Raw genomic sequence first — 115,343 nt, 5'->3', positions numbered from 1 at the left:
GCAGGAAGCGCAAGACAAAGGACTGCTGAATCTTCCCGGACACCGTTCAGTGGGAGGGATGCGGGCAAGTATCTATAATGCGGTACCGGAAGAGGGCGTGGATGCACTGATCGCCTTCATGCAGGACTTTTCCCAGCGTCACGGCTAAGCCCGATAGCAGAGGACGGTAAGATGAGTGATCAGGAAACAGAACTGAAGCTATTGCGGGATCAGATCGATTCAATTGATCAGCAGATTCATACGCTGCTGAATGATCGTGCGCGATGTGCACAGAGCGTTGCTGAAGTGAAAGAGCGATATCAGCAGGGTGACCGTGAGGCGGTTTTTTACCGCCCTGAACGGGAAGCTCAGGTATTACGCCGGGTTATGCAACGCAATCAAGGACCGCTTGCTGATCATGAGGTGGCCCGCTTATTTCGTGAAATTATGTCGGTGTGTCTGGCGCTTGAAAAACCGATGCATGTGGCGTTTCTGGGGCCTGAGGGGACTTTTACTCAGCAAGCTGCCAGTAAACATTTCGGCCATTCTGCTCACTGTATCCCCTTCAACAGCAACGATGAAGTGTTTCGTGAGGTTGAATCCGGGGGGGCTCACTACGGTGTTGTGCCGATTGAGAACTCTTCTGAAGGGGTGGTCACTCATACACTGGACCTGTTTAAGCGTTTCAATCTTAAAATCTGTGGCGAGGTAGAGTTACGGATTCATCACCATGTATTACGTGTGGGTGATGAGGGACTGGACAATATCGCCCGGATATACCTGCCGCAACAGACACTTTCACAGTGCCGCAGCTGGCTGGACACCCATTTTCTGTCCGCAGAGCGGATTCTCGTTAGCAGTAACGCAGAAGCGGCACGGATGGCAGTTAAGCAGGGACCTGCAGCGGTCGCGATTGCCAGCGATCTGGTGGCCGACCTCTATCAGCTGAATATTGTTGCCCGGAATATTGATGATCAGTCGGATAACAGTACCCGTTACCTGATTATTGGCGATCAGGATGTGGGTGAAAGTGGTCATGATAAAACCTCAATTCTGGTAACTGTCCCGGATAAGGCAGGCGCGCTCTATGAGCTGCTGCAGCATTTTCATCAACATAAGATCAGCCTGACGGGCATTGAAACCCGGCCAGCGAGTCCCGAAAGTTCACACTCAGTGTTTTATATCGATTTTGAAGGGCATGCGGCAAATCAGCATATACAGAACGTATTGCAGGAACTACAGTCTGATACTGTAGAGCTTAAATTACTGGGGTCATACCCGGTTGCTGTACTCTGATCCGGAGCAAATTAAATGGCATGTGATTTCTATCATCTGGCAACCCCTGGGGTTCAGGGGCTTCATCCATATCAACCAGGTAAACCCGTTGAGGAACTGGAGCGCGAGCTGGGTATCAGCAACAGTATTAAACTGGCCAGTAATGAAAACCCCCAGGGCCCGAGTCAGATTGCAATGGCAGCGGTTCAGGCGGCGCTGGGTGAGAGTTGCCGTTACCCCGATGCCAGTGGTTTTAAACTGAAACAGGCGTTGTCCGCGCACTATAACATCGCAGCGGATACTATTACCCTGGGGAATGGGTCGAATGATGTTCTGGAGTTGATTGGACGAGCATTCGTTGTTCCGGGTGATGAAGTTATCTATGCCCAGCACGCCTTTGTTGTCTATATGCTGGTGGCCCAGTCAACCGGTGCCACTGCTGTGGTCGTTCCGGCCAGAGAGTGGGGACATGATCTGGATGCAATGGCTGCTGCGGTGACGGATAAAACCCGGCTAATCTTCCTGGCAAACCCGAATAACCCCACCGGAACGTGGTTTACCGGTCAGGCGTTGCGGGAATTTATGGCGAAAGTACCCGACAATGTGGTGGTAGTGCTGGACGAGGCCTATCTGGAGTACGTGGCAGAGCCTGAATATCTTTCAGGACTTCAGTTGCAGGCCGACTTTCCTAATCTGGTGGTGACCCGGACCTTTTCTAAAGCCTTTGGTCTGGCGGCCCTGCGTATAGGTTATGCGGTGGCCAACCCGACCATTACCGATCTGCTGAATCGCGTCCGTCAGCCGTTCAATGTCAATATTCCTGCGCTGGAAGCGGCTACTGCGGTGCTCGGTGATACCGACTATCTGACGCGTAGTGTTGCGCTTAACCATAGCGGTATGGCACAGCTGGAGCAGGGGTTTACTCAACTGGGTGTTAACTGGATCCCCTCTGTGGGCAATTTTATCAGCGTTGATTGTGGTCGTGATGCCGCACCGGTATACGCAGAATTGCTGCAAAAGGGTGTGATCGTCAGGCCGGTAGCCAATTATCTGATGCCAAATCACCTGCGGGTGACGATTGGTCTGCCAGAGGAAAACAGCCGTTTTCTGACGGCATTTACTGAAGTAATGAAGCAGCAGTCAGGAAGGACCAGCACACCGTGAGATGTTTGGCTGAAAGGGTTTTGGTTATTGGATTGGGACTGATTGGCGGGTCGCTGGCCAGTGCTCTGCGTACCCGTGGTATCTGTCGTACCGTGATTGGTTATGACCGGGATAGCGATGAGCTGGAAGCCGGGCTGCGACTGGGAATCATCGAGGAAGCGGCAACTGATCTTCTGGCGGCGGCTGCCGGGGCGGACGTCATTGTACTGGCAGTACCGGTTAAGGCGATTGAAACTGTACTCGCAGAAATATTGCCAGTTTTGCGCCCGGACACTATTCTCACAGATGTCGGCAGTGTGAAAGGCAATGTGGTGAGGTCTGCCACGGGACTGTTTGGTTATGTACCCAGGCGGTTTATTCCCGGGCATCCTATTGCCGGCTCGGAAAAAAGTGGCGTGGCAGCCGCCGATGCAACATTGTTTGAACATCATAAAGTTATCATTACACCACTTCCGCAAAGCGATCCTGACGCCGTCACGCTGATCGCCCGGATGTGGCAGTCTGTCGGTGCGCAGGTGCTGCAGATGGATGTTGATCGCCATGATGAGGTGTTGGCTGCGACCAGTCATCTGCCGCATCTGCTGGCTTTTTCGCTGGTTGATACGCTGGCGCAGGAGCAGGATTGTAATGATATTTTTCGCTATGCGGCGGGTGGTTTCAGGGATTTTACCCGTGTGGCGGCCAGCGATCCGACGATGTGGCATGACATCGGTTTGGCAAATAAGCAGGCAATCCTGCAGAAGATTGATGAATTTACCTCAGGCGTAGATCGGCTGCGTAAGGCGATCGAGACTGACGACAGTGTAGCGATGCTGGGTATTTTTACCCGGGCAAAGGCTGCACGGGAACACTTTTCTAAAATTTTATCGGGCTCAGCGTACACGCAAAATAATATGATGATAAAAGATACTACATTTTATGCACAGCCGGGTGGCCAGGTGCAGGGCACAATACGGGCTCCAGGTGACAAATCGATCTCTCACCGTTCCATTATGCTGGGGTCTCTGGCCGACGGCGTAACCGAGATTACGGGCTTCCTGGAAGGGGAAGATAGTCTGGCGACATTGCAGGCATTTCGTGACATGGGGGTTGTTATTGAGGGGCCGCATCAGGGCGCAGTAAAAATCTATGGTGTTGGTATTAACGGGCTGCGTCAGCCGCCCGGGCCTATTTATGTGGGTAATTCCGGCACGACCATCCGTCTGATGTCGGGTCTGCTGGCCGGTCAGTCATTTGATTCAGAACTCAGTGGCGATGCCTCTTTGAGCAAACGACCTATGGAACGAGTGGCTAAGCCGCTTCGTTTGATGGGCGCCCAGGTGGAGACCGGAGAAAACGGTTGCCCGCCAGTGAAGATCAAAGGCGGACAGGCCTTGAAAGCGATCCATTATGAGATGCCGATGGCCAGTGCTCAGGTTAAGTCCTGTGTCATGCTGGCAGGTCTCTATGCCGAAGGAGAAACGACCGTTATTGAGCCTGCGCCAACGCGGGACCATACCGAGCGCATGCTGCGTGGTTTTGGTTATCAGGTGGATGTTGACGGTAATAAAGTCTCTCTCTCCGGTGGCGGGAGTCTGAAAGCCACTCAGATTGATGTGCCAGCGGATATCTCTTCATCGACTTTCTTTATGGTGGCGGCTGCCATCTGTCCTGGCTCAGATATCACACTTGAGCATGTGGGTATTAATCCGACCCGCATTGGCGTGATCAATATTCTGCGGGCGATGGGGAGTCGCCTTGAGCTTCTGAACGAGCGCGAGGTCGGCGGTGAGCCGGTTGCAGATATACGTATCCGTTATGCACCTCTTAAAGGTATTAAGATACCTGAAGATCAGGTGCCGCTGGCGATTGATGAGTTTCCGGCACTGTTTATTGCAGCCGTTTGTGCTGAAGGTGAAACGGTGCTCACCGGTGCTGAAGAGTTGCGGGTAAAAGAGAGTGATCGTATTCAGGCAATGGTCGATGGATTAAAAATCCTGGGCGCTGATATTGAAGGTACGCCGGATGGCGCGATTATCCGGGGTAGTGAGCTGGGTGGCGGGGTGATTGAAAGCCATGATGACCACCGCATTGCGATGGCATTTACCATCGCGTCGCTACGGGCTAACGATAATATTGAGATCCGTGAATGCGCTAATGTCGCCACATCATTTCCAAATTTTGTTGAGCTCGCTCAGCAGGTAGGTATACGGGTTCGCAAAGAGGAGAAGTAACATGGGAAATTTCCCGGTTATTGCGGTTGATGGTCCAAGCGGATCTGGTAAAGGAACAATCTGTAGTCTGCTGGCCCGTGAACTGGGCTGGAACCTGCTTGATAGCGGTGCTCTGTACAGGCTGGTGGGCCTGGCTGCCCGTCATCATGGTGTTGCACTGGATGATGAAGATGCACTGGTGGTATTGGCTGCGCATCTGGATGTTCAGTTTGGAGCATCGGCAAATCAGCAAGAGGTTTCTATTGTTCTGGAGGGTGAAGAGGTCACCAATACGATTCGTACCGAGGAGTGTGGCGCGGATGCCTCTGTGATCGCCGCAATCGGTTCAGTCAGGGCTGCACTGTTGGAGCGTCAGCGGGCTTTTGTCTCAGCCCCCGGGCTGATTGCCGATGGCCGGGATATGGGGACTGTCGTGTTTCCTGATGCAACCCTGAAAATTTATTTAACGGCTAGTGCTGAAGAACGCGCAAACCGTCGTTATAACCAGTTGATAAATAAGGGTCTGGGTGCTAGTCTTCAGGCAATATTAGAGGATATTCAGGCGAGAGACGCGCGCGATATGAACCGTGCAGTAGCACCTCTCAAGCCTGCTGAAGATGCTATCTGCCTTGATACTACTCACCAGAGTATTGAGGAAGTGTTGGCTTCTGTGCTGGATCATGCGAGACATAAGGGTCTTCGTTAACGGCAAAAAATGAGGTTTAGCCGGTATGAATGAGAGTTTTGCTGAGCTGTTTGAAGAGAGCCTGAAAGAGCTGGATATGCAGCCGGGCTCTATTGTGACCGGTACCGTTGTCGCGGTTGATGGCGACTTTGTTGTCATTAACGCAGGACTGAAGTCGGAAGGGATTATCCCCCGGGGACAGTTTCTTGATGATGAGGGTAATCTGAGCATCGAGGTCGGTGATCAGGTTAAAGTTGCGCTGGTCGCGCTTGAAGATGGTTCGGGTGAAACTCAGCTTTCCCGTGAAAAAGCTAAACGGGCGGAAGCCTGGGAAGTACTCGAAAAGGCGATTGAGAATGATGAAGTTATTACCGGACGGATTACCGGTAAGGTTCGCGGTGGCTTTACCGTTGATGTCAACTCCATCAGTGCTTTCCTGCCGGGCTCTCTGGTCGATATCCGCCCGCTGCGAGACACCTCTCATATAGAAAACAAAGAGCTTGAGTTTAAGCTGGTTAAGCTGGATGCCAAGCGCAATAACATTGTCGTATCCCGCCGCGCAGTACTTGAGACCGCCTACAATGAGGAGCGGGATAAGCTACTGGCAACCCTGCAAGAGGGGATGACGGTTAAGGGGATAGTCAAGAATCTCACTGACTATGGTGCCTTTATCGATCTGGGGGGCGTGGATGGACTGCTGCATATCACCGATATTGCCTGGAAACGTGTTAAGCACCCCAGTGAGCTTCTCTCGATTGGCGATGAGATTGATGTAAAGGTGTTGCGCTACGACCGTGAAAAGGGTCGCGTTTCACTGGGTATGAAACAGCTTACCCCCGATCCCTGGGACGAGTTCAAGGCGGCCCACCCGGTTGGCAGTAAAGTTATGGCTAAAGTCACTAATATTGCTGACTATGGCTGTTTTGCTGAGATTCAGGAGGGTATTGAGGGCTTGGTTCATGTGTCTGAGATGGACTGGACTAATAAAAATGTTCACCCTTCCAAGGTTGTGCAGCTCGGTGACCCGATTGAGGTAATGATTCTCGATATTGATGAGCAGCGTCGGCGAATCTCTCTGGGTATGAAACAGTGCCAGGCTAACCCCTGGGATGCCTTTGCTGAACGCTATACAAAAGGCACAAAGATAACCGGTGTGATCAAGTCGATTACTGACTTTGGCGTCTTTATTGGACTGGATGGCGGAATCGATGGTCTGGTGCACCTGTCTGATCTTTCCTGGGATCAGGAAGGAAATGATGCAGTAAAAGCCTATAAGAAAGGTGACACGGTGAGCGCAGTTGTGCTGGCTGTTGATTCAGAGCGTGAGCGTATCTCGCTGGGGATTAAGCAGTTAGGGAGTGATCCTTTTTCTGAGTATACCGCTGCCAATACTAAAGGCGCTGTTGTGCGGGGTAAAATTACACAGGTTGAGCCTAAGCAACTGGTGGTTGAACTGGCAGAGGGAGTGGAAGGTACCGTTAAGGTACAGGAAGCTTCTTTTGAGCGGATAGATGATCTGACCCACTCCTTCAGTGTCGGAACGGAGATTGAAGTGATGCTTGTTAATATTGACCGGCGTACCCGATCCATTGCGCTGTCAGTGAAACAGGTTGAAAAACAGCAGGAAAAACAGGCGCTGGATGCAATTAAGCAGCAGCAGGTTGAATCTGAAGGCCCGACAACAATCGGTGATCTCATCAGAGCTCAGCTGGAAAAGAAATAGTAACGGATACACATAATTTCTGATGAGCGGTTTGGTAATTACCAGATCAACGAATGTCAGGGGGTAAGCATGACCAAGTCTGAACTGATCGAGCGTTTGATTGACCAGAATGAACAGCTTTCAATTAAAGATGTAGAGCTGGCAGTTAAAACTATGCTGGACCATATGACTGAGTCTCTTGCTCAGGGGGATCGTATAGAGATCAGGGGGTTTGGAAGTTTCAGCCTTCATTTCCGTGCTCCGCGTGTGGGACGTAATCCGAAAACCGGTGATTCAGTATCGCTGGAAGCTAAATATGTACCGCATTTTAAACCAGGAAAGGAACTGCGCGAGCAGGTGAATGACAGTCTTAAAAACGGACGGTCTTAAGGGATTACATAACTTTAGGGGTAGATGATGCGTTGGTTGAAAACGCTGCTTGTGCTGGCACTCTGTATCATATTTCTGTTCTGCGGCTGGACTTTTGCCACGCTGAATACCGAGCTGGTTAGCATCAATATGTTTTTCTTTACTCTGCCCGAAGCCAGTCTGTCGATTTGGTTGATGGCCAGTTTTGTTGTGGGTGGAGTTGTCGGAGTTCTGGTCAGCAGTCTGTTTGTGATGGTGCTGAAACTTAAACTTAAAGCGGCAAAGCGCAAGATAAGTTCTGCCGACAAGGAGCTTGATCAGTTACGCACGGCGTCATTGAAACGCTCTTCCTGAAATGAATGAATATCTGTTTATTATCCCGCTGTTTATAGCGGTAGCTATCGGCTGGTTGTTAGGGTGTCGTCAGCGGGATAATCAGTTACCTGTACAAAATTCCCTGCACCAGGAATATTTCCGCGGTCTTGATTTTCTTCTGAGTGAAAAAAACGATGAAGCGATCGAGAGCTTTATCCGCGCGCTGGAAACTAATTCTGATACCATCCCTGCTCATCTGGCACTGGCTAAGCTGTTTCGAAAGAAAGGTGATGTCGAGCGCGCTATTCAGATCCATCAAAACCTGTTAGCCCGGTCAGACCTTTCCCGTGATGATTTTCTGAGGATTCAGATGGCTCTGGCGCAGGATTATTATGCTGCCGGGCTTTATGACCGTGCTGAAAATCTGTTATTAGAGATTCAGGCACAGCGGCCGGGTCCGAAAATTCACCAGACAGCAATAGCGTTGCTGATCAAGCTCTATGAGAAAGAGAAGGAGTGGGAGCGGGCGATCGAGGTTGCCCGGCAGCTGAGCGCCGATGAGCTTCAGGGGCTCGAGGTCGAGTTGAGTCACTACTGCTGTGAGCTGGCTGAAGGGTATATTGGTCAGCAACGCTACCGTCATGCAACGGCTAAGCTGAATGCGGCGTTAAACTTTGATAAGGGATGTGTCCGGGCCTGCTTGCTGCTTGCCGATATTGCTATCAGCCAGGGAGACTGGAAAGGGGCGATTCGTGATTTGAAGCGGATAGCCAGTCAGGACCCATTGTTTCTCTCTGAGACTATAAAACGGCTGAAGCATTGTTATGCTAAGTTGAACCAGATGGCTGAGTTTGAGCGGCTGATGAAACAATGGTTGAACAAATATCCGTCAACCAGCATTATGCTGGCGCAGGCGGAGATGATACTTGAGCAGCAGGGGGCCTACCCTGCCGGTGCTTTTATTACCGATCAGCTGAAGCACAGGCCCTCAGTGAAAGGATTTAATCAGCTAATAGATCTGTATATTGCGCATGCTTCAAAAGGGACGAATGAGAGCCTGATGGTGTTACGGGGGCTGACGGGACAGCTTGAGCTGAGTAAGCCTGTGTATAACTGTCAGCGATGTGGTTTTTCAGGGAAGTCACTGCACTGGCAATGCCCCTCCTGTCAGAACTGGGGAACGACTAAACCGATCCAGGGCCTTGAAGGTGAGTAGCCCGGATCAGAATCTGTATGAGATGTAAGCGAATGAATGATACTAAACGGGTTATTGTGGCGCTGGATTACCCGGACCAGATTTCAGCTCTGAAAATGGCTGATCAGCTGGATCCTGAAAAATGTCGTGTTAAAGTGGGTAAAGAGCTCTTTACCCGTGCCGGTCCTGCTGTGGTTGAAGCGCTTCACGGAAAAGGTTTTGAGGTCTTTCTCGACCTTAAATTTCATGACATACCCAATACTACCGCCAAAGCGGTCAGAGCGGCAGCTGAGATGGGGGTGTGGATGGTCAATGTTCATGCTTCCGGTGGTCGCCGGATGATGGAAGCCGCGCGTAATGAGTTAGAGCAGGTTAATGGTGCACAAACACTGCTGATCGCTGTCACTGTCCTGACCAGTATGGAACGGCAGGACCTGGCCGATCTCGGCCTGGATATTGAACCGCTGGAGCAGGTTAAGCGTCTAGCACGACTGACCGAAAGCAGTGGTCTGGATGGTGTGGTTTGTTCTGCTCAGGAGGTCAAACCGCTACGACAGATTGTGTCTCCCGGTTTCCAGCTGGTGACTCCGGGTATTCGTCCGGCGGATGCCGAGGTGGGTGATCAGAAACGTATTATGACCCCGGGTGAAGCGATTATCGCAGGCAGTACTCATCTGGTCATCGGGCGTCCCATTACCCGGGCGGAGGTTCCGGTTGAAGCGTTGCACAGAATTGAGCAAGAGATTCTTGCAGCACGTTAGTTGTCACATTTCTGTTATGTGCTATTAATAATAAAGCCGGTTTTTACCGGCTTTATTATTTATCTAAAGGAAATAGCTATGAAATGGAATTCGTGTCTCAAATCGATATTACTGCTGCTGTGTCTGAGTTTTCCACTGGGAGCCTTCGCTGAGCCCATGGTTAATATCAACACGGCTACCGCTGATCAGCTTGTCGAAGTACTGCAGGGCGTCGGGCCGGCAAAGGCGAAAGCGATAATTGACTATCGTGAAGCAAGCGGACCCTTTAAGACAGTCGATGAGCTGGCTAATGTGAAGGGTATCGGGAGTGCTACGGTGGCTAAGAACCTGCAAAGTATCATGGTTGATGAACCGCAGTGAGGTTTAAGCACCTATTGTTGTTAAGCTAAGTTGTAGAGGCTGCCATTCGGCAGCCTTTTTTATAATACAAACACCAGCGTGAGCGGGATAAAGATCAGGGCGCCCATATTGCCAAGCAGAACGATCGATGCGACCTGTTTGGGCTCCTGGTTATATTGCTCTGCGACAATGTAGTTAAGTACCGCCGGAGGCAGTGCACCGAAGATGATCAGATAGGCAAACTGTTCCGCTTCAAGGTGTAGCAGTTGCTGAATTGCAAAGGCGATCAGAACGCCGATAAGAGGGCTGACAATCGCCCCGGTGATGCCAATCTTCCAGGCACTGAAGTCTACTGTGATCAGTCTTACCCCAAGGGTAAAGAGTAATAGTGGGATGGATATCTGGCCCAGCATATCCAGCGCCGTAGCGGCTGATGCGGGGACAGTCAGGTCGAGGCTGCTCCAGCCAAGACCGGCAATAGTGGCGATAATAATGGGCACCCGCAGCAATCGCCAGGGGTTAGTGCGGTGGTCCATCATGTAGATACCAACCGTAAAGTGGAGGGTCATCTCAACAATAAACAGCATAATCGCTGCCGGCAGTGCCTGCTCGCCAAAGGCGAGAATAATCAGCGGGAGTCCCAGGTTACCACTGTTACTGAACATCATCGGAGGCAGAAAGGTTTTCGGCTGAACGTTAAGCAGTTTGCACAGGGGCCAGATCAATAGCCCGGAACCCAGTATGACAATCGCAGCACCTGCTGCCAGGCCCTGGTACTTGACCAGATCGAAGGATTTATCTGATAGTACAAAGAAGATCAGTGCCGGTACAAAGATATGCATATTTAGCTGGTTGGCCAGGGTCATATCCGGTTTTTTATAGCGGCCATAGAGATAGCCGCACAGAACAATAACAAAGAGTGGGAAAACGGTCAGAAATATCCGTTCGGCCAGGACCTGGGCGGTAGTGTCCATCTGTTCAGGCTTCCAGTAAAAAGGTCACAGGACCATCGTTGATAAGGCTGACCTGCATATCTGCACCGAAATGGCCAGTCGCAACGTCGGGGTGTCGGGAGCGGGCCTGGCTGACAAAATATTCGTATAGCGCTTCGCCCTGCTCAGGTGTGGCGCCTTTGGAAAAGCCAGGACGAAGCCCTTTGGCGGTATCGGCCACCAGAGTAAACTGAGACACGATCAGCAGGCCGCCTCCCTGCTGCTGCAGATTGAGGTTCATTTTGCCCTCTGAATCTGAAAAAATACGGTAGTTCAGAATTTTCTGTAACAGTTTATCTGCGCTGGCCTGGCTGTCGGTTTTTTCAACGCCGAGCAGCAAGAGTATTCCGGGACCTATCTCACTGTGGCGCTCACCGGCAATGTTAACAGAGGCGGTTTGTACCCGCTGAATAAGTGCTTTCAACTCAATTCCTCAGAGCGGTGAATCAGGCTTTGGACAGTGCAAACTGATTGGTGGCTTTAATCAGATTATCAGTGATACCCGCTTCCAGCGCACTGTGACCTGCGTCTCTGACAATGTGAAGTTCAGCCTGAGGCAGGGCGTCATACAGAGCGAAAGCCTGTTCGATCGGGCAGACCATATCATACCTGCCATGCACAATAACGGTGGGTATCTGCTGAAGTCTGTGGGCATCGCGGATAATCTGATCGGGTTCGATGAAGGCTTTGTTGATAAAGTAATGCGCCTCTATCCGCGCCATCGCCAGTGCAATATGGGGATCAGCAAAGTGATCAACGATATCGTTATTCGGATCTAGGGTGGAACAGTGTCCCTCCCAGACAGACCATGCTTTGGCAGCGGACATCCGGGCGATTTCGTTGTCTGATGTCAGGCGTTTGTAATACGCCTGCAGCATAGCGCCACGCTCCGGAAGCGGAATGACTTTCTGATACTCTTTCCAGTAGTCTGGAAAAATTGCACTGGCGCCTTCCTGATAGAACCAGTGGATATCGCGCTCCCGGCAGAGAAAGATGCCCCGCAGAATCATCCCGGAAACCCGCTCAGGAAAGCTTTCAGCATAGAGCAGGCTGAGGGTGGAGCCCCATGAGCCGCCAAACAGTAGCCATTCATCAATACTGAGGTGTTCGCGGATCTTTTCAATATCACTGATCAGATGTGCCGTGGTGTTACCCAGTAATTCTGCATGAGGGGTTGACTGACCACAGCCACGCTGGTCAAACAGGATAATGCGGTATTTTTCCGGATCAAAGAAGCTGCGATTGAAGCTGCTGGTGCCACCACCGGGTCCACCATGTATAAACAGAACCGGAATGCCCTGAGCGTTACCACTCTCTTCGATATAGAGGGTATGCAGATCATCAACAGTCAGATGATGTTGTTTGTAAGGATGGATGTCGGGAAAGAGGGTGTTCATCTGGGTGTCCTTGTCAGTCTGGCAGACACCGGGAGTATAGCCCGGAACAGTGGTCGCTGTCCGGGCTTTTTACGTGCTAACTTAAGCGGCTATATCAAAAAAGGATAGCGCTTATTTGCCAGAACGTGAGAAGCGCTTCCGTTCGTTTTCAGTCAGTAGCTTCTTGCGGATACGGATGCTCAGTGGTGTGACTTCAACCAGCTCGTCGTCTTCGATGAAGTCCAGAGCCTGTTCCAGAGTAAAGCGAACCGGCGGTGTCAGCTGAATATTTTCGTCGGTCCCGGAGGCACGAACGTTAGTCAGCTGCTTACCCTTGATCGGGTTTACCGCAAGGTCATTACTGCGGCTGTGAATACCCAGAATCATGCCTTCGTATACTTCGATGTTAGGTTCGATGCACAGACGGCCACGTTCCTGCAGGTTCCACAGGGAGTATCCCAGTGCTTTACCGGTGACCATCGAGACCAGTACGCCGTTGTTACGGCTGATCACTTCACCCTCTTTTACTTCGCCGTAGTGGTCAAAGACTGAGGTCATGATGCCGGTACCGGATGTCATGGTCAGGAACTGTGAACGGAAACCGATCAGGCCGCGGGAAGGGATCAGGAAGGTCAGGCGTACGCGACCTTTGCCATCCACTTCCATGTTGGTCATATCCGCTTTACGCTTACCCAGCTCCTCAATGATGTTGCCCTGATGCTGATCTTCAACATCGATCATGACGATTTCGAATGGCTCGTGAATCTTACCGTCAACCTCTTTCTGAATTACTTCAGGACGGGAAACACCCAGCTCAAAGCCTTCACGACGCATTGACTCGATCAGTACTGACAGGTGAAGCTCACCACGACCGGAAACTTTAAATTTTTCCGGAGACTCACCCTGCTCAACGCGCAGTGCAACGTTGTGAATCAGTTCGCGATCCAGGCGGTCTTTGATGTTTCGGCTGGTAACGAATTTACCATCCTGTCCGGCAAACGGAGAGTCGTTAACCTGAAAGGTCATAGAAACGGTAGGCTCATCTACAGAAAGAGGAGGCAGCGCTTCAACCGCAGATGGGTCACACAGGGTGTCGGAGATATTCAGGGCATCAATACCGGTAACACAGATGATGTCACCCGCCTGTGCAGCCTCTACATCGATACGATCCAGGCCTAAATAACCCATAATCTTCTGAACTTTACCGTTACGAACCTTGCCTTCGCGATCAATGATTTTAATCACGTGGTTCAGTTTGACAGTACCACGGGATACCCGGCCAACACCGATAACGCCAACGTAGCTGTTGTAGTCCAGTGCGGAGATCTGCATCTGGAATGGACCAGCAGTATCTACCTGAGGCGGATTTACATGTTTAACAATCGCTTCGAACAGCGGCGTCATATCATCGGCCAGCTCATCCGGCTCATTACCGGCAACGCCGTTCAGGGCAGACGCGTAGATGATCGGGAAGTCGAGCTGCTCATCGGTCGCGCCGAGGCTGTCAAACAGATCAAAAACCTGGTCGATAACATAATCCGGACGTGAACCCGGACGGTCAACTTTGTTGACCACTACGATCGGACGCAGACCCTGCTCAAATGCTTTCTGAGTTACAAAGCGGGTTTGCGGCATCGGGCCATCAACGGCGTCAACCAGCAGGCAAACGCAGTCAACCATTGACAGTACCCGTTCAACTTCACCACCAAAGTCGGCGTGTCCCGGAGTATCAACAATGTTGATATGGTAGTCGTTCCATTCGATGGCGGTGTTCTTTGCCAGAATGGTAATACCCCGTTCTTTTTCCTGGTCGTTCGAATCCATGATTCGTTCGGTGCCTTCATCACGGCGGCCCAGAGTACCGGACTGCGAGAGAAGTTTATCAACCAGGGTGGTTTTACCATGGTCAACGTGGGCAATGATGGCGATGTTTCTTAAGTTTTCGATCACGTCTGGGGACCTGTGCAGACAAATTTAGAAGCGCACATTATACATAAGATATGCCGCAGCTGTGCCTTTCTTATGTGCTCAATAGCAAAAATAGTTTTTTTTCCGGTTTGTTGATCTGTTTTAGAGGATAAGTACTATATGTTGGAGTAATATGATGGCACCTTTTTGAGGCAGTGAGGATTAAGGTAAATCGGAAAAACGTGCCGCGCACTATTTTGGTTCATTATTTGTCTATTTGCTCTATTTTGGTTCATGTTGCAGAGTTTAAATTGTTTCAAATTCGATCAGAAGCGCTTTACGTCGCGTGCTTTCGGGGCCTGAGGAAACTGGCATACCCCTTGCTGCTTAAAGGCGAAACAAACCTGACGGGTTAGGCTGTGTAATACGGTCGTTTTTAATCGGTTGGGCGTCTGACAATATAATCTAGTGGAGAAAGTCAAATGTCAGAGACTCTGAATCTGATCAAAGAGCATGATGTTAAGTGGGTTGATATGCGTTTCACCGATACCCACGGTAAAGAGCAGCACGTTACTATCCCGGTAACCGAAGTGAGTGAAGACTTCTTCGAGGACGGCAAAATGTTCGATGGTTCATCCATCGCAGGCTGGAAGGGTATTAACGAGTCTGACATGATTCTGCAGCCAGACGATTCTGCTTCTGTAATAGACCCATTCGCAGAAGATTCAACGATCATCGTTCGCTGTAATATCGTTGAACCTACCACCGGTCAGGGTTATGAGCGTGATCCACGTTCTGTTGCCAAGCGTGCTGAGGCTTACCTGAAGTCTACCGGTATTGCAGACACCGCTATTTTTGGTCCTGAGCCAGAGTTCTTCGTATTTGATGAAGTTAAATGGCATGCTGATATCAGTGGCTGCGGTTATACAATCGGTTCTGAAGAAGCTTCATGGTCGACTAACAACAGCTATGAGGGTGGTAACACGGGTCACCGTCCACGTGTTAAAGGTGGTTACTTCCCGGTTCCTCCGGTTGATTCCCTGCATGATCTGCGTGCGGCTATGTGTGATGCAATGTCAGCGATGGGTCTGACCATCGAAGTGCATCACCACGAGGTAGCGACTGCTGGTCAGTGTGAGATCGGTGTGGGTCCAAATACTCTGACAGCTAAGGCTGACGAAGTTCAGATCCTGAAGTACTGTGTTCATAACGTTGCCCACGCATATGGTAAAACGGCGACCTTTATGCCTAAGCCTCTGGTTGGCGATAACGGTTCAGGTATGCACGTTCACCAGTCTCTGTCTAAAGATGGCGTTAACATTTTCCATGGCGATGCTTATGCGGGTCTGAGTGAGGCTGCACTGTTCTATATTGGCGGCATCATTAAGCACGCTAAAGCCCTGAACGCGCTGACAAATGCGTCTACTAACGCTTATAAGCGTCTGGTGCCTGGTTTCGAGGCGCCTGTTATGCTGGCATACTCTGCCCGTAACCGTTCTGCTTCTATCCGTATCCCTTATGTGACCAATCCTAAGGCATACCGCATTGAGACTCGCTTCCCTGATCCATCGGCTAACCCATACCTGTGCTTTGCTGCACTTATGATGGCGGGTCTTGATGGTATTCAGAACAAGATTCACCCTGGCGATCCTGCAGATAAGGATCTGTATGACCTGCCAGCTGAAGAAGCTCTGGCTATCCCGACCGTAGCGGCTTCTCTGGAAGAAGCTCTGGATGCTCTGGATAATGATCGTGAGTTCCTGACTGCCGGTGGTGTATTCACCGACGACATGATCGATGCTTATATCGAGCTGAAGAAGGAAGAGTGTCTGAAAGTGAGCCAGACAACTCACCCGGTTGAGTTTGATCTGTATTACTCTGTTTAATCCATAAGGATTAACTGGAAAAAACCTCCTAAACGGAGGTTTTTTTTTGCCTGGCAATTGGTTGCTTTATTTTGTCGCACTAATGTGGTGCGTCAGGTGCTATTCTATAGGTGAGTCAGATGAGGTAACTCAGGTCAGAACGCCCGTAGATTAACTAATCTGTACTCATTTCTTTCTGTGCACTGAGTTGGTTTGCTTTTTGCTACCATCTTTACAATAACCGTCTGTGTTGAGTCGAACGCAGTCATGGTCCGTTTCTGAGGCAAAGCATCAAAGATGAAAACACCCGATCTGCATAAACACATATTAGATAACCTGTCGACGGCAGCTCTGTTGGTCGATGGGCAGTTGCAGCTGGTGTATATGAACCCCTCGGCAGAAATGTTACTGGAGGCGAGCGCCCGGCGTCTGTGTCAACTGCCTTTTCATGACTGGTTTCTGGTGGACGATGACCGGGAAGCGCTGAAAGGCGCGCTGGATAAAGGTCATCCATTTACCAAGCGGGAAGCGAAACTGACAACCCTGATCGGACATGAGATCACGATCGATTACAGTGTTAATCCAATGCCGCAGAAATATGGCCCTTTGGTACTGATTGAGCTGACTCCGCGGGATCGCCTGATCCGGATCTCCCGTGAGGAGGAGTTGTTGAGTAATCATGAAACCGTAATCTCACTGGTCAGAGGGCTGGCCCATGAAATCAAAAATCCCCTGGGAGGATTGCGGGGGGCTGCGCAGTTACTCGAACGCGAACTTCCCGATGAATCTTTGCATGATTATACCCGGGTGATTATTGAAGAGGCTGATCGGCTGAGAAATCTGGTAGACCGAATGTTAGGGCCCCATAAAATGCCCCGGCTGGAGGAGGTTAATATCCATTCCATCCTTGAGCATGTGAGTAGTCTGGTGATTGCTGAGGTCGGTGGTCAGATTCATATTAAGCGAGACTATGATCCCAGTCTGCCAGAGTTTATGGGTGACCGGGAGCAGTTGATTCAGGCGGTACTGAATATTGTTCGCAACAGTATGCAGGCGTTGCAGGAGTCGGACACTGAAGCGCCACGTATCCTGTTGCGTACCCGGGTGATTCGTAACCTGACGCTTGGGGCAGAGATGCACCGGCTGGTTTGCTGTGTCGAAATAATCGATAACGGGCCAGGTATTCCGGAAGAGCTTCTGCAGAAAATTTTCTATCCGATGGTGAGTGGCAGAGCCAGCGGAACGGGTCTGGGATTGTCAATTGCTCAATCTGTACTGGCGCAACACCATGGGCTGATTGAGTGCCGCAGTGTCCCTGGTGAGACCTGTTTTCAACTATTAATACCTCTGGAGCAACAATGATGACTAAGGCTGCATCTGTATGGATTGTAGATGATGACCGTTCGATTCGCTGGGTGATGGATAAAGCCCTCTCCAGTGAAGGGGTCAGAGTCACACTGTTTGAAAGTGGCGATAACATGTTACAGCAACTTCAGCGGGAGGTGCCGGATGTTGTTGTCAGTGATATCCGGATGCCGGGTATTAATGGGCTGGAGCTGCTTGAGCGGGTCAATGCGGAACATCCTGAGCTTCCTATTATCATAATGACGGCGCATTCAGATCTAGACAGTGCTGTCGCCTCATATAAAGGAGGGGCATTTGAATATCTGCCCAAGCCGTTTGATATTGATGAGGCTGCTGCGCTGGTTATGCGAGCGGTGGAGCACTCCCGTGAACAACAGCAGCAGCGGGGCGAGGAGCCGGAAGCGCAGACTGAAATCATCGGTGAAGCACCTGCCATGCAGGAGGTTTTCCGGGCGATCGGACGTTTGTCTCAGTCCAATATAACCGTATTGATCAATGGTGAATCCGGAACCGGTAAAGAGCTGGTTGCCAATGCCCTGCATCAGCACAGTCCACGTTCATCAAAGCCATTTATTCCTCTGAATATGGCCGCTATTCCCAAGGATCTGATTGAGTCAGAGCTGTTTGGTCATGAGAAAGGAGCTTTTACCGGCGCGGCGTCTGCCCGCCCGGGACGTTTCGAACAGGCTGATGGCGGAACGCTGTTCCTCGATGAAATTGGTGATATGCCTGCAGATACCCAGACCCGTTTGTTGCGTGTGCTGGCTGAAGGCGAATTCTACCGGGTCGGCGGACACACCTCTGTTAAGGTGGATGTGCGGATTATCGCGGCCACCCATCAGGACCTTGAAAAGCTGGTTCAGGAAGGGCGCTTTCGTGAAGACCTTTTCCACCGTCTGAACGTTATCCGTATTCATATTCCGAAACTGGCAGAACGACGTGAAGATATTCCAAAATTGACCCGTCATTTTCTCCAAAGCTCAGCTGAAGAGTTGAGTGTTGAATCAAAACTGCTGCACCCTGATACCGAGAAGTTTCTCAGTACGCTGCCCTGGCCGGGTAATGTGCGTCAGTTAGAAAATACCTGTCGCTGGCTGACCGTTATGGCGTCCGGGCGTGAGGTATTGGTGGGTGATCTGCCTCCTGAGTTGCTGGATCAGACCGGTGATGAGCAGGTGGTGACCTCCAACTGGGAGAAAGCGTTACGAAACTGGGCCGAGAAGCAGTTGCAGCAGGGGTCGACATCTATTCTGGATTCGGCGGTCCCGGCATTCGAAAAAATCATGATAGAAGCCGCGCTGAAGCAAACCGCCGGTCGGCGCCGGGATGCTTCGCTGCTGCTGGGTTGGGGGCGAAATACACTGACCCGGAAGATTAAAGAGCTGGGAATGGATGATGTCCCTGAATCAGTAGAGGATTAATCATCCGATAGTTTCAGCTATAATCCCTGCCTCATTGAGAGCCAGGGATTTTTTTATGCTTCATGTCGTGCTTTATCAGCCGGAAATACCGCCTAATACCGGAAATATTATTCGCCTGTGTGCCAATACCGGGTTCCAATTACACCTGATTGAACCGCTGGGCTTTGACTTCGATGACAAAAAGTTGCGTCGCGCCGGTCTTGATTACCATGAGTTTGCACAGGTAAAACGTTATGCCGATCTGGATAGTTGTCTGTCTGAGCTGGGGTCGGGCAAAGTGTGGGCGTTGACAACAAAAGGGAGTCAGAACTATTCACAAGTGACTTTTTCCGCCGGAGATGTGCTGCTGTTCGGTCCGGAAACCCGCGGGTTGCCAGCGGAGGTGCTTGAGCGTCTGCCCGCTGAGCAGCGTCTTCGGTTGCCGATGAATGCTGATAGTCGCAGTCTGAATCTGTCCAATACGGTGGCAGTCATGGTTTATGAAGCCTGGCGTCAGTTGGATTTTGGTGGCAATAGCTGAAATTTTAGAGGCAGTTTTTGGCAATCACAGCGCCGCGTGTGATTATCTATGCGCGACAGTATCACCTCACAGGCATAAAAAAATCCGATAACAGCACTGCTACCGGATTTTCGAATAGATACAGGCGCTTAGTGCTGTGGCGTTTCTTCCGTAGCAGCCTGAGCCTGTTGCTGCATCTGCTGAGCATACAGCGCATCGAAGTTAACAGGTGACAGCATCAGGGCGGGGAAGCTGCCTTTGTTGACCATGTTATCAATCGCTTCCCGTGCGTATGGGAACAGAATGCTAGGACAGAATGCGCCCAGAGTGTGATGCAGTTCAGCTTCAGCAAGGCCGGTAACTGTAAAGATACCCGCTTGTTGTACCTCAACCAGAAAAGCGGTGTCGCTGTCGTTCTTAGCGGTCACTGTCAGGGTGAGAACCACTTCAAATACGCCGTTATCCAGCGTAGATGTTGCCGTATTCATATCCAGATTGATCTCTGGCTGCCACTGTTTAGTGAATACCTTAGGCGAATTTGGTGCTTCAAAAGAGGCATCTTTCAGATATACGCGCTGAATAGCAAACTGCGGAGCCTGCTGTTCCTGGGTGTTCTGGTCGTTCTCTGCCATGGTCTTATTTTCCTGTAAAAAATGAGTTAACCGGCCAGCAACGAATCAAGTTTACCCTGCTGTTCCAGGGCAAACAGGTCGTCACATCCGCCGACATGAAGTTCATTGATGAAAATCTGAGGCACCGATGTCCGGCCGCTACGCTGAGTCATCTCCTGGCGGGCGTCCGGTTGTGCTTCAATGTTTATCTCGTTGTAGCTGACGCTTTTATGATCCAGTAGCATCTTGGCGCGGCGGCAAAAAGGGCACCAGTTATTGCTGTAAATGGTGATCAGACTCATGGCTATTTAATGACCGGAAGGCTCTGGGCTTTCCACTCGGTCATGCCACCTGAGAGGCGTACAACATTTTCAAAGCCGGCACTTTTCAGCTTTTTACTTACCGTGCCGGCCGTCTGACCGATGTTGCAGACGACGATGATCGGCTTTTGTTTATGTTTGTCCAGCTCTGCAATGCGCTTATCCAGTTCGACCACAGGGATATGAATAGCATCGGTGATATGGCCGGTAATAAACTCTTTCTTAGGGCGGATATCCAGAATGACGGCGTTGTCTTTATTGATCAGTCGGGTGGCTTCATGGGTGCCTACGGACTTTCCTGCTTTACTCTGTTGGGTCCACAGTAGCATTGCCAGGGTCAGGCCCCAGGCTGTTACCAGCATAATATTATTAGTGATGAATTCGAGCAGTTGTTCCATTCTCTGTATCCGGCCAGTTGCGAAATCGCTGAATTAATTGCGGATCGCGGTGATAGTTTTTAAAGGTGGTAGTTTTTAAAGCCGCTAAGTATACCTTGCCAAATCGAAACAGGTAACAGGTGGAGGGGGGAAATGCGGAGGAAAAATGCTCAATGTCGGGGATAACTGATCTGACAGACATTCTTCTCAGGGTGCCTGCGTCAGTAATCTTGCGATAATTAGCCATTGCAGCGTTTTCTGAGTAAAATACCCGGCCATTGAGTTCATGCTGAAAAGCAGCTTAACCTGACAGCTCTGCACTAAAAATAACTCTGAGTGAAAAGACCTCTATGACTGAACAGCGATCCCCAAAAGCATTAATTATTCTTGATGGCTTCGGCGTGGAACCGACCGAATCCAGTGCAATAGCCGCCGCTAATACACCAACCTGGGATCGCTTGATGGCCAGTGCACCTCACAGCCGGATAGCAACGTCTGGTTTGGCGGTCGGATTGCCGGAAGGGCAGATGGGGAATTCAGAAGTCGGGCATATGAATATCGGCGCCGGCCGGGTGGTGTATCAGAATTTTACCCGAATCAGTAAAGCGATTGAGGACGGGGTGCTGTTTGAAAATGAGGTGTTGACGGCCGCAATCGATAAAGCGATCGCTGCCGGCGGCGCGGTGCATGTTACCGGGTTGTTATCGCCGGGTGGTGTTCATAGTCACGAAGAGCATCTTTTCGCCCTGTTGGAGATGGCCGTTAACCGCGGTGCGAAGCAGGTTTATCTGCACGGTATACTGGATGGCCGTGATATGCCTCCACGCAGTGCCGAGGCCTCTATCAAAGCGGCAGAAGCCAAGCTTTCACAGCTGGGCTGCGGTGCTATTGCTACCATCGTCGGTCGCTACTTCGCCATGGATCGGGATAATCGCTGGGATCGTGTGCAGTTGGCGTATGATGCGATGACAAGCGGTGTGGCTCCCTGCTATGAAACATCGGCGCTGGATGCCCTGCATAATGCCTACGAGCGTGATGAGAACGATGAGTTTGTTCAGGCCACCACTATTATTGGTGAAGATGGTTTGCCTAAAGGTTTGGTGCGCGATTCTGATACGGTGATCTGTGCCAACTTTCGTCCGGATCGTTCGCGGGAGATAACCCGCGCATTTGTTGATACCCGGTTTGACGGCTTTGTCCGCAGCGCTACGCCGAAGCTGTCAGACTATGTGATGATGACTGAGTACGCTTCTGATATTAACGCCAGCTGTGCTTATCCGCCGGTTAAGCTGTTTAATAGTCTGGGGGATTTTCTGGCGAAACAGGGGCGAACTCAGCTGCGTATTGCGGAAACCGAAAAGTATGCCCACGTAACCTTCTTCTTTAACGGCGGTGAAGAGCAGCCATATACCGGTGAAGAGCGGATTCTGGTGCCCTCTCCAGATGTCGCTACGTATGACCTGAAACCGGAGATGAGCGCGCCGGAAGTTACCGATAAGCTGGTCGAAGCGATCGGCAGTAATAAGTTTGATCTGATTGTGTGCAACTTTGCTAACCCGGATATGGTGGGCCATACCGGTAATTTTGCTGCGGCAGTGAAGGCGGTCGAGGTGATCGATCAGTGTATCGCCCGGGTCCTTGAAGCGATGGAAAAAGTGGCGGGGGAAACACTGATTACTGCTGATCATGGTAATGTTGAACTGATGGTCAATCCGAAAACCGGTCAGGCGCATACCGCGCATACGATATGGCCGGTGGCGCTGGTGTATGACGGTCCGCGCAGATCACAACTGCACTTAGAGGATGGTGCGCTGTGTGATCTGGCGCCGACGCTGCTGGCGCTGATGGGGCTTGAGCAACCGGCAGAGATGACCGGCCATTCACTGGCCGAGCTGGGATAGGGATACGGGCCGTTCATTGAACGGCCTTTCTGTATATGCTGATAAAATTACGCACCGCATTTGTAGCAACGCTTGTAGCGACTCTGCTGCTGTCACCGGGGCTGCCGCTTTATGCGGCCCAGGAAAAAGCCACCGAGAAAGAGATTGCCAGCCTCAGGAAATCGATTACGAAGCTGACCCGGACGCTGGATGTATTAGAGGGGGAACGCTCCTCTGTACAGCAGGATCTGCGTCGTACCGACAAGAGTATTGGGGAACTGGCACAGAACATTTTGCGTTTGAATGCACAGCTCAAAGGTGCTGAAAAACGGCTAAGTAAGCTGGAGCGGGAGAAAAAGCCACTGCTGACCGGGTTGCAGCAGCAGGCGGCAGGCCTTGAGCAGCAACTGCGGCAACAGTATAAAGCTGGCAGTCAGCCCCGTTTGCAGTTATTGCTGAATCAGCGTGATCCGGAGCAGGTCTCCCGTATGCTACGTTATTACGACCGGATCAATAAGACTCTTTCTGAGCGACTCGAGTCATTTCGTCAGGGACTGATACGGCTGGACAGGGCAGAGCAGGAGATTCGTTCTGCGCAACAGGATATTTTTGATCGTCGCGATCAGCTGAAGGCCCGTTCGGAAGATCTGGAGTCGGTTCGTCAGAAGCGCCGTACTGTTTTGAGTAAGCTCGAGGTGAAGCTTAGTGACGGCGGTCAGCAACTGAAATCGATGAAGGCCGATCAGCAGCGTCTGGAAAAGTTACTGACTCAGATTCGTGAGTCAATTGAAAAGATCTCGATTGGTGGTGATGAGCGCTCCTTCCGGGAGCTGAAAGGCAAGTTGCCCTGGCCGGCAAAAGGGCATATCAGTCGGCGCTTCGGCAACAATACCGATGGTATTCGCTATGAAGGGATACTGGTGGCGCAAAAAGCAGGACAGCCGGTCCGGGCGATCCACCATGGCCGGGTGGTGTTTGCTGACTGGTTAAGAGGCTATGGTCTGCTTACAATTGTGGATCATGGGGGCGGTTATATGAGCCTGTATGGGCATAATGAGTCCCTCTTGAGAGAGGTGGGCGAGTGGGTTTCTGCGGGGGATCAACTGGCGACTGTTGGCAATAGTGGCGGCAGTAACGACTCGGGTCTTTATTTTGCAGTACGCTATAAGGGAAATTCTACAGATCCGCTTAAATGGCTGGCGAGAAGGTAGCTGTAGCGGTTATGCTGTTTTCATATTTAACAGATGTATAAAAAGGATGAACCATGACGCTGAAGCAACAGCTATCCAGCCTGACTAAACCTCTGTTGCTGGGCTGCCTGCTGAGTGGGTTGGCAGCCCCTCTGTTTGCCGCAGAGGCAACACCGGAAAACGAGGCGGTTAAAACGATTCCGCTGGAAGAGATCCGTCTGTTTACTGAAGTCTTTGAGCGTATTAAAAACGCCTACGTTGAGCCGGTTGACGACGCCAAGTTGCTTGAAGATGCTGTGCGGGGGATGTTGACCGGGCTGGACCCTCATTCAGCTTATCTGGAACCGGACGCTTTTTCTGATCTGCAGAGTCACACCAGTGGTGAATTTGGCGGACTGGGTATTGAAGTCGGCCTTGAAGATGGCTTTATCCGCGTTATCGCACCGATAGACGATACGCCTGCGCAACGGGCCGGTATAAAAGCCGGAGATCTGATTGTCAAACTGGGAGATCAGCCTGTTCAGGGGATGGGGCTGGCAGATGCCGTGAAACTGATGCGTGGCAAGCCTGGCTCTGAGCTGCTGTTGACCGTTGTCCGTGATGGCGAAGATAAGCCGCTCGAGATTATTGTGGTGCGCGATATTATTCGTGTTGCCAGTGTGAAACAGCGGATGCTTGATGACAGTATCGGTTATTTGCGGATTACCCAGTTTCAGGTGAATACCGGCAAAGACCTGCAATCGGCAATTGAAAAGCTGAAAGCGGAGAATGAGTTGACGGGTGTGGTGCTGGATCTGCGTAATAACCCGGGAGGCGTGTTGCGGGCTGCAGTAGAGGTGTGCGATGCATTTCTGGATCAGGGGCTGATCGTCTATACCCAGGGGCGGGTCGCCAATTCCGAGTTACGCTACAACGCCACTCAGAATACGCTGATCGAGAATAGTGTACCCATTGTTGTGCTGATTAATCAGGGTTCGGCTTCCGCTTCAGAAATTGTTGCCGGAGCGCTTCAGGATCAGGCCCGGGCAGTCATTATGGGCGTCGACAGCTTTGGTAAAGGCTCAGTGCAGACTATTTTGCCTTTAACTAAACAGCGGGCGCTGAAGCTGACAACTGCGCGCTACTATACTCCGCTTGGCCGTTCTATCCAGGCGCAGGGGATTGTGCCTGATATCTATGTGGCTGAAGCCGATGTGAATCTTAAAGATTCTGGAAATTTCATTAAAGAGCGTGACCTCAGCGGTCACCTTGAAAACGGTAAAGTAAACGAGTCTGATCCGACTGAACCGCCGGTTTCGACGGTAGAAAGTGATTTTCAGCTGTATGAAGCGCTGAATCTGCTCAAAGGGCTCGCTGTTGTGAAATCAGCTGCGGCTTTGCGACAGTCACAAAGCGATACACAGGCTCAGTGATACCCCCGGCGTTTATGACTGGAAAGCTCGCAGGTTTTTACGCTGTGGGTCTGACCGTGCTGCTGACATTGTTTCAGCCAGTGATGGCTGAAACAGGTCCGGCGCGGCTGATTATCATCGTTGATGATCTGGGCAATAGTCTGGAGAAAGGTATTGCAGCGATTGACCTGCCAGGCCCGGTTGCTTATGCCGTTCTGCCTCATACCCCCCACAGTGTTGAGCTTGCTGAAAGGGCTTACAGCCGGGGTAAAGAGGTGATGCTGCATGCACCGATGGCGAATACTGCGCATTTAAGGTTAGGGCCGGGGGCATTAACTGAGCATCAGAACCGGTCGCAGCTGGAGAATATCCTGCGGGATAATATCGCCTCGGTTCCCCATGTTACCGGTGTGAATAACCACATGGGAAGCCTGTTAACTCACCAGCGAGAGAAAATGGACTGGGTTATGGGAGTGCTGGCAGAGCAGGGGCTGTTTTTCCTCGACAGTCGGACAACCAGCGAGACGGTGGCCTGGAAGTCTGCTTATTCAAGGGGTATTCCCTGGCTGGTGCGTGATGTTTTTCTGGATCATGAGCAGACCACTGCGTTTATTGATAAGCAGTTTCGTCATGGCCTGCAGCTGGCTCAGCAGCAGGGGTTTGCCGTGCTGATCTGTCACCCTTACCCTGTTACGATCCGTTATCTTAAGGACGCCTTACCCCGAATAGGTGAGCAGGGCATTCAGCTGGTGGCACCCAGTGGATTCCTGTTTCAGCAGGCTGAGGCCCGGCGTCTGCTTGAAGCTCAGCTTGCTGAGCGCAAGCTGGATCATGACTGTGACCGGCATGAAGGACACTGCCGTGATCGTCTGGCTCTGCAAGGCAGTCGTCACCCCTTAAAGCAGTAGCGTTGCGTCATAAATCAGCTTTATTCCGACGATGATTGTCAGCGCTTCAAATACCCGCTTTACTAAGCCGTTACCCCGAATCAGCGCAATATGGGTGCCCGTATAAGCGCCAATGATAGCGCCGATAATCAGTGCTGGCAGCCATTCCCAGTGGGGCGGCTGTTGCAGGGCAACGGTGATAGCGCCTGAACCATTCCAGAAAAGACCGACCAGAATTAATACATAGGCGACCGCTGTTTTATAGTCCAGTCCGAACCAGCGAACCAGCCACAGAGTCACAAACAGGCCCGTTCCTGATGTCAGGGATCCGTTGAGAATACCGATCAGGCAGAGCACCAGTCCCCCCAGACACATGCCGTAAAAGTCCCGGTTGCGGGGCTGGTGGATCATGCCCAACTGAGTTTTGAAGATTGAATAGATGCCGAGTCCTGTGGTGAGCAGTCCCAGGCTGAGGATAGTCAGGCCTTCCGGCAGTTGTAATACCAGTACGCCGCCGGTGATCACTCCGGGAAGGCCAGATGCAAGAATAAACAGGCAGAAGCGTCGGTCGAGGGATTTTTCTCGCAGGTGGCGCAGGGTTGCACCTATTCCCAGCGCCACACTGGCGATTTTATGGGTCGCCAGTGCGCTGCTGAAGCTCAGTCCGAGAAACAGCAATACTGGTAGTTGAAGCAGGCCAGCACCGCCGCCAGCCATGGCGGAAAGACCGTTGGCCAGCAGCGAAATCATCACCAGACTAAGTTGTTCGATGATCACGTTTTCAGAATGTCCCGGGCTGTAATGAAGCTCGGTGGTTAGCGGCTGGCTGCGGTAGCAAGTACGCCCCACTGATCAGCCCAGTTTATCGTTGGGCGGGCTTTAAACTCACTGCGAACAAACTGGCGGATTCGCCCCTCTGCGCAGGCCAGCATCAGGTTGGCTGTCGCGCCTGTGGGCAGCTCGGTACGCAGTCCTTCGGTTTGTTCGGCGGTACGCAAAATTTGCTTGAGCTGGGTTTCCATGCGCTCAAAAAACTGATTGATGCGCTGTCTCAGCCGGTCTGTTTCACCGGACAGGGCATCTCCGGTAAGAATTCGCGCCATCCCGGGGTTCTTCTCGACAAATGCCAGTAGCAGGGTGAGAATCTGCTCACACTGTTTCATCGCATTAGCATCGGAACCGGTGATTAAGTTGATCCGGCTGAAGATGGTGTCCTCTATAAATGAGATCAGCCCTTCAAACATCCGTGCTTTGCTGGGGAAGTGGCGGTACAGCGCTGCCTCCGATACACCAACATGTCTGGCAAGGGCTGCGGTAGTGATTCGTGCGCCGGGATCGCTTTCCAGCATCATCGCCAGTGACTGCAGAATCTGTTCACGCCGTGAGGGTTTCTCGGTTACATCTGCATCCATCAGTCTTGAGCCTTCCGGTGTTGATTAGTGATCAGTGTACCTACACCCTCATCGGTAAAGAGTTCCAGGATACAGGAGTGTTCTACCCGGCCATCGATAATATGTGCGCTGTTAACGCCACATTTAACGGCGCTGAGGGCGCAATCGATTTTGGGTAGCATGCCACCATAGATGGTGCCGTCTTCAATCAGAGCGTCGACCTGAGCGGTGGTTAGCCCAGTCAGTACGTTGCCCTCTTTGTCCAGCAAACCGTTGATGTTGGTTAACAGGATTAGTTTTTCCGCCTGCAGTACTTCGGCCACTTTTCCTGCAACCAGGTCAGCATTGATGTTGTATGACTCACCGTCGCTGCCAACGCCAATCGGTGCAATGACCGGAATAAAATCAGAGTTGCTGAGCATATCAAGAACTTTGGTATTAACGTGATCAACCTCGCCAACATGGCCGATATCGATAATCTCGGGTACCGACATTTCGGGGGACTTGTGTTTGACCTTGAGCTTTCGGGCACCTAACAGCATACCGTCTTTGCCGGTCAGACCGATCGCTTTACCACCGTTTCGGTTGATCAGGCCAACAATATCCTTGTTAACCATGCCGCCCAGTACCATCTCAACCACGTCCATAGTCTTCGAGTCGGTAACCCGCATGCCATTAACAAAGTGCGATTCAATGGCCAGTTTTTCCAGCAGCTCGCCAATCTGTGGACCACCACCGTGAACTACAATCGGGTTAATACCGATCAGTTTCATCATCACGATATCACGGGCGAAACTATCCTTCAGCTTGTCATCAATCATCGCGTTGCCGCCGTATTTGATGACAACGGTTTTGCCTGCAAATTGCTGGATATACGGGAGTGCTTCGCTTAGCACGTTAGCGGTATTCATCGCATCTTTACGTGACAGTGGCATGGTTATTGTCTCTATCTGTAGGGTTTTTGTAGTTTGTAACCGCTAACTCAGGTATTTGCAAGTCAGGAATTACCCGTTTCAGTTTCTGTTCCAGCAGATGGCTGATCCGCTGCAGTGCTGCAACCGTGAGTGCTTCAATTCTGAGGGTCAGCATCGGAGTGGTGTTTGAGGGTCTGATGCCGAACCAGCCGTCGCTGTATTCTACCCGTAAACCATCCACATTGCAGACCCGGGCCGGGGCAAAATCCTGCTGCCTGAACTGTTCGATGACACAAAATTTCTGGTCGTCGCTCACCGCTATGTTGATCATGGGGGTCGAGGGCAGTGGTGGAAACTGGCCGAATAGCTCTGCGGCGGGTCTGCCTGAGTCGCTCAGCAGTTGCAGCAGTCTTACCGCGGCATAGAGGCCATCGTCAAAGCCATACCATTGTTCTGCGAAAAACAGATGTCCACTGAATTCGCCGCCGAACAGTGCCTTGGTCTGGCGCATCCGGTTCTTGATCATGGAGTGGCCGCAGCGCCACATATCGCCTTTACCGCCCAGTTTATCGATCAGCAGAGGGAGCTTGAGTGAACATTTTACGTCGTAGACGATCTCTGCGCCCGGATGGCGTTGCAGCAGGTCCTGAGTAAACAGACAGATCAACTGATCGGGTGTTATGCACTCCCCGGTATTACTGACCACCGCCAGCCGATCGCCGTCACCATCCAGAGCAAGCCCGATATCCGCGTTTAACTCACCGACTTTAGCGATCAGGTCTGTGAGGTTTTCAACTTTTTCCGGATCCGGATGGTGGTTAGGGAAGTTGCCATCGACATCGCAATACAGCGCTGAAACCTCACAGCCAAAGCGCTGCAGAAGTTTGACTATCCAGGGGCCGGGGACGCCGTTACCACAGTCAACCACTACTCTCAAAGGGCGACGCAGGTGGCGGTCCTTTAACACCCGCTTAAAGTAGGCATCGCTGATATCTCGAGATTGCAATGCTCCGGCGCCATCCCTTAGCTGATTGGAGACGATACGCTGGTGTAGCCCGGTGATCTCCTCGCCGGAAAGCGTATGCCCCCCCAGCATGATCTTAAAACCGTTGTAGTCAGCCGGATTGTGGCTACCAGTGACCATAACGCCGGAGCCGGTGTTCAGCGCATGGGTGCCGTAATATAGCACCGGTGTGGGCACCATCCCCAGGTCAATTACGTCGACGCCACTCTGTAATAATCCACGGATCAGTGCACGGCTCAGGTCCGGGCTGGAAAGACGGCCATCATGGCCGACACAGAGCGTCTGCTGATGCCGGTCACGGGCTTCGCTGCCAATGGCCTGGCCGATCAGGAAGGCGCTGTCTGCGTTGAGGGTGTGCGGGTAGATGCCACGGATATCATAGGCGCGGAATATGGTTGGATTGAGGTCCTGTCGATTCAACGGTTCAGTTTCCCTGACGTTGTATTAATGGCGGGCAGAAGAATCAAAATCGTTTCTCCATGATCGTTATTAATAGCCTCATCTCCATTGCGCGGGTTTACTTCTTTACGCAGAAGATTTTTTATCTGCGCTGCTGTGCTGGTGTGCTGCGATGATCTCAATTAGCTTACCCGCCAGCCGGCGTTTGCTGCACAGTGGCAGTTGCTGAACATCAGCGTGGCTGACGACGGTAACCGCATTATCATCACTGTTGAAACCGATATCACTGCGGGATACATCATTGGCAATAATCAGGTCGAGGTTTTTGCGGACCAGTTTATCCTGTGCATAACTGATGACATCCCGGGTTTCAGCGGCAAAGCCGACAGTGAAGGGCTTCTGCGGTTGCGCCGCAACGCTGGCAACGATATCGGGATTCTTAACCAGCCGCAGTTCCATGATCTCTTCGTTGCCTTTTTTCAGCTTATGCTCAGCAACAGCAACGGGACGGTAATCGGCCACGGCGGCTGATGCGATAAAAATATCGCACTCATCGATATGTTTCAGCGATGCGGCCAGCATTTGTTCGGCGCTTTCCACCATGACGCGTTCACAGCGCTGCGGTGCCGGGAGGTTAACCGGACCGCTGATCAGAGTGACCTTGGCACCGGCGTCAACAGCCGCTTCAGCCAGTGCGTAACCCATCTTGCCTGAGCTGTGGTTGCTGATATAGCGTACCGGATCCAGCGCTTCGCGGGTGGGGCCGGCAGTGATAAATACCCGTTTACCACTCAGTGCTCCCCGGTCAAACAGTGCTGCGGTTTGTTGCGCGATCTCAACAGGTTCAAGCATCCGCCCGGGACCGGTGTCGCCACAGGCCTGTTCACCCACACCCGGGCCTAGCAGACGTACGCCTTTTTTCTCTAAGCTGGCGGCATTAGTTTGTGTCTGCTGATCGCGCCACATCGCCTGATTCATTGCCGGTGCCAGTACGATAGGGGCTTCGGTTGCCAGGCAGATAGTGCTCAGCAGGTCATTGCCCTGGCCGCCGTCTAAGCGTGCCATAAAATCAGCACTGGCAGGGGCGATCAGAACCATATCGGCCCACTTTGCCAGCTCAATATGGCCCATGCCTGCTTCCGCCTCAGGGTCGAGCAGGTGCAGATGTACCGGATGGCCCGAGAGTGCCTGCATGGTCAGGGGAGTAATAAATTCTGTTGCTGCCGGAGTCATCACCACCTGAACATCAGCTCCCGCGCTTTTCAGAAAACGGGTGAGTTCAGCGCTTTTATAGGCAGCGATGCCGCCAGTGATACCTAAAACAATCTGTCTGTTAGTCAGTCTCTGCATACCGGGTAACTATATTTTCTGCGGTAATTTGGGAGGCATACGATACCACTATCCTGGATTGAGTTACATTCCTGAAGCGAGTATCAGGAGGCTGGTCTACAATAACCCGGGTTAATTGAGGCTTTTCGAAAATCGATTTTTAATGAGATAACACAGGGATGTGAACATGGCGATTACGGACTGGCCGGAGGCAGAGCGCCCCCGGGAGAAGTTGTTACGTCAGGGGGCTGCGAGTCTGTCTGATGGTGAGCTTTTGGCCATTTTTCTGCGTACCGGCGTGAAAGGGAGTAGTGCCGTGGATCTGGCCCGGCAGCTGCTGATACGTTTTGGCGGTCTGAGACCCTTAATTAAAGCGGATCAGCAAGCGTTTTGTCAGCAGCTAGGGCTGGGACCGGCGAAGTATGTTCAGCTTCAGGCGGTGCTGGAGATTAGTCGGCGTTGTCAGGCCGAACAATTGCAGCGGGATTCTGCGCTGACCTCGCCAGATCTGGTGAGAGATTATCTGCAACTGCAGCTGAGTGACCGCAATCGCGAGGTGTTCGCCTGTTTGCTGTTGGATAGTCAGCATCGGGTGATCTGCTTTGAAGAGTTGTTTCAGGGGACAATCGATAGCGCGACAGTTCATCCCCGGGAGGTGGTTAAGCTGGCGCTGAGTCATAATGCCGCGGCAATTATTCTGGCTCACAACCACCCCTCCGGTATTGCTGAGCCGAGCCTGGCGGATCAGAATATTACTCAGCGGATCAAAGAGGCGCTGAGTCTGGTTGATATCCGCTTGCTGGACCACATGGTGGTCGGTAGCGGAGTCACGGTATCCCTTGCCGAGAGGGGGTTAATTTGACTGTTAATATAATTGTGTGGCTGTATAGCCATTAGCGTTTGTTTTCTGTACAATGCGCGCTCTTCTATCCACCGGTACGGGTTATTGTCTTTGGTTTGGACGCTCCGCCTGAGGATATTGCAGCCACCCTATTTAATTCTGGGATCAATGGCTTAAGATCCAATAAGTATCTGATAGAAGGTTACATAAACTATAGTTAAAAGGTAATTTTCATGTCTCGAGTTTGCATGGTTACAGGTAAGCGTCCTGTAACAGGAAACAATGTTTCCCACGCACTGAACCGTACACGTCGTCGCTTTTTGCCGAACCTGCACTGGCACCGTTTCTGGGTAGAAAGTGAGCAGAAGTTTGTACGTCTGCGCGTTTCTTCCAAGGGTATGCGTATCATCGATAAGAAAGGCATCGATGTTGTGCTGGCTGACGTTCGCAAGAACGGCATTAAAGTTTAAGGAGCACGATTATGCGCGATAAGATCAAGATGGTTTCTTCTGCTGGTACTGGTCACTTCTACACCACTACTAAGAACAAGCGTACTACTCCTGACAAGCTGGAAATGAAGAAATTCGATCCAGTTGTACGTCAGCATGTAATGTACAAAGAAGCTAAGATTAAGTAATAATCTGAGCTAAGTATAAAAAACCCGGCTGGTCCGGGTTTTTTTGTGCCTGCTCAGACCTGAACCCATTAATCTGAAGTCCGCTGAATATGCCAGAATTACCAGAAGTTGAAACCACCCGTCGGGGCATCGAGCCCCATGTTGAGGGGCGAACGATCACCGCGCTGACGGTTCGCCAGCCGAAATTGCGCTGGCCGGTTCCTGAGCAGTTGTCTACATGGGTTGTGGGGTCCCGGATTAGTTCGGTAACCCGAAGGGGGAAATACCTGCTAATCAATCTGTCGGCTGGTTCGGTAATGATCCATCTGGGGATGTCTGGTAGTCTCTATATGGTATCCTCTGATCAGCCAGCGGCCTTTCATGACCATGTCGATCTGGTTCTCGACAGTGGTATGGCGCTGCGGTTGACGGATCCGCGCCGGTTTGGCTCGGTATTGTGGCAGCCTGCCGGGCAGCAGCATCTGTTACTGGAAGCGCTGGGACCTGAGCCGCTGAGCAGTGATTTTACGGCAGACTATCTGCAACAACGCTGCGCTGGACGTAAACAGGCGATCAAACAGTTTATTATGAACAGTCAGGTTGTCGTGGGTGTGGGTAATATCTACGCCAATGAAGCACTGTTCAGTGCGGGAATTCACCCGAAACGGGCTGCCGGGAATATTTCTGCTGCAAGACTGAAGCGACTGGTAGATGAGATAAAGGCTGTTCTGTCCCGGGCCATAGAGCAGGGGGGAACCACACTGAAGGACTTCGTCGGCGGTGATGGTAAGCCTGGCTATTTCAAGCAACAACTGAATGTGTACGGTCGTGGCGGTGAATTATGCCATCATTGTAAATCTACGCTGAAAGAGATCCGTCTTGGCCAGCGATCCACTGTTTACTGTCCGGAGTGTCAACGATAATGGGAATTCTTGAGCCGCTTTTAAAGCCAACCCCAACGGGGGGGGAGGTCTGCCCAAGCCGGGAAGATCTGCAACGGGCCCTGGGTAGTGAGTTCTATCTGGCTAAGCGCGAGACATTTCATGTGGGTGAGCTGCCAATACACTGTGAGATTTATGAGTATGATGTCGATGCTCCGGTACTGATGTTCCTCCCGGGTATCGGCACCTATGGCGAACTCTATGCCGAGATGCTCTGGTCGCTTTCGCAGCAGGGTTACAATGTGGTCGCCATCGACCCCCCGGGGCATGGCTACTCTGGAGGCGAGCGTGGTGTCTATACGGTTGAATCGGTGCAAGCAACCATCTCCCAGGTGATTGATGCTCTGGAGCAGCGCTTCGATGGCCCCTGTTATATCTATGGCTACTCAATTGGTGCTCTGCTGGCGGTTGCTGCTGCAGAGAGTGATGAGCGGATCAGTAAGGTTGTTTGTGGCACGCTGTTAACTACAGAAGTCCCCCCGGATCTGTTTCACCTGCTTGGCTGGCAGTGGACCTGGGGCAGCGCGATGCTGTTTCCGGGGCTGCGGTTACCACTTTCCTGGATGGTGGACTATGATCAGTTACTGGCGGGGCATCCTGCAGGTAAACTGATCAATAGCGATCCCATGCTGGTGCTGGATTATCCCTTTAAAACACTGGCCAGCCTTTTTAGCCACAAGGCCGGGATTATGCAGCGCAAACACCCATTCCAGATGGCTCTGGTTCAGGGGGAGCAGGATGAGGTGTTATCGGTTGGTTATAGCCGTCGGGTTATATCTGAGGCAGTGCAGCCGATTGAGCTGATTACGGTTCCCGGAGAAGGGCATATGATGCCGCTGACGGCACCTGTTAAGCTGGCGGGTATCATTGCTGACTGGCTCAATACTTAAATGTTAATAGTAGTTTAATAAGCATTAACTCTAAGAGTTGAGTCTGGCAGGGGCTTGGCTCAAAATTCCCGCCTTCCTGTTACTGGTTTTGCTCTTGGTTCGGTCATTTATCTGCTGCAGGTCTGTCACCGAAGCTTAAATAGTTGTTAATCACTCTGTAATAGTTTTTGGAGGAAAATGTTGCCAAACAGCAAACATTTGGTCCGGAACTATGAACGCACTGCAGCAACGCATAGTCGCATTTGATGTCACACTGTACTACCTCTGTTTTGGTACCTGCAGGCTACCGGTGATGCCGACAATAAGCCGTCTGATCTCCAAACTGGGTGATGGCGGAGTCTATCTTGTTATCGGCCTGCTGGTGGCCTGGTTTGAAATTGAGCGGGGTATTGATTTTCTGTTAGCAGGATTATTTGTGTTTGCCATTGAGTTGCCTGTTTATATGTTTCTTAAACAAGCGATTAAGCGTGACCGTCCCTGCGACCGTTTTGCCGATGTGATACCACAGATTACCCCTTCGGATAAGTTCAGTTTGCCATCAGGACATGCCGCAGCCGCCTTTGTTTTTGCCACGGTGCTCAGCTATTACTATCCGGCATTAATGTTACCTGCCTACACAGTGGCGTGTCTGATCGCCCTGGCCCGCGTGTTTCTGGGGGTGCACTATCCCACCGATATCCTTGCCGGGGCTGCTTTAGGTCTGATCTCCTCGGTCATTGGATTAAATCTGCTCGCGCTTTTCTGATGACTTTTTTCTAATGGCTTAACAATAGTCGGGATCTGTAATGAAAATTCTGTATGGCGTTCAGGCAACGGGTAACGGTCATATAACCCGGGCCAGAGTGATGGCGCCGGCACTGGCTGAAGAGGGAATCGAGGTCGATTTCCTGTTTAGCGGTAGGTCGCCGGATAAGCTGTTTAATATGGAACCGTTTGGTGAATATCAGGTTCGTCGTGGGCTGACCTTTAGTGTATCCGATGGCAAGATTGATCGCTGGCGCAGCCTGACTCAGAACAGTCTTATTCAGTTAGTGAGAGATATCAGAGCGCTGGATCTTCAGGACTATGACCTGATCATCAGTGACTTTGAGCCAGTGACGGCCTGGGCAGCGAAACTACAGAAAAAGCCTTGCATCGGTATTGCTCATCAATATGCTTTCCGATATCCGCTTCCCGGTCCGGGCATTGGCCGGGTAATGATGCCGATGATACGTTTCTTTGCTCCGGTTCAGCAGGGCATCGGTTTGCACTGGCATCACTTTGACGGACCGATACTGCCACCCCTGATAGAGGCGCAGCCCTATCCGATTACGGTGGAACCAGGGATGATTCTGGTCTACCTGCCGTTTGAAAACCGTGAGCAGATTCGTCAATGGCTGTTACCGTTCAATGATTATGAATTTCATGTCTATTGCGATATTGATACCCCTGAAGATGAGGCGCATATTCTTTGGCGGCCGCTGTCCCGGGATGGATTTCGTCAGGCACAGGCATGTTGTGACGGGGTGATTGCCAATTGCGGCTTTGGCTTAGCCAGTGAGGTGCTACAGGCGGGGAAAAAGTTGCTGACTAAACCGCTAACGGGTCAGCCTGAGCAGGTATCTAACGCCGCTGTACTTGAGCATCTGGGGTTGGCGGAGGTCTTTGCGGAACTTGAGGAGAGACAGTTTTATCGCTGGGCTGCTCAGCCTTCACCGGAGCCGGTCGCGTATCCCGATGTTGCACGGGCGCTGGCTCGCTGGATACACTCCGGTTGTGATCGGAGTGCAGAATTGCTGGCCCGGGAGTTATGGCGGGATGTGTTGTTGGAGCCGGTGATTGCTTAGTCGATAATCCGATGCTTATGAGCACATGACTTATAAGGCAGGCTTTAACTTAAAGAGTGCGGGGCGGAAGCGCTATTTGAACCAGAATCTGAACCAAAAAAAGAGAGTGCTCAGTTCCTCTGAGCACTCTCTTTTATTTTGACTGGCCAGATGATCTGTTCCTTATTCCTTTTCCCTGGTGAAATATGATCAGCATCCTGCTGACGTCCCTGTTTCCGTGTTCACCTAAAGATCATCTACGCCTGAGACTCCAGCCGCTTGCCGTTCCCTTCATCCGTGAAGGCCATCGTTCCGTCAGAATTAGTATCCTATTTCAGCTGTTATGCTGCTATAGGAAAAAATCCTATTTTGCGCAGCTGTATCTGAAGTGCTTTTTTATGAGGTATTAAGTGGTTAAAACAACGGGCAAAAAAAAAGAGAGCACTTAGTTCCCCTTAAGTACTCTCTTCATATGGCTTCCTTATTCCCTGCAGTTAATCCTAGGCATCCTGCCAGCAATCCATGCTTCCTGATCCGCTTGTCTGGGCCTTCCGCTGTGCAGTCCCTAACGTTTAAGCTTCCTGAAGCACATAATGTGTGAATTACAGACGAGGGGATATAGGAAAAAGTCCTATTTTTTGATTGTGCGTCAAACAACACGGGTCTCAGCTCAATTTTCCGTCCGAAGATGGACATGTCGGGTGCTTGGACATAAACTATACAAATCTTGTCGGGGTGCCCATTGGGCTGAGAGTTGGAGTGAGATTAGGCCAATAACCCGCGAACCTGATCCGGTTAATACCGGCGTAGGAAATCGAGATAAACCGAAAGACTGCCTTTGTCGTACCCGGTTTAGCTCATTAATGCTGGACTGGTACTGATGTCTCAAAAGAATATTCCAATTGCTCTAACTATCGCAGGTTCTGACAGTGGCGGTGGCGCGGGTATCCAGGCTGACCTGAAAGCATTTTCCGCATTGGGTGTTTATGGTGCTTCTGTGATTACGGCAATAACCGCTCAGAATACGCTCGGGGTCAGGTCGATCCATTCAGTTCCGTTAGCTGTGATATCTGAGCAGATAAACGCTGTATTTGAGGACCTTAATGTAGCGGTGGTGAAAATCGGTATGCTGGGCGATGCTGAGACCGTCGCCTGTGTTGCAGACCGGCTTGCACATTATAAACCCGCTTTTCTGGTTGTTGATCCGGTGATGGTGGCAAAAAGCGGAGACGCTTTATTGTTGGATAGCGCCGTGGAGATGCTGAAAACCAGGCTTATTCCCCAGGCATCACTGATTACGCCTAACCTTCCTGAAGCGGCAGTCCTGCTGGGCTGTGCGGAACCCACTACACTCGATCAGATGGAAAAGATGGCGGAGCAGTTGATGTCGCTCGGTGCGGCAGCCGTATTGCTCAAAGGTGGTCACCTTGAAGGGACCGATGATGCGGTTGATATGCTCTTCGATGGTGATCAGTTCTACCGCTTTTGCTCTCCCAGGGTTGAAACCCGCAATACTCATGGTACCGGTTGTACTCTGGCATCGGCTATCAGTGCCGGGCTTGCCGCAGGCTTAAGTGTGCCGGAGGCGGTGCAACAGGCAAAAGATTATATCTATGCGGCTATATCCGCAGCAGACCGATTACATGTGGGGCATGGGCATGGTCCCGTGCATCACTTTCATCGATATTGGTAACCGGCTTCAGTCGGAACCTTATAAGAAAAACTCAAGACGCAGGTAATAATATGACCGATAGTCAAACAGTTCTAAGTCGTAGTGCACAGGTTGATGAGGCTTCAGTTCAGCCGTTTCCTAACTCCCGCAAGGTGTATGTCGAGGGTTCCCGTGCGGATATCCGGGTGCCGATGCGTGAGATCTCACTGGCTGATACTCCCACCGATATGGGGGGGGAAAAGAATGACCCTCTCTATGTATATGATACTTCCGGGCCTTACACCGATCCGGAAACCAATATCGATGTTCGTCAGGGTCTCGAACCTCTGCGGGCGGGCTGGATTGAGGAACGCGATGATACTGAACAGCTGGACGGACTGAGTTCAGAGTATGGTCGTGCCCGGGAGCAGGATCTGCGTCTGGATCACCTGCGTTTTGAACTGACCCGTAAGCCATTGAAAGCAAAGCCAGGGAGTAACGTTACTCAGCTGCACTATGCCCGCAAGGGTATCGTGACGCCGGAGATGGAATTTATCGCCATCCGTGAAAACATGAAGCTGGCTAAAGCACGTGCTGAAGGCAATGTTGTGGCTCAGCAGCATCCTGGCCACAGTTTTGGTGCTCAACTACCCGATGAGATTACGCCTGAGTTTGTCCGTCAGGAAGTGGCAGAAGGGCGAGCGATTATCCCTGCCAATATCAATCACCCTGAAGTAGAACCGATGATTATCGGCCGGAACTTTCTGGTAAAAATTAACGGTAATATCGGTAACTCTGCACTGACCTCCTCTATCGAAGAGGAAGTGGAGAAGATGACCTGGGGTATCCGCTGGGGCTCCGATACCATTATGGATCTGTCTACCGGTAAGAATATTCATGAGACCCGTGAGTGGATTCTGCGTAATTCTCCGGTCCCTATCGGTACCGTGCCGATCTACCAGGCCCTGGAAAAGGTAAACGGTGTTGCTGAAGATCTCAGCTGGGAAGTGTTTCGCGATACACTGATCGAGCAGGCAGAGCAGGGCGTGGATTACTTTACAATACATGCCGGTGTGCTGCTGCGCTATGTTCCGATGACCGCTAAACGGATGACCGGCATTGTCTCCCGTGGGGGATCTATCATGGCGAAGTGGTGTCTGGCGCATCATGAGGAAAACTTCCTCTACACCCATTTTGAAGACATCTGTGAGATCTGTAAGGCGTATGATGTGTCTTTCTCCCTGGGTGATGGTCTGCGCCCGGGTTCTGTTTATGATGCCAACGATGAAGCTCAGTTCTCCGAGCTGGAAACACTGGGTGAACTGACTAAAATCGCCTGGAAGCACGATGTGCAGGTGATGATCGAGGGCCCTGGGCATGTGCCGATGCATATGATTAAAGAGAATATGGATAAGCAGCTGACCGAGTGTCATGAAGCGCCTTTCTATACTCTTGGGCCGCTGACGACGGATATCGCTCCCGGTTACGACCATATCACGTCCGGTATCGGTGCAGCGATGATCGGTTGGTACGGCTGTGCGATGCTCTGCTATGTGACGCCAAAAGAGCATCTGGGATTGCCAAACAAGGATGACGTAAAGACCGGTATTATTACTTACAAGATTGCAGCCCATGCTGCCGATCTGGCCAAAGGTCACCCGGGAGCCCAGATCCGTGATAACGCGATGTCGAAAGCGCGCTTTGAATTCCGCTGGGAGGATCAGTTTAATATCGGTCTGGATCCGGATACTGCCCGGGCGTATCACGATGAAACTCTGCCAAAAGAGTCGGCAAAAGTGGCGCATTTCTGCTCTATGTGCGGTCCGAAGTTCTGCTCAATGAAGATCTCGCAGGAGGTGCGTGACCTGGATGAAGCGCAGATTGCATCTATACAATCGGCGGCAGAGCAGGGGATGAAGGAGAAGTCGCAGGAGTTCAAAGAGACCGGCGCGGAGATCTATCACAAGGTCTAAGCTGTAACGGGACATGTGTTCTGCAACATAAAAAAAGCCGCTGATGTCAGCGGTTTTTTTGTATCTGTTGTAATACTTTCTCAAAGAGTCGCAGGTGGTTGTCCAGCGTTTCTGCCATCGGTTCTGTGAGTAAGCCGCCGCGTGCATCAGTCGCACCGACCATCATCAGATTATCCACCATCGAAAATGACTCGATACTAAAGCCGTCCTGATCGGTTGCTGTTCCCTCAATCCGGTCGCTGTAAAGGCGGCCATCCAGGGTGTAACCCCAGACAGGTTTGTTCTGTGCGGCCATATAGCCCATCTCAAAGGCGCTACCCACATCCATACTGGGGCCTCTGAAAGGGGTCATATTAGCGATTATCAGGTCGCAGTGGTTCATCAGACCGATATTGGCCTGATAGATCCTGATCCCCGCTTCAAACGGTGATAGCTGTGACAGGTCTATTTCGTTATCCAGGGGGAAATGACCGGTGAAACCGTATTGCTCACAAAGCACTTTTTTGGCAGCGCCCAATTCTGTTGCGTTGGGCCAGAAAACATCCGGGCCTGCGAGATAAATAGACTGTTGCACCATATCACTCTTCCAGCAGAGGGTGTCCTTTAGGTAGTTGGCGGCTGATCCACAGGGCCAGTTTATGTTTCATATTGGGTTCGGTTTCCTCGCCCTTAGCCAGTGGCTGAATAAGTTTGTCCAGTACCAGCAGGCGATAGAGCGCGGTGACTTTATTGCCGGCACTGTCTGTGGCTTCAAACTGTCCGGCCCCGCGTTTTTCCATATAGACGCCACCGATACGGATCGCCTCTTTGACCAGTTCTGCTTCATGCTTCAGCTTTTTCATCGCTCTCTCCAACAGCTCTAATCGGGAATTGGCTGTCACTATCGCATAGCAGCCAGAGCGGGGTAAATATATTAAGAAGGATTTTATCGGGATGGTATGACCATCCCGATAGTGTTCCGATAGCGCTGAACGCTATTAGTTAGTGGCTTATCATGCCATGAGGGGTATCTGACATGACTCGTTTGAAAGTGGATTGAGAGAAGCAGAGCAGGTCCTGATGATCCCCCGCTTCCATATAGCAGTCGGGTTCATCGGCCAGATGGTCATCCCAGATTACCTGCATATTATAAGCCTGCCCCAGTGCGGGGACGGCTCCACTGTTGCAGTCTCTGAAGAGAATCTTTACATCCCGCTGAGCTGCCGGAGAAAATATCCGGCCCATCTGCTGGTTGATTGCGTGCAGGTCAACCCGCCGGTCGGATGGCACAACAGCCATCATAAAGCCTTCGTCATCTCTGAGTACCACGCCTTTAGCCATTCGCCGCGCCGGGACATGTGCGGCAATGGCTGAGCTGAGCGAGGTTTCCGCATAGGGGTGTCGGATCAGGCGATAGGGTATATCCTTGCGATTAAGGAACTTTTGTAGAGTGGGAGATACAGACATCTAAATAACCTCCTGACAGTATAACTGCCTGTCCTGAAGTCTGTTGCCAACGGGTACATTAACCCTAGGATGGCATATCGAAGGATAGCTCAGAAATAGGTATACTGCTGGATCTCTTTTCAATTACCGCGGCGTTATTATGAAATACAGTATTATTCCGGTTACTCCTTTTCAGCAGAATTGCACACTTTTGTGGTGTGAAGAGAGTAAAAAGGCGGCGGTGGTTGATCCCGGTGGTGATATCGCTGTGGTGTTGGCCAAAATTGAGGCGCTGGGACTGGAGCTGGAAAAAATCCTACTGACTCACGCGCATATTGATCATGCCGGCGGAACCGCTGAACTAGTGAAGCAGACCGGGGTTCCCATCGAAGGGCCGCACATTGGCGATAAATTCTGGATTGATGGTTTGTCTCAGCAAAGTAAGATGTTTGGCTTTCCACAGGTTGAGATCTTCACTCCGGATCGCTGGCTGGAAGATGGTGACAAGGTAAGTGTGGGTAATGAGACTCTGGAAGTTCTGCATTGTCCTGGGCATACTCCGGGCCATGTGGTTTTTTATAGCCCGCAGAGTCAACTGGCGCAGGTGGGCGATGTTCTCTTTCAGGGTTCGATCGGCCGCACCGATTTTCCTCAGGGTGATCACGCCACACTGATCAGCTCCATTCGTGAAAAACTGTTTCCTTTGGGCGATACCGTGGCGTTCATTCCCGGCCACGGGCCGATGTCTACCTTGGGTCATGAACGCCAAACCAACCCCTTTGTCAGCGATTCCAGGGGTTAGTCCGAGTTTTCAGTGGTGGTTGATACACCACCACTGACAATAAAGGTAGTGACTTTTCCTGCGCTTACGTCAAGCGGAATTACCTGGTCTCTGGGAACGATAATCAGATTGCCGGAAAAGTTGTATGAGTCTGGCAGATAAACAGAGACTTCCTCTTCGAGCCCGAAGCTATTCAGATCCTCGCAGGTCAGGAACCCCATCACTTTGATGGTTTTTTCCCTGTTCAGGCAGACCATCACCGGTTTATCAAAACTTTTCTGGTCACCCAGCAGCGCCTGGAACAGGTCTTTCAGTGAATTGTATAGCAGCTTCACGACCGGGATTCTGTCCATCAGCGAGCCGATAATATTCATCAGGAAGCGGGTGAGGTATAGCGACCCTGCAATCCCCGTCAGCATAATGATTACAATGGTAAGCAGTATACCCAGCAGGGTCTCTGTCAGGCCTGGCTGTAAACCCGGGATAAAATAACCGATCAGAGAGCCGGCAGCCGAAAAAAGGGTTTCATTCAGTGCGGTGAAAATAAGAAACACCAGATAGATGGTCAGCACGAAAGGTAGCAGTATCAGTAAGCCCTGGAAGAAAAAACGCAATATAGTTGTCATGAAAATTTTTCCTGTTGAACACCAGTGATAGCGGGTTGTTCAGCTATAATATCCCTCATGCATCATTTGATGTCGGAGGTGTTTGATGAATCAGATTGACTATGGTGATTACCGTATTACAGCTCTGGTCAGACATATGGGTCATAATCGCTGGATGCTTGAACCTAAAATCTATCACAAGGATCTTAAAGATACGATTTTCCATAATGCCGGAGAGCTTGAAACAGCACCCGAGAATCAGGTTATCGTAGCCTCTGAAGATGAAGCGATTCGTCAATGTTTTGAGTTGGGCAGGTTAGTGATAGATGCCGATCTTAACTAAGGGCTTGCATCATACTTTCTGCACTTTTAACCGGCTTTACTCGGATTAAGACTAAATTCAGCCGATAGGGCATCGTTGTTGGTACTCCAGCGATTGCATCTCGGCCAGACGGCTATATGTTCTGGCAAACTCAAATATCAGGCTACCCTCCATATAAAGATTTTCCAGCGGCACTTCCAGACTCAGGAACAGGTTTACGCCTCGGTCATAAAGCTCATCGACAAGACTGATGAAGCGTCGCGCCGGATCATCCATGCTACCCAACAGCACCTGGCGTTCTCCCGCTTTTACCGCCAGACTGCCGTCTTCTGTACCACGGGCTTTGATCTGCTCCCGGCTGCGACTTCCCAGTAAGGGCACCTGGCTGATAAATATATGGCTAAAGCGGTTAGCCAGGTCGATATAATCCATCTGACTGCGGGCGCCCATACAGATATGTTCAAAGTCAAACCAGACACACTCCGTACTAACCGCTTTGGCGGGTATAGCTCTCTGTAACACTATAACTTCGTCGGGTCGGGGAGGGGTGTTGCTAATGGTTGTATAGAGCCCGGTCAGCTGCTGCTCCGTGTCAGGGTGGTTCTGGTTTCCTGGATGAAATATACACGGAGCCGGGGTCAGCGTGCGCAATCGGTGATCGGTTTCTCCGGCCAGGTTAAATACCCGCATCTGTTGGTTAATCATTGTAATAATCGGTCTGACCCGGTCTTCAAAAAGCGGGTCTTTACAGAGTTTCTCTGGTGGACGGTTGGAGGTCGTGATCAGAATAACCCCGAGTCTGAGAAGCGATTTGAACAGCTTGCCCAGGATCATCGCATCGGCAATATCATTGAGAAAAAACTCATCAAAACAGATCAGTTTGTATTGGCGGGCCAGTTTGCTGGCGATCAGCTCAAGAGGGTCTGGCTTACCCTGCAGTTCGCGCAGTTGCTGGTGGATCTGAGCCATAAAACGGTGAAAATGATGACGCAGACAGATAGTGCCGGGCAGATGAGAAAACATCAGATCCATCAGAAATGTTTTGCCGCGTCCTACCGGCCCCCAGATGTAGATCCCTGCTGAATTGCCGGGATGGGTGTTGCCCGATATCAGGGATTTATAGACTGGGTCAAGGGCCTCAGCCAGGCGCAGCTGATCCGGATCATGCTGGTAACCGTTAAAGGAAAGTGCCTGGTGGTATATATCGATAAAATCTTTCTGCATCGCCGTCGTTCCGTTGGTAACCGTCGCATGATAATGGTTTTCCCGGAGATATAGATAGGTTAATCTTCCTGTCTCTGACCTCTGGGGGAAATGATGGTAAATAGTTTACAGTCGCTGCGTACAGGCTCAATGCCAGATGAGCAGCAGCGTATCAGTGAAGTGCTTGAAGCGGGTGTTGAAAAACCTCAGGTGTTGTTCTGGCAGTATGATCGCGCTGCTATCATTATGGGATGTTCGCAGCGTCCTGATGAAGGGCAAATTTGTCGTTCTGAGTCGGCTGGTTTAGCTATTATACGACGTCGTTCAGGAGGAGGGGCTGTACTGGCTGGTCCCTGGATGCTGAGCGTGACTGTTTTTATCCCTCCGGATCATCCGGTTGCAAAGCAAAATATTATTGAGATTTTTTCCTGGCTGGAGCAGATCTGGATCGATTCACTGAGAGCCTGCGGTGTTCCTTGTCGGGGAGTGGATCAGGCTATGATTGATAATTCTAAAACGATCAGTCAGCAACAGGATCTCAAGTGGGCCTGTTATGCCTCCCTGTCCCATGGTGAAGTAGTCAGTGAAGATGGCCGAAAGCTGGTTGGTCTGGCACAGATCAGAAAGCGTAAAGGTGTGGCTCTGGTCAGTGGTCTGCATCTCTACCCCTCAGACTGGAGTCTGCTCAGCTCTGTTGTGGTGGACAATGCGCTGCAGGGAAATATTCTGGAGCAGCTTAACAGTGATGCACAGAGTTTGTCCGGCACCGCTGCTGAGACGCTTCTGCCTGACCTGATCAACGCGTTTGCAGAGCGGATACCGGAAGATTTTGTCCGGACAAAACTTTAATCATTTTTTTAGCAAACCCGTTTTTCAACGATATCTGTTTTTCGGCTGTTTTGTTGATCATTTATGCAGCAGCTGAGCCAGTTCCACCAGTTGTGGGTTGAGCGGCTTCTTCTTCTCCATTATGTCTAATAGTGGTGTTGCGGTGATCTTGCTATTGATCATACCGACCATGATGTCGGTGAAGCCTGCCATTAAGTAGGTGACTGCCGCTGCGCCCAGGCATGAGGCCAGCACCCGGTCATGGCCGGTCGGTCTGCCGCCCCGCTGTATGTGTCCCAGAATACATACCCCTGGTTTTTCACCATGGGTTTCGAGCTGATTAGCCAGGCGATAGGTCAGGCCCGGTTTGGGACCTTCAGCGACCACGATAATACCGCTGCTGCCTCGCCCTTCTGCGCGCTGGTTCGCCAGTGAGAAACACAGAGCATCCAGTTTAAAGTCAATTTCGGGGACAACAATCATCTCTGCACCGCAGGCAACGCCGACCTGAGATGCGATATGACCTGAATTTCGTCCCATCACTTCAACCAGAAATATTCGTTCGTGAGATACCGCCGTGTCACGGATTTTATCGATCGCTTCCAGGGCAGTATTGAGAGCGGTATCAAAGCCGATGCTATCATCAGTACCATAGATATCGTTATCGATGGTGCCGGGCAGTCCTACAACAGGGAGACCGGTCTCCTGGGTTAACAGATGCGCCCCGGTAAGGGAACCATCGCCGCCAATGACAATCAGGCCCCCGATACCGTGCTCTTTAAGTATCTCAGCCGCCTGATTGCGTACAACCGGATCTTTAAATGCTTCACAGCGATCGCTTTTCAGGATCGTACCGCCCCGCTGAACAATATTGGTGACGTCACTGCTCTTGAGTTCAGATAGGTCGCCGATGATAAGTCCACTGTAACCCCGGTTGATGCCAAATACCCTGATGCCCTGATTGAGGGCCGCCCGGGTAACGCTTCGGATCGCCGGATTCATCCCGGGTGAATCGCCGCCGCTGGTCATAACGGCAATCGCATTGATTTGGGTGGTTTTTTTCAACTCGGGAAGGCGATACATATCTTGATTCCGCAAATATTAATATCTTTCAATATTATGCAGTTGAAGATTTTAGACAACTATTTTTCGAGGGCTTATAAACGGAAATCTGGTAACTCAGGGTAATCACTGCTAAACAATATAAAGATGACAGCTCAAGCAGAGAAAAATGAAACCATGTGATGCAGAGTTGGTAGCCCTGCTTATACTGGACGGTTTTACGGATTACCGTAAGCAGTTTAAAGCGATTACCCGTCAGGCTAAAGCCTGTTTCGAAGCGGCTGACTGGCAGGCGATTCAAGGCCTTTCAGCAGAACGCATCGACCTTTATGAGCTGGTGGTTAAGCATGTAGGTAAACAGATCAGTGCGGCTATCAGCGATGTGTCTGACCATGCGCTCTGGGCCGGTGTAAAGGCCTGTTATATCAGTCTTATTGTTATCCGGGACGATGCTGAACTGAGTGAAACATTTTATAACTCTATCTATTGCTCACTCTTCGGTCACCGGCAGATAACTGATCAGCTGATGTTTATTCGCTCAAGGACTGGGGCTTTACCGCAATTGGATGCGCTCAATACCGGTCAGATTTATCGCAGATATACGCTTAAAAATGGCCTGGTCCCTTTTCTGAGTCAGTTGCTGGACGATTATCAGTTTTCCATACCCTGGGAAAATAAACGCAGAGATATACGCAACCTGCTGAGATACATCCGGGTAAGCTTTGCCGCAGATGTCGTGGCCGATGATAAAACCGTAATAGAGGTGATTCATTCCGTTTTTTACCGTAATAAAGCTGCCTATATCGTAGGCAGGGTCCATTTTGACCACCAGGCAGTGCCGTTTATTCTGCCCGTTCTGAATAATGAGCGTGGTGGGGTGTTTATTGATACTGCGCTGACAGATGAAAATGACGTGTCTATTGTATTTAGTTTTACCAGGGCATACTTTTTGGTAGATGTCGATATACCTGCAGAGTTTATCCGTTTTTTACACTCACTGATTCCAATGAAGTCGATTGCGGAACTGTATAACTCAATCGGCTTTTACAAGCAGGGAAAAGCTGAATTTTATCGCAGTTTTATGGCTCATATCGAACAGACCTCTGATCAGTTTGAAATTGCGCCGGGCACCAAGGGGATGGTTATGACAGTATTCACACTGCCATCCTATCCGGTGGTTTTTAAAATAATAAAAGATCGTTTTGCGTCGGCCAAGCAGATCACCAGAGAGGGGGTGAAAGCTAAATATCAGTTGGTAAAAAGGCATGACCGGGCCGGCCGGATGGCGGATACACAGGAGTTTGTAAATCTTTCACTACCAAGAAAACGGTTTTCTGACACGTTGTTGAGTGAGCTAACGCAGGTTGCTGCTTCATCGGTTGATATCGGTGTTGATGAAGTTGTAATTAAGCACTTATGGACAGAGCGAAGAATGATTCCCCTCAATATCTATCTTGATGAGATGCTGCATCAGGATAATGAACAGGCGGTGTTTCTGGCGATTAATGAGTTTGGTAAGTGCGTTAAAGAGTTAGCCGCAGCAAATATATTTGCCGGTGATATGCTGTTTAAAAACTTCGGCGTAACACGTCATGGCAGAGTAGTGTTCTACGATTATGATGAAATCTGTTATCTGACTGAGTGTAATTTTCGCTCGATTCCCGAGCCGCTTTATCCTGAACAGGAACTGGCAGCTGAACCATGGTATTCAGTTTCAGCGAACGATATCTTTCCCGAAGAGTTCACATTGTTAACGGCCTGTGATCGCAGAATTCGAAAGGACTTCAATCAGCTGCATGGTGACTTGCTTGACCCTGAATGGTGGGTGAATATGCAAATACAGGTTAGTCAGGGAGCTATTATTGATCTGTTTCCCTACAGAAAATTGCGCCGCTTTGATCGGGATCCCCCGGTATAGCTTGCTGTTCGTGTCAGGGTTGTGATATCTGTAGACGCTGTAATATGATGTTCTGTAATTGCTGCTATAATCGGCTACTTATACGGTTTCCGATAAAAATTCAAAGGAGTGGAATATGGCTTTTCGCAACACAATAACCTCATTTGTTATCGCTTTTGGGGTGTGCGTAGCCTCAGGGGGAATATTCGCAGGAGATCCTGTTCCGGTTAAAGAGGTCGTTACCATTGGTACCGGTGGTGTTACCGGTGTTTATTACCCGACCGGTGGCGCCATTTGTCGTCTGGTAAATAAAAGCCGTGCAGAACATGGTATTCGGTGCGCCACTGAAAGTACTGCTGGTTCCATAGCGAATCTTGAACAGATGGCGGATAAAGATATTAACTTTGGTATAGCTCAATCAGACTGGCTGTATCATGCCTATAACGGTAGCAGTGAGTTTGCCAAAGCGGGTCCTGATCGTGATCTGAGAATAGTTTTTTCCCTCCACCCGGAACCCTTTACTGTGGTGGCCCGTGCCGACAGCGGCATTAAAACCATTGATGATATAAAAGGTAAGATCGTCAACATAGGTGAGGTTGGTACAGGGCAGCGCGGCACGCTGGAAACGCTGATGAAGGCTAAAGGCTGGACAGAGAAGGACTTTGCCCAGGCGACAGAACTAAAGGCTTCAGCACAGGCTAGTGCTTTATGTGCCGGCGAGATTGATGTAATGATCTATATAGTCGGTCATCCAAGCGGAGCAGTTAAAGAAGCAACTACTTCCTGTGACAGCGTGCTGGTTGATGTGACGGGTCCTGTCATTGATAAGGTAGTTTCAGACAATAATTATTACCGGCACGAGACTATACCTGGCGGTCTCTACCGTGGTAACGAACAGCCCACTAAGAGCTTTGGGGTTGAAAGTATCCTGGTTGCTTCAGTAGATACCTCAGAAGAGGTGGTTTACGAGGTAGTGAAAGCTGTATTTGAAAACTTCGATATCTTCCGTAAACTTCACCCGGCATTCGCGAATCTGGAAAAAGAAAAGATGGTTCAGGCTGCTAGCGGTGAATCTTTTCATCCAGGCGCACTTAAATACTTTAAAGAGGTTGGTCTGATTAAGTAAAACTTCAGACCGCTGCTTCGCGGCTAGCTAGAACGGAAACTGCGTTTCCTGCAAGAAAAAAGCAAAACAAAATATAAAAACCGCCGCGAGGCGGTTTTTATGTTTTTGTAGGAGCCCCTTTAGCATGCCCTCTGGGTACCAGGGGCGATGGGGTATCTGATAGCGTTGGCGAATTAATTCACCGCTGGAAGCAGTTCCTGGCTACTAGCAAGTCGCGAAGCGACGTCTAGCCAGCGGCGCAGCCGCGTTCTAGCGACTCGTCGTTAAAAACTCCAATGTTTTTCACGATTTCTTAACTTTTTCGTGCTCCCCCTGTTGACTCCTCAGCTCCAGAATGTAGAATGCGCTCCTCGCTTGAGACAGCCACCGGAAACGGTCACTGAAACAAGTCGGGCTGTTGAGTTTAAGGCCTTGATAACACAGAGTTAAATCTGTTAATCGAGTCGGGATAGCAAAACAGGAAGGCGATCAGAATGGTTTGAAAATTTGCTTAAAATTCTCAAACAAAATGGTTGACTTCAACGGGGTGTTGAGTAGAATACGCACCTCGCTTGAGACGACTCACTGGCAACGGTTGAGAGTTGATAGCAACGCTCTTTAACAGATAGATCAGATAATTCGTGTGGGCGCTTGTTGAGATGAAGCACAAAAGCTTTATCAAAGTAAGCGACACATAAGTGAATTCATGCAAATGTTTTTATGCAAGTTGTTTAATGCTTTGAGCTAGATTTACCGAATGCCTTTTTCCGGCATTCTTGATTTAAACTGAAGAGTTTGATCATGGCTCAGATTGAACGCTGGCGGCAGGCTTAACACATGCAAGTCGAGCGGTAACAGAGAGTAGCTTGCTACTTTGCTGACGAGCGGCGGACGGGTGAGTAACGCGTAGAAATCTGCTGGTAGTGGGGGATAGCCCAGAGAAATTTGGATTAATACCGCATACGCCCTACGGGGGAAAGCAGGGGACCTTCGGGCCTTGCGCTATCAGATGAGTCTGCGTCGGATTAGCTTGTTGGTGAGGTAATGGCTCACCAAGGCGACGATCCGTAGCTGGTCTGAGAGGATGATCAGCCACACTGGGACTGAGACACGGCCCAGACTCCTACGGGAGGCAGCAGTGGGGAATATTGCACAATGGGCGAAAGCCTGATGCAGCCATGCCGCGTGTGTGAAGAAGGCCTTAGGGTGTAAAGCACTTTCAGCAGTGAGGAAAGGTTGTAGTTTAATACGCTATAGCTGTGACGTTAACTGCAGAAGAAGGACCGGCTAACTCCGTGCCAGCAGCCGCGGTAATACGGAGGGTCCGAGCGTTAATCGGAATTACTGGGCGTAAAGCGCGCGTAGGCGGTTTGTTAAGTCAGATGTGAAAGCCCCGGGCTCAACCTGGGAACTGCACCTGATACTGGCAAACTAGAGTACAGAAGAGGGTGGTGGAATTTCCTGTGTAGCGGTGAAATGCGTAGATATAGGAAGGAACATCAGTGGCGAAGGCGACCACCTGGTCTGATACTGACGCTGAGGTGCGAAAGCGTGGGGAGCAAACAGGATTAGATACCCTGGTAGTCCACGCCGTAAACGATGTCTACTAGCCGTTGGGGAACTTGATTCTTTAGTGGCGCAGCTAACGCACTAAGTAGACCGCCTGGGGAGTACGGCCGCAAGGTTAAAACTCAAATGAATTGACGGGGGCCCGCACAAGCGGTGGAGCATGTGGTTTAATTCGACGCAACGCGAAGAACCTTACCTACTCTTGAAATCCAGAGAATTCGCTAGAGATAGCTTAGTGCCTTCGGGAACTCTGTGACAGGTGCTGCATGGCTGTCGTCAGCTCGTGTTGTGAAATGTTGGGTTAAGTCCCGTAACGAGCGCAACCCTTGTCCTTATTTGCCAGCACGTAATGGTGGGAACTCTAAGGAGACTGCCGGTGACAAACCGGAGGAAGGTGGGGACGACGTCAAGTCATCATGGCCCTTACGAGTAGGGCTACACACGTGCTACAATGGCGGTACAGAGGCCGCAACCCCGCGAGGGTGAGCAAATCTCAGAAAACCGGTCGTAGTCCGGATTGGAGTCTGCAACTCGACTCCATGAAGTCGGAATCGCTAGTAATCGCGAATCAGAATGTCGCGGTGAATACGTTCCCGGGCCTTGTACACACCGCCCGTCACACCATGGGAGTGGATTGCACCAGAAGTAGCTAGCTTAACCTTCGGGAGGGCGGTTACCACGGTGTGGTTCATGACTGGGGTGAAGTCGTAACAAGGTAGCCCTAGGGGAACCTGGGGCTGGATCACCTCCTTAAACGATAGCGGATTCTTAGCAAGCGTTCACACGAATTATCTGATCACTGATAAAGAGAGCAACTAGGCAGCCGAAAGGCTGTTTTTTATGCGATAGGCTTGTAGCTCAGCTGGTTAGAGCGCACCCCTGATAAGGGTGAGGTCGGTGGTTCAAGTCCACTCAGGCCTACCAATCTTACGTAATACTACGTTGTAGCACGACTCGCATAGTGAACTATGCTTCACCGTACTACGCCTTGTCTTACGCAAGATGGCGCCGGCTGTTTGGGGCTATAGCTCAGCTGGGAGAGCGCCTGCTTTGCACGCAGGAGGTCTGCGGTTCGATCCCGCATAGCTCCACCATTAACTGAATTATCTGGTTGCTCGTCTGAAAGTATTAAAAAATACGCATCTCCGATGTTTATCTTTTAAAGCTTTTAGCTTTATACGCTCTTTAACAATTGAATCCTGTAACAAAACGAGAAAAATGTACAAGCGCTAATCCGGCGTAAATGTATCGTTATTTCAGCGTCATCTTTAAGATGACAAAGAAGTTTTATCAGTGACTTTGACAGACCCTTTTGGGTTATATGGTCAAGTGACTAAGCGTGCACGGTGGATGCCTTGGCAGTCAGAGGCGATGAAGGACGTGGTAACCTGCGATAAGGTTCGGTGAGTCGGTAAACAGACTTTGACCCGGACATTTCCGAATGGGGAAACCCACCCAGTATAAGCTGGGTATCTCTTAAGTGAATACATAGCTTTTGAGAGGCGAACCCGGGAACTGAAACATCTAAGTACCCGGAGGAAAAGAAATCAACCGAGATTCCCCTAGTAGCGGCGAGCGAACGGGGACCAGCCCTTAAGCTACTTTAACGTTAGCAAAACACTCTGGAAAGTGTGGCCATAGTGGGTGATAGCCCCGTATGCGAAAACGTTTTAGTAGTGAAATCGAGTAGGACGGGACACGTGATATCCTGTCTGAATATGGGGGGACCATCCTCCAAGGCTAAATACTCCTGACTGACCGATAGTGAACCAGTACCGTGAGGGAAAGGCGAAAAGAACCCCTGTGAGGGGAGTGAAATAGAACCTGAAACCGTGTACGTACAAGCAGTGGGAGCGGTCCTTGAGACCGTGACTGCGTACCTTTTGTATAATGGGTCAGCGACTTAATTTTAGTAGCAAGGTTAACCGTATAGGGGAGCCGTAGGAAACCGAGTCTTAATAGGGCGTGCAGTTGCTAGGATTAGACCCGAAACCGAGCGATCTATCCATGGGCAGGTTGAAGGTTGAGTAACATCAACTGGAGGACCGAACCGACTACCGTTGAAAAGTTAGCGGATGACCTGTGGATCGGAGTGAAAGGCTAATCAAGCTCGGAGATAGCTGGTTCTCCTCGAAAGCTATTTAGGTAGCGCCTCGTGTCTCACCATTGGGGGTAGAGCACTGTTTCGGCTAGGGGGTCATCCCGACTTACCAACCCGATGCAAACTCCGAATACCAATGAGTGCAATCACGGAGACACACGGCGGGTGCTAACGTCCGTCGTGAAAAGGGAAACAACCCAGACCGTCAGCTAAGGTCCCAAAGTTATGGTTAAGTGGGAAACGATGTGGGAAGGCTTAGACAGCTAGGAGGTTGGCTTAGAAGCAGCCACCCTTAAAGAAAGCGTAATAGCTCACTAGTCGAGTCGGCCTGCGCGGAAGATATAACGGGGCTCAAACCATACACCGAAGCTACGGACGCTGTTTACAGCGTGGTAGAGGAGCGTTCTGTAAGCCGTTGAAGGGAAAGCTGTAAGGCATCCTGGAGGTATCAGAAGTGCGAATGCTGACATGAGTAACGATAAGGGGAGTGAAAAACTTCCCCGCCGGAAGACCAAGGGTTCCTATCCAATGCTAATCAGGGTAGGGTGAGTCGACCCCTAAGGCGAGGCTGAAGAGCGTAGTCGATGGAAACAGGTTAATATTCCTGTACTTCTTGTTATTGCGATGGAGTGACGGAGAAAGCTAGGCCAGCACGGCGTTGGTTGTCCGTGTTTAAGGTTGTAGGTTTAGGACTTAGGAAAATCCGGGTCCTTCTAGACTGAGAATTGATGACGAGCCCTCTTTTGGGTGAAGTGGTTGATGCTATGCTTCCAGGAAAAACTTCTAAGCTTCAGATAACAAGAAATCGTACCCCAAACCGACACAGGTGGTCAGGTAGAGAATACCAAGGCGCTTGAGAGAACTCGGGTGAAGGAACTAGGCAAAATGGTACCGTAACTTCGGGAGAAGGTACGCCGGTGCTGGTGATGGGACTTGCTCCCTAAGCTGGCGCTGGTCGAAGATACTAGGTGGCTGCGACTGTTTATTAAAAACACAGCACTCTGCAAACACGAAAGTGGACGTATAGGGTGTGACGCCTGCCCGGTGCTTGAAGGTTAATTGATGGGGTTAGCTTCGGCGAAGCTCTTGATCGAAGCCCAAGGTAAACGGCGGCCGTAACTATAACGGTCCTAAGGTAGCGAAATTCCTTGTCGGGTAAGTTCCGACCTGCACGAATGGCGTAACGATGGCCACACTGTCTCCACCCGAGACTCAGTGAAATTGAAATTGCGGTTAAGATGCCGTATATCCGCGGCTAGACGGAAAGACCCCGTGAACCTTTACTATAGCTTCGCAGTGGACTTTGATATTACTTGTGTAGGATAGCTGGGAGGCTTTGAAATCTGGACGCCAGTTCAGATGGAGCCAATCTTGAAATACCAGCCTGGTACTATTGAGGTTCTAACTCAGGTCCCTTATCGGGATCGAGGACATTGTGTGGTGGGTAGTTTGACTGGGGCGGTCTCCTCCCAAAGAGTAACGGAGGAGTACGAAGGTGCGCTCAGCATGGTCGGAAATCATGCATCGAGTATAAAGGCATAAGCGCGCTTGACTGCGAGACAGACACGTCGAGCAGGTACGAAAGTAGGTCTTAGTGATCCGGTGGTTCTGTATGGAAGGGCCATCGCTCAACGGATAAAAGGTACTCCGGGATAACAGGCTGATACCGCCCAAGAGTTCACATCGACGGCGGTGTTTGGCACCTCGATGTCGGCTCATCACATCCTGGGGCTGAAGCCGGTCCCAAGGGTATGGCTGTTCGCCATTTAAAGTGGTACGCGAGCTGGGTTTAGAACGTCGTGAGACAGTTCGGTCCCTATCTGCCGTGGACGTTTGAGATTTGAGAAGAGTTGCTCCTAGTACGAGAGGACCGGAGTGAACGAACCTCTGTGTTCGGGTTGTCATGCCAATGGCATTGCCCGGTAGCTATGTTCGGACAGGATAACCGCTGAAAGCATCTAAGCGGGAAGCCCCCTTCAAGATGAGATCTCACTGGGGCCTTGAGCCCCCTGAAGAGCCGTTCAAGACCAGGACGTTGATAGGCTGGGTGTGTAAGCGTTGTGAGGCGTTGAGCTAACCAGTACTAATTGCTCGTGAGGCTTGACCATATAACGCCAAAAGCGTTTGGTTAGCTGATAAATTAAGATACATCGCAGGCTGAATAAAACAGCCACGGATTAGAGTTTGTACATGACTCTCCGATTACAGGATTCAAATGACGCTTTGAACAGATAAGCAAACGCTTTAGTTCAAATCGTTAGAGCAACCAGTTTTGCTTGGCGACAATAGCGAGATGGAACCACCCGATCCCTTACCGAACTCGGAAGTGAAACGTCTTAGCGCCGATGGTAGTGTGGAGCTTCTCCATGCGAGAGTAGGTCATCGCCAAGCACCTAATTACGAAACAGCCCCGATCATGCGAATGATCGGGGCTTTTTTCGTTTGAGACGCGGCTACGAAGTTTTAATAAAGTCGTAGCCAGACGCGACTGCGTCGCTTGCTGGAACGGCGCTGCGCGCCTGCTAGTTGCTAGAAAAGGCAGGATGCATCTCCTAACCATTTAAGGCACCTCTGCGCTCTCAGTGTCCTGGGTGGTGAAGTGAGGTCATGGCTCTTTCATATCCAACTCTGGATTGGTCATGCGCCAGTAACCTTTCTGTCATTCATCACCTATACCATCCTCGGGTTGTAAAATTAACCCCGGAGACCTGTTATGCCTGTCAGTCGTTTCAAAAAATCACTTTTGGTTCTGTCAATTGCTGCTTCAGCCACTGTTGTTCAAGCCAATTCCTTTAACCGTATTGCCAGCTTCGGTGCTATCGATAATTTACCAGAAGGGACTGAGTCAGAGCGGGAGACGTCTCCTGAAATTATTGCTGCCAGTGAAGATGGTAATACACTGGTCTATTCTGATAGTCCTTTCGAGGCATTAGGGTTCGTTGATATCACGAACGTACAGATGCCGGTCGCCGGAGGACTGGTTAAGCTGGATGGAGAGCCTACATCCGTTGCAATTGGTGGCAATACCGTTTTTGCGGGTGTTAATACCAGTGAAAGTTATACCCAACCTTCGGGCTATCTGATGGCTCTCGGATTGCAAACACGTAATGAGTTAGCCCGCTGTGATCTGGGTGGTCAGCCTGATTCTGTGGCTGTATCTAAAGATGGTCGCTATGTCGCCGTGGCTATTGAGAACGAGCGTGATGAAGATCTCAATGAGGGTGAATTGCCTCAGCTTCCTGCTGGCTGGGTAACCGTCGTACCGGTTAAAAATGGTCAGCCTCAATGCGATAAACTGATGAAGGTTGATATGACGGGGCTGGCAGAGATTGGAGCGACTGATCCTGAACCTGAATTTGTTGATTTCAACAGTCGCAACGAAATCGTGGTGACACTCCAGGAAAATAATCATCTGGCAATTATCGATGCAGCCAGCGGCAAGATTCTCAACCATTTTTCTGCCGGGAGTGTTGAGCTTGACGGTATCGATATCAAGAAAGATAAAAAGCTGGATTTCAGCGGAAGCCAAACCCGTCTGCGTGAACCTGATTCCGTTAAATGGATTGATGAGAACCGTTTCGTTATTGCCAATGAGGGTGATATGAATGGCGGTGCCCGCGGGTTTACCATTTTTCATAAAGATGGACGGATATTGTTTGAATCTGGCACGTCGTTTGAGCAGGAGATTATTTTAGCCGGCCACTATCCTGAGAAACGTTCTGGTAAAAAAGGAAGTGAGCCGGAAGGTGTTGCTGTGGGCGAGTTTGACGGCCAGACCTATATCTTTATCCTCTCTGAACGGGCTTCGGTTATCGGTGTTTATCGAGATACGGGAGGGGAGCCTGAGTTTGTTCAGCTGTTGCCTTCGGGTATTGCTCCGGAGTCTGCGGTGGTGATACCTCAGCGTAATCTACTGGTGAGTGCTAATGAGAAAGATCTGATTGAAGATAAAGGTCCTCGCGCGCATGTCATGTTGTACGGCTTTTCTGATGCGCCAATTGCTTATCCACAGATAACGTCTACACGAACCAGTAATGGTACGCCGATCGGTTGGGGGGCTTTATCGGGGCTGACAGCAGATCCTGCTAAGCCGGGTATGCTGTACGCGGTGAACGATAGCTTCTATGCTAACCAGCCTACAATTTTCAGTATTGATGCAAACCAGACCCCTGCAAGAATCACAGCAGCAATTCCGGTTTTACGTGACGGACAAGCAGCTAAAAAACTTGATCTCGAAGGTATTGCAGCGGATGGAAAGGGTGGCTTCTGGCTGGCGTCTGAAGGTAAAACCAAAAAAGATGTTCCTCACGGGATTCATCATGTAAACAGTAACGGTGAGATTGATCGTACAATTGATTTCCCCGCTGAACTGCTGAAGCATGAGATCAGGTTTGGGGCTGAAGGGATTACTATGATTGGTGAGACTCTGTGGGTCGCAATTCAGCGGCCCTGGAAGGATGACCCTGCTGATCAGGTTAAACTGTTAGCTTATCACCTGAAGACAAACAGCTGGGGCGCTGTGCACTATCCACTTGAGCATGTTTCAACCGGTTGGGTTGGTCTCTCTGAAATTGTTAACCATGGTGATCAGGTCTATATCATCGAACGGGACAATCAGCTGGGTGAGTCTGCGCAGGTGAAACGTCTCTATCGTGTTTCTACAGATCAGTTGAAACCGGCTGAGATCGGTTCAGAGCTACCAGTTGTTAAGAAGACATTGGTTCACGATTTTCTCCCTGACCTGAAGTCTCTGAATGGCTATGTACAGGATAAGATCGAAGGGTTTACCGTAGATGCTGCAGGTAACGGTTATGCGGTTACAGACAATGATGGCGTGGATGATAGCTCTGGCGAGACTCTGTTTTTCAGAATCGGAAAGATGTAAAACCTGAAAAAAATAGAAGTATAAAAAGGCGATCATTGATCGCCTTTTTATTATAAATTCGTTATGGCCTTACTTTGTTAGGGTTTATTTTTATGTGGTTGTTATAAAAACTTCATATAAATTTATTATAAATTTAACATAGATGATTTTTTTGTTTTAAAAAATTATTTTAATTGTCAGTTAACCTTTCTGTAATATTTTCTAGCTATTATCGCAGCCAATAAATTTTTGCTTAAATAAATAAGGCAGTGGTAATGCGATTTAGTTCAAAAAACTTCATTTCTTTTTTGTTGTTTTCTTTATCAGCCTCTACATCGGTTTTGGCCGATGTTAAATTATCCGCTGAAAACGGTATCTATATAATCGCTGTAAATGGTGTTGAGCTGGAAAGTGATTCTTTAATTGGAAATAAGCTATCAGCTCAATTACCAAATGGTGTAAACCAGATTCTTGTTCGCTACTCAGCAGAGATAGAAACATTCGGTGATATTGAGATAGAAAACAGTAATCCGCATATTATTGTTTTTAAAGCACAAGATAACAGTCTTAAACTTTCAGCTCCTGAAATAAAGCGTATGTCAGAATTCAACGAGTTCGATAATGGTCAGCAGTGGCTGCTTACTGATAGCGCCGGTCGTTCAATCAGTTATAAGTCAAAACCCCTGATTAAAGAGGGCTTTCAGCTTAGCCGTGATTATGTAAGAGAGCTAAATGATTTTAACCGGTCTGGTGATGAATTATCAATCAATTACCTTCCGTCCGATATGCGTGACTCGGCTAAAAAGGCTGAGAGTAAAAGTGTTGTTATTTCATATAAGTTTTCTGATGAGTCAATTGATAATAAAAAATATGTAAATCTTCCCGAGCAACTTCTTCAGTATTGGTATTTGAAAGCCGATGCTGAAACCCGTGAAAGGTTTAAAGATTGGATCAGTGATAAATAATTCTATTTTGGATATTTGCCTTATTGTCGATGAGGTGGCAGGGAGTGCCTTTTAATAATTTAACTTAATTAACTTTTGTCTTTTCTTAACTGGAGAAAGAAATGAAAAAGCTTATCCTGGCTGCTGCTATTGCAGCGACTACTGCTGGTTCTGCAAGTGCTGCGACTATTTACGAAGGTAAAGGTCTGACTTATAAGCTGAAAGGTGACTTTCAGATTCAGCTTCGTAAAGATGCTGGTGAAGATCAGAAGCTGGATGTTGAATTCGATGATCTTGAGTTGAAAAACTCTGTTATCTACGATCTGGGCGACGACATGAAAGCGTTCGGTCAGCTGGACTTCGGGTATAAGAATGCTGCGGAAGGCAAAACTGATAGCAGCCACCTCGAAGAAGCCTATGTGGGTATGCAGTTTGGTAACGTTTCTGTATCCATCGGTCAGCAGAACTTTGCCGTAGATAGCTTCGGTGTTGATGCGCAGCTCGAAGACAAACTGAAAGAAGATCAGTTTGATGCTACCGAAACTTCTGGTAATGATGTGGTTCGTGTTGATGTCAACATGGATAACTTTACCCTGATAGCGACTACCGAGCTTGAAGCTGGAAGCGAAGACAGTGCGGATGGCAAAGGGTATGATCTGTTCGTATCTACCTCCGTGGGTGGTGTCGATCTGGGAGCTGCATACCAGAACTATGACGAAGACCCGTCGGTTTCCGGTGATGTTGATGTTTGGGGTGTAAGTGCGTCTTTTGATGCAGGATTTGCAGAATTCGGCGTTGATTACAGTAAGGCTGATGATGGGACTGTTGAGACTGATCAGTATAACCTGATGACTATTGTTCCTGTTGCCAAGACAACTGACCTGGGTCTGGGGATGACTAAGGTTGAAGAAGATGGCGCTGATGATGTTACTGAGTGGTACGCTAACGTTGTTTACAAGTTCCCAACTCAGAAGAACGTATCTGTGTTCGCTGAGATTGCTGATACTGATGAAGATGGCGTGAAGATGGGCTATCTGGCAGGTATGCGCGTTAAGTTCTAATCAGAACTTTTGTGAAAAACAAAGTTCATTCTTAGTTCACCCCTTCGAGCTTTGAATGACCATTTTTCAGGCCGGTTTTCGAACCGGCCTTTTTTAGTTTTTAAAAGCCGCGCTCAGTTGTCCGAGATCCGAAGTTCGTAAAGGCATGGAGAAATTTTTACCACAGAGGACACAGAGCTCACTGAGAAGAGCTTTTATTTTCCTCTGTGCATTCCGTGGCGAGTCTGAGTTACAAATGCAGCAACCGGACAAGTTGCCGAAGGCAACGTTCGGATAAATGAATTGATCGAACTAGCGAAACGATCGGACATCGGCTCTTAACCCGCCGATTTTTCTTTCAGGTAATCATGGCATTCCTGCCAGTCACCACGGAATTTTATCCGCTCTGCCTTCAGACTAAGCTGATACTCATACATCGGATCGTAATACCATTCTAGCAGTGGTGTAAGCCAGTTCAGGTGAGCATCGAATCCTGCGCCAGCCTGATGGCCCTTTATCGCTTTTTGCATCTCCTCTCGCAGGATCTGCCAGCGCTCATTGCCCAGTCTTCTGCGGATTTTATCCAGTCCGGACAGAAGGTACTCTTCACAGAGTATCTGTCCCTGTTCCTCACCGTGAACTCGGGTATAGTCAGCAACCATGTCGATAACATAATCCTGAAGTAATCGTTGCAGACGAACCTCCAGTGGATCTTCTACTACGGCAACAGGGGCGGCAAGCATTTTCTGGTAGAGCGGAGCCGGGAGGTCAACACTGCCGATATGCCGGCCTTCATCTTCCAATACCAGTTGTTGATATCCTGCATGCTGCTTTTTCAGCATCGCAATAGCGGTGATATTTTCAAAGTTGATCTGAGTATTCTGAGCATTAACGTAGCCGCCAAAGCTGGAACCCCGATGATGTGCAGCACCTTCCAGGTCGATGGCGTTAGCCAGTGTGTTAACCATCAGTGTTTTGGCTGAGCCGGTCTTACCTCCGACAATATGGAAAGGCATCGTGCCGGACAGTTCGTCAATAACATCCAGAAGGGCGTTTCTCAGAGCTTTATATCCTCCCAATACCAGCGGGTAATCGATACCGGATTCTTTAAGCCACTGTTGAGTTGTTCGTGAGCGTAAGCCGCCACGGAAACAGTAGATGTATCCCTCCGGGTTATCGCGACAGAAGTTCAGCCAGCGTTCCATTCTTTGCTCTTTAATCTCACCGCTGACTAACTGATGCCCCAGTTTTATCGCGGCTTGCTGCCCCTGCTGTTTATAACAGGTGCCGACCTGAGCGCGTTCGTCATCAGTCATCAGTGGAAGGCTTACAGCGGTTGGAAAGGCTCCCTGATTAAACTCAACCGGCGCCCGAAGATCGACCATAGGGGTATCATTCAGAAATAGCTCTCGGTAATTATCGGTATCTTCGCGCATAGGGTTCTTGTATCAATTGTTGTGATTAGGTTTTATAGCTAAGCTTTATTAAATGAGTTACCAGTTGCTGATTATCTGAGCAGATTACTTTTCAATGCTTATCTTCTGCAGCTGGCGGTCATGCCAGCGGCTCAGTAATATCAGTGCAAAACAGGCGCCCAGCAGGGCCATAAACATATCTGATTGGGTATCCCATACATATCCCTGTGTACCCAGGAATGCCGCAGCTGATTCACCGCTGAGCTCTGCAACCCACCATTCAATTAACTCATAAAGAGCACTAAAGGCGAGACAAAAACTGATAATAAACAGGTTCAGCCATCGGTAGCCATTAACCGCCTCTGCCCGAATAATGATCTCTCTGGCGATGATGGCCGGGATAAAACCCTGAGCGAGGTGGCCCACTTTGTCGTAATTGTTGCGCTGCCAGCCAAACAACTCGGATATCCAGTCAAAAAGTGGCACTTCGGCATAGGTATAATGTCCGCCAACCATCAGTATGAGGCAGTGGATCAGAATCAGCACATACAGCAGCGGTGTCAGCGGATACTTTTTCCAGGTTAAGGCTAAGACAGCGGCACCGATCAACGCGGGCGCAACCTCAAGAAACCAGGTGAACTGATCTTTGGGATTGATTGCCGACCACAGGAGTGTCGCCGTAAATGTGATAATCCAGAGTATTCGCATCTGCGCAGTATAAGTTATTTAGCAGGCCTAAAATAGCGCTGCCAGCAAGGTTTACCCGATGCGACGTCGCCCGGCAGAGATGTCTCTGCGGGAGTCCGGCGTCATGCAACGATAGGGATTACCATTGCTGGAATATGCAGCCGTTGACCGGTCAGTGATTTTTCGCTGGCGGGTAAAATATCCTGGCTTGGCCAAAGCCCGCTGGACAGTGCTTTCATATAGCCATTTTTCAAACCGGATTCTGACATCTTCTTGGCCGTTTCAGCGTGATTATAAGCTAACCGCTGCCAGCTGCAGATGAGCTGCTGATCAACTTTGGATATAGTCAGATACCAGGTTTCGGAGCTGGCATCGTTTGCGGGCATACCAATCACCCCCGCATTTAACCAATACCCCGTGCTGAACTTTTGACCGAAAGGGATCCCACAGTGTCCGGCAAGAATGATATCGCTGCCGCAGTGCAACAGTTGTTGCTGAGCGATGTTTGCCGCATCGGAGGGGAAGATAAACTGGTTACTGCTGCTAACGCCAGCATGGATCGCGGTGAAGGCATGCTGACCATAGTCGAAGCTGATTCGCCCGGGCAGCTGTCGCATCCAGGCTTTATTGGCTTCGCTGACCCGGGGAAGGGTGTAGTTATACCATTGGGCAGACAGCAGGTCACATGCACTGCCTGCGTTAAAACCACAGCCACAGTCTGCGGCACCGTAGCCTACAGACTCTTCACAATTACCGGCAACAACCGTGATGCCCCACTCTCTGATCAGATCGACAGTCTCATCTGGCTCGGCGCAATAGGCCACCAGATCGCCGGTACAGAGCACATTGTGCGCCGGTATACACAGGTCATCAGCGATCTGTCTGATAGCACGGGTGGCCTGGAGGTTGCTGTATGGCCCGCCAAAGATTAACAGCGGACTCGATTCATCGGGCTTGAATGGGATCATACTGTGGTTTCTGTCAGGGTAGGGTGTTGATGCTTACTCATCATCCCCGCCCAGAACAGCAGGCAGCCTCCAGCCAGAACACTGAGCGATATCCACAACAACTTAGTGTATTTATGGCTTTCTCCAAGCAGATGTGTGTGTCCTGAAGATTCAGTGAAATACAGTGCTGCACCTGCCAAAGCCATAGCGAAACAGCTGAGATAGCTCCATAGAGGAATATCGGTCCGTTTACCCCATAAGGAGAAGAATATCACCGGAGCAAGGTACATCGATGCGGTACCACTGACGGCAACTGCGCTGAACAGATCTTTATTGCCGACAAACACCAATAGCAGACCCAGTAAAACAAATACCGCCATGGTAATCCGGCCGTTGGTCAGGGATGGCTCAACCCATTTCATGTCCACCGCAACCAGCTTCGAGGAACTGGACAGGGTGCTGTCGAGGGTAGACATCGCGGAGATGACCAGAATAATATTGAACATTAGCATCGGCATTTCACCGAGCAGCCGCAGCAGCGCTGCATTCATCGCTTCACCACTGATGGCGCTGGCTCCGGCAATGATACCAAAGCAGCCAAACAGTACAATCGAGATAAAACTGATCCAGGCTGCATGGTAGAAGCTTTTGCGGGTGGTTTCCCGGTCCGCGAGAAAGCCCCGGTCCATCATCACCGGGTCATGCATCGGATAGCTCCAGATCTGCAACAATGCGACCAGAATCAATACCGGGCCGGGGTCCGTTATAACGAAACTTTTAAACATCAGTGTCGCGCTGGTGAGCTGTCCTGTTGTCAGAACGAGAATTGTCAGGCCACCCAGTAAAATCAGAAACAGTACCATCTGAAACAGATCGGTACGCAGTGATGCATGGAGACCACCGAGCATCGAATAGACCAGTGTGATAACCGCAAACAGCGCAACCGCAGCGGTATAGGATGTACTGCCAGCGACACCGAAGAGAATACCGATAACCAGGATGTTGGCAAAGACTTCGCTGATCAGGCGAACGCCGATGACGAAGTTGTAACAACGGGTCCCCCAGCTGCCAAATCGGTCGGTCAGGAACGCCTGTATGCTGTTAAAGCCGTGTTCAAATCTGACAGAATCGATAATCTTAGCGCCGGTCAGAAAGGAGAGATAGTAGGTGGCATAGGCCAGGGTGCCCCAGATACCGTAATAAAAACCGAGAATGGCTGCGTTCAGGAGTGATCGGGCAAAGATCCAGGTGGTGACCTGTGAAAAGGTCAGTATCAGCAGACCAGGTGGCTTGCCTCCAGGTGAGTGACCCTTAAAAAAAGCATTATTACTGTTTGCTTTCGGGCTGAGAAAAACTGAAATGATAGCGACCGCAGCAACTGCGATGATAAGTGATATGTCCATTTGCTGTCCTGACACTTGTGAAAAAATGTGTTTTGTAATTATTAACCGAGAAACTGAAATCAGAATGAAAAATATCGGCCGTTGACAAAAATATGCAGGTTACCATAACAGTCAGATTTTATAGGCAAAAAAAAGCCTGTCATTTGACAGGCTTTTTACTATACAGAATTTACACGTATTTTTTACCGGTAGGCACAGCGACAACAGGAATCGTAGCGCCTTTAATGACCTGACGTGTTGTCTGGCTGTGGTGACCAAAGGTGTTTTCAGAACCCATAACAATCATATCCACGTTGCGTTTGGCCGCAACTTTGAGGATTGAGTCCGTATAGTTCCCTTCAACGATCATGTGTTCGATGTCCAGATCAACAATCTTATCCAGGGATCCCAGTTCCTCTTCGCAGAACGTTTCGACCCGGGCTTTCATCTGCTGCATAACCTGATCGATACCTTCATCATGCATCTTCTTGACGACGTCTTCCGGCAGGTAGTTTTGAATCAGGGCATGTCCCAGCTCACCGATCGGCTCGATAACATGCAGCATAATAATATGTGCTTTCATCGTCTGAGCAAGGTTCACCGCCTGTCTGAAAACCGGGCGGGTGTGTTTGCCCAAAGAAGTTGTGTACAAAATTGTCTTAATCTCAGGGAGTGGCATGCTCAATATCCTCATAAGTTACTGTTCAGCAGCATTGTGCTGAATCAGTCTGTTTTCTGGAACCGTGTTGTCGGCATTCAGTTTCGGCTGACTGACCCGGTCCAGTAGATAAATGATAGATTTGTAATCTAAACCGCTATGGTGCGATAACCCTATTTCACAGGTGCGGCTGGTCGAATATCCGCTCGTACAGCCTTCAACATCCTGCCTGAGTGAGCGCAATGCGGACTCATTCAGCTCGGGTGTTGAGAATCCCTTATCACCGGCAAATCCGCAACAGGTTATCTTCTCCGGAATAACCACATTGGTTACACAGGATTCGACAATCCTCTTCAGCTTGTCGGTAATTCCCAAGCGGGTTGTGCTGCAGGTTATATGCAGTGCTACGGTTTCCTCAACGGGTGAAATCACCAGCCGGTCGAGCAGAAACTCATGGATGAACTCTACCGTATCAAAAAGTTTAATACGTTGATCTGTATTATCTTTTAGTCTAAGACTGCAGGGGCTGGTATCTGAAAACACAGGATACTCACCATTATTTGTCGCCTTAAGCAGCATCGCTTCAGTTTCTGCGGCCTTATAATCGGCAGCGTCAAACATCCCTTTTGACTGGAATGGCATACCACAGCACAATTGGTCCAGATTATCCGGGTAGATCACCTGATAGCCTGCCTTGCGCAATAGTTGTTCAGTCTTCTCTGCAAGAGAGGTCTGCTCATTATCGCCCCGTGCTGGTCCCATCGCCCGGCTGGCACAGCTGGGCAGGTAAACAACCTTTGGCGCATCCGGGTGGGTCACCGGGCGGTGGGTGTTTATCTTAGGTGCCGCCGTTGGCATCGACGGAGTCCACTGTTGCACCCGTCCTCCGGAGAGTTTACGGGTGGTGTCACAGATTGCACTCATCGCTTTAGTACCGATCAGTCCGTGGGTCAGATCGGCGCCTTTAAAGGCGACTTTACTGGCAGTCATTACGCCGCCATAGTGCTTTGCCAGCCACTGAGCCAGTTTAGCGTGCCGCTCGTTGTTCCGGCTGCGTAACAAACGGGTCAGATCACCGGTGTTTATCTCTACCGGGCAGGTGGTTGAGCATAACCCGCAAGCCGCGCAGGTATCTATCCCCTGATAAAGGTACTCTTTGCGCAACTCCGCCAGTCGCTGCGGATCTTCATGGCTGGCTTCAAGCCGGGCAATCTCCCGCCAGATAACGATTCGCTGACGCGGGGTCAGGGTGAGATCCCGTGAGGGGCAGGTGGGCTCACAAAAGCCGCACTCGATGCATTTGTCGACTAACGGATCGGCAGCCGGAAGTGGCTTGAAGTTTTCCAGATGCACATTGGCATTACGGTTCAGTAGCACTCCGGGGTTGAGAATATTGTGTGGATCGAACAGTTCCTTGATCTCCCACATCAGTGCATAGGCTTCAGTTCCCCACTCTTTTTCAACATAGGGGGCCATATTGCGCCCGGTACCGTGCTCCGCTTTGAGCGAGCCATCATATTTATCGACAACCAGGTTGGCGACATCATCCATCAGACCTTCATAACGATCAATTTCAGACTGTGTATCAAATGACTGAGTAAAGACAAAGTGGAGGTTCCCCTCCAGTGCGTGGCCAAAGATGAGCGCTTCATCATAGTCCCATTTGACAAAGATCTGGTGCAGGTCGTGAACCGCATCGGCCAGTTGTTCTACCGGAAATGCCACATCTTCGATTATGACGGTGGTACCGGTTTGACGCACAGCCCCGACTGCCGGGAACAGGCCTTTGCGGATTGCCCAGTACTTTGAATACTCCTGTGGGTCTGTGGTGAACTCAACATCGCGCACGGTCTCCAGCGAGGCGATAGAGGCCTTAATCTGCTCAACCTGCTGTGCCAGATGGTTTTCACATTCAGCCCGTGTCTCAACCAGCAGCGCAGCTGCATCATCCGGCAGCTGTTTGATAAAGTCGGGCATACCGGCTTTGTTTTCGATCGACCGCAGCCCCGCACGATCCATCATCTCGACCGCAGACACCGGGGTCTTCTTCAGTATCGCCACTGCTTCACAGGTGATGCGAACGGTGGGGAAAAAGATCAGCGCAGACGCTTTATCCGGATGCTCATCAACCGTGTTGTAGGTGATATTGCTGATAAAGCCAAGCGTTCCCTCTGAGCCGATCATCAGATGCTGCATGATCTCAATTGGGTCCTGGTAATCAACCAGTGCATTGAGGGCATATCCGGTGGTATTTTTCAGTCGGTATTTATGCTCGATGCGTTGCCGCAGAGCGGTATTACTCCGGGTTTGAGAGGCCAGAGCTTCCAGAGCTGTCAGCAGACTACTGTGACTATTTCTGAAAGCGGTGACCGAGGCTTGGTCTCCGGTATCAACAGAGGAGCCATCCGCCAGAATCAGTTTCATACTGTGCAGGGTGCGATAACTGTTTTGTGCCGTTCCGCAACACATACCGCTGGCGTTATTAGCGGCGATACCACCGATCATCGCCGTATTAATGGAGGCCGGGTCGGGGCCGATCTTTTTATTAAACGGGGCCAGGTAGCTGTTAGCATGGCCGCCAATGACGCCGGGCTGAAGCGTTATGCGGCTGGCATCATCGTCTATACGGTAACCTTTCCAGCCATCTTTCAGTTGAATCAGCACTGAATCCGTGATGGCCTGACCGGAAAGGCTGGTGCCTGCCGCGCGGAAGGTGACGGGGACTTTATGACGATAGGCCAGCTTTACAATGCGGGCCACATCCTCTTCCGATTCGGGCCGCAGCACCAGTTGAGGAATCAAGCGATAGAAACTGGCATCAGTGCCATATGCCAGTGTGCGAAGCGGATCGGATATGATCTGTTTAGCGGGCAGAAATTCCTGCAAGAGTTGCTTGAACTGTTGATATTCCTGCTTCATTGAAATGCCTCGCCTTAGGCAGTTGCTGATTCAAATGGTGACTCAGGATCTGCCCGATTATCTGGTGGCCCGCAGGCCGGATGGAATGGAACAACAGAAGGAGACGGGCTCCTTCTGTACTGACCGGGTTAAACCAGGCACTTAGCCATAGGCTGCAGCAGGCAGCCAGAGAATCAGCTGAGGAAAGAACACCAGAATCAACAGGCCGATAAGCTGCAACATGATAAACGGCATAACACCTTTATAAATATCACTCAGTTTAACACTCGGTGGACAAACCCCTTTGAGATAGAACAGGGCAAAGCCCACCGGCGGTGTCAGGAATGAGGTCTGTAATGCCATGGCAACGAGCATCACAAACCACACCAGCTCCGGATTATCCACCACCCCATAACCATCAATATCCAGCCCCAGTGCCGAGATAACCGGCGCCAGCAACGGCAGAATAATCAGCGTAATCTCAATCCAGTCAAGGAAGAAACCGAGCAGGAAGATGACCCCCAGAATAAAGAAAATAATTCCGTAAGGGCCAAACGGAAGACCGGTGAGGAACGATTCAATCAGTTCATCGCCCCCCAGTTCACGCAACACCAGTGCAAAACAGGTGGCTCCGATAAAGATAGCGAAGATATAGGCAGTGGTGTTGTAAGTGCCCTGCATCACCTCTTTAAGCACCCGGAAGTTGAACTTTCGGTTATAGAGGGCCAGCAGTGTTGCACCGAATGCGCCTACGCCTGAGGCTTCTGTCGGCGTGGCGAAACCACCAAAAATGGAACCCAGCACTACAAAGATCAGCAGCAGGGTAGGCAACACCGCTTTAAGCACTGAAATAACCGTCTGCAGTGTGACCGGCTTGGTATCCGCTGGAATAGGTGCAGCGTCGGGCTTGAGCTTACCGACAATAAGAATATAGAGGATGTACATCCCCCCCAGCATCAGTCCCGGGAATACCGCCCCCATAAACAGGTCGCCAACCGACAGACCCAACTGATCGGCCATGATGACCAGCATGATACTTGGCGGGATCAGAATACCCAGGGTACCGGCGCTGGCGATGGTGCCCAGTGCCAGTGGCATTGAGTAGCCCTGTTTTGTCATGGAAGGCAGCGACATCACCGCCAGCAGTACTACTGATGCGCCGATAATGCCGGTAGAGGCTGCCAGAATAATACCGATGGCGGTTACCGTGATCGCAAGACCACCGCGTACCCGACCGAACAGCTCCTGCATGGAGTTCATCAACCGTTCTGCAACGCCTGACTTATCCAGCATAATCCCCATAAAGATAAACATCGGCAGGGCAACCAGAATCCAGTTGTCCATTATCTTCCACAGGCGGTTAACCACCAGACCCAGTGTAAGAAAGTCCAGACCGGTTATGGTATCGAAATAGGTATCAGCCAGATAACCGATCAGGGCAAAAGCGACCCCGACGCCCCCCAGAACCCAGGCGACCGGAATACCGGTAAACAGCAGTGCAATGAACGACAGGAACATCGCAATAACCAGAATTTCATTAATTTCCATTACGCGTTGTCCCCTTTAAACAATAAAACAGTGTCCCGGTAAAGACGTGACAGCACCGCTACACCCAGCAGCAGCATACTGGCGGGTATCGCACTCTTAACCAGCCAGCGGTAAGGCAGGCCTGAAGGGGACTCGGAGTGCTCATTGATACGGTAGGATTCAGCAACAAAATCGAGGCTGTGGATAAAAATAACGGAGATAAAAGGCAACACTAACAGCAGGATGCCTAATATCTCGATCACGTGTTTGGTTTTTGCTCTGAATGATGAATAAAACAGGTCGACACGGATATGCGAGTTAGTTGTCTGGGCGTATGACAGACCAAACATCACCCCCAGCGCATACAGGTGCCATTCCAGCTCTTCTAAAACGATCAGACCACTGGAAAATCCTTTTCTCAGAATCACCTGAGTAATAATGACCAGAACCAGAATTACATAGACCCAGGCGATTATATGGCCGATTTTCTGGATCGCCCGGTCAATGCTGTCCGCCAGGGGAACAGAGGGCAGGCTGTTAGGCTCGTTCACGATAATGCACCTTTACCAGTTTTTATTGTATTTAGAGTTAGCGTTAAAATATGAATAAGTTTCAGAAAAAACTCTGTAAAACCGCGGGTCTGCCGCATTCTTTACAGAATGCTCTCAACTAAATGTTTTTAATTCAGTGCTTAATGGCTGAGTTCAGAAAAGTCACAGACTAAACGCAGGGGCTGGTCTGCCCCTGCGTTGCTAAGTCATATCTGAGTCATGCTTAGTTGTTTTTAGCGCGCGGCAGGAAGGCGTTAGATTCCCACAGGTCATAACCTTTGCGGAAAGTGCTCAGGTCATCCCACACTTTCTTAAAGAATGGATCTTCAGCGGTCTTCTCGGCGACCACTTCGTTCCATTTCTCTTCAAAGGTTTTCAGCATGGTGTCGTTCCAGTAACGGATGTTAACGCCGTTTTCCTTCGCTTTAGCCATCACATCAAACTGCATCGCTTCACCTTCGGCAATTGCGTTAGTCACGGATGCCTTACAGGTGTTATCCACAATGGCCTGCTGGCCTTTGCTCATGTCGTTCCAGGTGTCTTTATTGATCAGCAACTCAAAGATGGTTGCCTGCTGATGCCAGCCCGGGAAGTAGTTGTATTTAGCAATTTTATACAGACCCAGAAGCTGGTCGATCGCTGGCTGAGAGAACTCGGTCGCATCAATGGCACCTTTCTCCAGTGCGCCGAAGATCTCACCGCCTGGCAGCTGGGAAGTAGATACACCCAGTTTCTCCATCACGGATGCACCCAGACCAAAGAAACGCATGTTCAGACCTTTCAGATCTTCAGGTGTATTGATCTCTTTTTTGAACCAGCCAGATGTTTCCGGAGAGATAATGGCGCAAGGGATAACCTTGACGTTATAGCCGTTGGAGTCATACATCTCCTGATACAGCTTCATACCGTTGCCGTAATAGAGCCAGGCCATATATTCGCCTGCTTCAGGTCCGAATGGAACAGCAGAGAATAGTGCAGCTGCGGGGATCTTGCCCTGCCAGTAACCTGCAGTGGCATAACCTGAGTTCACTTTGCCGGATGAAACGGCACCGAGAATCTCTTTAGCACCGACCAGTTTACCCGGCTCGTAGATTTTCATCTTAACGGAACCATCACTCATAACCGGCAACTGTTCAGAGACCCACTTAATTGGAGTCCCCAGTGCCGGCAGGTGAGATCCGAAGGCGATAGGTGTCTTCAGAAGTACTTTGTCCGCAGCCTGAACTGCTGTCGTGGTTGCCGTCATAGCTGTAGTGATTACAGCAGCAGAGACCAGAGTCTTTGCAAATTTATTCATGATATTCCCTCATGATGATTGTTGTTTTTATCTTTCTTTGCCGGATTCAGAACGGGCCATTCGGGAGCCGTTTAAAAATGTTCTTGAATAATTGGTAATACCAATTTACCATGCAATTAGTCGCTACCTTAGAATTTAGAGCGGTATCTTGTCAATGCTTTTATAAGTAATAAACTTAGCTGCTTTTCTGGAAAAAGCTCTATTTTTTATATAAATCAATAACAAGCAGCACGGTCAGACCAGTTTTAAAGTAGTAATGCGATGGGTTTTTTATGGTCCCCCGCCAGCTATTAAGCGTTTCATGGCGGATTTGAACCGTGTAAAAACGCTTTCATTTTTAAAATTATTAACAGCCAGTATTGAGTCATATCAATGGCTGGCGGAGATAGTCAGATGGCGTATCAGCGAGTGAAGCAACCCAAAATTTCGGATGTGATTATGGGGCAGCTGGAAGAGATGGTGCTGGAAGGCACGCTCAAGCCGGGTCAGAAGTTACCCCCGGAGCGGGAGCTGGCTAAACAGTTTGAAGTGTCCCGCCCTTCACTAAGAGAAGCGATTCAGAAGCTGGCGGCAAAGGGCGTTCTGGTGAGTCGTCAGGGGGGAGGAACCTATATTTCAGATGAACTGGGCAGGGCATTCTCCGATCCATTGCTGGAGCTGTTCAAGACCCATCCTGAAGCGCAGTATGACTTGCTGGAGTTTCGCCATGCACTGGAAGGAGTGTCTGCTTATTACGCGGCTCTGCGTAGTACTCCCGCAGATAAAGAGCATATCCGCTCCCGCTATGATGCTCTGCAGGATTTTCATGACCGTAAAGAGTTTGATAAGGAAGTGTATGCGGATGTCGACTTTCATCTGGCCATTGCCGAGTCGACTCATAATATGGTGTTGCTGCATATGATGCGGGCGCTGTTTAGTTTGCTGCGCCAGCATATCTGGGAAAACCTGGAAGATATCTATCCCAAAACGGATATCCGCAGCAAAATTCATCAACAGCATTTCGTGCTGATGGAAGCGATCCTGGCAGGGGAACCGGAGAAGGCCCGCAAAGCAGCCCATGATCATCTGGCCTATGTGGAAGATGCCCTGTTGGAGCAGGGAAGAGAGAACACCCGCCTTAAAAGAGCATTGCGTCGGGCTGATGTAACAACCCTGTAATCTGTTCTATGTATAAAAACTACATTAACGGCTATTCATGTCGAACATATAGACTTTAATTATGTTTTTTTGTAGTATTACTACAAAATAAAAACGATAAGAAAAAATGGCAGGCTTGCTGCAGTGCAGCATGAGACCTGTTTTTGAACTCATTAAGGCATTTATTAGAAGTGTTGGTGAGCAGGGCGAAGTGATCAAAATCCATAAAATCATCGGATTCAGAAAAATCTGATGTTTTTTGCCTGCTGTTTTACTGATAACTTCTATTCTTAACAGAGTTTACCTGACGCCGGGATGATTGGGATACCTGGTTTTGAGTGCATGACAAGAATAGTGGAGAAAGGCAAAGTGCAAGAATTTATCGACGATATTGATCCTATTGAAACCAGTGAGTGGCTTGAGGCTCTAGAATCTGTAGCCAAAAATGAAGGCGAAGAGCGTGCTCACTACCTGTTAAAGAAGCTGGGTGAAAAAGCTTCTGATATGGGAGTTAGTTCAGGTACGACACTGACGACCCCATACCGCAATACCATTACATCGAAAGATGAAGTCCGTATGCCGGGCGACCTGTTTATGGAGCGTCGAATCCGCTCCTTTATCCGCTGGAACGCGATGGCGATGGTGATGCGTGCCAATGACAATGCCGACGGTCTCGGTGGTCATATCTCCAGTTTCTCCTCCTCTGCAACACTTTACGATATCGGTTTTAACTATTTCTTCCACGGTTCAGAAGGCGATCGCGAAGGTGATCTGGTGTTCTTCCAGGGGCATATCTCTCCGGGCATCTATTCCCGGGCCTACCTTGAAGGACGGCTGACTGAAGAGCAGATGGACAATTTCCGTCGCGAAGTGGATGGCGTTGGTTTGTCATCTTACCCGCACCCATGGCTGATGCCAGATTTCTGGCAGTTCCCAACTGTATCTATGGGGCTTGGACCAATTCAGGCGATCTATCAGGCGCACGTAATGCGTTACCTGTCAGCACGTGACCTGATCAACCGTGGTGAGCGTAAGGTATGGGCGTTCCTGGGTGACGGTGAGTGTGATGAACCGGAATCTCTGGGTGCTATCTCTCTGGCGGGCCGCGAGCAGCTGGAAAACCTGGTATTCGTGGTTAACTGTAACCTGCAGCGTCTGGATGGCCCGGTTCGGGGTAACGGCAAGATCGTACAGGAGCTTGAAGGTGTATTCCGCGGTGCTGGCTGGAACGTCATCAAATGTCTGTGGGGCCGTCACTGGGATCCACTGTTTGAAAATGATGAAAAAGGTCTGCTGCAGAAGCGCATGGATGAAGTCTGTGACGGTGAACTGCAGAACTATAAGGCTAACGGTGGTGCATATACCCGTGAGCATTTCTTCGGTAAATACCCTGAACTGCTGGAGATGGTTAAGGATCTGTCAGACGATGACATCATGAACCTGAACCGCGGCGGTCACGATCCTTATAAGGTATACGCCGCGTACCATGAAGCGATGAACCACAAGGGCCAGCCAACGGTTATTCTGGCTCAAACCGTTAAAGGTTACGGTACCGGTAAATCGGGTCAGGCGAAGAACGACACCCACTCCATGAAGAAAGTGGCAATGGACGATCTGAAAGATTTCCGTGACCACCACAATATTCCGCTGACCGATGAACAGTTGAAAGAGGTCCCTTACTACCGTCCATCTCCTGACTCCGCTGAGATGAAGTACATGATGGACCGTCGTAACAAACTGGGCGGTGTTTACCCAACCCGTCGCAGCGACTTCGATGCACTGGAAATACCACCGCTGGATACTTTTGCCGCGCAGCTGAAAGACAGCGGTAAGCGTGAGATGTCTACCCAGATGGTACTCAACCGTGTCATGAGCACGCTGGTGAAAGATAAGAATGTGGGCGAGCGGGTGGTACCGATTGTTCCGGATGAAGCCCGGACCTTCGGTATGGAAGGTATGTTCCGTCAGCTGGGTATCTACACCTCAGCCGGCCAGCGTTACGTTCCCCATGACTCTGATCAGATCATGTTCTACAAAGAGTCCAAGACCGGTCAGATTCTGGAAGAGGGTATTAACGAAGCGGGTGCGATGTCTGCGTGGATGGCCTGTGCGACCTCTTACAGCAACAACAACTGCACCATGGTGCCTTTCTACATCTATTACTCTATGTTCGGTTTCCAGCGGATTATGGACCTTGCCTGGGCTGCCGGTGATATGCAGGCCCGTGGCTTCCTGATCGGTGCAACCTCTGGCCGCACCACGCTGAACGGTGAAGGCCTGCAGCATCAGGATGGTCACTCTCACCTGATGGCGCAGATGATTCCGAACTGTGTCTCTTACGACCCGACCTTCGGCTACGAGCTGACCGTGATCGTACAGGATGGCCTGAAGCGGATGTTCCAGGACAAAGAGAACAAGTTCTACTACATCACCACCATGAACGAGAACTACGCTCACCCAGCCATGCCGGTGGGCGCTGAGGAAGGTATCGTTAAAGGTATGTACGCTCTGCAGGAAGGTAAAGATTCCGATAAGAAAGTACAGCTGATGGGTTGCGGTACCATTTTGCGCGAAGTAATCGCTGCTGCCGATATCCTGCGTGATGAGTTCGGAGTTGAATCTGATATCTGGAGCACAACCTCGATTAACGAACTGCGTCGTGATGCCCAGGGTGTCGCCCGCTGGAATATGCTGCACCCAGAGGAAGAGGCTCGCACCTCATACCTGGCCGAGTGTCTGGAAGGTCACGACGGTCCGGTCATCGCATCCACTGACTATATGCGTATCTATGCTGACCAGCTGCGTGAGTATATCCCACGCACCTATAAAGTACTGGGTACCGATGGTTTTGGTCGCTCCGATACCCGTGAAAAACTGCGTGAGTTCTTCGAAGTGAACCGTTACTACGTGACTGTTGCTGCACTGACTGCTCTGGCAGAAGAGGGCAAGATTGAGCGTACTGTTGTAGCCAAAGCGATGCAGAAGTTTGGCATAAACCCGGAAAAACCAGCCCCCTGGACTGTGTAACCCGAAGCTGAACTTTTAAGAGAGGATAATAACGTGAGTACTGTAAACATTACGGTTCCTGATATTGGTGGTTACGCAGACGTAGATGTTGTTGAGATCTGTGTAGCGGTTGGTGACACTGTGGTTGAGGGCGATTCACTGATCGTTCTGGAAACCGACAAGGCATCGATGGAGGTGCCATCTACCCACGCGGGTACAGTGAAAGAGATTCTGGTTGAAGCGGACGGCACCTGTAACGAAGGCCAGGCGATTGTTGTACTGGACACCGGTTTGGTGGTTGACGAGGTTGCGCCGGTGGCAGCAGCATCTGCTGCTGAAGCGGCTCCTGCGCCAGTGGCTGCCGAGCCCGCGCCTGCAGCAGCGCCTGCAGCAGCGCCTGCGGCCAGTGCGGTTGAGAAAATTCTGGTGCCTGATCTGAGTGGTGCCACCGATGTTGATGTGGTTGAAGTCCTGGTTAAGGACGGCGACACCGTTGCCGAAGGTGACTCCCTGCTCGTACTGGAAACCGATAAAGCATCGATGGAAGTGCCTGCACCGAAAGCCGGTGTAGTAGTATCGATAAAGATCAAAGAGGGTGATACCACCAATGAAGGTGATCACCTGTGCGACCTGCAGATTGAGGGGGTAGCCCCCGCTGCAGCCGCTCCTGCCCCGGCAGCAGAAGCGCCGGTTGCGGCGCCTGCTGCAGCTCCCGCCCCCGCTCCGGTTGCTGGCGGTGTTGAGGATGTTCTGATTCCTGATCTGAGCGGCGCCAGCGATGTTGATGTCGTTGAAGTCCTGGTTAAGGACGGCGATACCGTTGCCGAAGGTGACTCTGTGATCGTGCTGGAAACCGATAAGGCCTCCATGGAAGTGCCTGCACCGAAAGCGGGTGTGGTTAAATCCATGAAGATCAAAGAGGGTGACCAGGTCAACGAAGGTCAGTTGATGATGCAACTGGAAGTGGCGGGTGGTTCAGCTCCTGCGGCCGCTCCGGCAGCCGCTCCAGCGCCTGCGGCAGCATCTGCTCCGGCTGCGACTCCTGCGAAAGCGGCGGCCCCTGCACCTGCGGCAACGGGTACCGTTGATCGTGAAGCACTGGAGAAGAAAAACAAGAACGTTCATGCTGGTCCGGCCGTTCGTGCCACGGCCCGTGAGTTCGGTGTTGATCTCTCTCTGGTCAGCGGCACCGGTCCTCGGGGTCGAATCCTCAAAGAAGACGTTCAGGCCTATGTTAAAGGTGCGTTGAAGCAATTGGCTGAGAAGCCTGCTGCCGCAGCGGTTACCGGTGGTTCGGGTATCCCGGCGATTCCTGAAGTCGATTTCAGCCAGTTTGGTGAGATCGAAATTGAGAAGATGAGCAAGATCCACAAGCTGACCGCTGCCAACATGTCGCGCTGCTGGCTGAACATTCCACACGTGACTCAGTTTGATAAAGCTGATATCACCGATCTGGAAACGTTCCGTGCAGAGATGAAGGAAGAAGCAGCCCGCAATGGAGTGAAGCTGACACCGCTGCCGTTTATGCTGAAAGCGATCGCTATCGCGCTGAAAGCGCATCCGAAATTCAATGCTTCACTGCATGCCGATGGTGAACACATCGTCTACAAGAAGTATGTGAATATCGGTATGGCGGTTGACACGCCTAACGGCCTGATGGTTCCAGTTATTAAGGATGCCGATAAGAAGAGCATCTACGAGCTGTCTCTGGAAGCGACTGAGCTGGCCGGTAAAGCGAAAGACCGTAAACTCAAACCGGCAGAGATGCAGGGCGCTTGTTTTACAATTTCAAGCCTGGGTGGTATCGGCGGTACCGGCTTTACGCCGATCGTTAATGCCCCTGAAGTAGCTATTCTGGGTATTTCCAAAGCGGATATCGAACCGCGCTGGAACGGAAAAGAGTTTGAACCCCGTAAGATGTTGCCACTGTGCCTGTCTTACGATCACCGCGCCATCAACGGCAGTGATGCGGGTCGATTCCTGACCTACCTGAACCAGCTGCTGAGCGATGTTCGTCGCATGGTAATGTAATCCGGGCCTTCCCGGGATTACCTGAATTCCGGTTGCTCAACGCTTTTAAGCTGCAGGCGACCGGTGATTCGGTGGTAAAACACCGGATCCGATACGGCAGTGTGCAGACTGCCGTATCAACTTATCTTTTATAGTTTCCATGGTTATTCTTGTATCCATGACTCACGCCCCTGTTCAGTATTGAGCGGGGGCTTTTTTTTGCGCCGGGCATGAGGTTGCTAGACTTATCGCCCCTGGAAGGGGGCTCCTACGGTGTTGAATTAATTGTAGGAGCGGCTTTAGTATGCCCTCTGGGTGCCAGTCGCGATGTTTAATCGCCCCGGGACGGGGCTCCCACGGGATGAATGTATTGTAGGAGCGGCTTTAGTATGCCCTCTGGGTGCCAGCCGCGATGATTAATTACCCTATGTTAAAAGGGGCTCCTACAAGGGCTGCACTTCCTGACACCGGACCTCGGCTCTGCTGCAATCCTGTGGTAACATCGCGGTCATAATATACGCGATTCGATATCCTCATTAATTTGGCAAGATCAGCCGGTTAACGGGGTATACTTTGCTCAAATGTAATTGCTGTTAAAAGGGACGCAATTAATGAAAGTTACGGTTTTTGGTATAGGTTATGTAGGGTTGGTTCAGGCCGCAGTGCTGGCTGAAGTGGGTCATGATGTCTGCTGTGTGGATGTGGATGCCCAGAAGGTAGAAAACCTCAAGAATGGCATCATTCCGATCTACGAGCCAGGACTGACGCCGCTGGTTAAGTCCAACTACGAAGCGGGTCGCCTGCTGTTTACAACGGATGCAAAAGCCGCGGTTGAGTTTGGTGAAATCCAGTTTATCGCCGTGGGGACGCCTCCAGATGAAGATGGCTCTGCCGATCTGCAATATGTACAGGCGGTGGCCAGGACTATTGCGACTTACATGCCAGAGCCACGCATTGTTATCGATAAATCCACAGTGCCTGTTGGCACCGGCGATAAGGTTAAAGCAACAATAGCTGAAACACTGGCCGCCCGCGGCGCCGATATTGAATTTCATGTGGTCTCCAATCCTGAGTTCCTCAAAGAAGGTGCTGCAGTCAGTGACTGCATGCGTCCGGACCGGATTGTAATCGGTACCGAAAGTGATCACGTCAAAGATGTGATGACTGAGCTGTATGCGCCGTTTAACCGTAATCACGACCGTATCATCTTTATGGATATTCGCAGTGCTGAGCTGACTAAATACGCAGCCAACTGCATGCTGGCCACCAAAATCAGCTTTATGAACGAGATGGCGAATATCGCAGAGATGGTCGGTGCCGATATCGAAAACGTACGCAACGGTATCGGTTCCGATGAGCGGATCGGCTATCATTTTATCTATCCCGGCTGCGGCTACGGTGGCTCATGCTTCCCTAAAGATGTTCAGGCGCTGGTGAAAACCTCTGAACAGATTGGTTATGACTCGCAAATTCTGAAAGCGGTAGAGTCGGTTAACGCAAAACAGAAAACCAAACTGTTTGAACTGATTAACCGTCACTTCAATGGCGATCTGGCGGGTAAAACCGTGGCGCTCTGGGGCCTGTCATTCAAACCTAAAACCGATGATATGCGTGAAGCGTCCAGCCGTGTGCTGATGGAGCTGCTGTGGGAAGCCGGTGCAAAAGTACAGGCATTCGACCCGGAAGCGATGGAAGAAACACAGCGTATCTATGGCTCCCGTGCAGATCTGAATCTGATGGGCACCAAAGAAGCTGCCCTCAACGGCGCCGACATGCTGGTGATCTGCACCGAATGGCAAAGCTTCCGTGCACCTGATTTTGACCTGATCAAGGCTCAGCTGGCCGAACCGGTTATCTTTGATGGCCGCAACCTCTACGACCCGCAGCGCCTGGAAGATCGTGGCATCAATTACTATGCGATCGGGCGGGGCCTCTCAATTAAACAGAGCTAAAATCGGCACGAGGGCGTGCCTCCCACAGAGTCTCACTTGCTTATGTGGGAGCAACGCCCCCCGGCGCGATAAATCCTGACTTGTAGGAGCCGCTTCCAGCGGCGATAATTAGCCCAACTTAAATTCTTATCCTTCCGGGCTAACATCAATATGCAGCTAACCTACCTCGTCACCGGCGCAGCCGGCTTTATTGGCAACTTTGTATCCGAGCGGCTCTGTCAGGCGGGCCATAAAGTGATCGGTCTGGATAACCTTAATGATTACTACGATCCGGCGCTTAAAGACTCCCGCCTGCAACGTCTGGAACAGTATCCTGAGTTTACCTTTAAAAAGCTGGATCTTGCCGACCGTGAAGGGATGGCTAAACTGTTTGCCGAGAGTGGTTTTGACCGAGTTATCCATCTGGCCGCACAGGCCGGTGTGCGTTACTCACTGGAAAACCCCTTTGCCTATGTCGATTCCAACCTGACCGGCATGATGACGATCCTCGAAGGGTGTCGTCAGAACAACGTCAAACATCTGGTGTATGCTTCATCCTCATCGGTTTATGGTATGAACACTAAAATGCCGTTTTCGACGACTGACGGTGTCGATCATCCGGTGTCCCTGTATGCGGCAACCAAAAAATCTAACGAACTGATGGCGCACAGTTATTCTCACCTGTACGGCATTCCCACCACCGGCCTGCGTTTCTTCACCGTCTATGGTCCCTGGGGACGCCCCGATATGGCGCCCTTCCTGTTCACCAGCGCAATCCTGGAAGACCGCCCGATCAAGGTGTTCAACCACGGCAAGATGCTGCGCGACTTCACCTATGTAGACGATATCGTTGAAGGCGTTATCCGTATTCAGGATGTGATCCCCCAGGCGGATGAAAATAATCCAAGAACCAGCCCGGACAGCAGCAGTGCTCCCTACCGGGTGTACAACATCGGCAACAATGAACCGATTGAACTCAGCCGTTTTATCGAAGCGATTGAAGCCGCTGCGGGTAAAACCGCGAAAAAAGAATACCTGCCAATGCAGCCAGGCGACGTGCCTGCTACCTATGCTGATATTGATAGTTTGCAAGCCGCGACAGGCTTCAAACCCAGCACCACCATCGAAGACGGTATGCAGAAGTTTGTTGAATGGTATAAAGAGTATTACAACGCAGGGGTTTGAGACCCAGCCCTTGTAGGAGCGGCATCTTGCCGCGATGGTTTATCGCCCCGGGACGGGGCTCCTACGGTGTGGAATGTATTTGGTTTATCGCCCCGGGACGGGGCTCCTACGGTGTGGAGTGTATTTGGTTTATCGCCCCTGGAAGGGGCTCCTACCGCGATGGTTAAACACCTCTGATGCCCAGAGGGCATGCTAAAAGGGCTCCCACACGGCTATATAAACGAACATGGAGGTTCATATGATCGAAATAAAGCACCACGGCGCTATTTCAGGCGTTACTGGCTCATGCCATGAACTGGTTTTAGACAAGAACACCAGCGTTCTTATCGATTGCGGTATGTTTCAGGGGGCTGAATCCAGCGGTTCTGAATCGTCTAATCTGCAGCTTGATTTCCCGATCGACACGGTTAAAGCACTCTTTATCACCCATTGCCATATCGATCATGTCGGTCGTATCCCTTCGCTGATTGCGGCGGGATTTAACGGCCCGATATTCGCCTCCAGAGCGACCGCCCAATTGCTGCCGCTGGTGTTGGAGGACGCGATGAAAATCGGTGTTACGCGTAATAAAAAACTGATCAGTCAGTTTATTAAGCTGGTGGAAAAACTGATTCAGCCGGTGGATTATAAACAATGGTATCCGGCAAACCCGGTCAGTGGTCTGCGGTTCAGGTTTAAACCCGCCGGTCATATTCTGGGGTCGGCGTATATCGAGTTTGAGTACAATAAAGAAATTATTCTGTTCTCCGGAGATCTGGGTGCGCCCTATGCGCCATTATTACCGGCCCCCAAATCACCCTGGCGGGCAGACCGGCTGATAATCGAAAGCACCTATGGCGACAGGCTTCATGAAAGCCGTCGTGAACGGCGAAAAAATCTTCAACAGATTATCCGGCACTGTCTGAAAGATGCGGGGACTGTATTGATACCTGCGTTCAGTATCGGCAGAACCCAGGAGCTACTCTACGAGCTGGAAGGTATTATCCACAGTCAGAAAGGGACTGCCTGGGAAGCGCTTGATGTGATTGTCGATTCACCGCTGGCGGCAAAGTTTACCAAACACTATCGGAACCTCAGCGATCTCTGGGATGCAGAAGCCAAAGCCCGCAGAGGAGATGGACGGCATCCACTCAACTTTGCTCAACTGATCACTGTCGACTCGCACCGTCAGCATCTGAAACTGGTGAACTATCTTAAAAACAGTGGTCGGCCAGCCATTGTTATTGCGGCCAGTGGCATGTGCGCGGGTGGACGCATCGTTAACTACCTGAAAGCGCTGCTCCCTGATCCGCGCACCGATGTTCTGTTTGTAGGCTATCAGGCGGAGGGCACCCCGGGCCGTGATATCCAGAAATATGGCCCGTCCGGTGGTTATGTCTATCTGGATAACGAGAAAACAGAGATAAACGCAGGCGTGCATACCATCGGTGGCTACTCAGCCCATGCCGACCAGAAAGACCTGATCAACTTCGTTAAAAGAATGCACCACAAACCGAAAGAGATACGCATCGTACATGGGGATAGCGAAGCTAAGTGGGCGTTAAGAAGGGAGTTAAGCAAGATCTGCCCCGAAGCGGATATTCATATTCCCTAGAGCAGATCCTGTTTAGTGTAGGAGCGGCGTCTCGCCGCGATAGTTTTTATCGCCCCGGGTACCCAAAGGGCATGCTAACGGGGCTCCTACGGTGTGGAATGTATTTGGTTTATCGCCCCGGGACGGGGCTCCTACGGTGTGGAGTGTATTTGGTTTATCGCCCCGGGATGGGGCGCCTACGGTATGGATGGATTGTAGGAGCGGCTTCTAGCCGCGAAGGGTTTAATCGCCCCGCATGCTAACGGGGCTCCTACAGGTAGGGGTATAATTCGTAGGAGCGGTTTTAGTATGCCCTCTGGGTGCCAGCCGCGATGGTTAATCGCCTTTTTCGAACTTCAAACAAGCAAAGTGCTCGGGCAACAAACCCCGGCTCTATCGCCTCCTGCTTTTCTGATACAGCGATATCTGCCCCAATGCCAGTATCACTACAAAGGTGGCGGCATTGGCGGGTATCTGCAGATTAAAATCAACGGTGGAATGCATCGCCAGCGCGATAATGGCCATGGTTGCACTAAACGCGATGCCGCGCATCAGTGCTGTTTTACGTTTTATCTGTGCCCTTATCGCCGATATAAAGGCCCATAGCACCGCCAGCATCAGGCAGCTGGTCACCACCACGCCATAATCACTGGCGAACTCGAAATAATCATTGTGGGCATGGTCGTAGAAACCGCGACCAGCATCATACTGACGATAAGCCGGGAAGTTGGTGTAGTAGGTGCCTGCGCCGCTACCCGTCAGCAGATTGTCCTGGATAGCGCCGAGAGTGTAAGTGTTTACTTCATCCCGGGTCTCTGATGCTTCGCTACTATTTTCTAGCCGCTGAACCACCTTCTCGACGCCAAAGAAGGTGCCGACAACAAAAATATCAATAATAATCAGGCTGCCAATAAGAATAATGGTGGCTTTGGTGGAACGTTTACTCAGCAGCAGGGCCAATACTCCGGCGATGGCCAGGCTGGCAAAAAAGGCGGTGTTGCCCATACGGGAGTGGGTCATCACCAGTCCGGCCACCATGATTACCAGAATAATCCGCAATCGGGCTTTATTGCCCAGCAGGGTGGTCAGAATACGTCTGAAAAAATCCCGCCAGTTACTCGCGCTCTCACCATCCAGAGTCGAGATCATCAGCCCGATGCCGACTGATAGCGTCAGCACCAGATAACCCGCCAGGTGATTACGGTTGACAAAGGTTCCGGTGGCTGTACCGAAATAAGACTCTTTGGGCACAAAAAACAGATACTCAATGCCGGTCAGGGTCATCATGCTGCCATACAGGGCCTGAAACAGGCCGCTGCCCACCAAGGCATAACATAGCAGCCTGATCCGCTGTTTACTGCGAACCATCAGCAGGGTGAGACTGAACAGGCCCGTCAGGGCGAATCCCAGCAGCGAGCTCTGCAAGGTGTTTGCCGGGTCAATGGACAGATCCAGTGTCAGCTGAAGCTCAGCCCACAGAGGGGCTGTCAGCAGCAAGCCAAGCATCGGCAGGCTTTGGGAGAACGCGGTACCGGTCGTCAGCTGTTTGCGAATATGCAGGATAAGCCAGCATGCCAGCAGCGCAAATACCATCACCGACATGAAACTGACAGCCCAGGGCCGGTTGCTGCCAAGGGGCAGGGGAAGCCAGACCAGTAATGCCAGATAAGCGTAAAAAAGAGAGGTATCTGCTTTGTGCGATACCGATAGACTGCTCAACGGTTAAATCCTTATGGACTGATCGATAGCGGCGTAAACCGCAGAAAGCAAAAAAGCGCAATTAAGCGCTTTTTATCAACAGGTATGGATCAGCTTGGGCTGGCTGTACCACCGCCTGAGCCTCCACTGGTGCTAGGAGGCGCTACAGGTGTTCCGTTGGAACCTGGAATGCCTACACCCACTGCAACAGCAGGGCTGACACCAGCATCTTTAGCGGATGCAACAATTGTATTTGTAGGAACGCCGGCATTTTTGGCCGCAGTACCAATGGATGAAAGTGCATCCTGGTTAGAAGCGTAGAGGCTCATAGCCGCAGTCAGAATAGCTTGCTGTTGTTCTGGCGTTTCAGCACCTTCCAGCATCTGCTGGACAGCCGCTGCGATCTGTTCTGGGGTAGAGGCTTCCTGAGTGGCAGCCTGAACCTGACTAACGATCGCAGCATCAGCTTCTGCAAAAGCAGGGGACAACGGCAACAACATCCCTGCAACAACACCAATTACGAGTCGGCGCATAGTTTTAAACTCCTTATACTGACCTTACGGCCTTTCTATTTAAGTGAACTGATGAGGAATATAGCATTCGGCTTCTGAGTGTGTAAACAAAATGAGAGGTGCTGATAAAAAAACATTACCCATTTTGTTCTTTTTCAGATGCGTTATGAGGCATAATGGCGCCTGTTAAGGCATACAGGCGTTGTCGCTAATAACAGTCACAATTGTTCAGTGTTTCAGTACTTTCAGGGAATGACAGGTATGTCAGTTACAGGTATGGATATTCAGGACTATGCACAACAATGAATGAAAAAGTCACGCTCAATAGCAGCGGCCTGATGACGCACAAGCGCCGGTTGTTTAACACCAACGAATCAATTCTGTTCTGGGTGCAGCACTGCGCGGATCTGCTGATTATTTCGGCCACGCTGTTTTTCTTCACCTTTCTGAAAATCGGTGATATTCCCGCCAACTACCGTCTGCTGGTGGTGCTTTCTCTCTTCTGTGTCTCGGTGATCTACCGTCGTCGGGGTGTCTATAACCGCGCCTATGGTTTCTATAAAAGAGCGTTTCGTCTGCTCACCGGCTGGTTCTATGTGCTGTTGCTGTTAGCGTTGATCGGCTTTGTGACGAAAAATGGTGAAAGCTTCTCCCGCGAAGTGCTGCTTGAGTGGGCCGTTGTCGGGTTCGTGCTCCAGTTGATCAGTATGATTGCATTGGGCGCACTGTATACACACTATAAAGTGATCTTTCCCCGCGAAATCGCGACGCTGGTTATTGGCACCGGCGATGTGGCGATAAAACTGGTGAATAACCTTAACCTTGATAACAGCCTGGCTGACCGGGTGGTTGGCTTTGTAAAGTCAGATGACGATCTGTCAGCTGAAGACGAGACCGAGAATCTGCCGCGCCCCTTGTTAGGCCGGGCAGAAAACCTCAGGCAGGTGATCAAGGATTACAACATTCGCCGCATCTATATCGCCCTGCCGGTGTCAGAGTCCGAAATTATCGAAGCGATGCATATTGATCTGCTGGATATGAATGTCGATGTTATCTGGGTGCCGGATATTTTTGGCCTGAATCTGCTGAACCACTCGATCAGTGAGGTGGCCGGAATGCCGCTGATAACACTGAATGAAAGCCCGGTGACCTCCCGGCGAAGCCATATCGTGGTTAAGGGCGTGATGGACCGGGTGTTAGCGGCCCTGGCTCTGTTGTTATTCAGCCCGCTGATGCTGATCATCGCGATACTGATTAAACGTGAATCAGAAGGCCCGGTATTCTTTAAACAGGAAAGACACGGCCTGGATGGTAAGATAATACAGGTCTGGAAGTTCCGCAGTATGCACCTGCATAACGATACTGAGGTTAAGCAGGCCACCAAAGGTGACTCCAGGGTAACCAGAATCGGCGCCTTTATCCGCAGAACCTCAATTGATGAACTGCCTCAGTTTATCAATGTCTTGCAGGGCAGCATGTCACTGGTCGGCCCCCGTCCTCATGCAGTGGCACATAACGATTACTACTCCGATAAAGTGAATGCTTATCTGGCCCGGCACCGAATTAAACCGGGTATAACGGGCCTGGCACAAATTAGCGGCTGTCGGGGCGAAACAGAAACCCTGGATAAGATGGAAAAACGGGTTGAGCTAGATCTGGCGTATATCAATAACTGGTCGTTGGGGCTGGATATTAAGATATTGATTAAGACGCCGTTGAGCTTATTGTCAAAAGAGATATACTGATTTTTTATGTAAATAAAGTGAGTAGTTGTATATTTGAAACAGTTTTATAAGACTAAGCTTGTATTGAATATATTATATATGTTTTAGATGAATTGTTTAGAAGTGCTGCCGGTCTTCTATGTTTTATTAAATGATAGTGATTTTCATATTAATGCTGAAGGTCGGTATTTTTGTTTAGGCGGTTATAATGTTATCGAAGTTGTTTTGTGACTATAGAAAGTATAAAAGAAAAGAGTTTTATCTTATATATCAGATGGGTAAGGTTGGCTCTGATGCAGTTTGCGGGGCAATTGGGGACGATTGTGTTGAACATATTCATACGTTGTATGGAGGTAATCCAAATGATAAATATTTGCAAAGGAATAATATTAAAGCCCCAGTATATGATTTTATATACTATGGTATTAAGAGATTTCTGTTAAGGCTCGGAGCTAAAAATAAAAAGCTTAAAGTCATTACGTTGGTAAGAGATCCAATTAGTAGAGATCCTTCAATGTTTTTTCAGGATTTAGACGGGTATGTGCATCAAAAAAGAAAGGAATCATATTCTGATTATATATCCTTTAATACTGGAGGAGTAAGCAGGCTGATCTCATTATATGAGGAAGTATACGATTTTGAGTATGGCTTGAGTTGGTTTGAGCGTGAATTAAAACGATATACTGGTATTGATATATATGAGAGCAGTTTTGTAAATGGGTTTGTGCGAGTTGAAAATGATAAATTCGACGTGCTGTGTTTACGCATGGAAAAATTGGATGAATTAGAGGCAGTGTTGAGTGACTTCTGTAACAGGGATATTCATTTAATACGTAGAAATGAATCAGTAGATAAATGGTATAAGTCGATATACGAAAGCTTTAGGTTGAATTATAAAATAGGTGAGAGGAGGCTTGATCAATATAAGCAGTCTAAACTGTATTTATGGCTCTCTGTTGAGAGTGAGGTTTTGGTAGATAATAATGATTAAAAAATTAATTAAAAAAATAATTTTTTTTTATAAGTATAGAGGTAAGAAAGTAGTAATTAAAGGGGATGCTGATTTTTCATGTAAGTTCAAAGGGAATAATGTTGTAGGTAAACGGACGGAAATAAATAATACTGAGTTGGGATTTTGTAGCTATGTTGCTGCTGATAGTAGAATTAATAATGTGATAGTTGGTAATTTTTGCTCGATAGGTCCTGGCGTTAGAATTGGCTTAGGGCGCCACCCAGTAAGAGATTTTGTTTCAACCCATCCAGCCTTTTATTCAGCAAATACACAATGCGGCCTAAGTTTTTCAGAGGGCTCAGGTTTTAGTGAAATAGAGACGATTATGATTGGTGGCGATGTATGGATTGGTGCTAATGCTATCGTTATGGATGGTGTATTCATAGGTGACGGGGCCGTGATTGCTGCAGGTAGTGTGGTAACAAAAAATGTGGCTGATTTTGAAATTGTAGGAGGCGTACCTGCCCATAATATAGGATACAGGTTTGATAAAGAAGAAATTTCTTATCTGCAGACCATGAAGTGGTGGCAGTGTGAAGATGAGGTTAAGTTAAAAATTAAATGTAATTCATTTCAGAATTTTGCATTGTTTAAAAAGGAGTGGTGAGGTTATCCTGTAAGAAGCTGGTTGGATATTATCGGTGTGAAAGATGCAAAATATTTAATTTATCAGGTGGCTTATAATTGCGTGCTCTATCTAAAGGGGGTTGACGATTTGTGAAAGTGTCCAATGAGAAGTTTGCTTAATATTATAAATACTAGACCTCTGTTATTGCAGTGCTATTTTTGAAAAGTACAGCTGTGAAGTTAGAGAAGAAATAATTTTTTAAAGTGTTGTTGAGTATGAGTGAACTCTATAAGGTTTTGCTTATCGTCTGTGATGATCTGGATCAGATGTATATAGTTGCTTAGATTAAGTAATGCATAGAATAAAAAATCTCTGTTTGCGTTATTGTAGTGTTTAATAATATTAAAAGTGATGCTTGTGATTTTTTTATAGATTGTTATTTGGGTAGTTATGATAGAAGTTGAAGTGTTTTTGTAAGGGGTTCTGAATATGTTGCCTAGAATAACAATTGTAACGGTTGTTTATAACGCAGAGAGTGTAATAAGAGGCTGTATTGAAAGTGTACTTTCTCAGGATTATGAGAATTTTGAATATATTGTTATTGACGGGGGGTCTTCGGATTCAACTGTTAACATAATAAACGAATATAGAGATCAATTATCTGCCTTTGTTTCAGAAAGCGATGAAGGGATGTACTATGCTCTTAATAAAGGGTTGAAGTATGTCAAAGGTGGCTTGTGGGCTAGTTTGAACGCAGATGATCGATACTCTTCGAACTCAGTGCTTAGTCGTGTTGCTGATTCTTATATTAGAGATTCCTCTTTTTCTATATACTATGGCGATTTGAAAATAATTTCTGATAATAAAGCAAGGTATCGCCGGACAATTAATTCAGATGCTAAAGATATTGTGATTTATGGGCAATGTTCTATTGTAACGCAACCATCTTCATTCATTAATTTTGGACTCAATCATAGTGTTGTTTTTGATACGCGTTATAAATGTGCCGCTGATTATGATTATATAGTTAGGTGTGCGCTTAATGGTAAATGTAAGCGATTGGATTTTTGTGTGACAGACTTTTATCGTCATGAAGGCAGTGTTACAGAAAAATATAGTGCTTTGATGCAAAGTGAAACGGATGATATATCGAAGAGTTATGTGCGTGAACTAGAGTATAATCGATTTTATGTTGAGTTTCGTAAGATTTATCTAAAGTTCAAACGAGGCGTTTTTCGTTTTTTAATATGAATATTTTTTTCTGGCTTTATATGTTCTTTATGGCGTTTACAAGTGCGTTTGCGTTTACTTCAGCAGTTAATTTGCCAATAGTTTTTTCGATTGCTTCTTGTGTTTCTTTTTTGTTTTGTCAAGTATATTTGGGTGATAGGAAGAAGCTTGTTGACTCTTTTTTCTTGGTTTTTTTGATGTTGGTAACAATTAGTTTTTGTGTTTCATTGTTTTCTTCATTTAATATATCTGCTAGATTGAATTATTACGTTTCTATTATTGTTGTGGTTTTTTTGTTTTATTATTTGCCATTGCTTTTTATGTTGAATGGGGGGATGGATAGAGGTCGATGGTGGTTGTTTTTCGGTTTTGTTTTTGTATGTGTTTGGATTTTTGTCGAGTTTATTGGGCGGAATTTTATAGGTTTTGATATAGATTTGTATATTCCTAGAAAGTATTTATCTGATTACGCAAGTACAGCATTGGTAGATTATTTTAGAGCTAGGGGGCCTGTCGAGGAATCAGGGCATATGGCTTTATACTTAATTGTGGTTTTCTTTATTGTTTACAGTGAAATTAAGAAGGTTAGTCCAGTATTGACATGTATATTGTTTTTTTTAGGTTCTGTTAGTTTGATCTTTACTTTTAGTGTCGCTGCTTTTATTGAGTTGCCTGTTGCTATTTTACTGGCGTGTATGTTTTTCAATGCCCGTGAAGTTACGGTTTATTTATGTCGGAATCCAGTTAAAATTTTAATGTTATCGATTGTTTTTTGTTTAACTGTCTGGGGTGCATATGACTTTCTTTATGAGCTGCTCTATTCAAAGATAAATGGATCATCTTCAATTAATGATCGATTTGGTAGATTTTATGAAACAATCCATTTTATTGCGAATTCTGGTTTTTTGAATTTTTTAATTGGGTTTGGGCCTGGCTCAGCCAGAGAGTTCAACTTTGACCTAGTGTTGAGCTCATATGTTTTAATTCTTGCTGATTATGGTTTTTTGGGTTTGATTCTATTTGTTTCGATATTTATATATAGTTTTTTTGAACTTTATAAAATAATAGATAAAACAAAGCAGCTGCTTTTGGCAGTTGCCTTTTTCTCTCTTGTATTGCACTTTTTTGTAATACCTAACTATTGGTATCCATGGCCTTGGTTCTTATTGGCGTATATTCGATACACGAGAGTGAATGTTTGAGCTTTTTGGAGAGGTTTGTATGAACCATGTTTCTATTGTTATAAACTCGTTAGTGCTTGGTGGGAGTGAAAAGATGGCCTTATATACTGCGAGGTGCTTAGGAATACGGCTTGTGACATTAGAAAAAGATAGAGAGCTAGACTCCAATGGAGTTGATGTATCTTGTTTATCTAATTCTGAAAAAAAACAATCTTCAATATTTTTATGGTTGCGAGCAATTTTAAATTCTAAGAGTTTATCGAAAGAGTTGCGTGACTCGAAAGTTGTTTTGGTTTATTTGGAAAGAGCGCTGGTTTGTACAGTGTTGGCATCATTTTTTTTAAAAGAAAAGCCGAGAATTGTTGTTAATGTTGAAAGCGATTTGAAACATAAATATGGAAAATATGGTTTCTTTTCAAAGATAGTCCTTTCATTTTTTTATCGTTTTGCTAATGATGTTGTTTTTAAAACGGCTGGCAGCTCAAAGAGTTTTTTTTCTTTCTTGCCAAATGTTAAAGCGGCTGTTCATATTGTTAATAATCCAGTGTTGCTTTCTGAGGTTGGTGGTTCTGATAAAGTTGATTGTAGGATGAAAGGGTTCAAAAATATTCTCGTTGCAGGTCGGTTGCATCCAACAAAAGGTGTTTGGTTTTCTATTTACTTATATTCAGAACTTATAAAATTAGATAGATGTTATAAATTGTTAATTGCAGGTGATGGAGTTGAGAGGGATTCATTAATGATGTATGCCTCTAGTTTGGGTTTAAGAGTTGGTTGTAGTGCCATAGAATCAATGAAAGAGGTAGATGTACTTTTTCTTGGTCAAGTGTCTAATATGGCTGATTTATATCAGCAATCAGATGTCTTTTTATCAAACTCGTATTCGGAATCATTTGGGTTGACTATATTAGAGTCTATCGTAAATGGAGTTCCAGTTGTAGTATCTGACTTTGGCGGTGTACTAGATGAGGTTGACAGTCAGTATATAAAAGTTTTAGGTTTGACGCCTAAGAATTCAGCAGGTGTTGGAGATATAGATCCATGGTTATCCGCAATAAAGTTTTATTCTAATACAAGAGTCAGTAGCCATTGTATTGATTCATTTAAAGCTGGGTTTAGTGATGATAAATATAAATTAAATATGGGTAGATTGTTAAGTATCTGATTTTTTATAAGCTGATGTTTGTTTTTGAAATGTATTTGCTCTTTCTTATTTTGTGTTGCGAGGTTTTGTGAGTAATAAACTACCTAAAATATTACATGTTCTCGAAGGCTTGGGGGGAGGTACTCTGACTTCTTCTAGCCAAATTTGTAACTTAATGGTTGAAGCAGGTTGTGAAGTGCATCTTATTTATTCACCATTGAGGGATGAGCTTCCAGAAAACTGGATGGATTTTTTTTCAAAAAAAATTGTCTTGCATAGAATTGATATGAAAAGAAGTATTTCACCTGCTTCTGATTTGAAATCTCTAATAAAAATATTATGTGAATATCGTAATATAAGACCGGATGTTATACACCTTCATTGCTCGAAAGCAGGTTTTATCGGGCGGATTGCCGCAATGTTTTTTCCTTCGGCAAAGGTTTTCTATTCGCCTAGAGGTTTCGGTTTTTTGCAAGAAAATATATCCTCTTTTAGTAAAAAAGTTTATTGGATTCTTGAGTGGTTAGCATCTCGTATTTCTGGAACTATTATTGCTTGTTCTTACAGTGAGCTTGAAGAAGCTAATAAAATACATTCACGCTCGATCCTAATAGAAAACGCGATCGATGTGACAAAGGTGCCTAAAAAGGTTAGCAATGATAATAGTAAAGTCAAAGTCGGTACTTTAGGGCGCATAAGCTATCAAAAAAATCCTTATCTGTTTTTTGAAGTAGCTCAATATTTTTCTAGCAATGCAGATATTGAATTCATATGGATAGGTGGCGGAGATCAAGAAATGCAAGACTTACTTGAACGACAAGGTGTTACCGTTAGTGGTTGGCTTGAAAGGGAGGAAGCCATTAATGCATTAACTGGATTGGATATTTATCTTCAAACTTCCCTCTGGGAAGGGATGCCTCTCTCCGTTATTGAAGCTTCTCTGTCTGGCATCCCTGCCGTAGTGACAAATGTAATTGGTAACAGAGATGTTGTTGAAAATGGGGTTACTGGTTATATATGTGATGATAAGTTTGCTATAGCTGAAGCAATTGAACGTCTTCTTTTGGATAAGGGTCATCGTGAAAAGCTTGGAGACGAGTCTAGAAGTAAAGGCTTAGGACGGTTTTCAATGGAACGTTTGCTTTCTGATTATTCTAAGGTCTATGGCTTAAATAGGTGAAGGATTTACGGAGGTGATTATTGTTGGAGGTTATATCTTTAAGCTAGTGACACTATAATTTTTTTACGTCCGTTAAAGTGTAGTGTTTTTCAAGATGAGTGGATTTGAATTTTAGAATATGTAATCTTGTTCTATGCTCACTGTTAATAAAGTATAAATAGTGCATAATGCTAAATTGTGGATTGCTTTCGTAAATGATTTTGTCATAACCAAGCCTTGCGTCGGGACGTAAATATACTATTTGAATATTAAGTGGCACTGATTGCAAGCTAGATATAGGAGGTTTGATTATGTCCGCCCTTATTGTGTTTTCAGGTCTTAAACGGTATAGCAGGGCTACTTTTTTGTCATAGAAGACGTTACGTAACTGGAGCTACCAAGTGAACCGAATTTATCTTTTTTTATGATCAAACGTCTTAAGTTAAAAGTATTTAGCCAAAGAGAAATAATCCTACAAACAATTCTAAGCTTTTCAGTTCGAATTATTGCGGCGCTCTCCGCTTTTCTGCTTAGTATTGTTATCGGGCGGCAGCTTGGTGCTGAACAGGCGGGTTACTATTTTTTGTCTTTCAGTATCATCTCTTTCTTTGCCTCTATTTCGCGGGTAGGGTTTGATAATACGGTATTACGCTTTATAGGAGCTGCTCTTCCAGTATCCGAATGGAACACAGTGCGATTCGTATTGCGTTATTCAATGTGCATCGTAGGTTGTGTTTCTATGGTGGCTGGAGTGTCACTCTATCTATTAGCAGATTGGATATCACAAGTTGTGTTTGGTCAAACTGATTTAGCACCAGTATTACAAAGTATGGCGCCTGCTGTTTTTGGTTTAGCGCTACTTACACTGCTGGCGATGGCGCTACAAGGGCTGCGGCGTGTGGTTGCTTCCGTATTTTCTCTTAATATCTCAGCCAATATACTGATAGCTATTATACTAGTATTGTTTAGCCTTGATAGTGCAAAGATAGCTGGTTGGTCATTCTCATTTGCAATGCTGTTAACCATGGCAGTTGCTGCTCGGTTACTCTATAGGTGCCTTCCTAATACTGATGCTTCTATTACAACTATTACAAACAGTTCTGATCTTTGGCGGAGTTGCTTACCACTATGGGTTGTCATGGTTATGGGGCAATTAACTCAATGGTCAGGTCAGTTTATCGCTGGCGCTTGGGTCGGACCTGAACAAGTAGCTCAGTTAGCCGTTGCTCAGCGTACCTCTATGCTTGCCAGCTTTATTTTGATGGCCGTTAATATGGTGGTTGCCCCTCGCTTTGCTGCAATGTATAAACAGGGTGATTATGTGGGGTTAAATTCATTAGCAATTAACTCAGTCCGCGTGATGGTGCTTATTGTATTACCTATCATTGCTATTATGATGCTCTTTCCCTATTTCTTGATGGGGTTGTTTGGTGAAGGTTTTCGTGAGGGAGGGCATTTGTTACAGATCCTTGCTGTAGGGCAGTTTATTAATGTAGCTACTGGCTCCGTTGGTTTTTTATTGAGTATGTCAGGGCATGAAAAAGACTTACGTAATACAGTTCTTATCTCTGGGCCTATAGCAGTAGGACTGGGCTTTGCGTTAGTACCGTTTTATGGGGCTACAGGAAGTGCTATCGCGACTGCCGTTGCTGTGGCAACACAAAATCTTGTTGCTGTCTGGTGGGTAAAAAAACGTCTTGGTTTTAATACACTAGCAGTTTGGCGCTAGCTATTATGTTGGATGCGTCTCTTAGATACAGTATGACTGCAAGAAATTAATTTTCACAATCAATTATGCTTTTAAATGTTCCTGAAACGTTGGTTGATTATCTATGAGGTGCTTCTCTGCGTTCGTTTCACTATCAAGTTCAGGTTACAATAGTTACCACGTTATATTAGTTGATAATCATAAGCCTTAAGGTTTTTTCATGACAAATAAAGTCGCACTCATTACCGGTGTAACCGGCCAGGATGGCTCTTACCTAGCGGAGTTTCTGCTGGACAAAGGCTATGAAGTACACGGGATCAAGCGTCGGGCTTCCTCTTTTAATACTGAACGTGTGGATCATATCTACAAAGACAGCCATGAAGAGGATGTTAAGTTTCACTTGCACTATGGCGATCTGACGGACACCTCAAACCTGACACGGATTATCCAGCAGGTGCAACCGGATGAGATCTATAACCTGGGGGCGCAGTCTCACGTTGCTGTGTCGTTTGAGTCACCGGAATATACTGCGGATGTCGATGCTATCGGTACCTTGCGTTTGTTGGAAGCGATTCGGTTTCTGGGGCTGGAAAAGAAAACCCGCTTTTACCAGGCGTCTACTTCTGAGCTGTTTGGTGAGGTGCAGGAAACGCCACAGCGTGAGACGACACCGTTTTATCCCCGTTCGCCTTATGCGGCTGCAAAGATGTATGCCTACTGGATCACTGTAAATTACCGTGAATCCTACGGAATGTATGCCTGCAATGGTATTCTGTTTAACCATGAATCTCCTCGTCGCGGTGAGACCTTTGTCACCCGTAAAATTACCCGTGCGATTGCCAATATTGCTCAGGGCTTAGAGAAGTGCCTGTATCTGGGTAATATGGATGCCTTACGGGACTGGGGCCATGCTAAAGACTACGTGCGGATGCAGTGGATGATGCTGCAACAGGAACAGCCGGAGGATTTTGTTATCGCCACCGGTAAGCAGATCTCGGTGCGTGACTTCGTGCGGATGTCTGCTGCTGAAGTTGGCATCACGCTTGAGTTTAAAGGGGAAGGCGTTGATGAATATGCGGTTGTGGCCGGAATCGAGGGTGATAACGCTCCGGCACTGAGTGTGGGCGATGTTGTTGTCCGGGTTGATCCTAAATACTTCCGTCCGGCTGAAGTTGAAACGTTGTTGGGTGATCCAACCAAGGCCAAAGAGAAGTTGGGCTGGACACCTGAGATCACCGTCGAAGAGATGTGTGCCGAGATGGTGCTGAACGATCTGAATAAAGCCAAACAGCATGCTCTGCTTAAAAAACACGGCTATGACGTGAATGTTGTTTTAGAGCATTAAGGCGTTAGAGCGATTAACCACAGAGGACACGGAGGTCCACAGAGAAGGGCTTTTGTGTAAGAGCGATTAACCACAGAGGACACGGAGGTCCACAGAGAAGGGTTTTTGTGTAAGAGCGATTTATCACAGAGGACACGCAGATCACCGAGTAGTGCTTTTGTGTAAGAGCGTTTTACCACAGAGGACACAGAGAAGGACTTTCGTGTAAGAGCGGTTTACCACAGAGGGCTCAGAGGTCCACAGAGAAGGGCTTTTGTGTAAGGGCGTTTTACCACAGAGGACACGGAGGTCCACAGAGAAGGGCTTTTGTGTAAGAGCGTTTTACCACAGAGGACACAGAGGTCCACAGAGAAGGGCTTTTGTGTAAGAGCGGTTTTACCACAGAGGACTCAGAGGTCCACAGAGAAGGGCTTTTGTGTAAGGGCGTTTTACCACTGAGAATACTTTAAGTTCTTACCATCGACTTTGCTTTTCCTCGGTGCTCTCTGTGTCCTCTGTGGTGAACCTTTTCTGTCTATGCATTTATGGTTTTGTTAGGGGTTTTAAATGACTAAAGTTTTTGTAGCGGGCCATAAGGGGATGGTTGGTTCTGCTATCTGTCGGAAGCTTGCGGCTGATGGTTCTGTGGATGTTGTTACAGCTTCCCGTGATGAACTGGACCTGCTTTCACAGGCTGATGTTGCCCGTTTTTTTAATGAACATAGGTTTGATCAGGTGTATCTGGCAGCCGCTAAGGTGGGCGGTATCTGGGCGAATAATGAATACCCGGCTGAGTTTATCTATCAGAACCTGACTATTCAGAATAATGTCATCCATTCTGCTTATCAGTCGGGTGTTAAGAAGCTACTGTTTCTTGGATCGTCTTGTATCTACCCAAAACTAGCGGAGCAACCGATGCAGGAAAGTGCTCTGTTGACCGGCGTGCTGGAGCCGACTAACGAGCCTTATGCGATTGCCAAAATTGCCGGTATTAAGATGTGTGAATCTTATAATCGTCAGTATGGTGTTGATTACCGCAGTGTGATGCCGACCAACCTGTACGGTGAGAATGATAATTTTCATCCTGAGAACTCCCATGTCATACCCGCGCTGATGCGTCGCTTTCATGAAGCGAAACTTGCCGGTGATGCTGAGGTGGTTGTCTGGGGCACCGGCAAGCCTATGCGTGAGTTTCTGCATGTGGATGATATGGCCGCTGCATCTGTATTTGTAATGAATGCCGATAAGGATATCTATGCCGCTAATACTGAAACCATGTTGTCGCATCTGAATGTCGGCACCGGTGAGGATTGCACCATCGCTGAGATGGCCCTGACTATGGCAGAGGTTGTTGGTTTTGAAGGTGAGGTGGTATTTGATTCAACCAAACCGGATGGTACGCCCCGTAAGCTGATGGATGTTAGCAAACTGAATGCGCTGGGCTGGAAATATTCGATCAGTTTGAAAGACGGCCTGGCGATGACCTATGAGTGGTTCTTACAGCATCAGGATAGCTTTAGAGCGTAAAAAGCTAAGAGCGGTTCACCACAGAGGGCACAGAGGGTCACAGAGAAGAGCTTTTTGTTAAGGGCTTTTGATTGTTGGGTTTTCCTCGGTGTTCTCTGTGGTGAGTAATGTTGTATTAATTTCAAAGTCTGTTCGACAGGAGGTCGATATGGGAAGGGATTTTCTCACGGATAAAGTAATTGGGTGCGCGATTGAGGTTCACCGTCAATTAGGGCCTGGGTTACTTGAGTCTAGCTATGAGAGTTGTTTGATGTATGAATTAGCTCAGGCTAGAGTTGATGCGCGGGCACAGGTTTCGTTGCCTGTGGCCTACAAAGGAATGAGTATCGATGCAGGATACCGCATTGATATCCTGATTCCTGGTGAGCTGATTCTTGAACTTAAGTCTGTTGATAAGTTGATGCCTATACATACAGCTCAAATGCTAACTTACCTTAAGTTATCAGGGATTAGAAAAGGCCTTGTGATTAACTTCAATGTAGGTAAGTTAATCAATGGACTTAAAAGGGTCGTGCTTTAAGGGAACTCATCACTGAGGGCACTGCGAAGTACTTTTGTAAGAACGGTATTACCACAGAGGACACAGAGGTCCACAGAGAAGTACTTTTGTGTAAGAGCGTTTTACCACTGAGGATACCTTAAGTTCTTACCTTCGACTTTGCTTTTCCTTGGTGCTCTCTGTGTCCTCTGTGGTGAATATGTTTTTGTAAGGGCTGTTTTACCACAGAGGAAGCAGAGGGCCACAGAGAAGGGGTTTTTGTTAAGGGCTCTTTAATTGTTGGCTTTTCCTCGGTGTGCTCTGTGGTCTCGGTGGTGACAAGCTTTAAGGATTTTAATGGATAATAGCTTTCTTTCTTCTGATGACTTTCGTCGCGTGGTTGATTCAACGCCTCTGATCTCGATTGATCTGGTGGTTAAGTCACCTGATGGCAGGGTTTTGCTGGGAAAGCGGTTGAATAAACCCGCCAAAGATTTTTGGTTTGTGCCGGGTGGGCGGGTTTTAAAGAATGAGCGTTTAGCCGATGCATTTTCCCGGCTGACTAAAGCTGAGCTGGGGGTTGAAATCGCGATTCAGGATGCCCGTTATCTTGGTTTGTATGAACATTTTTATGATGACAGTGCGTTGAGTGATAGTGTTTCTACACACTATGTTGTTAATGCGTTTGTAATAGAATTGAGCGAGGCTGTGACGGCCCTGCCGGTTGAGCAGCACAGTGATTATCGGTGGTTGTCTGAAGATGAGTTATTAAGCGCTGATGATGTGCATAACCACTCTAAGTGGTATTTTCTGAACGAAAAAGGATATTCTGTATGATCCCTGTAATTATGGCGGGTGGCTCTGGTACCCGTCTCTGGCCACTTTCCCGCACTCAGTATCCAAAGCAGTTTCTTGGGCTTAACAGCGATCTTTCAATGCTGCAGGAGACGGTAAAGCGGTTGGGCAGTGTTGATCAGGTGTGCCTGATCTGTAATGAGGAACACCGTTTTCTGGCGGCAGAGCAGATGCGGGTTGCGAATCAATCCTGTTCTATCTTTCTCGAGCCTGTCGGGCGTAATACGGCACCGGCCATTGCGCTGGCTGCTATCGATGCGGTTAATAAAGGGTTGGGTGGCGAGTGTTTGTTGGTGCTTGCTGCGGATCATGTGATTGAGGACGAGCAGACCTTCCAAAAGGTGATTGCTCAGGCAGAACCTCTGGCTAAAGAGGGGTGTCTGGTGACCTTTGGTATTGTGCCGACGCATGCGGAAACGGGTTATGGGTATATTAAAGCCGATGTCCGGAAAGGTGACGATCAGTCGCGTGACGCGTATCCGGTGGCTGAGTTTGTTGAAAAGCCTGATCTGGAAACCGCTCAGACTTATCTGGATGAGGGTGGCTATTACTGGAACAGCGGTATGTTTATGTTCCGGGCAGACCGTTATCTGGAAGAACTGGGTAAGTTCCGTCCCGATATTCTTGAAGCGTGTCAGAAGGCGATGCTGGACACCTCGACCGATATGGATTTTATCCGGGTAGACGCTGAGGCTTTCAAAGCCTGTCCGGATGAGTCGGTTGACTATGCGGTGATGGAGCCTCTTTGCGCGGCAGAAGGCGCTGATAGTGTGGTTGTACTGCCTCTTGATGCGGGCTGGAGTGATGTCGGTAGCTGGACGGCCCTGTGGGAGATTAAGGATAAAGACAGCGACGGCAATGTGATTAATGGTGATGTTATCGCTCACAGCACCCGCAATTCGTATGTTATGTCGACCAGTCGACTGGTCACGACGCTGGGTGTGGATAACCTGATTGTCGTTGATACACCGGATGCTTTGCTGGTGGCTGATAAAAGCAAGATTCAGGATGTTAAGAAGATCGTTTCTGAAATCAAAGATAACAACCGGAATGAAACCTTTCAGCACCGGGAGGTATACCGTCCCTGGGGTAAATATGACTCGATTGATGTGGGCGAGCGCTATCAGGTTAAACGTATTACGGTGAAGCCGGGCGCGCGTTTATCTGTACAGAAGCACCACCACCGTGCCGAACACTGGGTCGTGGTGAGCGGCACGGCAAAAGTGACCAAAGGTGAAGAGACGTTCCTGGTCACTGAAAACCAGTCCACCTACATCCCGTTAGGCGAGATTCACTGCCTGGAAAACCCGGGGATGGTGGCGCTTGAGCTGATAGAGATACAGTCGGGGTCCTATCTGGGAGAGGATGATATAGTCCGGCTGGATGATCAGTATGGGAGGGCGTAAGAGCCGAAGTCCGTTGTCCGATCGCTTCGCTTGTCCGAGGTCCGAAAAAGCATATTAGTTCCGTAGGCGAAGTCTTTCCCTTGTGGGAGCCCCTTTAGCATGCCCTCTGGGTACCAGGAGCGATAAACTTAAAAACGAGGGCCTAAAATCGAGGCCCGAATGCTACGCTTGTCTGAGATCCGAATAAGCGGACAAGCAGCCGAAGGCTGCGTTCTGAAAATGAAATGTTCGGACAAGCGCAGCGTTCGGACTTCTGCATTGTTCTGACTTCTGCTTTAAAAACATGGAGGTTGTTATGGGATTTGAAAATCTGGACGTATGGAAACGTTCTTGTCGCTTGAGTTGTGAAGTTTATAAATCGATGGCTGATTGTCGTGATTATGGTTTTAAGGATCAGATCACACGGAGTAGTTTGTCTATTCCCAGTAATATAGCTGAGGGATTTGAACGGGGTTCGATTAAGGATAAAAGGAAGTTTTATCTCTACGCCCGGGGCTCTGCTGGAGAACTTAAAACCCAGGTCTATATCGGTCAGCGAATTGGTTATGTCTCTTCTGAGGCGGGGAATCACTGGTGTGATGAGCTCGTCGATATTCAGAAAATGCTGACAGGCTTGATAAAGAAAGCGGAGGGATGAGAGCTGGTCCATAAAAGCCGAAGTCCGTAGTCCGATCACTTCGTTTGTCCGAGCGCTGCGCTTGTCCGCTTCTTCGGACTTCCGACAAGCGAAGCGATCGGACGAGTGAAACGATCGGACCCCGGCTCTTAGCCCTTAAATCATCTGCTTCTGTTTAAGCAGTTCAATGACTTTATCGGCGGCCTCTTCAGGTGTTATTTCGACTGTTTTCAGGTCGAGTTCCGGGGTCTCGGGTGTTTCATAAGGTGAGTCGATGCCAGTGAAGTTTTTCAGCTCGCCACGGCGGGCTTTTTTATACAGGCCTTTTACGTCCCGGTCTTCTGCAACGTCCAGCGGAGTGTTGACGAAAATCTCGATAAATTCGCCCGCTTCAACCATGTCCCGTGCCATTTGTCGTTCTGCCCGGAAAGGGGAGATGAACGAGGTGATAACAATCAGCCCCGCATCGACCATCAGTCTGGCGACTTCGGCGATACGGCGGATGTTTTCCACCCGGTCCTGATCGGTGAAGCCGAGGTCTTTATTCAGACCGTGGCGGACGTTGTCACCATCCAGCAGGTAGGTATGGTGGCCGGATGCCAGCAGTTTCTGTTCGACCAGGTCAGCAATGGTTGATTTACCCGACCCTGACAGGCCTGTTAGCCAGATAATGCATGGCTTCTGAGATTTCAGTGTTGAGCGGACCGCTTTGTTCACTTCGGTGTGCTGCACGGTGATGTTGGTGCTTCGGCGAAGGGCAAAGTTTATCAGGCCTGCGCCCACGGTATTATTGGTCATCCGGTCGATAAGGATGAAGCTGCCGGTATCACGGTTGGCTTTATAAGCATCGAAGGCGATGTTCTGATCAAGGCTGATATTACATTCGCCGATGCCGTTCAGTTCCAGCTTTTTAGCGGCCAGGTGTTCCATCGTGTTAACGTTCACCTGATGCTTGATATCGGTAATCGATGCGGTGACGGTTTTGCTGCCGATCTGCATCAGGTAAGTACGGCCTGGCATCAACGGTTCTTCATGCATCCAGATGATAGTGGTTTCAAACTGTTTACCTATGGATGCGGGCTCTTCAGCAGAGGTGAGCATGTCGCCGCGGGAGATATCAATCTCGTCATTCAGTGTCAGCGTGACGGACTGGCCTGCAACGGCCTGTGGCAGGTTGCCATCATAGGTTGAGATGGTGGCAATGGTGCTCTCTTTGCCTGAAGGGAGTGCACGGATGCGGTCGCCCGGCTGGATAACCCCGCTGGCCAGCTGGCCCGAGAAACCACGGAAATCCAGGTTAGGACGGTTTACCCATTGAACCGCCATACGGAACGGCTGTTTCTGCATCAGCTCATCATCGACCTGTACGGTTTCCAGATAACCCATCAGTGTGGTGCCGTGATACCAGGGCATGTTGCTGCTGGGTGCAGTGATGTTGTCACCGGCCAGCGCCGACATCGGAATAAAGGTGATCTGCTCAATACCGATCTGCCGGGCAAATTCGGTATAGTCCTCTTTGATCTGTGTGTAGGTCTGCTCGGAGTAGTCCACCAGGTCCATCTTGTTGATCGCGACGACGATATGCGGAATGCCGATGAGGGAGGTCAGGTAGCTGTGACGACGGGTCTGGGTCAGGATGCCACGGCGGGCATCCACCATCAGAATTGCGACGTCAGCGGTGGACGCGCCGGTGACCATGTTACGGGTGTATTGTTCATGCCCGGGGGTGTCTGCAACGATAAACTTACGCTTATCGGTAGAGAAGAAGCGGTAGGCAACATCGATGGTGATGCCTTGTTCACGCTCAGCCGCCAGCCCATCAACCAGCAGGGCAAAGTCAATATTGTCGCCCTGAGTTCCGAATTTTTTGGATTCAGCTTCAACCGCTGCCAGTTGGTCTTCGAAGAGTAGCTTTGATTCGTATAGCAGACGTCCGATCAGGGTGCTTTTACCATCATCAACACTGCCGCAGGTGATAAAGCGCAGCAGGCTTTTCTGTTCGTGGTCTTTCAGGTATTGAACGATATCTTCAGATATCATCTCTGATGAATGTGCCATTAGAAATAGCCCTCCTGCTTTTTCTTTTCCATTGAGGCGGCAGAGTCGTGATCGATCATCCGGCCCTGGCGTTCTGAGGTTTTGGTCAGCAACATCTCCTGGATGATGGCTGGCAGCGTGTCGGCTTCTGACTCAACCGCTCCGGTCAGTGGGTAACACCCCAGGGTTCTGAAACGCACTTTCTTCATCATCGGGACTTCGTTGGGTTGCAGCGGCATACGCTCATCATCCACCATGATCAGCGTCCCGTCGCGTTCGACAACCGGGCGTTCGGCCGACAGGTAGAGCGGGACAATCGGAATCTGCTCCAGATAGATATACTGCCAGATATCCAGTTCGGTCCAGTTGGATAGTGGGAATACCCGGATCGATTCGCCCGGACGTTTGTTGGCGTTGTAGTTTTTCCACAGCTCAGGGCGTTGATTTTTCGGGTCCCAGCGGTGATCGGCAGTACGGAAAGAAAAAATTCGTTCTTTGGCGCGGGACTTTTCTTCGTCGCGGCGCGCACCCCCAAAGGCAACATCGAATTTAAACTTATTCAAGGCCTGCTTCAGGCCCTCAGTTTTCATGATGTCGGTGTGCAGGGAGGATCCATGAGTGAATGGATTGATCTCTTTTTCCAGACCTTCCGGATTCATATAGGTGATCAGCTCAACTCCGAGATCTTTCACCAGTTGATCGCGAAAGGTGTACATGTCGCGGAATTTCCAGCCGGTATCAACGTGCAGCAGAGGAAATGGCGGCTTGGACGGATGAAAAGCTTTCATCGCCAGGTGCAACATCACTGCGCTGTCCTTGCCGATGGAATATAACATGACCGGGTTATCGGCTTTGGAAACGACTTCACGCATTATTTGTATGCTTTCGGCTTCCAGTCTTTGTAAATGTGTTAATGCCATCGTGGTCCTCACATATGACTGAGTTAATGCTTTCTCACCGCCTGCCGGAATGGTAACTGGCGGGTTGCTGTGTCTGGATGTTGCGTACGTTAACAGGGTTAATTGCGACTGGCTGGCCAGCCATTGCTGAATATCGGTGTATCGCTGTAGCGGCACGCTATGGAAGGACAGTGTCACTGCCGATTTAAACTGATGACTAAGCCGTTGCAGAAAATGAAGAATGAGTTTGCTGTCGGGGGCGTCGGGGGTTGCCAGCCAGTAGAGTTTGCCTCTGAAATCCTGTGCATAAATAAAATGTCCCCCTGCGACCGAGCCATACTTCGTTGCTGGCGGGGTAAAGGTGGCGATGCCTCCCTTGAGTACTTTTCCTTCGGGGGATGGACTTCTGAGTGCTGTCTCCCGCGAATCATCTTGTGCGCTATTCAGCTCGGGGTGATGTTGCATCAGCCACGCTTTGGGGCTGTCTGTGCTGTGTGACTCAGGGGGAGCGATTATGCCCCAGCTTTTCAGATAACGGTTAATCGTTTTGAGTGACCGTTCATGCTGGTGCGTTCTGAACCAGTCCTGAACTTGTTGGGTGGTCCAGAGTGTATTATCTGAAGGGAGGCCAGACAGCATAAACTCAAGGCAGTCGCTTTCAGAGTCTGTTTTAGGCCGACCTCTTTTTCCGGTGTTTATCGCTTCCCAACCACCCTCTATAAAACGTTTATGGGATGAAATTATGGTCGGATTGGAAAGACCGGTTTTTTGTTTGATGGCGGACAGGGTTTCTCCACTGAGCCGAAGCTGTACCGCTTCTTTTCTAAGCTTGTTTAGCTCTGTTGAAGAAAGTTTCTTGCCGCTCATTCTGAATATCCTGTATAAGAATTGTGATCATACAAAGTTAGCGGTATGCTGACAAACATTTACTGTTAAACATATAGTGTCTTGAATTTTTGCTGGAGTGAAGATCGCTTCGTCAGGTGGAATATCAGGGACTCAGAAAGTCGAAATATGGAATTCTCAGCGGGACTCACTCTCTTTACACTTATTTCGGTACTGCTATTGCTGGTTTTTAGCCATATTGCAGCAGATATGGTTCTCATGGCGGCCATGGGTGTTTTAATCATCTTCAAAATACTGACGCCTGCAGAAGCGCTGGTGGGTTTTTCAAACCCGGGAGTGATTACCATTGCTGCTTTTTATGTGGTCGCTGCCGGGCTGAAAGAGACGGGGGCGGTGCGCTGGGCTGGTCAGCTTTTACTTGGCTTGCCCGAGAGTGAAAAACGTTCACTGCTCCGGGTGGTTATCCCAACCTCGCTACTCAGTGCTTTCATGAACAATACCGCTGTCGTCGCCATGTTTATTCCGGCAGTTCAGGACTGGGCCCGCAGGATCAAGATCCCCGTTTCTAAACTGCTTCTACCCTTGAGTTATGCCGCCATTCTTGGCGGGACCTGCACCCTTATCGGCACGAGTACCAACCTGGTGGTGGATGGGCTGCTTCAGGCTGAGACCGGCGTTGCCCTGGGAATGTTTGATCTGGCTTGGGTCGGGGTTCCGGTGTTGTTCATCGCGGGGGGACTGATTGTCTTATTAGCGCCTGTTTTACTACCCGACCGGAAAGGTGTCGTTGAGCAGCTTGAATTGGCCCGGGAATATGTGGTTGAGCTGGTTGTTAGTCCAGCCGGCCCTATTGTCGGAAAAACCGTTGCTCAGGCGGGCTTGCGGCACCTGACGTATGGATATCTTATTGATATCAGACGGCGCGGGCAGTTAATCACGGCGGTTTCTCCCGATGTTGTGCTCGAAGCGGATGATGTGCTGGTGTTTGTTGGTGCCGCTGAAAGTGCGCATGAGCTTCGCGGGATACGGGGGTTGCTGCCCTCTGGTGATGGTCTGGAAAACCTGGGGATCGCGTTGCAGGAGCGCTGCCTGGTTGAGGCGGTGATTGGTCCTGAGTTTTTCGGGCTGGATCAGACCGTGAGAGAGTCCCGCTTTCGCAGTCGCTTCCGGGCGGCAATCTTATCTGTGTGTCGGCAGGGTCAGCGTCTGGACGGCAAGATCGGTGATATCCAGCTGCAGATGGGCGATACGCTATTACTGGAAGCCAGTGATGATTTTGTCAGTCAGTATCGCTCCCGAAGAGACTTTCTGTTGGTGAGTGCGCTGAATGAATCGACCCCTCCCGATTTTGCCCGGGCGCCTGTTGCCATCGGGACGCTGCTGTTGATGGTGCTGGTCAGTGCAACGGGCTTGTTATCAATTCTTGAAGCCTCCTTTATGGCTGCGGGGATTATGCTGGCGAGCCGGTGTGTATCCGTATCCAAAGCCCGTCGGAACGTCGATTTATCTGTGCTGATGGTGATCGCGTCCTCTTTTGCACTCGGCGCGGCCATGGTGAAAACGGGCAATGCCCGCCTTATTGCAGACGGGTTGCTGTTTTCTGATGGCATCACTCCCTGGCAGGCATTGATACTGATCTATCTTATAACGGTTATATTTACGGAACTGATTACTAACAATGCTGCCGCAGTGCTGATGTTCCCGATCGCTATGGCGTTAGCGGAGCAGTTGGGGGTTAGCTATATGCCGTTTATTATCGCGATTATGTTTGCGGCTTCTGCCAGCTTTATAACCCCCCTGGGCTATCAGACTAATTTGATGGTGTATGGTCCGGGAGGGTATCGTTTTACAGATTATGCCCGGTTAGGTATACCGCTTAGTATAACCGTTGCGGTGGTGTCACTGTTTCTGATTCCGCAGATCTGGCATTTTTAAGTTTTAACTTTTGCAAAGTGAGAAGGACATCATGTTCAATAATCAAGATATTATCGATCTGGCTAAACACGCGGGCGCTGCAATCATGGCGATCTATCAACGTGATTTTGCTGTGTATGAAAAGCAGGATGAAAGTCCGCTGACGGAAGCTGATTTAGCCTCTCACCATTGTATTGTTGACGGGCTTAAACGACTGACGCCTCAGATTCCGGTTTTATCTGAGGAGTCCGATGCTGATGAACATCTGGAGCGTATGTCATGGCAGCGATACTGGCTGATTGATCCGCTCGATGGAACCAAAGAGTTTATCAAGAAGAACGACGAGTTTACCGTCAATATTGCCCTGATCGATCAGGGTAAAGCTGTGTTTGGTGTTGTTTATGCGCCGGCACTGGATGTTACGTATTGGGGTGATGCTGACGGGGCGTTTAAAGAGTCCGCTGGACAGGTTGAGTCAATCAAGGTGTCTGCTATTCCCGCTGAAGGTGCCGTCTGGCGTGTAGTGGGAAGCCGTTCACATCAGACTGATGAATTCAAAGCGTTTGTTAAGGGGCTGCCGGATACCGAAGTGGTTTCCATGGGCAGTTCTCTGAAACTGTGTCTGGTTGCCGAGGGCGCCGCTGATCTTTATCCGCGTCTGGGATTAACCAGTGAATGGGATACTGCTGCGGCACATGCTGTGGTCAGTGCAGCCGGAGGTCTGGTTCTGCAATACCCTGAGCTGACACCGCTGCTGTACAATACCCGCCCGAACACGCTGTTGAATCCATTCTTTATTGTCTGCGCTGAAAAGTCGGATAAGTGGGGTTGAAAGCCGAGGTTCGCTGTCCGATCGCTGCGCTTGTCCGGGTCCGAAAAAGAAGCCGCTGTAGGAGGTGCTCCTCGCGGCTATAAAGCCATCGCCCCGGGTACGGGGTTTAATGTATTGTAGGAGCCCCTTTAGCATGCCCTCTGGGTGCCCGGGGGCAGGAGTAGTTGCCCTTGTGGGAGCCCCGTCCCGGGGCGATAAACCTGAGAAACGGCGGGGACGTCTAACATATTCATCAATTAAGGACTGATTTTATATGGCAATTCTGGTTACGGGCGGGGCTGGCTACATTGGGTCTCATACCGTTGTTATGTTACTTGAGGCGGGCTATGAGGTTGTCGTGCTTGATAACCTGTGTAACAGCCATCCTGAGGTCTTTAACCGGGTCGAACAGATCACCGGAAAACGCCCGGTTTTTGTGGAAGGGGATATCCGTGACCGGGTGTGTCTGAATACGGTTTTTTCTGAGTATGCTATTGAGTCGGTTATCCACTTTGCGGGATTAAAAGCGGTAGGGGAGTCGGTTGCTCAGCCTCTGCGCTATTATCAGAACAATGTCGAAGGCTCGTTGACCCTTTTTGATGTGATGGCCAGCAATGGCTGCAAGCGTATTGTGTTTAGTTCATCGGCGACGGTTTATGGCGACCCGGCTTCGGTTCCCATCCGTGAAGACTTCCCTCTGTCAGCCACCAACCCCTATGGTCAGTCGAAGCTGATGATTGAAAATATCCTCAGGGATCTGGCTGTGTCAGATAGTGCATGGCAGATATCCCTGTTGCGTTATTTCAATCCGGTGGGGGCTCACACGAGTGGTCTGATGGGTGAAGATCCTGCGGGTATTCCCAATAACCTGATGCCGTTTGTCGCCCAGGTTGCCGTCGGTAAACGTGAAAAACTAAGTGTGTTTGGCGGGGATTATCCAACGGTTGATGGTACCGGTGTGCGTGATTATATCCATGTAGAAGACCTGGCGGCCGGGCACCTGTGTGCGTTAGCTGCCCTGAATCCGCAACATGATTGCAGGGCGTATAACTTAGGCACAGGCAATGGCTATTCAGTGCTTGAGGTCGTAAAGGCGTTTGCCTGTGCCTCCGAGCGGGAGATTCCGTATCAGATTGTTGCGCGGCGCGCGGGTGATATTGCAGAATGCTATGCTGATCCGTCGTTCAGTCAGGGGGCACTGGGTTGGATTGCGAAGTATGATCTTAAACGGATGGTTGAAGATCACTGGCGCTGGCAGATCAATAATCCAGAGGGGTATAGGTAAGCGCTGAGTAGGAGCGGCATTCTGCCGCGATGGTTTTATCGCCCCTGGAAGGGGCTCCTACGGGGGGAGGTATGTATTGTAGGAGCGGCGTCCCGCCGCGAAGGTTTTATCGCCCCTGGAAGGGGCTCCTACGGGGGGAGGTATGTATTGTAGGAGCGGCGTCCCGCCGCGAAGGTTTTATCGCCCCTGGAAGGGGCTCCTAAGGAGTGGGATGTATTTGTAGGAACGGCGTCCCGCCGCGATGGTTTGATCGCCCCTGGAAGGGGCTCCTACGGGGTGGGATGTATTGTAGGAGCGGCGTCCCGCCGCGATGGTTTTATCGCCCCTGGAAGGGGCTCCTACGGGGTTGGGTATGTATTGTAGGAGCGGCGTCCCGCCGCGAAGGTTTTATCGCCCCTGGAAGGGGCTCCTACGGGGTGGAATGTATTGTAGGAGCGGCGTCCCGCCGCGATGGTTTTATCGCCCTTGGAAGGGGCTCCTACGGGGTTGGGTATGTATTGTAGGAGCGGCGTCCCGCCGTGATGGTTTGATCGCCCCTGGAAGGGGCTCCTACGGGGTGGGATGTATTGTCGGAGTGGTGTCCCACCGCGATGATTATATCGCCCCTGAAAGGGCCCTCACACCAATAATGTTAGGAAAAGGAATCAAAGATGAAAGGGAATTCATCTGCTCTGCGAAAAGGCCGGTTTTCTGAGCCTGGTCGGATCTATCTGGTTACGTTTGTAACCTGTCAGCGTAAACCTATCTTTACAGATCTCTATTGTGGACGAGTTGTTATACGTTCAATGGTTTTTATGGCCGATAACGTTGAGACGCTTGCGTATGTAATCATGCCTGATCATGTTCACTGGCTGGTGGAACTACGTAATGGTTCACTTGAGCATTTAATCCATTCTCTCAAATCATTTTCAGCTAAAGAGATCAATAAAAGACTGGGGCAGTCGGGGCATATCTGGCAAAAAGGTTTTCATGATCATGCTATCAGGAATGAAGAGGATTTAACGGAGATCGCGCGTTATATGGTTATGAATCCGGTTAGGGCAGGGTTAGTGAAAAGTTACAGAGAGTATTCGTTGTGGGATGCGGTTTGGGTTTAAGGGGTGTTTGATCGCCCTCTGGGTGCTCGCCGCGATGGTTTTATCGCCCCTGGAAGGGGCTCCTACGGGATGGTATGTATTGTAGGAGCGGTATTAGTATGCCCTCTGGGTGCTCGCCGCGATGGTTTGATTGCCCCTGGAAGGGGCTCCTACGGGGTGGGATGTATTGTAGGAGCGGCATCCTGCCGCGAAGGTTTTATCGCCCCGGGACGGGGCTCCTACGGGGTGGGATGTATTTGTAGGAGCGGTATTAGTATGCCCTCTGGGTGCTTGCCGCGATGGTATATCGCCCCTGGAAGGGGCTCCTACGGGATGGTATGTACGTAGGAGCGGCATCCTGCCGCGATGGTTTTATCATCCGAACGAAAAAATCTCGGGTTAACTGCGCAGCAGTGTCAGAAGCTCGTCGGTTCTGGTTTTCATCAGGGCTTCATCTCCCCGGGTTTCAACGTTTAGCCGAACCACCGGTTCGGTGTTGGATGAGCGCAGGTTGAAGCGCCATTCACCCATATCCAGGCTGATACCGTCGGTGTAGTCGATCGCTTTTGCGGCATCCTTGTAAGTGCTGAGAACTCGCTCGATAGCGGCTTTCGGGTCTTCCAGTTTGCTGTTGATCTCGCCGGGGGACGGGTATCGGGTAATCCGGTCGTCAACCAGTTGCGATAGCGTCTGTCCCTTGTTGCTGATGAGTTCAGCGACCAGCAGCCATGGCACCATTCCGCTATCGCAGTAGAAGAAGTCACGGAAGTAATGGTGAGCACTCATCTCTCCGCCGTACACGGCATCTTCTTGACGCATTCTTTCTTTGATAAAGGCATGTCCGGTTTTGCTTTGAATCGCTTTACCGCCACTGGCCTCAACGATATCCAGAGTGTTCCAGGTGAGGCGCGGGTCGTGGATAATCGCGGCCCCGGGGTTTTTTGCCAGGAAGGCTTCGGCCAGCAGTCCTACGATATAGTAGCCTTCGATAAAACGGCCATTTTCATCAAACAGGAAGCAGCGATCGAAGTCGCCATCCCAGGCGATCCCCATGTCGGCTTTATGTTCCAGCACGGCCGCGATGGTGTCGGCGCGATTCTCTTCCAGAATGGGGTTGGGGATACCATTGGGGAAGGTGCCATCGGGCTGGTGGTGAATTTTGATAAATTCGACCGGCACGGATGCCGCTTTAAACTGAGCTTCGAGGGCATCGATCACATGTCCGGCAACACCGTTACCGGCGTTTACCACCAGTTTCATCGGTTTAAGGGTTTGCAGGTCTATATAGCCTTCCAGATGTTCGATGTAGGCCGCAAGGGTATCCACTTTTTCGTAGCTGCCGTGCCTGGCTTCATCGACTGCGGCAAAATTATTTTCACGGGCCAGCTGTTCAATGTCATTCAGCCCGGTATCGCCGCTGATTGGTCGGGAGCCTTGCTTAACCAGCTTCATACCATTGTAATCTTCGGGGTTGTGACTCGCGGTCACAACGATACCGCCATCGGTGTTCAGGTGCGCGGTGGCGAAATAGATCTCTTCGGTACCACAGAGGCCGATATCCAGAACATTGACCCCGGAATCCCTGAGGCCGTTTGCCAGAGCCTGTTTCAGTGACTCGGTGGACAGGCGCATATCGCCGCCAACCACAACGGTCTCAGGTTTCAGGAACTCTGCATAGGCACGGCCGATGCGGTAGGTCAGGTCTTCATCCAGCTGAGTACCCAGCTGGCCGCGGATATCGTAGGCTTTGAAACAGGCTAGTTTGCTCATTGATGCTTCTCTGAAGGTTGTAAATTGAGGGTGTCGGGTTTTGAACTGACGGCTAAAAAAAAATGACGACCTGTCCGCCAGACTGCCCATGAAACCAAGATTAATGCGATACCCGAAAGGTTGGCATACATATCTTTTATTGAGAAATGCCGATGCGGTAGCAGCCATTCCTGTATAAATTCTGCACTACAGGCCAGTATCAATATACCCACTATAAACAGCGGAAAATATCGGCGGGAAAGCGTCCAGAGAGCGATAAGCGTCATCGCGGCAAAGCCTAAGAGGTGGCCGAATTTGTCAGACTGGTTGAATAGTTTAGGGGGCGGAGTTTCTCTGAACAGTCCGTAGAACAGCGCTGCAGCACAAAGGCTGAACAGGATAGAGCGCAGCATCATCGGCCCACACCCATATAGGTGAAGCCATATAATTCCAGCGCTTCCCGGTCGAAGATATTACGCCCGTCAATGACCAGTGGTGTCTGCATCGCTTCGAGTAGCTTGCGATAATCCGGTGACCAGTATTCCGGCCATTCGGTCACCAGCAGGAGGGCATCGGTATCTTTGATCGCATCGTAAGCGTCATCACAGAAGCTGAGCAGGGGCGCGTTTCTATAGTGCTTTTTCAGGTTTCCCAAAGCTTCCGGATCATGGACTCTGACCTGCACGCCCTGTGCAAGTAAGGCATCGATCAGCTTCAGGCTGGGCGCATTATCGACGCTGGCAGTGCCTGGCTTGAATGATGCGCCCCAGATCCCGATTGTTTTTCCGGTCAGATTGCAGCGGTAGTGTTGCCATAGCTTTTTGAACAGCAGTTCTTTTTGAATCTCATTTTCTGAGATAACGGTTTTAAGCAGAGAGTCTTTGCCCTTATTTTCAAAGATCTCAGAGAATCGAGCGATGTACTGATTGAAGTTCTGACCACCAAAGCCGCAGCCTGGTGCAAGGTAGTGACGACCAATACGGGGATCGGCCCCCATGCCTTCACGGATGGTATCAATATCCACATCCATCTGGTCGGCAAGATTGGCGAGTTCATTGATATAACCCAGCCGAATCGCCAGCATGCCGGTGATGGCAAACTTGGTAAACTCCGCTTCCCTGCTGGTCATCAGTTGCAGGTGTTCGATATTCTGAATAAAAGGGCGAATCAGCGACCGGGTCATCGTAATCGCCCAGTTGTTATCGCTGCCGATAATGACCCGTTTCGCCTGGCTGAAGCCCTCTAACGCTTTACCTTCCTGAAGGTTGTTAGGGATATATACAACAACCTGATTAGTGTCCTGATTCAGTTCGTCCTGCAGCTGATCGGTTGCACCAACGCCAAAATTACACTGGTTTACGATCAGCAGGTTATCGGGATTCGCTTTACCCAGCGAGCGAATTATTTGCCGGGCCGCATCAAACTCATTATGTTCCAGTGCCAGCCAGTGAATTTCGGCATAGGCGCCTTTGTCACGGGTTCGCTGGAGTCTGCCTGCTTTGAGTTGCAGCTCTATCTGATCAAGCAGCCCCGGCTCGTCTCTAAGGGCAGAAATATCCTCAAGTGGCTTTTCAAGCTGGCTGTCAGGGCCTTCTATCAGAACATCGTTTCCGGCTCTGGCCAGGCAAGCGGCAGCGACCCAGGCGGTCAGGCTAACGCCGTAGACTTTGATCTTCATGACTGATTCTCCCGGCGCTGCTGTTGAACATAACGTATCAGTCCCTCTGTTGAGCTGTCGGTAGCTGATGAGGTCTGTTCAGTAAACTGATCCAGCAGCGAGGTCGCCACCTGCTTGCCCAGTTCAACACCCCACTGATCAAACGGGTTGATCTCCCAGATGACTGACTGGACATATACTTTGTGCTCGTACATCGCGATGAGAGCACCAAAGCTCGCCGGGCTGAGAGTGTCGAACATGATGGTCGTGCTTGGCTGGTTACCCCGGTAGCGTTTATGTGCCGGCGCCGTGTCGGCGTCGTCGAGTACGCTATCACCCAGCGCCAGTAAGCGGGACTGCGCAAGGCAGTTGGCCAGTGCCAGTTGGTGCTGGGCCTGCAGGTCTTCGCCCTGATCCTGATAACGCAGAGCAGGTGCGATGAAATCACACATAACGGATTCGGTACCCTGATGAAGCAGCTGATAAAATGCATGTTGCGCATTCGGGCCCACCTCTCCCCACAGAATGGGGCAGGTGGCGTAGTTGAGCTTCTCTCCGTTTAAGGTGACGCTCTTGCCGTTACTCTCCATCTCGAGCTGTTCAAGATAGGCGGGAACATGTTCCAGGCGGCCATCGTAAGGCAGCACTGCATGCGCATGTATATCGAGAAAGTTAATATTCCAGATACCAATCATCGCCATCAGGACCGGAAGGTTCTCCGCTGGCGGAGCAGAGCGGAAGTGAGTATCCATCTGATGCGCACCCGCCAGCATCTGGCGGAAGTTTTTATTGCCGATTTGCAGTGCAATAGCCATGCCGATGACCGACCACATGGAATAGCGTCCACCGGTCCAGTCCCAGAAATGCAGTTGGTTTTTTTCAGGGATACCCCAGTCCGCGGCTTTCTCAGGGCTGGCAGTGATCCCGATAAAGTGATGTTGACTGATCAGTTCAAGCGGCAGTCCACTGGTGTCTACCAGCCATTCTCTGGCGGTATTGGCGTTCGCCAGCGTGTCGATAGTGGAGAATGATTTGGATGAGACAATAAACAGGGTTGATGCCGGGTCAATGTGTGTCAGCAGCCCTGCCAGGTGGCTGCCATCCATTGAGGATACAAAGTGAATATCGATATCCCGGATGTGTTCTGGGGCAAACATGCTTAAAGCCCTGCAGGTCATCAACGGTCCGAGATCAGAGCCGCCAACGCCGATATTGACGACGTTTTTAATGGGACTGCCGTCATAGCCGCGCCACTGTCCGTTGTGGATCTGGTCAACCAGGGTTTCCATTTTTTCCAGAGAGGCGTGTATCTCCTCTGATATATCGACCCCCTCAACCAGCAGTGGCTGATCTGCTGGCTGGCGCAGGGCGGTATGCAGGGCAGGGCGATTTTCTGACAGGTTAACCTTTTCACCGGAGAAGAGTGCTTCGATCCGCTGAGGCAGTTTTTGCTGTTCGGCCAGATCAATGAGTAGTTGCAGAGTGGTTGACGTAATACGCTGCTTGGAAAAATCAGTCAGGCAGTGGGCCGCCCTGAAACTGAACTTATCATAGCGCTCTGAATCCTCTGCAAACATCTCAGTGAGATGTTTCTCACGTACCTTGTTAGCATGAGCACTCAGTGCTTGCCAGGCTGGCGAATTATTAACCGTCATAATGTCAGTCCAGTTTCGTCAGGAACTGCTTAAATGCTTCAGCGGTTTCCGGGTGCTGAAGACCATAGGCAACGTTGGCCTGCAGGTAGCCCAGCTTGTTGCCGCAATCGTATGTTTTACCCGTCATACGGTAGGCTTCGACCTTTTGTTCTTTTAACAGTTCATCCAGCGCGTCGGTGAGCTGGATCTCATTACCGGCCCCCGGTTTGGTAGCAGCCAGAAGTTCCATTACCCGGGCGGGCAGAACGTAGCGGCCAACGACAGCAAGGTCGGAGGGCGCATCTTCACGCTTTGGCTTTTCTACCATAGCGCAGATAGAAACAGACTCTCCTGCATCGGGTTTCACGCCATTACAGTCGGCTACGCCATAGAGGTGCACCTGATCCTCAGGAACCGATTCGACCATGATCTGGGCAGCCTTATGCTCATCGAAAGCATGTACCATCTGCTGCAGGTCGTTTTGATCCTGTTGATAGTTGTTGACCAGAACGTCCGGCAGAATGACGACAAAGGGTTCATTATTGACAATTCGCGCGGCGCAATGCACGGCATGGCCGAGACCGCGGGCTTCCGGTTGACGCACCGATAAGATGGTAACGTCACTGGGGATTATCTTGCTGACTGAGTCCAGAATCTGGGTCTTATTTTTCAGATCCAGCTGGTGCTCCAGCTCATAGTGACTGTCAAAATGGTCTTCAATTGCGGATTTACCGCTACGGGTTACCAGAATGATCTCTTTGATTCCGGCTTTGATTGCTTCTTCGACAACATGCTGGATGACAGGCTTATCCACAACCGGCATCATCTCTTTCGGGATCGCTTTACTTGCCGGGAGAACCCGTGTTCCCAGACCCGCAACGGGGATTACTGCTTTACGTACGGTTGTCATATATGCTCCAGACCTTTATATCGTCCTGATATTGTCTTAATAAATTCTAACTTCAGCCTTTATGATAACGATCAAAAACCGCAGAGTCGTTTTCGTTCGTTGCTGGCTTTGAGGTAAATACAGGCCATCCCCAGTTTATTGATAGTTTTCAGTCTCTTTTTAAGCACCGGGGTGTTGCGCTTTAAGCCTCTCTCAATGTTTTCTATTACCGCATTCTGAGTGGCGGGAGCAAGTGCTGCCCATCCTAAAAGACCGGCTTCAGCGACACTGATGTTAACCGAGTTTTCCCAGGGGCCGAGTTTTATCGCCTTAATGAGCGCCGCTTCAAACTCGTGATCAAACTGTTGAATTGAGGCCTTCATCAGTGCCAGATTGGCCCAGCTATAGGGCCAGTTAGGGCGTTCCTGCGTCGCGTTTCGATAGCCCGCTATCGCCTTAAGGGTTGATTCACGGTAGCCTGAAGAGCTGCCTGCCTGATAGTGATGTAATGCCTGATAGTATAATAATAGCGCTTCAATGTCCCTGTATTCAGCTCTGTTTGGCTGCCACTCTATAGCGCTTCTTATATTCGCCAGCTGCGTAGCCAGTTTTTCTTCCGACG

The 115,343-nt window shown here is 49.6% G+C and carries 98 protein-coding genes, 2 tRNA genes, 3 rRNA genes and 1 riboswitch (2 of these 104 running past the window's edge); of the genes, 66 read left to right on the top strand and 37 right to left on the bottom strand.

From position 1 onward, the window contains the following. From serC to KDX31_14400, 11 genes are all read left to right on the top strand, one after another. Positions 1–148 carry the 3' end of a 3-phosphoserine/phosphohydroxythreonine transaminase gene (serC, locus tag KDX31_14450; GenBank protein UTW02541.1) on the top strand. Its footprint begins 935 nt before the window's first position, so 148 of the gene's 1,083 nt are visible here — the last part of the coding sequence; its start codon lies beyond the left edge, outside the window; it ends in the stop codon at positions 146–148. A gap of 23 nt (positions 149–171) precedes the next feature. Continuing rightward, on the top strand, positions 172–1,275 hold the full coding sequence (pheA, locus tag KDX31_14445; protein ID UTW02540.1) for a prephenate dehydratase: 1,104 nt from the start codon (positions 172–174) through the stop codon (positions 1,273–1,275). Positions 1,276–1,290: 15 nt separating this feature from the next. Further along, a complete protein-coding gene (locus KDX31_14440; protein ID UTW02539.1) occupies positions 1,291–2,418 on the top strand; it encodes a histidinol-phosphate transaminase in 1,128 nt (375 codons plus the stop codon). Beyond that, positions 2,415–4,631 carry a bifunctional prephenate dehydrogenase/3-phosphoshikimate 1-carboxyvinyltransferase gene (locus KDX31_14435; GenBank protein UTW02538.1) on the top strand — a complete coding sequence of 739 codons (2,217 nt, stop codon included), beginning with the start codon at positions 2,415–2,417 and terminating at the stop codon, positions 4,629–4,631. Before KDX31_14440 ends, KDX31_14435 begins: the two co-directional genes overlap by 4 nt. 1 nt (position 4,632) lies before the next feature. Beyond that, complete coding sequence (cmk, locus tag KDX31_14430; protein UTW02537.1) at positions 4,633–5,316, top strand: (d)CMP kinase; 684 nt, start codon at positions 4,633–4,635, stop codon at positions 5,314–5,316. Between the two features lie 25 nt (positions 5,317–5,341). Further along, positions 5,342–7,018, top strand: coding sequence for a 30S ribosomal protein S1 (gene rpsA, locus KDX31_14425; GenBank protein UTW02536.1), 1,677 nt, complete (start codon positions 5,342–5,344; stop codon positions 7,016–7,018). Between the two features lie 69 nt (positions 7,019–7,087). Continuing rightward, positions 7,088–7,387 (top strand): integration host factor subunit beta, encoded by a 300-nt coding sequence (gene ihfB, locus KDX31_14420; protein UTW02535.1) that lies wholly within the window; start codon positions 7,088–7,090, stop codon positions 7,385–7,387. A 27-nt stretch (positions 7,388–7,414) separates the two neighbouring features. Further along, positions 7,415–7,720 carry a DUF1049 domain-containing protein gene (locus tag KDX31_14415; protein UTW02534.1) on the top strand — a complete coding sequence of 102 codons (306 nt, stop codon included), beginning with the start codon at positions 7,415–7,417 and terminating at the stop codon, positions 7,718–7,720. 1 nt (position 7,721) lies between these two features. Next, positions 7,722–8,897, top strand: coding sequence for a lipopolysaccharide assembly protein LapB (lapB, locus tag KDX31_14410; GenBank protein UTW02533.1), 1,176 nt, complete (start codon positions 7,722–7,724; stop codon positions 8,895–8,897). 32 nt (positions 8,898–8,929) lie between these two features. Next, complete coding sequence (pyrF, locus tag KDX31_14405; GenBank protein UTW02532.1) at positions 8,930–9,637, top strand: orotidine-5'-phosphate decarboxylase; 708 nt, start codon at positions 8,930–8,932, stop codon at positions 9,635–9,637. Positions 9,638–9,715: 78 nt separating this feature from the next. Further along, positions 9,716–9,997: a ComEA family DNA-binding protein gene (locus KDX31_14400; GenBank protein UTW02531.1), complete on the top strand. Its 282-nt coding sequence runs from the start codon at positions 9,716–9,718 to the stop codon at positions 9,995–9,997. 59 nt (positions 9,998–10,056) lie between these two features. Here KDX31_14400 and KDX31_14395 read toward each other — a convergent pair whose 3' ends face one another. The 4 genes from KDX31_14395 to typA all read right to left on the bottom strand — a co-directional run bounded on the left by KDX31_14395 (position 10,057) and on the right by typA (position 14,294). Continuing rightward, the gene (locus KDX31_14395; protein ID UTW02530.1) at positions 10,057–10,950 is read right to left on the bottom strand and encodes an AEC family transporter; all 894 of its coding nucleotides are present in this window, start codon (positions 10,948–10,950) and stop codon (positions 10,057–10,059) included. A 4-nt stretch (positions 10,951–10,954) separates the two neighbouring features. Further along, on the bottom strand, positions 10,955–11,392 hold the full coding sequence (gene dtd / locus KDX31_14390) for a D-tyrosyl-tRNA(Tyr) deacylase (GenBank protein UTW02529.1): 438 nt from the start codon (positions 11,390–11,392) through the stop codon (positions 10,955–10,957). A gap of 22 nt (positions 11,393–11,414) precedes the next feature. Further along, positions 11,415–12,365, bottom strand: a complete 951-nt coding sequence (gene pip, locus KDX31_14385; GenBank protein UTW02528.1) for a prolyl aminopeptidase — start codon at positions 12,363–12,365, stop codon at positions 11,415–11,417. A gap of 111 nt (positions 12,366–12,476) precedes the next feature. Then, positions 12,477–14,294: a translational GTPase TypA gene (gene typA, locus KDX31_14380; protein ID UTW02527.1), complete on the bottom strand. Its 1,818-nt coding sequence runs from the start codon at positions 14,292–14,294 to the stop codon at positions 12,477–12,479. Between the two features lie 440 nt (positions 14,295–14,734). On the opposite strand from typA, the gene glnA reads away from it, so the two are divergent. From glnA to trmL, 4 genes are all read left to right on the top strand, one after another. Next, the gene (gene glnA, locus KDX31_14375) at positions 14,735–16,138 is read left to right on the top strand and encodes a glutamate--ammonia ligase (protein UTW02526.1); all 1,404 of its coding nucleotides are present in this window, start codon (positions 14,735–14,737) and stop codon (positions 16,136–16,138) included. A gap of 276 nt (positions 16,139–16,414) precedes the next feature. Then, entirely contained in the window at positions 16,415–17,479 is a 1,065-nt protein-coding gene (glnL, locus tag KDX31_14370; GenBank protein UTW02525.1) for a nitrogen regulation protein NR(II), read from the top strand. Continuing rightward, positions 17,479–18,903, top strand: coding sequence for a nitrogen regulation protein NR(I) (glnG, locus tag KDX31_14365; GenBank protein ID UTW05402.1), 1,425 nt, complete (start codon positions 17,479–17,481; stop codon positions 18,901–18,903). Before glnL ends, glnG begins: the two co-directional genes overlap by 1 nt. 55 nt (positions 18,904–18,958) lie before the next feature. Further along, positions 18,959–19,423 carry a tRNA (uridine(34)/cytosine(34)/5-carboxymethylaminomethyluridine(34)-2'-O)-methyltransferase TrmL gene (trmL, locus tag KDX31_14360; GenBank protein ID UTW02524.1) on the top strand — a complete coding sequence of 155 codons (465 nt, stop codon included), beginning with the start codon at positions 18,959–18,961 and terminating at the stop codon, positions 19,421–19,423. A gap of 128 nt (positions 19,424–19,551) precedes the next feature. Here the strand turns inward: trmL and secB are convergent, their stop codons facing one another. The 3 genes from secB to KDX31_14345 are packed head-to-tail and all read right to left on the bottom strand — an operon-like array spanning position 19,552 to position 20,731. After that, positions 19,552–20,034, bottom strand: a complete 483-nt coding sequence (gene secB, locus KDX31_14355; protein ID UTW02523.1) for a protein-export chaperone SecB — start codon at positions 20,032–20,034, stop codon at positions 19,552–19,554. A gap of 26 nt (positions 20,035–20,060) precedes the next feature. Beyond that, positions 20,061–20,315, bottom strand: a complete 255-nt coding sequence (gene grxC / locus KDX31_14350; protein UTW02522.1) for a glutaredoxin 3 — start codon at positions 20,313–20,315, stop codon at positions 20,061–20,063. 2 nt (positions 20,316–20,317) lie between these two features. After that, on the bottom strand, positions 20,318–20,731 hold the full coding sequence (locus tag KDX31_14345; GenBank protein UTW02521.1) for a rhodanese-like domain-containing protein: 414 nt from the start codon (positions 20,729–20,731) through the stop codon (positions 20,318–20,320). Between the two features lie 329 nt (positions 20,732–21,060). Here KDX31_14345 and gpmI point away from each other — a divergent pair, with 329 nt between their 5' ends. The 4 genes from gpmI to KDX31_14325 are packed head-to-tail and all read left to right on the top strand — an operon-like array spanning position 21,061 to position 26,079. Beyond that, complete coding sequence (gene gpmI, locus KDX31_14340; protein ID UTW02520.1) at positions 21,061–22,611, top strand: 2,3-bisphosphoglycerate-independent phosphoglycerate mutase; 1,551 nt, start codon at positions 21,061–21,063, stop codon at positions 22,609–22,611. 35 nt (positions 22,612–22,646) lie between these two features. Continuing rightward, the gene (locus KDX31_14335; protein ID UTW02519.1) at positions 22,647–23,801 is read left to right on the top strand and encodes a peptidoglycan DD-metalloendopeptidase family protein; all 1,155 of its coding nucleotides are present in this window, start codon (positions 22,647–22,649) and stop codon (positions 23,799–23,801) included. A gap of 53 nt (positions 23,802–23,854) precedes the next feature. Further along, complete coding sequence (locus KDX31_14330; GenBank protein ID UTW02518.1) at positions 23,855–25,192, top strand: S41 family peptidase; 1,338 nt, start codon at positions 23,855–23,857, stop codon at positions 25,190–25,192. A gap of 14 nt (positions 25,193–25,206) precedes the next feature. Continuing rightward, positions 25,207–26,079 carry a divergent polysaccharide deacetylase family protein gene (locus KDX31_14325; protein ID UTW02517.1) on the top strand — a complete coding sequence of 291 codons (873 nt, stop codon included), beginning with the start codon at positions 25,207–25,209 and terminating at the stop codon, positions 26,077–26,079. Here the strand turns inward: KDX31_14325 and KDX31_14320 are convergent. The 5 genes from KDX31_14320 to coaBC form a co-directional block, all read right to left on the bottom strand. Next, positions 26,068–26,808, bottom strand: a complete 741-nt coding sequence (locus KDX31_14320; protein UTW05401.1) for a sulfite exporter TauE/SafE family protein — start codon at positions 26,806–26,808, stop codon at positions 26,068–26,070. The two genes, KDX31_14325 and KDX31_14320, sit on opposite strands and share 12 nt — an antisense overlap. A 65-nt stretch (positions 26,809–26,873) precedes the next feature. Further along, on the bottom strand, positions 26,874–27,470 hold the full coding sequence (gene slmA, locus KDX31_14315) for a nucleoid occlusion factor SlmA (GenBank protein ID UTW02516.1): 597 nt from the start codon (positions 27,468–27,470) through the stop codon (positions 26,874–26,876). Further along, entirely contained in the window at positions 27,470–28,384 is a 915-nt protein-coding gene (argB, locus tag KDX31_14310; GenBank protein ID UTW02515.1) for an acetylglutamate kinase, read from the bottom strand. Before argB ends, slmA begins: the two co-directional genes overlap by 1 nt. Continuing rightward, on the bottom strand, positions 28,368–29,807 hold the full coding sequence (locus KDX31_14305; GenBank protein UTW02514.1) for a phosphomannomutase/phosphoglucomutase: 1,440 nt from the start codon (positions 29,805–29,807) through the stop codon (positions 28,368–28,370). The genes argB and KDX31_14305 overlap by 17 nt, the downstream gene beginning before the upstream one ends. A gap of 105 nt (positions 29,808–29,912) precedes the next feature. Next, a complete protein-coding gene (coaBC, locus tag KDX31_14300) occupies positions 29,913–31,136 on the bottom strand; it encodes a bifunctional phosphopantothenoylcysteine decarboxylase/phosphopantothenate--cysteine ligase CoaBC (protein UTW02513.1) in 1,224 nt (407 codons plus the stop codon). A 166-nt stretch (positions 31,137–31,302) separates the two neighbouring features. Here coaBC and radC point away from each other — a divergent pair, with 166 nt between their 5' ends. From radC to thiC, 9 genes are all read left to right on the top strand, one after another. Continuing rightward, entirely contained in the window at positions 31,303–31,977 is a 675-nt protein-coding gene (gene radC, locus KDX31_14295; GenBank protein UTW02512.1) for a DNA repair protein RadC, read from the top strand. Positions 31,978–32,189: 212 nt separating this feature from the next. After that, entirely contained in the window at positions 32,190–32,426 is a 237-nt protein-coding gene (rpmB, locus tag KDX31_14290) for a 50S ribosomal protein L28 (protein UTW02511.1), read from the top strand. 11 nt (positions 32,427–32,437) lie between these two features. Next, positions 32,438–32,593, top strand: coding sequence for a 50S ribosomal protein L33 (gene rpmG / locus KDX31_14285; protein ID UTW02510.1), 156 nt, complete (start codon positions 32,438–32,440; stop codon positions 32,591–32,593). Between the two features lie 89 nt (positions 32,594–32,682). Continuing rightward, positions 32,683–33,495, top strand: coding sequence for a bifunctional DNA-formamidopyrimidine glycosylase/DNA-(apurinic or apyrimidinic site) lyase (gene mutM / locus KDX31_14280; GenBank protein UTW02509.1), 813 nt, complete (start codon positions 32,683–32,685; stop codon positions 33,493–33,495). After that, positions 33,495–34,403: an alpha/beta hydrolase gene (locus tag KDX31_14275; GenBank protein UTW02508.1), complete on the top strand. Its 909-nt coding sequence runs from the start codon at positions 33,495–33,497 to the stop codon at positions 34,401–34,403. The genes mutM and KDX31_14275 overlap by 1 nt, the downstream gene beginning before the upstream one ends. Before the next feature lie 211 nt (positions 34,404–34,614). Continuing rightward, a complete protein-coding gene (locus KDX31_14270; GenBank protein UTW02507.1) occupies positions 34,615–35,148 on the top strand; it encodes a phosphatase PAP2 family protein in 534 nt (177 codons plus the stop codon). Between the two features lie 40 nt (positions 35,149–35,188). Continuing rightward, complete coding sequence (locus tag KDX31_14265; GenBank protein UTW02506.1) at positions 35,189–36,229, top strand: hypothetical protein; 1,041 nt, start codon at positions 35,189–35,191, stop codon at positions 36,227–36,229. 700 nt (positions 36,230–36,929) lie between these two features. Continuing rightward, a riboswitch (TPP riboswitch) is annotated at positions 36,930–37,039 on the top strand. A gap of 49 nt (positions 37,040–37,088) precedes the next feature. Beyond that, positions 37,089–37,901, top strand: coding sequence for a bifunctional hydroxymethylpyrimidine kinase/phosphomethylpyrimidine kinase (gene thiD, locus KDX31_14260; GenBank protein UTW02505.1), 813 nt, complete (start codon positions 37,089–37,091; stop codon positions 37,899–37,901). A gap of 50 nt (positions 37,902–37,951) precedes the next feature. Then, the gene (thiC, locus tag KDX31_14255; GenBank protein UTW02504.1) at positions 37,952–39,832 is read left to right on the top strand and encodes a phosphomethylpyrimidine synthase ThiC; all 1,881 of its coding nucleotides are present in this window, start codon (positions 37,952–37,954) and stop codon (positions 39,830–39,832) included. A 46-nt stretch (positions 39,833–39,878) separates the two neighbouring features. On the opposite strand, the gene KDX31_14250 is transcribed toward thiC, so the two are convergent. The 3 genes from KDX31_14250 to KDX31_14240 form a co-directional block, all read right to left on the bottom strand. Then, complete coding sequence (locus KDX31_14250) at positions 39,879–40,409, bottom strand: nucleoside 2-deoxyribosyltransferase (protein UTW02503.1); 531 nt, start codon at positions 40,407–40,409, stop codon at positions 39,879–39,881. 1 nt (position 40,410) lies between these two features. Next, complete coding sequence (locus tag KDX31_14245; protein ID UTW02502.1) at positions 40,411–40,674, bottom strand: DUF5062 family protein; 264 nt, start codon at positions 40,672–40,674, stop codon at positions 40,411–40,413. Between the two features lie 139 nt (positions 40,675–40,813). Beyond that, a complete protein-coding gene (locus tag KDX31_14240; GenBank protein ID UTW02501.1) occupies positions 40,814–41,278 on the bottom strand; it encodes a YbaK/EbsC family protein in 465 nt (154 codons plus the stop codon). A gap of 139 nt (positions 41,279–41,417) precedes the next feature. Here KDX31_14240 and KDX31_14235 point away from each other — a divergent pair, with 139 nt between their 5' ends. After that, positions 41,418–42,059: an MBL fold metallo-hydrolase gene (locus KDX31_14235; GenBank protein UTW02500.1), complete on the top strand. Its 642-nt coding sequence runs from the start codon at positions 41,418–41,420 to the stop codon at positions 42,057–42,059. On the opposite strand, the gene KDX31_14230 is transcribed toward KDX31_14235, so the two are convergent. Beyond that, positions 42,056–42,664, bottom strand: coding sequence for a DUF502 domain-containing protein (locus KDX31_14230; GenBank protein UTW02499.1), 609 nt, complete (start codon positions 42,662–42,664; stop codon positions 42,056–42,058). The two genes, KDX31_14235 and KDX31_14230, sit on opposite strands and share 4 nt — an antisense overlap. A gap of 85 nt (positions 42,665–42,749) precedes the next feature. On the opposite strand from KDX31_14230, the gene KDX31_14225 reads away from it, so the two are divergent. Beyond that, positions 42,750–42,986, top strand: a complete 237-nt coding sequence (locus KDX31_14225) for a hypothetical protein (protein ID UTW02498.1) — start codon at positions 42,750–42,752, stop codon at positions 42,984–42,986. A gap of 57 nt (positions 42,987–43,043) precedes the next feature. Here the strand turns inward: KDX31_14225 and KDX31_14220 are convergent, their stop codons facing one another. After that, positions 43,044–44,189 (bottom strand): AFG1 family ATPase, encoded by a 1,146-nt coding sequence (locus KDX31_14220; protein ID UTW02497.1) that lies wholly within the window; start codon positions 44,187–44,189, stop codon positions 43,044–43,046. Positions 44,190–44,282: 93 nt separating this feature from the next. Between KDX31_14220 and KDX31_14215 the strand changes: the two genes are divergently transcribed. Beyond that, positions 44,283–45,017 carry a hypothetical protein gene (locus KDX31_14215; GenBank protein ID UTW02496.1) on the top strand — a complete coding sequence of 245 codons (735 nt, stop codon included), beginning with the start codon at positions 44,283–44,285 and terminating at the stop codon, positions 45,015–45,017. A gap of 57 nt (positions 45,018–45,074) precedes the next feature. Here KDX31_14215 and pfkA read toward each other — a convergent pair whose 3' ends face one another. After that, positions 45,075–46,079, bottom strand: coding sequence for a 6-phosphofructokinase (gene pfkA / locus KDX31_14210; protein UTW02495.1), 1,005 nt, complete (start codon positions 46,077–46,079; stop codon positions 45,075–45,077). A gap of 148 nt (positions 46,080–46,227) precedes the next feature. Between pfkA and aceK the strand changes: the two genes are divergently transcribed. The 10 genes from aceK (at position 46,228) to KDX31_14160 (ending at position 59,599) form a co-directional block, all read left to right on the top strand. Further along, on the top strand, positions 46,228–47,976 hold the full coding sequence (gene aceK, locus KDX31_14205) for a bifunctional isocitrate dehydrogenase kinase/phosphatase (protein ID UTW02494.1): 1,749 nt from the start codon (positions 46,228–46,230) through the stop codon (positions 47,974–47,976). A gap of 115 nt (positions 47,977–48,091) precedes the next feature. Continuing rightward, positions 48,092–49,081 carry a TAXI family TRAP transporter solute-binding subunit gene (locus KDX31_14200; protein ID UTW02493.1) on the top strand — a complete coding sequence of 330 codons (990 nt, stop codon included), beginning with the start codon at positions 48,092–48,094 and terminating at the stop codon, positions 49,079–49,081. Between the two features lie 762 nt (positions 49,082–49,843). Next, a 16S ribosomal RNA gene (locus KDX31_14195) occupies positions 49,844–51,382 on the top strand. Between the two features lie 94 nt (positions 51,383–51,476). Then, positions 51,477–51,553: transfer RNA gene (locus KDX31_14190), tRNA-Ile, on the top strand. A 94-nt stretch (positions 51,554–51,647) separates the two neighbouring features. Next, positions 51,648–51,723 (top strand) — tRNA-Ala (locus KDX31_14185). 229 nt (positions 51,724–51,952) lie between these two features. Continuing rightward, positions 51,953–54,838 (top strand): 23S ribosomal RNA (locus KDX31_14180). A gap of 167 nt (positions 54,839–55,005) precedes the next feature. Continuing rightward, positions 55,006–55,121, top strand: a 5S ribosomal RNA gene (rrf, locus tag KDX31_14175). The 16S, 23S and 5S rRNA genes sit together here with 2 tRNA genes alongside, the layout of an rRNA operon. A gap of 322 nt (positions 55,122–55,443) precedes the next feature. Beyond that, the gene (locus KDX31_14170) at positions 55,444–57,615 is read left to right on the top strand and encodes an esterase-like activity of phytase family protein (protein ID UTW02492.1); all 2,172 of its coding nucleotides are present in this window, start codon (positions 55,444–55,446) and stop codon (positions 57,613–57,615) included. Positions 57,616–57,869: 254 nt separating this feature from the next. Further along, positions 57,870–58,559 (top strand): DUF2057 domain-containing protein, encoded by a 690-nt coding sequence (locus KDX31_14165; protein UTW02491.1) that lies wholly within the window; start codon positions 57,870–57,872, stop codon positions 58,557–58,559. A gap of 101 nt (positions 58,560–58,660) precedes the next feature. Then, positions 58,661–59,599 (top strand): porin, encoded by a 939-nt coding sequence (locus KDX31_14160; protein ID UTW02490.1) that lies wholly within the window; start codon positions 58,661–58,663, stop codon positions 59,597–59,599. Between the two features lie 317 nt (positions 59,600–59,916). Here KDX31_14160 and mnmH read toward each other — a convergent pair whose 3' ends face one another. From mnmH to KDX31_14130, 6 genes are all read right to left on the bottom strand, one after another. Next, a complete protein-coding gene (gene mnmH, locus KDX31_14155; protein UTW02489.1) occupies positions 59,917–61,014 on the bottom strand; it encodes a tRNA 2-selenouridine(34) synthase MnmH in 1,098 nt (365 codons plus the stop codon). A gap of 84 nt (positions 61,015–61,098) precedes the next feature. Continuing rightward, complete coding sequence (locus KDX31_14150; protein ID UTW02488.1) at positions 61,099–61,701, bottom strand: DUF2238 domain-containing protein; 603 nt, start codon at positions 61,699–61,701, stop codon at positions 61,099–61,101. 101 nt (positions 61,702–61,802) lie between these two features. Then, entirely contained in the window at positions 61,803–62,648 is an 846-nt protein-coding gene (locus tag KDX31_14145; protein UTW02487.1) for a metallophosphoesterase, read from the bottom strand. Continuing rightward, on the bottom strand, positions 62,645–64,030 hold the full coding sequence (locus KDX31_14140; GenBank protein UTW02486.1) for a sodium:proline symporter: 1,386 nt from the start codon (positions 64,028–64,030) through the stop codon (positions 62,645–62,647). Before KDX31_14140 ends, KDX31_14145 begins: the two co-directional genes overlap by 4 nt. A gap of 169 nt (positions 64,031–64,199) precedes the next feature. Continuing rightward, positions 64,200–64,688: a universal stress protein gene (locus KDX31_14135; GenBank protein UTW02485.1), complete on the bottom strand. Its 489-nt coding sequence runs from the start codon at positions 64,686–64,688 to the stop codon at positions 64,200–64,202. Between the two features lie 18 nt (positions 64,689–64,706). Beyond that, positions 64,707–67,586, bottom strand: coding sequence for an FAD-binding oxidoreductase (locus tag KDX31_14130; protein UTW02484.1), 2,880 nt, complete (start codon positions 67,584–67,586; stop codon positions 64,707–64,709). A gap of 4 nt (positions 67,587–67,590) precedes the next feature. Here KDX31_14130 and KDX31_14125 point away from each other — a divergent pair, with 4 nt between their 5' ends. Beyond that, on the top strand, positions 67,591–67,731 hold the full coding sequence (locus KDX31_14125; protein ID UTW02483.1) for a hypothetical protein: 141 nt from the start codon (positions 67,591–67,593) through the stop codon (positions 67,729–67,731). On the opposite strand, the gene KDX31_14120 is transcribed toward KDX31_14125, so the two are convergent. The 3 genes from KDX31_14120 to KDX31_14110 form a co-directional block, all read right to left on the bottom strand. Continuing rightward, the gene (locus KDX31_14120) at positions 67,728–69,113 is read right to left on the bottom strand and encodes a TRAP transporter large permease subunit (protein UTW02482.1); all 1,386 of its coding nucleotides are present in this window, start codon (positions 69,111–69,113) and stop codon (positions 67,728–67,730) included. The genes KDX31_14125 and KDX31_14120 overlap by 4 nt on opposite strands. Beyond that, complete coding sequence (locus KDX31_14115) at positions 69,113–69,643, bottom strand: TRAP transporter small permease subunit (protein UTW02481.1); 531 nt, start codon at positions 69,641–69,643, stop codon at positions 69,113–69,115. The genes KDX31_14120 and KDX31_14115 overlap by 1 nt, the downstream gene beginning before the upstream one ends. A gap of 223 nt (positions 69,644–69,866) precedes the next feature. Further along, a complete protein-coding gene (locus KDX31_14110) occupies positions 69,867–70,940 on the bottom strand; it encodes a TRAP transporter substrate-binding protein (GenBank protein ID UTW02480.1) in 1,074 nt (357 codons plus the stop codon). 393 nt (positions 70,941–71,333) lie between these two features. Between KDX31_14110 and pdhR the strand changes: the two genes are divergently transcribed. The 6 genes from pdhR (at position 71,334) to KDX31_14080 (ending at position 81,803) form a co-directional block, all read left to right on the top strand. Next, positions 71,334–72,098, top strand: a complete 765-nt coding sequence (gene pdhR / locus KDX31_14105) for a pyruvate dehydrogenase complex transcriptional repressor PdhR (protein ID UTW02479.1) — start codon at positions 71,334–71,336, stop codon at positions 72,096–72,098. A gap of 321 nt (positions 72,099–72,419) precedes the next feature. Further along, positions 72,420–75,104 (top strand): pyruvate dehydrogenase (acetyl-transferring), homodimeric type, encoded by a 2,685-nt coding sequence (gene aceE / locus KDX31_14100; protein ID UTW02478.1) that lies wholly within the window; start codon positions 72,420–72,422, stop codon positions 75,102–75,104. A 33-nt stretch (positions 75,105–75,137) separates the two neighbouring features. Continuing rightward, positions 75,138–77,114, top strand: coding sequence for a dihydrolipoyllysine-residue acetyltransferase (aceF, locus tag KDX31_14095; protein ID UTW02477.1), 1,977 nt, complete (start codon positions 75,138–75,140; stop codon positions 77,112–77,114). A gap of 590 nt (positions 77,115–77,704) precedes the next feature. Further along, a complete protein-coding gene (locus KDX31_14090) occupies positions 77,705–79,045 on the top strand; it encodes a UDP-glucose/GDP-mannose dehydrogenase family protein (GenBank protein UTW02476.1) in 1,341 nt (446 codons plus the stop codon). Positions 79,046–79,195: 150 nt separating this feature from the next. Beyond that, entirely contained in the window at positions 79,196–80,209 is a 1,014-nt protein-coding gene (locus KDX31_14085; protein UTW02475.1) for an NAD-dependent epimerase, read from the top strand. 238 nt (positions 80,210–80,447) lie between these two features. Continuing rightward, positions 80,448–81,803, top strand: a complete 1,356-nt coding sequence (locus tag KDX31_14080) for an MBL fold metallo-hydrolase (GenBank protein UTW02474.1) — start codon at positions 80,448–80,450, stop codon at positions 81,801–81,803. Between the two features lie 372 nt (positions 81,804–82,175). On the opposite strand, the gene KDX31_14075 is transcribed toward KDX31_14080, so the two are convergent. Both KDX31_14075 and KDX31_14070 read right to left on the bottom strand, forming a co-directional pair. Further along, positions 82,176–83,384 carry an O-antigen ligase family protein gene (locus KDX31_14075; GenBank protein UTW05400.1) on the bottom strand — a complete coding sequence of 403 codons (1,209 nt, stop codon included), beginning with the start codon at positions 83,382–83,384 and terminating at the stop codon, positions 82,176–82,178. A 206-nt stretch (positions 83,385–83,590) separates the two neighbouring features. Then, the gene (locus tag KDX31_14070) at positions 83,591–84,013 is read right to left on the bottom strand and encodes a hypothetical protein (GenBank protein ID UTW02473.1); all 423 of its coding nucleotides are present in this window, start codon (positions 84,011–84,013) and stop codon (positions 83,591–83,593) included. A gap of 281 nt (positions 84,014–84,294) precedes the next feature. Between KDX31_14070 and KDX31_14065 the strand changes: the two genes are divergently transcribed. The 14 genes from KDX31_14065 to KDX31_14000 all read left to right on the top strand — a co-directional run bounded on the left by KDX31_14065 (position 84,295) and on the right by KDX31_14000 (position 99,945). Continuing rightward, positions 84,295–85,737 carry an undecaprenyl-phosphate glucose phosphotransferase gene (locus KDX31_14065; protein UTW02472.1) on the top strand — a complete coding sequence of 481 codons (1,443 nt, stop codon included), beginning with the start codon at positions 84,295–84,297 and terminating at the stop codon, positions 85,735–85,737. Positions 85,738–85,924: 187 nt separating this feature from the next. After that, positions 85,925–86,707, top strand: a complete 783-nt coding sequence (locus KDX31_14060) for a hypothetical protein (protein ID UTW02471.1) — start codon at positions 85,925–85,927, stop codon at positions 86,705–86,707. Further along, positions 86,700–87,335, top strand: coding sequence for a CatB-related O-acetyltransferase (locus KDX31_14055; GenBank protein ID UTW02470.1), 636 nt, complete (start codon positions 86,700–86,702; stop codon positions 87,333–87,335). Before KDX31_14060 ends, KDX31_14055 begins: the two co-directional genes overlap by 8 nt. A gap of 450 nt (positions 87,336–87,785) precedes the next feature. Beyond that, the gene (locus KDX31_14050; protein UTW02469.1) at positions 87,786–88,547 is read left to right on the top strand and encodes a glycosyltransferase; all 762 of its coding nucleotides are present in this window, start codon (positions 87,786–87,788) and stop codon (positions 88,545–88,547) included. 20 nt (positions 88,548–88,567) lie between these two features. Then, positions 88,568–89,728: a hypothetical protein gene (locus KDX31_14045; protein ID UTW02468.1), complete on the top strand. Its 1,161-nt coding sequence runs from the start codon at positions 88,568–88,570 to the stop codon at positions 89,726–89,728. A 112-nt stretch (positions 89,729–89,840) separates the two neighbouring features. Next, positions 89,841–90,872 (top strand): glycosyltransferase, encoded by a 1,032-nt coding sequence (locus tag KDX31_14040; protein UTW02467.1) that lies wholly within the window; start codon positions 89,841–89,843, stop codon positions 90,870–90,872. A 67-nt stretch (positions 90,873–90,939) separates the two neighbouring features. Next, the gene (locus KDX31_14035; protein ID UTW02466.1) at positions 90,940–92,031 is read left to right on the top strand and encodes a glycosyltransferase; all 1,092 of its coding nucleotides are present in this window, start codon (positions 90,940–90,942) and stop codon (positions 92,029–92,031) included. A gap of 403 nt (positions 92,032–92,434) precedes the next feature. Then, the gene (locus tag KDX31_14030; GenBank protein ID UTW02465.1) at positions 92,435–93,739 is read left to right on the top strand and encodes an oligosaccharide flippase family protein; all 1,305 of its coding nucleotides are present in this window, start codon (positions 92,435–92,437) and stop codon (positions 93,737–93,739) included. 199 nt (positions 93,740–93,938) lie between these two features. Next, complete coding sequence (gmd, locus tag KDX31_14025; protein ID UTW02464.1) at positions 93,939–95,063, top strand: GDP-mannose 4,6-dehydratase; 1,125 nt, start codon at positions 93,939–93,941, stop codon at positions 95,061–95,063. Between the two features lie 546 nt (positions 95,064–95,609). Beyond that, positions 95,610–96,569, top strand: a complete 960-nt coding sequence (locus tag KDX31_14020) for a GDP-L-fucose synthase (GenBank protein ID UTW02463.1) — start codon at positions 95,610–95,612, stop codon at positions 96,567–96,569. Positions 96,570–96,717: 148 nt separating this feature from the next. Beyond that, complete coding sequence (locus KDX31_14015) at positions 96,718–97,089, top strand: GxxExxY protein (protein ID UTW02462.1); 372 nt, start codon at positions 96,718–96,720, stop codon at positions 97,087–97,089. Between the two features lie 315 nt (positions 97,090–97,404). Next, positions 97,405–97,884, top strand: coding sequence for a GDP-mannose mannosyl hydrolase (locus tag KDX31_14010; protein ID UTW02461.1), 480 nt, complete (start codon positions 97,405–97,407; stop codon positions 97,882–97,884). Further along, positions 97,881–99,308: a mannose-1-phosphate guanylyltransferase/mannose-6-phosphate isomerase gene (locus KDX31_14005; protein ID UTW02460.1), complete on the top strand. Its 1,428-nt coding sequence runs from the start codon at positions 97,881–97,883 to the stop codon at positions 99,306–99,308. Before KDX31_14010 ends, KDX31_14005 begins: the two co-directional genes overlap by 4 nt. 295 nt (positions 99,309–99,603) lie before the next feature. Continuing rightward, the gene (locus tag KDX31_14000) at positions 99,604–99,945 is read left to right on the top strand and encodes a four helix bundle protein (GenBank protein UTW02459.1); all 342 of its coding nucleotides are present in this window, start codon (positions 99,604–99,606) and stop codon (positions 99,943–99,945) included. Between the two features lie 135 nt (positions 99,946–100,080). Here the strand turns inward: KDX31_14000 and cysN are convergent, their stop codons facing one another. Together cysN and cysD are read right to left on the bottom strand one after the other, a co-directional pair. Beyond that, entirely contained in the window at positions 100,081–101,982 is a 1,902-nt protein-coding gene (gene cysN, locus KDX31_13995) for a sulfate adenylyltransferase subunit CysN (protein UTW02458.1), read from the bottom strand. After that, the gene (gene cysD, locus KDX31_13990; protein UTW02457.1) at positions 101,982–103,727 is read right to left on the bottom strand and encodes a sulfate adenylyltransferase subunit CysD; all 1,746 of its coding nucleotides are present in this window, start codon (positions 103,725–103,727) and stop codon (positions 101,982–101,984) included. Before cysD ends, cysN begins: the two co-directional genes overlap by 1 nt. A 147-nt stretch (positions 103,728–103,874) precedes the next feature. Here cysD and KDX31_13985 point away from each other — a divergent pair, with 147 nt between their 5' ends. The 4 genes from KDX31_13985 to KDX31_13970 all read left to right on the top strand — a co-directional run bounded on the left by KDX31_13985 (position 103,875) and on the right by KDX31_13970 (position 108,813). Further along, complete coding sequence (locus tag KDX31_13985) at positions 103,875–105,641, top strand: SLC13 family permease (GenBank protein ID UTW02456.1); 1,767 nt, start codon at positions 103,875–103,877, stop codon at positions 105,639–105,641. A gap of 31 nt (positions 105,642–105,672) precedes the next feature. Then, entirely contained in the window at positions 105,673–106,452 is a 780-nt protein-coding gene (gene cysQ, locus KDX31_13980; GenBank protein UTW02455.1) for a 3'(2'),5'-bisphosphate nucleotidase CysQ, read from the top strand. 253 nt (positions 106,453–106,705) lie between these two features. Beyond that, positions 106,706–107,716 (top strand): UDP-glucose 4-epimerase GalE, encoded by a 1,011-nt coding sequence (gene galE / locus KDX31_13975; GenBank protein UTW02454.1) that lies wholly within the window; start codon positions 106,706–106,708, stop codon positions 107,714–107,716. 650 nt (positions 107,717–108,366) lie between these two features. After that, positions 108,367–108,813: a transposase gene (locus KDX31_13970; GenBank protein UTW02453.1), complete on the top strand. Its 447-nt coding sequence runs from the start codon at positions 108,367–108,369 to the stop codon at positions 108,811–108,813. A 378-nt stretch (positions 108,814–109,191) separates the two neighbouring features. On the opposite strand, the gene KDX31_13965 is transcribed toward KDX31_13970, so the two are convergent. The 6 genes from KDX31_13965 to KDX31_13940 all read right to left on the bottom strand — a co-directional run. Then, positions 109,192–110,562, bottom strand: a complete 1,371-nt coding sequence (locus KDX31_13965; GenBank protein ID UTW02452.1) for a phosphomannomutase CpsG — start codon at positions 110,560–110,562, stop codon at positions 109,192–109,194. Beyond that, the gene (locus KDX31_13960) at positions 110,559–110,957 is read right to left on the bottom strand and encodes a hypothetical protein (GenBank protein ID UTW02451.1); all 399 of its coding nucleotides are present in this window, start codon (positions 110,955–110,957) and stop codon (positions 110,559–110,561) included. The genes KDX31_13965 and KDX31_13960 overlap by 4 nt, the downstream gene beginning before the upstream one ends. Beyond that, positions 110,954–112,219 carry a UDP-glucose/GDP-mannose dehydrogenase family protein gene (locus KDX31_13955; GenBank protein UTW02450.1) on the bottom strand — a complete coding sequence of 422 codons (1,266 nt, stop codon included), beginning with the start codon at positions 112,217–112,219 and terminating at the stop codon, positions 110,954–110,956. Before KDX31_13955 ends, KDX31_13960 begins: the two co-directional genes overlap by 4 nt. Continuing rightward, positions 112,216–113,853 (bottom strand): glucose-6-phosphate isomerase, encoded by a 1,638-nt coding sequence (gene pgi / locus KDX31_13950; GenBank protein ID UTW02449.1) that lies wholly within the window; start codon positions 113,851–113,853, stop codon positions 112,216–112,218. The genes KDX31_13955 and pgi overlap by 4 nt, the downstream gene beginning before the upstream one ends. 4 nt (positions 113,854–113,857) lie before the next feature. Continuing rightward, positions 113,858–114,742 carry a UTP--glucose-1-phosphate uridylyltransferase GalU gene (gene galU, locus KDX31_13945; protein UTW02448.1) on the bottom strand — a complete coding sequence of 295 codons (885 nt, stop codon included), beginning with the start codon at positions 114,740–114,742 and terminating at the stop codon, positions 113,858–113,860. 71 nt (positions 114,743–114,813) lie between these two features. Beyond that, positions 114,814–115,343, bottom strand: partial view of a hypothetical protein gene (locus tag KDX31_13940; GenBank protein ID UTW02447.1) — the 3' portion only. The gene runs 157 nt beyond the window's last position; the window shows 530 of its 687 coding nt (coding positions 158–687); its start codon lies beyond the right edge, outside the window — the gene reads right to left on this strand; the stop codon is at positions 114,814–114,816.

It is taken from the genome of Amphritea atlantica (assembly GCA_024397875.1).
Lineage (GTDB): Bacteria > Pseudomonadota > Gammaproteobacteria > Pseudomonadales > Balneatricaceae > Amphritea > Amphritea atlantica_B.
Note: the sequence above shows the minus strand (reverse complement) of the source record. Positions and strands in the feature narration are given on the sequence as shown.

What these genes read in the sequence shown, in the direction of transcription:
- KDX31_14010 (UTW02461.1), top strand. Translation starts at nt 97,405, where the DNA reads ATGGATAATAGCTTTCTTTCTTCTGATGACTTTCGTCGCGTGGTTGAT.
- KDX31_14335 (UTW02519.1), top strand. Translation starts at nt 22,647, where the DNA reads ATGCTGATAAAATTACGCACCGCATTTGTAGCAACGCTTGTAGCGACT.
- pdhR (UTW02479.1), top strand. Translation starts at nt 71,334, where the DNA reads ATGGCGTATCAGCGAGTGAAGCAACCCAAAATTTCGGATGTGATTATG.
- KDX31_14050 (UTW02469.1), top strand. Translation starts at nt 87,786, where the DNA reads ATGTTGCCTAGAATAACAATTGTAACGGTTGTTTATAACGCAGAGAGT.
- KDX31_14235 (UTW02500.1), top strand. Translation starts at nt 41,418, where the DNA reads ATGAAATACAGTATTATTCCGGTTACTCCTTTTCAGCAGAATTGCACA.
- gmd (UTW02464.1), top strand. Translation starts at nt 93,939, where the DNA reads ATGACAAATAAAGTCGCACTCATTACCGGTGTAACCGGCCAGGATGGC.
- KDX31_14110 (UTW02480.1), bottom strand. Translation starts at nt 70,940, where the DNA reads ATGAATAAATTTGCAAAGACTCTGGTCTCTGCTGCTGTAATCACTACA.
- KDX31_14055 (UTW02470.1), top strand. Translation starts at nt 86,700, where the DNA reads ATGATTAAAAAATTAATTAAAAAAATAATTTTTTTTTATAAGTATAGA.
- gpmI (UTW02520.1), top strand. Translation starts at nt 21,061, where the DNA reads ATGACTGAACAGCGATCCCCAAAAGCATTAATTATTCTTGATGGCTTC.
- KDX31_14150 (UTW02488.1), bottom strand. Translation starts at nt 61,701, where the DNA reads ATGCGAATACTCTGGATTATCACATTTACGGCGACACTCCTGTGGTCG.
- KDX31_13955 (UTW02450.1), bottom strand. Translation starts at nt 112,219, where the DNA reads ATGAAGATCAAAGTCTACGGCGTTAGCCTGACCGCCTGGGTCGCTGCC.
- thiD (UTW02505.1), top strand. Translation starts at nt 37,089, where the DNA reads ATGTCTCAAAAGAATATTCCAATTGCTCTAACTATCGCAGGTTCTGAC.
- KDX31_14220 (UTW02497.1), bottom strand. Translation starts at nt 44,189, where the DNA reads ATGCAGAAAGATTTTATCGATATATACCACCAGGCACTTTCCTTTAAC.
- mutM (UTW02509.1), top strand. Translation starts at nt 32,683, where the DNA reads ATGCCAGAATTACCAGAAGTTGAAACCACCCGTCGGGGCATCGAGCCC.
- aceK (UTW02494.1), top strand. Translation starts at nt 46,228, where the DNA reads ATGAAACCATGTGATGCAGAGTTGGTAGCCCTGCTTATACTGGACGGT.
- secB (UTW02523.1), bottom strand. Translation starts at nt 20,034, where the DNA reads ATGGCAGAGAACGACCAGAACACCCAGGAACAGCAGGCTCCGCAGTTT.
- KDX31_13965 (UTW02452.1), bottom strand. Translation starts at nt 110,562, where the DNA reads ATGAGCAAACTAGCCTGTTTCAAAGCCTACGATATCCGCGGCCAGCTG.
- KDX31_14130 (UTW02484.1), bottom strand. Translation starts at nt 67,586, where the DNA reads ATGAAGCAGGAATATCAACAGTTCAAGCAACTCTTGCAGGAATTTCTG.
- rpmB (UTW02511.1), top strand. Translation starts at nt 32,190, where the DNA reads ATGTCTCGAGTTTGCATGGTTACAGGTAAGCGTCCTGTAACAGGAAAC.
- KDX31_14245 (UTW02502.1), bottom strand. Translation starts at nt 40,674, where the DNA reads ATGAAAAAGCTGAAGCATGAAGCAGAACTGGTCAAAGAGGCGATCCGT.
- KDX31_14020 (UTW02463.1), top strand. Translation starts at nt 95,610, where the DNA reads ATGACTAAAGTTTTTGTAGCGGGCCATAAGGGGATGGTTGGTTCTGCT.
- KDX31_14045 (UTW02468.1), top strand. Translation starts at nt 88,568, where the DNA reads ATGTTCTTTATGGCGTTTACAAGTGCGTTTGCGTTTACTTCAGCAGTT.
- coaBC (UTW02513.1), bottom strand. Translation starts at nt 31,136, where the DNA reads ATGCAGAGACTGACTAACAGACAGATTGTTTTAGGTATCACTGGCGGC.
- trmL (UTW02524.1), top strand. Translation starts at nt 18,959, where the DNA reads ATGCTTCATGTCGTGCTTTATCAGCCGGAAATACCGCCTAATACCGGA.
- KDX31_14080 (UTW02474.1), top strand. Translation starts at nt 80,448, where the DNA reads ATGATCGAAATAAAGCACCACGGCGCTATTTCAGGCGTTACTGGCTCA.
- KDX31_14060 (UTW02471.1), top strand. Translation starts at nt 85,925, where the DNA reads ATGTTATCGAAGTTGTTTTGTGACTATAGAAAGTATAAAAGAAAAGAG.
- KDX31_14170 (UTW02492.1), top strand. Translation starts at nt 55,444, where the DNA reads ATGCCTGTCAGTCGTTTCAAAAAATCACTTTTGGTTCTGTCAATTGCT.
- KDX31_13970 (UTW02453.1), top strand. Translation starts at nt 108,367, where the DNA reads ATGAAAGGGAATTCATCTGCTCTGCGAAAAGGCCGGTTTTCTGAGCCT.
- rpsA (UTW02536.1), top strand. Translation starts at nt 5,342, where the DNA reads ATGAATGAGAGTTTTGCTGAGCTGTTTGAAGAGAGCCTGAAAGAGCTG.
- glnG (UTW05402.1), top strand. Translation starts at nt 17,479, where the DNA reads ATGACTAAGGCTGCATCTGTATGGATTGTAGATGATGACCGTTCGATT.
- KDX31_14270 (UTW02507.1), top strand. Translation starts at nt 34,615, where the DNA reads ATGAACGCACTGCAGCAACGCATAGTCGCATTTGATGTCACACTGTAC.
- KDX31_14215 (UTW02496.1), top strand. Translation starts at nt 44,283, where the DNA reads ATGGTAAATAGTTTACAGTCGCTGCGTACAGGCTCAATGCCAGATGAG.
- KDX31_14070 (UTW02473.1), bottom strand. Translation starts at nt 84,013, where the DNA reads ATGCGCCGACTCGTAATTGGTGTTGTTGCAGGGATGTTGTTGCCGTTG.
- thiC (UTW02504.1), top strand. Translation starts at nt 37,952, where the DNA reads ATGACCGATAGTCAAACAGTTCTAAGTCGTAGTGCACAGGTTGATGAG.
- KDX31_14005 (UTW02460.1), top strand. Translation starts at nt 97,881, where the DNA reads ATGATCCCTGTAATTATGGCGGGTGGCTCTGGTACCCGTCTCTGGCCA.
- pip (UTW02528.1), bottom strand. Translation starts at nt 12,365, where the DNA reads ATGAACACCCTCTTTCCCGACATCCATCCTTACAAACAACATCATCTG.
- galE (UTW02454.1), top strand. Translation starts at nt 106,706, where the DNA reads ATGGCAATTCTGGTTACGGGCGGGGCTGGCTACATTGGGTCTCATACC.
- cysN (UTW02458.1), bottom strand. Translation starts at nt 101,982, where the DNA reads ATGGCACATTCATCAGAGATGATATCTGAAGATATCGTTCAATACCTG.
- KDX31_13960 (UTW02451.1), bottom strand. Translation starts at nt 110,957, where the DNA reads ATGATGCTGCGCTCTATCCTGTTCAGCCTTTGTGCTGCAGCGCTGTTC.
- KDX31_14160 (UTW02490.1), top strand. Translation starts at nt 58,661, where the DNA reads ATGAAAAAGCTTATCCTGGCTGCTGCTATTGCAGCGACTACTGCTGGT.
- KDX31_14395 (UTW02530.1), bottom strand. Translation starts at nt 10,950, where the DNA reads ATGGACACTACCGCCCAGGTCCTGGCCGAACGGATATTTCTGACCGTT.
- KDX31_14075 (UTW05400.1), bottom strand. Translation starts at nt 83,384, where the DNA reads ATGTCGGTGATGGTATTTGCGCTGCTGGCATGCTGGCTTATCCTGCAT.
- pfkA (UTW02495.1), bottom strand. Translation starts at nt 46,079, where the DNA reads ATGTATCGCCTTCCCGAGTTGAAAAAAACCACCCAAATCAATGCGATT.
- KDX31_14135 (UTW02485.1), bottom strand. Translation starts at nt 64,688, where the DNA reads ATGCCACTCCCTGAGATTAAGACAATTTTGTACACAACTTCTTTGGGC.
- KDX31_14250 (UTW02503.1), bottom strand. Translation starts at nt 40,409, where the DNA reads ATGGTGCAACAGTCTATTTATCTCGCAGGCCCGGATGTTTTCTGGCCC.
- KDX31_14265 (UTW02506.1), top strand. Translation starts at nt 35,189, where the DNA reads ATGAAAATTCTGTATGGCGTTCAGGCAACGGGTAACGGTCATATAACC.
- radC (UTW02512.1), top strand. Translation starts at nt 31,303, where the DNA reads ATGGCGATTACGGACTGGCCGGAGGCAGAGCGCCCCCGGGAGAAGTTG.
- KDX31_14225 (UTW02498.1), top strand. Translation starts at nt 42,750, where the DNA reads ATGAATCAGATTGACTATGGTGATTACCGTATTACAGCTCTGGTCAGA.
- KDX31_13985 (UTW02456.1), top strand. Translation starts at nt 103,875, where the DNA reads ATGGAATTCTCAGCGGGACTCACTCTCTTTACACTTATTTCGGTACTG.
- KDX31_14415 (UTW02534.1), top strand. Translation starts at nt 7,415, where the DNA reads ATGCGTTGGTTGAAAACGCTGCTTGTGCTGGCACTCTGTATCATATTT.
- KDX31_14230 (UTW02499.1), bottom strand. Translation starts at nt 42,664, where the DNA reads ATGACAACTATATTGCGTTTTTTCTTCCAGGGCTTACTGATACTGCTA.
- KDX31_14325 (UTW02517.1), top strand. Translation starts at nt 25,207, where the DNA reads ATGACTGGAAAGCTCGCAGGTTTTTACGCTGTGGGTCTGACCGTGCTG.
- KDX31_14320 (UTW05401.1), bottom strand. Translation starts at nt 26,808, where the DNA reads ATGATTTCGCTGCTGGCCAACGGTCTTTCCGCCATGGCTGGCGGCGGT.
- pheA (UTW02540.1), top strand. Translation starts at nt 172, where the DNA reads ATGAGTGATCAGGAAACAGAACTGAAGCTATTGCGGGATCAGATCGAT.
- KDX31_14240 (UTW02501.1), bottom strand. Translation starts at nt 41,278, where the DNA reads ATGTCTGTATCTCCCACTCTACAAAAGTTCCTTAATCGCAAGGATATA.
- KDX31_14015 (UTW02462.1), top strand. Translation starts at nt 96,718, where the DNA reads ATGGGAAGGGATTTTCTCACGGATAAAGTAATTGGGTGCGCGATTGAG.
- aceE (UTW02478.1), top strand. Translation starts at nt 72,420, where the DNA reads ATGACAAGAATAGTGGAGAAAGGCAAAGTGCAAGAATTTATCGACGAT.
- KDX31_14400 (UTW02531.1), top strand. Translation starts at nt 9,716, where the DNA reads ATGAAATGGAATTCGTGTCTCAAATCGATATTACTGCTGCTGTGTCTG.
- mnmH (UTW02489.1), bottom strand. Translation starts at nt 61,014, where the DNA reads ATGCGCGAAGATACCGATAATTACCGAGAGCTATTTCTGAATGATACC.
- KDX31_14125 (UTW02483.1), top strand. Translation starts at nt 67,591, where the DNA reads ATGCCTCGCCTTAGGCAGTTGCTGATTCAAATGGTGACTCAGGATCTG.
- KDX31_14000 (UTW02459.1), top strand. Translation starts at nt 99,604, where the DNA reads ATGGGATTTGAAAATCTGGACGTATGGAAACGTTCTTGTCGCTTGAGT.
- cmk (UTW02537.1), top strand. Translation starts at nt 4,633, where the DNA reads ATGGGAAATTTCCCGGTTATTGCGGTTGATGGTCCAAGCGGATCTGGT.
- KDX31_14120 (UTW02482.1), bottom strand. Translation starts at nt 69,113, where the DNA reads ATGGAAATTAATGAAATTCTGGTTATTGCGATGTTCCTGTCGTTCATT.
- cysQ (UTW02455.1), top strand. Translation starts at nt 105,673, where the DNA reads ATGTTCAATAATCAAGATATTATCGATCTGGCTAAACACGCGGGCGCT.
- argB (UTW02515.1), bottom strand. Translation starts at nt 28,384, where the DNA reads ATGCCACTGTCACGTAAAGATGCGATGAATACCGCTAACGTGCTAAGC.
- KDX31_14200 (UTW02493.1), top strand. Translation starts at nt 48,092, where the DNA reads ATGGCTTTTCGCAACACAATAACCTCATTTGTTATCGCTTTTGGGGTG.
- pgi (UTW02449.1), bottom strand. Translation starts at nt 113,853, where the DNA reads ATGACGGTTAATAATTCGCCAGCCTGGCAAGCACTGAGTGCTCATGCT.
- rpmG (UTW02510.1), top strand. Translation starts at nt 32,438, where the DNA reads ATGCGCGATAAGATCAAGATGGTTTCTTCTGCTGGTACTGGTCACTTC.
- grxC (UTW02522.1), bottom strand. Translation starts at nt 20,315, where the DNA reads ATGAGTCTGATCACCATTTACAGCAATAACTGGTGCCCTTTTTGCCGC.
- KDX31_14165 (UTW02491.1), top strand. Translation starts at nt 57,870, where the DNA reads ATGCGATTTAGTTCAAAAAACTTCATTTCTTTTTTGTTGTTTTCTTTA.
- KDX31_14440 (UTW02539.1), top strand. Translation starts at nt 1,291, where the DNA reads ATGGCATGTGATTTCTATCATCTGGCAACCCCTGGGGTTCAGGGGCTT.
- KDX31_14330 (UTW02518.1), top strand. Translation starts at nt 23,855, where the DNA reads ATGACGCTGAAGCAACAGCTATCCAGCCTGACTAAACCTCTGTTGCTG.
- KDX31_14345 (UTW02521.1), bottom strand. Translation starts at nt 20,731, where the DNA reads ATGGAACAACTGCTCGAATTCATCACTAATAATATTATGCTGGTAACA.
- KDX31_14065 (UTW02472.1), top strand. Translation starts at nt 84,295, where the DNA reads ATGAATGAAAAAGTCACGCTCAATAGCAGCGGCCTGATGACGCACAAG.
- KDX31_14030 (UTW02465.1), top strand. Translation starts at nt 92,435, where the DNA reads ATGATCAAACGTCTTAAGTTAAAAGTATTTAGCCAAAGAGAAATAATC.
- glnA (UTW02526.1), top strand. Translation starts at nt 14,735, where the DNA reads ATGTCAGAGACTCTGAATCTGATCAAAGAGCATGATGTTAAGTGGGTT.
- glnL (UTW02525.1), top strand. Translation starts at nt 16,415, where the DNA reads ATGAAAACACCCGATCTGCATAAACACATATTAGATAACCTGTCGACG.
- KDX31_14275 (UTW02508.1), top strand. Translation starts at nt 33,495, where the DNA reads ATGGGAATTCTTGAGCCGCTTTTAAAGCCAACCCCAACGGGGGGGGAG.
- slmA (UTW02516.1), bottom strand. Translation starts at nt 27,470, where the DNA reads ATGGATGCAGATGTAACCGAGAAACCCTCACGGCGTGAACAGATTCTG.
- pyrF (UTW02532.1), top strand. Translation starts at nt 8,930, where the DNA reads ATGAATGATACTAAACGGGTTATTGTGGCGCTGGATTACCCGGACCAG.
- ihfB (UTW02535.1), top strand. Translation starts at nt 7,088, where the DNA reads ATGACCAAGTCTGAACTGATCGAGCGTTTGATTGACCAGAATGAACAG.
- cysD (UTW02457.1), bottom strand. Translation starts at nt 103,727, where the DNA reads ATGAGCGGCAAGAAACTTTCTTCAACAGAGCTAAACAAGCTTAGAAAA.
- KDX31_14090 (UTW02476.1), top strand. Translation starts at nt 77,705, where the DNA reads ATGAAAGTTACGGTTTTTGGTATAGGTTATGTAGGGTTGGTTCAGGCC.
- KDX31_14145 (UTW02487.1), bottom strand. Translation starts at nt 62,648, where the DNA reads ATGATCCCATTCAAGCCCGATGAATCGAGTCCGCTGTTAATCTTTGGC.
- galU (UTW02448.1), bottom strand. Translation starts at nt 114,742, where the DNA reads ATGACAACCGTACGTAAAGCAGTAATCCCCGTTGCGGGTCTGGGAACA.
- lapB (UTW02533.1), top strand. Translation starts at nt 7,722, where the DNA reads ATGAATGAATATCTGTTTATTATCCCGCTGTTTATAGCGGTAGCTATC.
- KDX31_14140 (UTW02486.1), bottom strand. Translation starts at nt 64,030, where the DNA reads ATGGACATATCACTTATCATCGCAGTTGCTGCGGTCGCTATCATTTCA.
- KDX31_14085 (UTW02475.1), top strand. Translation starts at nt 79,196, where the DNA reads ATGCAGCTAACCTACCTCGTCACCGGCGCAGCCGGCTTTATTGGCAAC.